Raw genomic sequence first — 112837 nt, forward strand, 5'->3', positions numbered from 1 at the left:
CCCGGTGCAGAACGCCCGCTCCCCGCCCCCCGTGAGCACGACGGCCCGCACCGAGTCGTCGAACCGCAACGCCCGCCAGGCACCGGCGAGTTCGTGCGCCGTGTCCAGGTCGATGGCGTTGAGCCGGTGCGGCCGGTCGAGGGTGACGACGGCGACCCCGCTGTCCTTGTCGGCCTCGACCCGCACGCCGCTCACGCGAGCACCCACTGCGGCAGCCCGCCGTCACCGAAGACGGCATGCACCCGGGCGCCGATCCTGAGCCTTTGTGGATCGAGGGAGTCGAGGGGCGCGCCGGCGTGCGTGACCACGTTCCCCACCAGCCGGATCCGCGGGGCGTCCTCCAGCTCCACCACGACGACGTTGTACGGCGCCTGTTCCGCGTAGCCGGTGAGGAGGGGCGGGTGCGGTACGACGTACGACCAGATCCGCCCGCGCCCCGATACCGGCCGCCACTCGGTCGAGAAGGACTGGCAGTGCGGGCAGCAGGGGCGGGGCGGGAAGCGGGGTTCGTGACAGTCGCCGCAGGCCTGGACGCGCAGTTCACCGCGGGCCGCGTACTCCCAGAAGGGCGCGCCGTCGGTGTCGGTGACGGGAGTCAGCATGGGGTCCTTCCTCAGTTCCGCAGGAGGAGGGCGGAGGTGGGCACGCCCTCGCCGGCTGTGACCAGGCAGGTGGCGGCACCGGGCACCTGGGCGGTACTGGTCCCGCGCAACTGCTTCACGCCCTCGTTGATGAGGTTGAAGCCGTGGACGTAGGCCTCGGAGAGTCCGCCCCCACCGGTGTTGAGGGGCAGCCGCCCGCCGATCTCCAGGGCGCCTCCCTCGGTGAAGGCGCCCCCTTCTCCCCGCCCGCAGAAGCCGTACCCCTCCAGGGAGAGCGGGACGAGAGCGGTGAAGGCGTCGTAGATCTGGGCCACGTCGACCTCGTCCGGAGTGAAGTCGGCGTGCTTCCACAGATGCCGGGCGGCGGTCCAGGCGGGGCCGGTGAGGGGGTCGTCGTTCCAGTAGTTGACCATGCCGTGGTGCTGCGCGGGCAGGCCCTGGGCGGCGGAGTGGACGTACACGGGCCGCCGGGCACAGTCCCGGGCGCGCTCCCTGCTGACGATCACGCAGGCGAGGGCCCCGTCCGTCTCCAGGCAGTTGTCGAAGAGGCAGAGCGGCTCGCTGATCCAGCGCGAGGTCATGTACATCTCGCGGGTCAGCGGGCGTTCGTACATCACGGCGGCCGGGTTCTGGTTGGCCCGGTTCCGGCAGGCGAGGGCGACGTTGAAGAGGTGATCGCGGGTGGCGCCGTACTCGTGCATGTACCGCCGTGCCAGCATGGCGATCTCGTCGGCGGGACGGAGGAGGCCGAAGGGCCGGGTCCACTGGGCCGGGGTGGGGAGTTGGACGCGGGTGTTGGTCCACGGCCGCGGCCCGGACCCCCGCTTCCGTGACCGCCAGGCGACCCCGACGGTGGCCTGCCCGGAGGCGATGGCGGCGGCGAGATGGGCGACGGTGGCGCAGGACCCGCCCCCGCCGTACCCCACCTTGCTGAAGAAGGTCAGATCCCCGAACCCCACGGCCTTCGCGAGCTCGACCTCGTCGGTCTCCTCCATGGTGTAGGAGGCGAGACCGTCGACCTCGCCGGGCGCGATCCCCGCGTCGTCGAGCGCGGCGAGCACGGCCCGGCAGGCGAGCGTCTTCTCGTCCTCGGCGAGACGCTTGGCGAACGAGGTCTGCCCGATCCCGACGATGGCGGTGGCGTCCTTGAGCCCGGTTGCTGCCATGCCGTCCTCCCCCTCCTCCTGACCTCCTGACAGTCCGTCAGATTACAGCTAATCTGACGGGCAGTCAGCTCTGCGGTGACAGGGGGCCTGGGATGAGCGACTGGGACACCGTGCCCGATCTGGTCCGGTGGTCGGCCGAGCGCTACGCGGACACGGAGGCGGTGGTCGAGGGCCGTACCAGGATCACGTACGCCGAACTGGGCGCCCGCGTCGAGCGTGCGGCGGCGGCCTGCGTGGCGAGCGGGGTGCGGACGGGCGACCGGGTGGCCGTCTGGGCCCCCAACTCCCTGGACTGGATCACGGCAGCGCTCGGCGCGGTCACCGCGGGCGCCGTCCTCGTCCCGCTCAACACCCGCTTCAAGGGCACGGAGGCCGCGGACGTACTGCGCCGCAGCGGGGCCCGCCTGCTCTTCGTGACGGGCACGTTCCTGGGCGCGTCGTACGTGGCGAGCCTGCGGCGGGCGGCGGGGGAGGGGGCGCCGACGGGCCCGGGTCCGCTCCCCGGCCTCCCGGCCCTGGAACAGGTGGTCGTCCTGTCGGAGGACGCGCCGCCGGACTTCCGCACGTGGAAGGACTTCCTGGCGGGAGGAGAGGGGGTATCGGCGGCCGAAGTGCGGAAAAGAGCCAGGGAGTTGGACGCTTCGGCACCGTCGGACATCATCTACACGTCGGGTACGACGGGCCGCCCGAAGGGCGCCGTGATCACGCACGCCCAGACCCTCCGGGCGTACGAGATCTGGGCGGACCTGGCGGGGCTGCGTACCGCCGACCGCTACCTGATCATCAACCCCTTCTTCCACACCTTCGGCTACAAGGCCGGGGTGATCGCCTGCCTGATGCGCGGGGCGACGATGATCCCGCAGCCGGTGTTCAACGTGGAGACGGCACTGGCGAACATAGCGGCGGAACGGATCTCGGTGCTCCCCGGCCCGCCCACCCTCCACCAGTCACTGCTGGACCACCCCGCCCGCGACGCCCACGACCTCTCGGCGCTGCGCCTGGTGGTGACGGGAGCGGCGGTCGTACCGCTGCAGCTGGTGGAACGCCTGCGCGGCGAACTCGGCGTCGACACGGTCCTCACCGCGTACGGCCTGTCGGAGGCGAGCGGGATCGTCACGATGTGCCGGCGCGGCGACGCCCCGTCGGTCATCGCCGCCACCTCCGGCCGGGCGATCCCGGGCACGGAGATACGGCTGGTGGACGCGACGGGCACGCCGGTACGGCCCGGCGAGGCAGGCGAGATCCTGGTGCGCGGCTTCAACGTCATGAGCGGCTACTACGACGACCCGGCGGCGACGGCCGAGGCGATCTCCCCCGACGGCTGGCTGAGGACGGGCGACGTGGGCGTCCTGGACGAGGCGGGCAACCTGCGCATCACGGACCGCATCAAGGACATGTTCATCGTCGGCGGCTTCAACGCCTACCCGGCGGAGATAGAGCAACTGCTGGGCACGCATCCGGATGTGCGCGAGGTGGCGGTGATCGGCATACCCGACACCCGACTGGGCGAGGTCGCCAAGGCGTACGTGGTCCGCCGCCCCGGCTCGCCCCTGACCTCCGACGACCTGATCGCCTGGGCACGCAGGGAGATGGCGAACTACAAGGTGCCGAGGGCGGTGGACTTCGTACCGGAACTCCCCAGGAACGCGAGCGGCAAGGTGGTGAAGGGGGTTCTGCGGGGGAGGGGGTGAGAGGGCCGGGGGCGAATCGCACTCACGGAGCTGCGAAGTTGCCGCGGGGCCGCCCGCTTCTCGGCGATCGTCGTGCTTCCGCGAGCTGCGGGGTCAGTCCTTCAGCGAGCCGGCGGGCTCGGCGTTCACCGAACCTGACCTCCCCCGGACACACCTCGGCCGCGACGGCTCCCCCTCGGCGCCGTCGCGGCCGGTCCCCCGTCCGGGAGGTGGCTCAGCTGGGTTCGGACGTGACGTGGGTGTTGTCCGGGGTCACCGTGCCGTCGGCGGCGGCTGCCGGGGCGTCCGTGACGTGGGTGTTGAGCGGCTGGACCGTCTCGCCCGCCGGGGCGTCCGTGACGTGGGTGTTGAGCGGCTGGACCGTCTCGCCCGCCGGGGCGTCGGTGACATGCGTGTTGTCCGGCTGGACAATCGTGTTGTTGTCGGTGTTGCTCATGGTGCCTCCCCTGGGTGGATCACTGCGGAACGTGAGGGCCCGCCCGGTCACTCCCCCGTGGGTGGCCGGGCGGGCCACTCGGGCCGCCCAACCCTAATCCCCCGGTGCGGCGACCCTCACCGCGGTCCGTCTGCCCCCCGACACGACGGATCGACAACCAGAAGAGTGCCGTGCCGCGATAAACGAATGATGAACGTCCCGGCAGAAGCTCAGGCGGCTGCCACCGGGGTGAGGAGTCGGCGGACCCCGTCCGCTTCCGGGGCGTTCAGCTTCTCGTAGATCTCCAGGGCTTCACGCCAGCAGACCTGGGCTCGGCCGGAGTGCCCGATCCCGTTCAGGGCTCTGCCCAGCACAGTCAGGACATGGCCGCGGCGCCAATCGCCTCCGATGCCTCGAAGGACGGTGAGCGCCATCTCGGCGTTGCTCGCGGCCTGTGACGGCCTGCGTGCGTCCAGGTCGACCTCGGCGAGCCGGCAGAGCGTCATGCCTTCCCACAGGCGCTGGCGGCTGTCGCGGAAGACGCGCAGGGCTTCTTCCAACTGCTCGGTCGCGCTGTCGTGCCGGCCGGATTTGCCGAGGGCCAGGCCGAACGCGTAGCGCCCGTTCGCTCCCCTGAGGGTGTGGCCGAGCTCCTGGTAGATGTCCGTTCCCTGGCGGGCGAGGACGACCGCGGTGTCGGCGCGGTCCGTCGCAAGGTGCAGACGGGACAGGTTGCACAGGGCGGCCGCCGTGCCGGCGAGGTCGCCGCAGGCGCGGAACTTGTCGATGGCCTGGCTGAAATAGCCTTCGGCGTCCTCGTGCCGGTTCTGGTAGAACGCCGTGCTGCCCAGCACGTTCGCCGCCCAGCAGGAGGGCAGTGGATCGTGGGCCGCTTCGGCGAGCTGGAATGCCTCCAGCGCCTCGCCGTACGCCTGATCGAACACCCCCGAGAACAGCCGCGCATTGCTCAGTACGACCGAGGCCCTGCCCTCGGCTCGCACATCGCCGACGGCCCGTGCGGCCGCCCTCAGCGCGGCGGCGGCCGCCTCGTACTCCCTTGAGTTGGCGCCGGATTCGGCAAGGTCGACGGACGCCCACAGAAGATCGATCGCGCGCCGCAGCGTGCTGCCATCAGCGGACTGCCGTACGCAGGCGAGCAGACAGACCGCCTCCGCGTACAGCCAGTCCTGGGCCTTGTGCCGGTCCTCGAACCCGAGCCCCGGGTACGCGGTCGGCTGCAGGTGATCCACCAGCCGGTCCCCCGGCCGCTCCATCGCGTAGACCTGGGCCGCCGTGGCCAGATAGAAGTCCAGCAACCGCGACATCGCGGCCTCGCGCTCGCCGGGCGGCTGCTCGTCCCGTTCCGCGCACGCACGCGCGTAGAGCCGGACCAGGTCGTGGAAGCGGTAGCGTCCCGGTGCCGCGGACTCCAGCAACGACGTGTCCACCAGGGACTCCAGCAGGTCCTCGGTCTCCTCCACGGGAAGATCCAGGACCGCCGCCGCGGCCGCCAGGGAGATGTCCGGGCCGTCGGCCAGGCCCAGCAGCCGGAACGCCCGGGCCTGGGCCGGTTCCAGCTGGCCGTAGCCGAGCTCGAAGGTGGCCTTGACCGCGAGGTCGCCGGCCTGCAGTTCGTCCAGGCGACGGCGTTCGTCCGCGAGCTTCGCCGCCAGGACCGACACCGTCCACGTACGCCGGGCGGCGAGCCGGGACGCCGCGATGCGGATCGCCAGCGGCAGGAAGCCGCAGGCCGCGACCACGTCCAGCGCGGCCTCCCGCTCCGCCGCCACCCGCTCCTCGCCCACGATCTTCGTGAAGAGGGCGAGCGCCTCCTCCGGGGACATCACGTCCAGGTCCACCAGGTGGGCGCCCGCCAGGTCGACCATGCGGACCCGGGACGTCACCAGGGCCGCGCAGCCCTCGGTCCCCGGCAGCAGGGGCCGTACCTGTGCCGCGTCCTTCGCGTTGTCCAGCAGCACCAGGACCCGCCGGCCGTCCAGGACCGAGCGGTACAGGGCCGCCCGTTCGTCCAGGGAGTCCGGGATCGCCGAGTCCGCCGTGCCCAGCGCCCGCAGGAAGGAGCCCAGGACCGTTTCCGGTTCCGCCGGGCGTGGCCCGGCGCCCTGCAGGTCCACGTACAGCTGGCCGTCGGGGAAGGCGCCCCGCGCCCGGTGGGCCACGTGCACCGCCAGGGTGGTCTTGCCCACCCCGCCGATGCCGGCCAGCGCCGACACGGCCATCACCCGGCCCCCGGCGTCCGGGGACTCCGACGCCGACGCCAGCACCTCGCTCAGTTCGGACACGAATCCGGCCCGGCCCGTGAAGTCCGGGACCGTCGCCGGCAACTGGGCCGGCCGGACCGGGACCACCGAGGGCTCCGGCGCCGGGGACGACGGCTCCGCCAGGGCCGGGTCCGCCTGCAGGATGCGCTGCTGCAGCTCGCGCAGGCCCGGGCGCGGGTCCACGCCCAGTTCCTCGGCCAGCAGGCGGCGGGTGTCGGCGTAGACCGCGAGGGCCTCCGCCTGCCGGCCGCTGCGGTACAGGGCCAGCATCAGCAGTTCGCGCAGGCGCTCCCGCAGCGGATGGGCCGCGGTCAGTGCCGTCAGTTCCGAGACCGCCTCCGTGTGGCAGCCCTGCTCCAGGTCCATGTCCAGGCGGGATTCCAGCAGGCCCAGGCGCCACTCCTCCAGGCGGACCCGCTGGGTCTCGGCGTACGGGCCGGGGACGCCGGCCAGCACCTCGCCGTCCCACAGGGCCAGGGCTTCGCTCAGCACCGAACGGGCCCGGCACAGGTCGCCGGCCGCCCGTGCCTTCTCCGCCTCCGCCGCCAGGTCCTGCGCGACCGCCAGGTCCAGGGCGCCCTCGGCCGGTACCCGCACCGCGTAACCGCCGGATTCGCTGACCAGGACCCCGGGCGGCAGGATCTTGCGCAGGCGGGAGGCGTAGGTCCGCACCGCCGCCAGTGCCTGCGACGGGGGCTCGGCGCCCCACAGCGCGTCGATGAGCTCCGCCGCCGTGGCCGTACGGCCCTCGCGCAGCAGCAGGGCGGCCAGCAGGGCGCGCTGCTGGGGAGAGCCCGTGCTGAGCTGCTCCTCGCCGCGCCAGGCCCGCACCGGACCGAGCACGCCGAACCGCAGCGTCTCCTGCTCCGTGACGGTCACGGAGCCGGGACGCCGCTGCTCAGGCACTCGCGGCCCACCGTCCATGCGTTCGTCCCCCTAGGGCCTGTCCGGCGGATCACGCCGGAATCGCGGGGCATGGCACGCCCATCTGCGGCGTTGTCGTCGGTTGCCGACGCTCCGCGTCGCCGCCCTCCTCCGCCTTCCAGCTGGACGCACCATGCCCCGCTCACCTGTACTGACAAACCACCGTTGCCTGAAGCCGGCCTGATCCGCCGGACAGGCCCAGGCATCACGAACAACCCCGTCAGTTTGCCTTGTTCCGGGCGGTTCCGTCAGCCGTGGGAGACGCCGATCACAGGGTGGCGTATCGCCGCACACAAACCCCTCACACCCTCTTTGCAGACACCCACTAGCTGACGGACCGTCAGATCGGCGCTACCGTGAGGGACATGGAGACCACACAGTTCCCGCTGATCATCTCCGTCGACGACCACACCGTTGAGCCCGCCGGGGTCTGGCAGGACCGGCTGCCGAGGAAGTACCGGGACGTCGGGCCCCGGATCGTGCGCGCCCCGCTGAAGGAGATGACCTTCCTCGGCGGGCGTTTCAAGCCCGTCATGGGCGAACCCGGCAGCACCGAGGGGCCCCTCGGTGACTGGTGGGTCTACGAGGACCTGCGGCGCCCCCTCACCCGGCTCGACACCGCCGTGGGGTGCAGCAGGGACGAGGTCAGGCTGGAGGTCATCACCTACGAGCAGATGCGGCCGGGGTCGTACGACGTGCCCGCGCGGCTCGCCGACATGGACGTCAACCATGTGCAGTCCGCCCTGTGCTTTCCCACCTTCCCGCGCTTTTGCGGGCAGACCTTCACCGAGGCCGCCGACAGGGAACTCGCCCTGCTGTGCGTGCGCGCCTACAACGACTGGATGGTGGAGGAGTGGTGCGGCCCCGAGGCGCACGGACGGCTGATACCGCTCACGCTCATCCCCCTGTGGGACGCCGAGCTGGCCGCCCAGGAGGTACGGCGCAACGCCGCGCGGGGCGTCAGGGCCGTCGCCTTCTCCGAGATACCCCCGCACCTCGGCCTGCCGTCCGTCCACACCGACGACTGGGACCCCTTCCTCGCCGCCTGCGACGAGACCGGCACGGTCGTCGCCATGCACATCGGTTCCAGCAGCCGCATGCCCTCCACCTCCGCCGACGCCCCGCCCGCCGTCGGCTCCACCATCACCTTCGCCAACTGCTGCTTCTCGATGGTCGACTGGCTGATGAGCGGCAAGTTCGAGCGGTTCCCGAACCTGAAGGTCATGTACGCCGAGGGTCAGATCGGGTGGATCCCGTACATCCTCGAACGCGCCGACGTGGTGTGGGAGGAGAACCGGGGCTGGGGCGGGGTCGCCGAGAAGGTCACCCGGCCGCCGTCCGAGCTGTTCGCCGGGCATGTCCACGGCTGCTTCTTCGACGACGCCTTCGGCCTCAGGAACCTCGACGCCATCGGGGTCGGCAACGTCCTGTACGAGACCGACTACCCGCACTCCGACTCCACCTGGCCCAAGTCCCGCGAGGTCGGTGAGGCCCAGATGGGGCATCTGCCGGCGGACGTGGTCGAGCGGATCGTGCGCGGCAACGCCATCGAGCTGCTGGGGCTCACCCCCGAGGGGCGCTGGCGGTGAGTGCCCTGGCGTACGGCATCCAGCTGCCCGTCCAGGCGCAGAGCACCCTGTTCGCGGAAGCGTGGGAGGCCGGGGCGGGGCCGGCGGACCTGGTGGCCGTCGCGCGGGCCGCGGACCGGGCCGGGTTCGACTACCTCGCCGTCTGCGATCACGTGGGTGTCCCGCGCCGTCTCGCCCCCGCCATGAGCACGGTCTGGTACGACCCGGTCGGCACCCTCGCCCACCTCGCCGCCGTCACCGAGCGGGTGCGCCTGCTCAGTCATGTGGCGGTCGTGGCGCTGCGGCACCCCCTGCTCACCGCCAAGCAGTACGCCACCCTCGACCACCTCTCCGGCGGCAGGCTGGTCCTCGGGGTCGGGGCCGGGCACGTGCGGGAGGAGTTCGAGGCGCTCGGGGTGGACTTCGAGCGGCGGGGGGCCGTGCTGGACGAGGTGATCGACGCGCTGCGGGCCGCCCTGGGAGCGGAGGAGTTCCCCGAGCATCACGGGAAGTCGTACGACTTCGCCGGGCTCGGCCAGCGGCCCCGGCCCGCGCAGCCGAACGTCCCCCTCTGGGTCGGCGGCTCCTCGCCCGCCGCCGTGCGCCGGGCCGCGCTGAAGGGGGACGGCTGGCTGCCGCAGGGGGACCCGCGGGAGAGGCTGCCCGCGCAGATCGCCCGACTGCGGCAGGTGCGCGAAGAGGCCGGCGTCGAGGGGCCGTTCACGGTCGGCGCCCTCGCCGAGCCGCTGTACGTCGGGCGGGCCGGCTGGGACGTCGGGCGGCGGACGCTCACCGGGGTGCCGGAGGAGATCGCCGAGTCGCTGCGGGCGTACCGGGCGATGGGCGTGGACCAGGTCCAGGTGCGCTTCCGCAGCCGGAGCCGCGCCGAACTGATCGAGCAGATCGAGCTGTTCGGGGCGGAGGTCGCGCCCCTGCTGAGCTGAGGAGCGGGTGGACATGGGCAAGCTGGACGGGCGGGTCGTCATCGTCACCGGGGCGGCACGCGGGCAGGGCGAGCAGGAGGCGCGGCTGTTCCGGGCCGAGGGGGCGCGGGTGGTCGTCGCGGACGTGCTGGACGACCAGGGGCAGGCCCTGGCCAAGGAGATAGGCGCGCTGTACGTCCATCTCGACGTCGGCACCGAGGACGGCTGGCGGGAGGCCGTCGAGGCGGCGAAGGGGACGTACGGGCGGATCGACGGGCTGGTGAACAACGCGGGGATCCTGCGCTTCAACGCCCTCGTGGACACCCCGCTGGACGAGTTCATGCAGGTCGTTCAGGTCAACCAGGTCGGCTGCTTCCTGGGGATGAAGGCGGTGGCGCCTCAGATGGCCGACGGCGGGACCATCGTCAACACCGCCTCCTACACGGCCCTGACCGGCATGGCGGCCGTGGGCACCTACGCCGCCACCAAGCACGCCGTGCTGGGGCTGACCCGGGTGGCCGCGCTGGAGCTGGCGGGCCGGGGCATCCGGGTCAACGCGATCTGCCCGGGCGCCATCGACACCCCGATGTCCAACCCGGCGCGGCTCGACCCGGACGCCGACCCGGAGGAGATGAGCCGGGCCCTGGACGAGCTGTACCGCAAGCTCGTGCCGCTCGGGCGGGTCGGGCAGCCGGAGGAGGTGGCCCGGCTGGCGCTGTTCCTCACCTCGGCGGACTCGTCGTACATCACCGGGCAGCCGTTCGTGATCGACGGCGGGTGGCTGGCGGGGGTCAGCGTGATCTGACTCCCCGTCAGCTATTGACGGTCGCGGTGGCCGATGCGACAGTCGGCCAACAAGAGATCTGACGATACGTCAGAAATGACTGAGGACGGTGAACGGCCTTGGAATTCGGGCTCTTTGTACAGGGATACGTGGGCAAGCGCGCCGAGACCGACCCGCTGGCCGAGCACAAGGCGCTGATGGAGGAGACCGAGTACGTCATCCAGGCGGACAAGTCCGGTTTCAAGTACGCCTGGGCCTCCGAGCACCACTTCCTGGAGGAGTACTCGCACCTGTCCGCCAACGACGTCTTCCTCGGGTATCTCGCCCACGCGACCGAGCGGATCCACCTCGGCTCCGGGATCTTCAACCCCCTGGCCCAGGTCAACCACCCCGTGAAGGTCGCCGAGAAGGTCGCCATGCTCGACCACCTCAGCGAGGGGCGCTTCGAGTTCGGCAGCGGGCGCGGCGCCGGCAGCCACGAGATCCTGGGGTTCATACCGGGTGTGACCGACATGAACTACACCAAGGAGATCTGGGAGGAGACCATCGCCGAGTTCCCGAAGATGTGGCTCCAGGACGAGTACGCCGGCTTCCAGGGCAAGCACTGGCAGCTGCCGCCGCGCAAGGTCCTGCCGAAACCGTACGGGAAGTCGCACCCGGCGATGTGGTACGCGGCCGGATCTCCGCCGTCGTACGCCATGGCCGCGAAGAAGGGGCTCGGCGTGCTCGGCTTCAGCATCCAGAAGGTGTCCGACATGGAGTGGGTGCTGGAGCAGTACAAGACGGCGGTCGTGAACGCGGAGCCGGTGGGGGACTTCGTCAACGACAACGTGATGGTGACGACGACCGCGATCTGCGCGCCCACGCACGCGGAGGCGATAGAGATCGCGGTGAACGGCGGTCTGCACTATCTGCCCTCGCTCGTCTTCCGGTACCACGACACCTTCCCGCGCCCCGAGGGCTTCCCGGTGTGGCCGGAGACGCTGCCCCCGTACACGCCGGAGTTCGTGGAGCTGCTCGTGGAGGAGGAGCTGCTCATCTGCGGCGACCCCGACGAGGTGCTGCGGCAGTGCAAGAGGTGGGAGCAGGCGGGCGCCGACCAGCTGAGCTTCGGGTTGCCGGTGGGGGTGCCGAAGGAGGAGACGCTGCAGACGATCCGGCTGATCGGGGAGCATGTGATTCCGAAGATCGACACGGATCCGGTGCATCGGACGACCCGGTTCCGGAAAGCTGTCTGAGGGGGTTCCGGGCATGTTGGACCACCTGATCAAGGGCGCGTCCGTTGTCGATGGGACGGGCGCCCCCGCCTTCACCGCCGACGTCGGCATCCGGGGCGGCCGGGTCGCCGCCATCGGCGAGGTCGGCGAAGACGCCCGCACCACCGAGGACGCCACCGGCCTCGTCCTCGCCCCCGGCTTCGTCGACCCCCACACCCACTACGACGCCCAGCTCTTCTGGGATCCGTACGCCACGCCCTCCCTCAATCACGGGGTGACGACGGTCGCCGCCGGGAACTGCGGGTTCACCCTGGCGCCGCTCAACCCCGCCCGCCCCGAGGACGCCGACTACACGCGCCGGATGATGTCCAAGGTGGAGGGGATGTCGCTGGTGGCGCTGGAAGAGGGGGCGCCCTGGAGCTGGCACTCCTTCGGGGAGTACCTGGACGCCCTCGAAGGGCGGATCGCCGTCAACGCCGGATTCATGGTGGGGCACTGCGCGCTGCGGCGGTACGTCATGGGGCCGCAGGCCGTCGGAGGGCAGCCGAGCGAGGAGCAGCTCGGGGCGATGCTGGGGCTGCTGCACGAGGCCATGGACGCCGGCGCCTGGGGGCTGTCCACCACGCAGTCCGGTACCCACTCGGACGGGGACGGGCAGCCGGTCGCCTCCCGGCACGCGCGGCCGGCGGAGCTGCTGGCGCTGTCGAATGCCGTCGGCGAGCACGAGGGCACGCAGATCGAGGCGATCGTCGCCGGCTGTCTGGACCAGTTCGACGACGACGAGATCGACCTGCTCGTGGAGATGAGCGCGGTCGCCGGGCGGCCGCTCAACTGGAACGTGCTCACCGTCGACGCGGCCGTACCGGAGCGGGTGCCACGGCAGCTGAGCGCGAGCGAGCGGGCCCGGAAGGCGGGCGGGCGGGTGGTGGCCCTCACCATGCCGATCCTCACCCCGATGAACATGTCCCTCGGGACCTTCTGCGCCCTCAACCTCATCCCCGGCTGGGGGCCGGTCCTCGGACTGCCCGTGCCGGAGCGGATCGCCAGGCTCCGGGACCCCGCCGTCCGGGCGGAGATGCTGCGGCGGGCCCGGTCGAAGGAGGCGGGCGTCTTCCGGCGGCTGGCGAACTTCGGGCGGTACGTCATCGGGGACACCTACAGCGAGGCCAACCGGGGGCTGACGGGCCGGGTCGTACGGGACATCGCCGAGGAGCGCGGGCAGGACCCGTTCGCGTGCCTGGTCGACATCTGCGCCAACGACGAGCTGCGTACGGTGCTGTGGCCGATGCCGACCGACAACGACCCGGCGTCCTGGGCGCTGCGCGCCGAGACCTGGCAGCACGAGGACGTGCTGCTCGGCGGCTCCGACGCGGGCGCGCACCTGGACCGGATGTGCGGGGCGCCGTACACCACCCGGTTCCTCGGGGACTGTCTGCGCGGGCGCAAGCTGCTCGGTCTGGAGCAGGCGGTGAAGATGCTGACCGGCGACCCGGCGCGGCTGTTCGGACTGCGCGAGCGGGGGCAGGTGCGGGAGGGCTGGCATGCGGACCTCGTGCTGTTCGACCCGGAGCGCATCGACGCCGGTCAGGCCCGGCTGGTGCACGACCTGCCGGGTGACAGTCCCCGCCTGGACTCCAGGGCGCTCGGGGTGCGCGCCGTGTGGGTCAACGGGGTCGAGGCGATCCGGGACGACGCGGTGACCGGGGCCGTACCGGGGAAGGTGCTGCGCTCCGGCACCGACACGCGGACGGTGAGCACCCGGTGAGCCGGTTGGGCCCGGTGGCCCCGGCGGGCGAGGGGCAGCGGCTGTTCGTCGGCGGCCAGTGGGTGGAGCCGGACGGCGGGCACTACCCGGTGACCGACCCGGCCACCGAGGAGACCGTGGGCTGGGCGCCGGAAGCCTCGGCCGAGCAGGCGCGGGCGGCCTGTGCGGCGGCCCGGGAGGCGTTCGGGGCATGGTCGCGGACCCCGCCGGAGGAGCGGGCGGCGGTGCTGGGCCGGGCGGCCGACCTGATCCGCGACCGGACGGGGCCGTACACCGAGCTGGCCCGCGCGGAGACCGGCGCGACCACGGGGACCGCCCGGGCGATGCAGGTCGGGGTGGCCGCCGCCCGGTTCCGGCGGTACGCGCGCGTGGAGCCCGCCGAGTGGGCGATCGCGCCGCAGATCAACGAGGCCGGGCCGATGGGCAGGGCCGGGGTGATGGGCGCACTGGCGGTACGCCAGCCCGTCGGGGTCGTCACCTGCGTCACCTCCTACAACAACCCGTGGGCCAACCCGGCCGGCAAGGTCGCACCGGCCCTCGCCATGGGCAACACGGTGGTGGTGAAACCCGCCCCGCAGGATCCGCTGTCCGTCTACCGGATGGCCGAGGCACTCGAGGCGGCCGGGGCGCCGCCGGGGGTGGTGAACGTCGTCTCCGGGCGTGAGGTGGCCGTGGGCGAGGCGGCGGTGGCCTCCGACGACGTCGACATGGTCAGCTTCACCGGCTCCACGGCCGTCGGCCGGCGCATCGCCGAGGTGTGCGGACGGGACATGAAACGCCAGCTCATGGAACTGGGCGGCAAGGGCGCGGCGCTCGTGTTCGACGACGCCGACCTCGGCTCGGCCGTCGCCGGCATCGGCACCACCTTCTCCTTCTACAGCGGGCAGATCTGCACGGCACCGACCCGGGTGCTGGCCCAGCGCGGGGTGTACGAGCGGCTGGTCGAGCAACTCGCCGCATACGCACGGCGGCTGAAGGTGGGGGATCCCCGGGAGCCGGACACCGTCGTCGGGCCGCTGATCTCGGCGGAGCACCGGGCGCGGGTGGAGTCGTACGTCGAACTCGGCCGCAAGGAGGGCGCGTCGCTGGTCACCGGCGGCGAACGGACTGCGCCGGACCGGGGTTTCTACGTCTCGCCCACCCTCTTCGCCGACTGCGCCCATGACATGCGCGTGGCCCGCGAGGAGATCTTCGGCCCGGTGGTCGTCGTGATCCCCTTCGACGACGAGGACGAAGGAGTCGCCCTCGCCAACGACTCCGAGTACGGCCTCATCGACTACGTCTGGTCCGGTGATGTCGCCCGCGCCTTCCGCGTGGCCCGCCGACTGCGCGCCGGCGGCGTCGGGATCAACACCGTCGGCCGCAACATGGAGGCCCCGTTCGGCGGCTTCAAGAAGAGCGGCGTCGGCCGCGACGTGGGCGTGTACGCCCTGCACGCGTACAGCGAGGTACAGGCGATCGTGTGGCCGGGGTGAGGGGCACCGTACTAGAGGTCGAACACGGCACGGAGCCCGAACTCGACCGCTTCCATGACGCGCTCGTCCACCGGCCCCAAGTCGCGGGCGAAGCGTGGCTCGGACAGCGTGCGGAACTCACCGAGGACGATGGTGCCGGTCGAGGGCGAGGTGACAGGGATGTCGACGAGCGTGGGTTCGCGTACTTGCTGCGGGTAGATCAGCACGCAGGTGGCGCACTTGTTCTGGGTGTTCAGTCCGTCGGACGAGATCACCAGGACGTGCGCGGGGCCACCGGCAATGGTCACTTCGTAGACGTGGCCGCGCTTCACCGGCCCGCCACCCGTGCCCACCGCTGCAAGGTGTCCTCCTCGCTCTCGCCCGGCTCGCCGACCGTCGTCACGATCCCGGCCTCCGCGCGCACTCGCGCGGACCGTTCCAGTTCCTCGGCGAGCATCTGGCGGCGCAGTATCCGGGCGGTGTAGGCGGACGCGTTGCCCTTGGCCTTCACGAAGGCGGCCACGTCGTCCGGCAGGCTCATCGTCATGTTGACCGTCATGCAGCCATCATATCGATTGCCGTGTCCTTATGTCACGGCTGGGTGTGGTTGGCAGGGTCACTCCGGGCACCCGGCCGCTGGACCAGGTCCGTGCCGTCCGGGAAGCGGATCTCGGGGAAGTCCGCCGCCGTCAACTGGGCCACCGCGACCATCCGCTCCGTGTACGGCCTTCCGTTCACGTCCTTGTGGTCGGCGCACTCCGGCCACGGCTCGGCGGCCGGCCACCACAGGGGGCCGCCGATGTGGCTGTCGCGCGGGCCGGGTGTGCCGCCGCGCGGGTGCAGCCGGACGGCCGGGCGGGCGTGCGGCAGCAACTCCGGGAAGTCGCGGGCCGGTTCGATGAGCGAGGGGGCGGTGGTGAGCTTCACGCCCGCAGTGTTGCCGGGCTCAGCCGTCCAGGTCCACCCGGATCGTCAGCAGGTCGGTCCCGAAGGCCCGTACCGCCGCGCTGTTGAATCGGGGCAGGGAGCGCAGGCGGGCCACCGGGTCGTCGTCGGGGAGGAGATGGGCGGTGCCGGTGTGCCAGTGGCCGCCGATGCGGACGCGGACCCTGGGGTCGGCCTGGATGTTGCGCACGTACTGCGACCTGTGGCCGAACTCGGAGACCAGCCAGAAGGACCGGCCCACCCGGCGCCCGCCGACGGGCGTCCGCCGGGGCAGCCCGGAGGCGCGGCCGGTGGTCTCCAGGAGGGTCTGGAACGGCAGCCGCCGGTTCAGCGGGTTGGCCAGATGCCGCTGGAATCCGGTCACGAGGCGGTGCTTGAGGGGGGAGTGGCCGGACATCTCTCCTGCCTCCTGTGTGCCGTGCCTGCCGCGGCTCGCGCGGATGCCGTGGCAGCAGTGTAGGGGGCTTGTGCGGCGCGAACGGGTGTACGGCTCCCGCGTGTTAGCCTCCTGCGCGGTCGTGATCAATTGCAAACGGGGGAGCATGATGGGCGCGTCTTCGGACGGCTACGCGGTCAAGTCCGGGATATCCGGACAGGCGAAGGAACTGAACGGCGCGGGCGACGACGCCGGGAAGATCCGCGGGGCGATCCAGCCCGGCATGTGCTACATGGACGACGCTCTCGGCGGACCGGACGCCGCCGCCGCGTTCAACGCGTACGCCGCCGCCTGGGAGGCGGAGGCCAAGACGCTGGAGTCGGCGCTGCACGAACTGGCCGGCAAGGTACGGCTGGCGAAGGGGGCGTACGACGGCAGCGACAGCCTCGTCGACACGAGCGTCCGCAGTGTGCGGGTCGGTGACGGTTCCCTGAGCACCATGCCCGCCCCGGTCGGTGACCGTTACGTCAGCACCATGCCCGCCCCCGTGGGTGACCGTTACGTCAGCACCATGCCCGCCCCCGCCACCCGGCCGTCGGCGCTGACCGGGTACTGAGGGGCGCGCGATGACGGAGTCCACGAGCGACCGCCGCAAGCGGCTGGGCGACCTGCAGCACAGCATTTCCACGGCCGGCAGCAAGAACGACCTGATCGACGCGATCGAGGACGCCCTCGGCGTGTCCGCCCCGGTGGGTGACCCGGCCACCCTGGAGAGCCTGGGCAAGACGTACCGCGAACAGATCGACGACGCCGGCCGGCTGCGGGAGCGGGTCGACAGGATCGCCCGCAGCGGCCTGCCCGAGGTGTGGGCCGGTGACACCAGCGTCCTCGCCTCCGACGCGGTGGCCGCGGCCGGGCGGGAGGTGACGCGGCTGTCGGACGCGTTCGAGGGTGGGGCCAAGGCCCTGATCAGGCTGGCCGACGCGATCAAGGACGCCCAGAAGCAGGACGGCGAGGGTCGGGCCAAGCTGAACGAGGCCCGCACGATGCTCGGCGGCAGGGACGGCTTCTTCGACGACTGGTACGAGGACGACGACGAGGAGGCCGCACGGCTGAAGGCCCGTTCGGTCGCCACCGCGGGCGCCGACCTGCTGCACAAGGCCGCGGTCGCCGCCGACGACGCCGCCCACGCCGCCGCCCGGGACCTCAACAAGTGGGCCTCCCAGGCGCGGGCCGGAAAGCTGGACGGCGCCGACGGGCTCACCGCCGTCGACCGGCTGGCGCTGGCCGACGCCAGCAATGTCGACGGCGACCCCGAGATGAACGAGATCCTCACCGCCAACGACCTGGAACGCTCCCGCCGTGCCATGGACCGTCTCTCGGCCGCCGACCGGGCCCGCATGGACCAGCTGCTGGCCGGCGCCTCCACCCCGCAGGAGAAGGCGTACATCCTGAAGGCCCTCGCGGCCGGGCACGGTGTGGGCGACGTGGAGACGTTCGCCGGGAAGATCCACGGCAAGGATCCGGCATGGCTGGAGGAGCACCTCGCGCCGATCACCACGCAGGCCGACAGCATGGCCGACGAGGGTCTGAACGACGACGGCTCCAACCACAACCAGGACGACCAGAAGTTCCTCTCCCAGGGCTGGACCCAGGGCGGCGACGGCCAGGAGAACACCTGCGTCGCCTCGTCCACCGTCACCGCCCGGGCCATGGTCGACCCCGTCTACGCCCTCGACCTGACCGGCGGTCCCAGCGGACAGGAGAACGACGCCGACGCCTTCCGCCACCGCCTGGTGGCCGAACAGCACCGGGTGCACCTGGAGGGCGACGGCGGCGACAACTGGACCGGGATGGACAACGACGGCAAGACCGAGGTCGTCAACAAGGAGATCAGCCCGGAGACCGGAAGCAAGTACGAGTTCCACGAGGTCCGTGACGCGGACGCGCGGCGCGCCGTCCTGCCGGACATCGAGAAGGCGGTGGCCGACGGCAAGCCGGTGCCCATCGGCGTCGAGGGGTACGACAAGAAGGGGACCCGGTCCGGTCATGCCATGATGATCATCGGGCAGGAAGGCGACAAGCTGGAGATCTACAACCCGTGGGGCACGACCACCTGGGTCAGCGAGGACGACTTCGTCAACGGGGGCATGGCGAAGGCCAGCAACAACTCGATGCCCGACGCCTACGCCGTGCACCTTCCCCAGGACTGACCATGAACAGACGACACGCACTGGTCGGCCCGGCCGCCGTGGCCTGCCTGTTCGCCCTGACCGGGTGCGGCGCGAGCGGAGGGTCCGCCGCCGAGTACCACGTCAAGGACCGGGCCATCACCGTCGAGCCCGGCAAGCGGTTCGCCCTCACCGTCCCGGCGTCTCCGGGCCTGGGCCAGCACTGGTACCTGACCGACCCGAAGCCGGACGCGAGCGTGCTGAAGTACCGGGGCGGGCGGGAGGACTGGAAGGGCGGCGGCGACACCGACGGCGGCACCCAGGGCACCCAGTCCTTCGACTTCACCGCCCTCGCGAAGGGCAGGGCCACGGTACGGCTGCTGTACTGCCCGATGAGCACGTGCCACGGCCCGGACGACACGGCGACTCCGTACCCCACCGGCACGGCCCCGGCACCCGCCCGCTCCACCGCCACGGCCACCCCGTCGCCCACCCCCGGGAGCTCGGTGTCCCCGTCGCTGTCCCCGTACCCCACCCAGACCGGTACCGGCAGCCCGGGCTCCCACGCCGGCTTCTACGTCTTCACCATCACCGTCCGCTGACCCGGACGACCGGAACCGAGGCCCTCATGTCCCCAGCACCCGAAAGCCGCACCGACGACGAGGTCCTGGCCGCCACGGACGTCGCCCTGCTGCTGCGCTACGGCCTGATCCAGGACGCCTTCCACACGGCCCTGTTCGGGGACGGCGCCGTCGCGGCCGCGGTCACCCTCGACCGGCTCGGCGTGCTGCCGCGCTCGCTGACGTTCCTCGCCGAGATCGTCCGGGCGGGCGGTCTGGCGTACGCGGCGGAGCTGCCCGAGCCGCTGCCGTCCCCGGAACCGGCCGCGATCCTGCGGGACTGGCTGACCGGCGCCGCACAGACCGCCACCATGCCCGAGGCCGAGACCCGCGCCGCCCGCTGGCTGGACACGGTCGCCGAGATCATCGGCCTGCGCCGCGCGAGCCGGGCGGGCACCGCCTAGGCCCGGTCGTCCGCGTCCGCCAGCCAGTTGCCGTGGAAGCCGAACGGGACCCTGGTGGGCAGGTGGATCGTGGCGACCGGGGGCGCGCCGAGGTCGTCGGCGTCCAGGACGACCAGGTCACTGCGGTCGGTGGCGGCGTCGTGGACGTAGGTGAGCAGCCAGCCGGGGCCGCCGGGTGTGCCGTCGGCGGGGGCGAACGCCGCCTCGCCCGGGGTGCGGCCGGGCCCGAAGTCATGGGCGGTGGCGGACCCGGAGGACAGCTCGTAGCGCACCAGTGAGGTGCCGCTCGTCATGTGCCCGTGTCCGGCGGCGAGGCCGGTCAGCCGGTCGTCGACGCGCGGGAACTCGCCCGGCCGGTCGTCGCACTGCTCCTCACGGACCGTGCCGGCGGCCGGGTCGATCGTCCACTTCCACCACACGGCCCGGTGTGCCCGCGTGCCGCCGTCCGGTTCGCGCCGCCACAGCTCCGGATAGCGCATCACGTGCAGCACGAGGGTGCCGTCCGGCGCGTCGTGGGCGTTGAGGACGTGGAAGACGTAGCAGGGGTCGACCGCGAACCAGCGGACCTCGCCCCGGGGGTCGTCACGGCGCAGCACGCCGAGCCGGGCGCCGTACCCGTCGTCCCAGCTGTAGGGCATCGTGCCGCCCCTGAGGGCGAGTTCGGCGTCGAAGACGACCGGCAGGTCCATGAAGACGACGTGCGCGGCGGTGAGCGCGAAGTCGTGCAGCATGGTCGGCCCGGGCACCTCGATCGGCCGGCTGAGCACCAGTTCGCCCGTGGCATCGGCCCGGTGATAGGTGAGGTGGGTGGGCTCCAGCATGCCGTAGCCGAAGAAGTGCAGCTCGCCGGTGGCCGGGCAGGTCTTCGGATGGGCGGTCATCGCGGTGTGCAGGCGGCCGTCGAAGTCGTACGGGCCCTTGGTGTCCAGCTCGCGGGTGAGCTCGTAGGGCAGGGCGGACTCGACCAGGGCGAGGGTGCGGCCCGCGTGCCGGACGACATGGGTGTTGGCCGGGCCGGCGGTGAGGTCGCGGCGGCCCTGGTCGTCGTACATCCGCGCCCCGTCGGTCAGGCGGGTGGTGCGGACCCAGCGGTTGCGGTAGGAGACGGCCCGGCCGCCCTCCAGGCGCACCCCGTGGACCATGCCGTCGCCGAAGAACCAGTGCCCGGAGGCGGCGTCGGCCGGGTTCGGGCCGTTGCGCAGGTACCAGCCGGTCAGCTCGGACGGGACGGTGCCGGTCACCGGCAGGTCGTACGCGGTGAGTTCCTCGGTGACCGGGGCGTAGTTGCCGGACAGGTGCTTCGGGGCGGCGGTCATCGGGCCGCCTGCCCGGCGGCCTGGGCCTTCGCCTGGACGTGGGCGACATAGCGGACGGTGAAGAGCATCGGGACGACGAAGCCGGCGATCTGGACGACGGTCGCGGGCGTCGAGTGCGCGTGCCCGGAGTGGGCCAGCACGGCGAGGACGACGGCGGTCAGCACGAAGGCGGCCGTCCAGACGGACGTGATGACGACGTTGACCCGGACGAAGGGCTTCAGGTCCCAGAGCTCGCGGGGGGTGGTGCGCTTGGCGATGCCCAGGGTGAAGGGGCGGCCGACGGCCAGCGACAGGCCGGCGATGACGGCGAGGGTGCCGGAGGAGAGGGCGGCGGAGTAGGCGTGCACGCCCGAGTGCGGGTCGGCGAAGGCGACGGCCGCGAGGACCGCGAAGAAGACCGCCGAGCCGGCCTCGATGACGAGGGCGTCGAAGCCGGCGCCGGCCCGCCTCTGCTGGGCGATGATCCCGACCGAGATCACCAGGGCGGCCAGGGCGCCCCACTGCCACTGCCCCGAGGGGATGACGGCGAAGACGATCCACGGCAAGAACGTGCGCAGGTACGACATGGGTTCCCCCGGGCGGAGTGAGTTCCGGTTTCGACATGTCAAAAGTAGAAGGTCGGGTCTCGACATGTCAATAGTGGAAGGTAGGGTGGGGGTCATGAGCCTCAAACACGCACTGCTCGGCCTGCTCTCCGACCGTCGCGCCAGCGGCTACGACCTGCTGAAGACGTTCGACACCTCGCTGGCCAACGTCTGGCCCGCGACCCAGAGCCAGATCTACACCGAGCTGACCAAGCTGGCGGGCTCCGGGCTGATCACGGTGGCCGCCGAGGGCCCGCGCGGCCGCAAGGAGTACGAGATCACCGACGAGGGGCTGGCGGAGCTGCGCCACTGGCTGACCGAGGTCGCGCCCCAGCCCGTCATGCGCAGCGACGTCCTGCTGCGGGTGTTCTTCCTCGGTGTGCTCACCCCCGAGCAGGCGCGCGACTATCTGTCCCTGCTGGCCGGGATGTCCCAGGAGGGACACGACCGGCTGCGGCAGCTCGCCGACTCCATCGACTGGGACGAGGGCAACCTGTCGGTCTACGGCCGGATCGCCCTGGAGTACGGCCTGCGGTTCAACGCGATGCGGCGCGAGTGGGCCGAGTGGGCGGCGGAGCAGATCAAGTAGCCCCGAGGAAGACCGGGTTGGTGAAGGCGGCGAGCGCCCCCGGCACCGGCCCGAGCGCCGCCTCGTGGCGCAGTTCGGCGCGCACGTACGCCGCGCAGGCCGGAGTCGTGCGCCACTCGACCGTGCCCGTGCCCGACACCGGCAGCGGATCGCTGGTGAACAGCACGCCCTGGTCGGTGACGAAGCGGACGGTGCAGCGCGGGGCGCCCGAGACCTCCAGCCGGACCGTCACCGGGGTGTCGGCGGCCACGGCCAGCCGCTCGCCGATGCCCGCCTGCTGCCCGCGCCCGCCCGTCGCCGTGAGGGCGAGGGTCACGTTCCCGGACTCGGCCACGTAGCAGCGTCCCGCGCGGATGCCGTCCTGGACCGCCTCCCGGGTCAGGTCGTCGGCGAGGACGACCGTCTGGGGCATGCCGACCGTGTCCGGGTCGCGGTGGGCGTCGCTGTTGCCCATCGCCGGGAGCCAGGCCCGCCCCTGCCGCACGGAGGCGACCAGCTGGTTGTCCCACTCGGCCAGGGTCACCTCGTCGTCCGGGGTGTAGGGGCCGTTCCACACCTCCACGGCGTCCGCCTCGGCGAAGCCGAACTTCCAGCCGCAGCCGACGCAGGTGGCGTGCGGGTGGGCGGGGACGACGAGGCCGCCGGCGCGGCGGATGTCCCGGGCGAAGCGGGCCCAGCGGTTGTCCCGGGCCCGGTAGCGCCAGTCCACGAACGTGCCGGGTTCGGTGCCGAGCGCCAGCACGTGGCCGTTGCGGGTCGTGACCTCCTCGCCGAGCATGATCAGCAGGTCGTCGCCGGCCTGGTCCGCCCAGTGCGGGTGCGCGGCGTGGGTGTTGTGGTCCGAGGAGTTGATGAAGTCCAGGCCCGCCGCCCGCGCGAGGGCCGCGATCTCCGCCGGGGTGCGGCGGCCGTCGGAGTACCAGGAGTGCAGATGGCAGTCCCCCCGGTACCAGGCCCGTCCCCGCCCCTTGGCCCGGGAGGGCGGGTACACCGGCCGCGGGGTCCCGCCCGGCTCGCCGTAGGTCAGCGTGACCGTCAGCTCGTACGTCAGGCCCTGTGGCGCCACCGTGTAGGGGCCCAGCGCGATGTGCCAGGTGCCCTCCCGCACCGGGCCGGGGATGTAGCCCGGTGTGGCGCCGTCGGCGCGGACGAAGAACTCCGTGCGCGCACCGCCCGACCAGCCACGGAAGCCCCGGCCGCCCAGCTCGGTGCCGCGCTCGTCGAAGAGGCCGATGTCGAGGGCGTTGCCCTGGGTGCCGGCCGGGACCGAGGGCTTGTCGTAGGTGTAGGAGACCTTGATCTCCCGCACCCCGTCGGGGACTTCGACCGGTACGTACACGAAGTCGGGGGAGCCGGGTGGCAGGGTGCCCTGTACCGTCCGGGTCTCCTGGCGCTGACCGTCCGCCGCTGCGAAGCTCACACGTCCCAACGTAAGGGCAGCGGCGGCGCCCGTCACGAACAGCGCGCGTCTGCCGATGCCGTGAGTCTGCTCGTGCGTGTCCTCACCCATGGGGGCCACCCTCTCGTCCGGGCGTGAACTCCCGTGAAAGAAAAGGGGATTGCTGCACGACAATGTGTCATGGACGCGACGCTTCTGCCATGGTGGCGCATGCCTGCCGGTCGGTATGGACGTGGGAAGCCCGGCCCGGTACAGATGGGTCATGCGTATCGCCGTCACCATCTTCCTCACCGACGAGACCGTCGCGCCGGTACGACTCGCCCGCGAACTCGAGCGGCGCGGCTACGCCGGCCTCTACCTCCCCGAGCACACGCACATCCCCGTCGAGCGGACGACCCCGTACCCCGCCGGCGGCGACCTGCCCCGCGAGTACGGCCGCACCCTCGACCCCTTCGTCGCCCTCGGCCAGGCCGCCGCCGTCACCGAGCGCCTCGGCCTCGGCACCGGCGTCACCCTCCTCGCCCAGCACGACCCGATCGCCCTGGCCAAGCAGATCGCCACCCTGGACCACCTGTCCGGCGGTCGTCTCACCCTCGGTCTCGGCTACGGCTGGAACGTCGAGGAGGCCGCCGACCACGGGGTGGAGTGGCGCACCCGCCGGGCACTGGTCCGGGACCGGGTGCGGCTGATGCAGGCGCTGTGGTCCGAGGAACCGACGCCGTACGAGGGCGAGTTCGCCGCCGTACGGGCCAGTCACGCGTACCCCAAGCCCGCCCGGAAACCGCGCGGCCCGGTGACCGGGCCCCGCACGCTCGTCGGTGGCGCCGCCGGCCCGAGACTCTTCGCCCACATCGCCGAGTACGCCGACGGCTGGCTCCCGATCGGCGGCCGCGGCCTCACCGAGTCCCTGCCGGCGCTGCGCACGGCCTGGGCGGACGCCGGCCGCGACCCCTCCGCCCTCCAGGTCGTCCCCTACGCGGTGCAGCCGACCCCGGGCAAGCTGGCCCACTATGCGGAGCTGGGAATCGAGGAGGTCGTACTCCAGTTGCCGTCGGCGGGGGAGAGGGAGGTTCTGAGGGTGCTGGACGAGTTCGGGAGCTTCCTGTAGGCAGCCCTGAGCTGCGATCACCCCGAACGTACAGTTGGGGGATGACGACTTCCGCGACCTCCGGAACCGGCCCGACCGAGAACTCCATGCGTCGCGCCCTCAAACGCGCCCGGGACGGCGTCGCCCTCGACGTCGCCGAGGCGGCGGTGCTGCTGCGGGCCCGCGGCGAGGCCCTGACCGACCTCGCCGCGTCCGCCGCCCGGGTGCGCGACGCGGGTCTCGAACAGGCGGGCCGTCCCGGCGTCATCACGTACTCGAAGAGCGTCTTCATCCCCCTCACCCGGCTGTGCCGGGACAAGTGCCACTACTGCACCTTCGTCACGGTCCCCGGCAAGCTGCGCCGGGCCGGCCACGGGATGTTCATGTCCCCCGACGAGGTGCTGGACATCGCCCGCAAGGGCGCCGCCCTCGGCTGCAAGGAAGCCCTGATCACCCTCGGCGACAAACCCGAGGACCGCTGGCCGGAGGCGCGCGAGTGGCTGGACGCGCACGGCTACGACGACACGATCGCCTACGTCCGCGCCGTCTCCGTCCGGATCCTGGAGGAGACGGGGCTGCTGCCCCATCTCAACCCGGGCGTCATGACCTGGACGGACTTCCAGCGGCTCAAGCCCGTGGCCCCCTCCATGGGCATGATGCTGGAGACGACCGCCACCCGGCTCTGGTCCGAGCCCGGCGGCCCGCACTACGGCTCCCCGGACAAGGAACCGGCCGTACGGCTGCGGGTACTGGAAGACGCCGGCCGCTCCTCCGTGCCCTTCACCTCCGGTCTCCTCATCGGCATCGGGGAGACGTACGAGGAGCGGGCCGAGTCCCTCTTCGCGCTCCGCAAGGTCTCCCGGGCCTACCACGGCATCCAGGAACTGATCATCCAGAACTTCCGCGCCAAGCCGGACACGGCGATGCGCGGCATGCCGGACGCCGAACTGGACGACCTGGTCGCCACGGTGGCCGTGGCCCGCCACATCATGGGCCCGTCCGCCTGCCTCCAGGCCCCGCCGAACCTGGTCGACTCGGAGTACGAGCGGCTGATCGGCGCCGGCATCGACGACTGGGGCGGGGTGTCGCCCCTGACCATCGACCACGTCAATCCCGAACGGCCCTGGCCGCAGATCGAGGAACTGGCCGCGAAGTCGGCGGCGGCGGGGTTCGAGCTGCGGGAACGCCTCTGCGTCTACCCGGAGTTCGTGCGCCGCGGCGAGCCCTGGCTGGACCCCCGGCTGCGCCCGCACGTGAGCGCGCTGGCCGACCCGGAGACGGGCCTGGCGCGCGAGGACGCAGTCGTCGAGGGCCGGCCCTGGCAGGAACCGGAAGAGGCGTTCGTCCCCGCCGGCCGCACCGACCTCCACCGCACCATCGACACCGAGGGCCGTACGGCCGACCGGCGCGACGACTTCGACGAGGTGTACGGCGACTGGGAGGCGCTGCGCGAGGCCGCCGCGCCCGGTATGACGCCGGAGCGCATCGACACGGACGTACGGCAGGCGCTGGCGACCGCGGCCGACGACCCGACCCGGCTCACCGACGCCGAGGCCCTGGCCCTGCTGCACGCGGACGGCCCGGCGCTGGACGCGCTGTGCCGGGTGGCGGACGACGTGCGCCGGTCCGCGGTCGGCGACGACGTCACCTACATCGTCACCCGCAACATCAACTTCACCAACGTCTGCTACACCGGCTGCCGCTTCTGCGCCTTCGCCCAGCGCCGCACGGACGCCGACGCCTACACCCTCTCCCTGGAGCAGGTCGCCGACCGCGCCCAGCAGGCCTGGGACGTGGGCGCGGTCGAGGTGTGCATGCAGGGCGGCATCCACCCCGACCTGCCGGGCACGGCGTACTTCGACATCGCGAAGGCGGTGAAGTCCCGGGTCCCCGGCATGCACGTGCACGCCTTCTCGCCGATGGAGGTCGTCAACGGCGCCACCCGCACCGGGATGTCGGTCCGCGAGTGGCTGACGGCCGCCAGGGAGGCGGGTCTGGACACCATCCCGGGCACGGCGGCGGAGATCCTGGACGACGAGGTCCGCTGGGTCCTGACCAAGGGCAAGCTGCCGACGGCGACGTGGATCGAGGTCGTGACGACGGCCCACGAACTGGGCATCCGCTCGTCCTCGACGATGATGTACGGCCATGTCGACCAGCCCCGCCACTGGCTGGGCCATCTGCGCACCCTGGCGCGGATCCAGCGGGAGACGGGCGGTTTCACCGAGTTCGTGACGCTTCCGTTCATCCACACGAACGCGCCGGTGTACCTGGCGGGCATCGCGCGCCCCGGCCCTTCCGTGCGGGACAACCGCGCGGTGACGGCGATGGCCCGGCTCCTGCTCCACCCCTGGATCCCGAACATCCAGACGAGCTGGGTGAAACTGGGCGCGGAGGGTGCGGCGGAGATGCTCCGCTCCGGGGCGAACGACCTGGGCGGCACGCTGATGGAGGAGACGATCTCCCGCATGGCCGGCTCGTCGTACGGCTCGTACAAGTCGGTCCGCGAGCTGGTCGCCGTGGCCGAGGCGGCCGGCCGCCCGGCGAAGCCGCGCACCACGCTCTACGGCGAGGTGCCGGAGGAACGGCAGCGGGCGGCGGCGGCCTCCGACGGCCACCTGCCCGAGCTGCTGCCCGTCCTGGACTGAGTACGATGATCCGACCCCCGGTCCGAGCGGGGGCCCCGTAGCGGAGGAGATGCGTACCCGTGGCTGCCCGACTGCCCTCCTGGGCCTGGGTCACCGGCCTGACGGCGGGCGCGACCGCGGCCGTCGTCGCCCTCGCCGTACAGGCGGACCACGGGCCGCACCCCACGGCCGCCGTGGCGGCCGCGCCGAGGCCGTCGGCGTCGGCGAGCGCCCACGGCTCCGCCGCGCCGCACTCCCCGTCCGCGCCCGCGCTGCCGGACGCGTCGGGTCAGGGCCGCCGGATCGTGTACTCCCTCGGCGAGAAGCGGGTGTGGCTGGTCGACGCGACGGGCAGGGCGACCCGGACCTTCACGGTGTGGCCGGGCACGGTGAGCCCCCAGCCCGGCCGCTACTCGGTCATCGCGAGCCGGCAGTCCCTCAGGGGCTCGGACGGTGTCGAGATCGAGCACGTCATGTACATCGCCAAGGTGCTGGGCGTGGACATAGCCTTCTCCAACGCCCTGGACGGCTCCTCGCCGCCCCCGGCGGACGGCAAGAAGCTGGGCGGGATCCGTCTGCACAAGGCGGACGGAGCCGCCCTGTGGTCCTTCGGCGGACCGGGCACCGCGGTCGCGGTCGTCAAGTAGCGTCCGCCTGCCGCCCGGGCAACTGGTTGACGATCAGGGCGACCCCGCTCAGCAGGAACACCCGGGTGGCGGCCTCCAAGCCGTTCCAGGTCTTGGACTGCCACATCGAGAACCACTCACCGCCGATCGCGATGAACCCGGCCCCGAACAGCAGCAACAGCATCAGCAGCCCGTAGGTGGAGACCCGCCGCGCGAGGTCGTCGTCCTTCCGCCGCGCCCACAGGTACGTCCCCCAGATCAGTACCAGGGCCGACACGGTCTCCCACACGATGATGAGGACGTACGCGGTGTCCTGAAGTCCCTTGCTGGTGATGGCCCGCCACATCAGGTGGTCGTCCTTGAACGTCGTGTCCATCGCCAGCACATGCCGGACGAACTGCTGGTTCGTCCCGAAGTCGGTGATGTTCCCCAGGGCGACCAGGGCGATGTAGAGGGCGAGTATTCCGGTGAGGACACCGGCGGCCAGGCTGAGGCCGGAGTTACGTGTGGGGGTGGTGGTCATGGCTGAATTCTCCCCTGCCGACGGCGCGGTTTTCGCGTGCTCATCAGGCCAGAATGAGAAGGCGGGCTGGGGGAGGGGCTGACGGATGGCGCAGGCACGGCTGTCGATGCAGGAGCTGATCGGGCGGCGAAGGCGGGCGGGGTTCGTCGGCCGGAGCGAGGAACGAGCGGCATTCCGCGCGAACTTGGACGTGCCCCCCGAGGATGAACGCCACCGCTTCCTCTTCCACGTCCACGGCAACGCCGGCGTCGGAAAGACGTTCCTGGTGCGGGAGCTGGAACAGATCGCCCGGGAGCGGGGCGCGCTGACGGCGTACGTCGACGAGGGCGCGGGGAGCGTGCCGGAGGCGATGGCGTCGATCAGCCGTGAGTTCCTGCGGCAGGGCTGGGAGTTCAGGAAGCTCGACAAGGCGTTGGTCAGGTACCGGGAACGGCGGCACGAGGCCGACGTGGTGATGGCCGGGCTGGAGCCGGAGCCGGAGAGCCCGTCGGCGGTGACGGCGACGGTCGTACGGGCGGGGCTGGCCGGCCTGAGCATGCTGCCGGGAGCGGGACCTTTCGTGGGCGCGGTCGACCCGGCTCAACTGGCCCAGTACACCGAGAGGTTGCGGCGGGGTCTCAGCGCCCGGTTCGGCAACCAGGACGATGTGCAGCTGGTGCTGTCACCCGAGCGGGAGCTGACACCCAGGATGCTCGAAGAGCTGGCCACGGTGGCGGCCTCGGTGCCGTGGATCGTCCTGTTCTTCGACACGTACGAAAGGATCGGGCCGTTCGTCGACGGCTGGCTGCACGAGCTGATGACCACGGACCGGCACGGGGCGCTGCCCGCCAACGTGGTCGTCGTCACGGCCGGCCAACGCCCCTTCGACACGGCCCGCTGGGGCGGCTTCGCGGACTTCGTGACGCACCTGCCGCTCGGGCCGTTCACGGAGGCGGAGGCCCGGGGACTGCTGGCGGACCGGGGGGTGCGGGACGAGCCGGTCGTCGCCGAGGTCCTGCGGCTGACGGGCGGGCTGCCGGTGCTCGTCTCCACCCTCGCGGAGGCGAGACCCGCCGATCCGGGGGACGTGGGCGATCCGAGTGCGGACGCCGTGGAGCGGTTCCTGAAGTGGGAGCGGGATCCGGTGCGGCGGGGGGTGGCCCTGGCCTGCGCGGTGCCCCGGCGGCTCGACGCGGACGTGTTCCGGGCCGTGGTGGAGTGCGAGGAGGCGGAACTCGACGCGCGCTACGGGTGGTTGAGAGGCCTGCCGTTCGTCGACGGCCGCGGCGGAGGAGTCCGGTACCACGACGTCGTACGGGCGCCGATGCTGCGGCTGCAGCGGGCACGGTCGCCCCGGGGGTGGGGGGAGCTGCAGCGGCGGCTGGCGGGAACGTTCGGGCAGTGGCGGAGCGAACGCGAAGGGGCACGGGACGCCGAGCAGCTGTGGGCGGACGAGGAGTGGCTGGAGCTGCGGCTGGCCGAGTCCTATCACCGGCTGTGCGCGGGGGACCGGGAGGCGTTGCCGGGGACGCTGCGGGAGTTCGTCCCCGCCTGCGCCGCCGGTGACGCCACGGCCCAGCGGTGGGCGCGGGCCCTCGCGGACGCGGGCGAGGACGCCGACGCGGAGGCAGTGGCCCGCTGGGGAAGCGAGCTGACGCAGGCCCTCGGGAACGGCGGAGTGGCGGCCGCACTCGCGCTGCTGCTGCACCGGGCGGCGCTCGACGAGCCGGACCGGGCGCTCGCCCACGCGGTACGGGGTGCCGCGCTGCGGCGCGGCGGGGCGTACGACGAGGCACTGACCGCATTCGCGGACGCCATCGCTCTGGATCCCGGGCTGGCACGGGCCTACCGTGGCCGGGCCCTGACCCACGGTGAGCTGGGGGACTACCCGTCGGCACTCGCGGACATGGAACAGGCCGTGGCGCTCGCACCGGACGACCCGTGGAGTCACGCGGTGCGCGGCGAGTACCACCGCATGCTGCGCGACCACGACGAGGCGATCCGGCACCTGGACGAGGCGGTCCGGCTCGACCCGGCCAGCGACTTCGCCTGGGCCTCCCGAGGCGCCACCCGCCTCGCCCGGGGGGAACTGGACAGCGCCCTCGACGATCTGAACCGGGCCCTGGAACTCAACCCGGAGTACGCCTGGGCGCTGGCCCGCCGGGCCCGCGTATGGCGTGCCCGCGCCGAGCCCGCCCGTCAGCTCGCCGACCTCGACCGTGCCCTCGCCCACCAGCCGGACTGGGCCTGGGGTCGCTGCGAACGAGGTGACGCCCTGCGCGTGGCGGGGCGCGACGAGGAAGCCCTCGCCGACTACGACCGCGCGCTCGCCCTCGACCCCGAGTACGCGTCGGCGTACGCGAGCCGGGGCGTGTCGCTGGCCAACCTCGGCCGGCACAGGGAGGGTCTGGCCGACCTGGAGCGCGCGGTCCGGCTGAGGCCGGAATACCCCTGGGCGGAGTGCCGGCGGGGAATCGTCCTGCTCGAACTGGGGTCCGCAGATGCGGCGCTGGCCGCTCTGGAGAGGGCGAAGGCCCTGTCACCGCACGACGAGTGGATCCTCGAGTGGCACGGCAGGGCGCTGGCCGCCCTGCGCGATCAGCGCTGAACGCCCGGAACTTTCCCCGGCGGTGGTTCAGCGCACCGCCGCGTCCCCCGTCACCACGGGCCGCACCTTCGTCAGCAGCAGGTCCAGGAAGCGGTCGGGGTGGCGGAAGGACGCGAAGTGGCTCGCCTCCGCGATGAGGGCGAAGTCCTTCACCGGGGCGGTGACCTCGTCGTAGAAGCGGCGGGCCGGCCCAGGTGGGGTGAGGACGTCGCTCTCGCCCTGGAAGACGAAGAAGGGGAGGCGGAAGGCGGTGCCCTCGGCGTACTCGTCGATCGTCATGGCCTGCGGGCCGAGCTGCTCCGAGAAGGTCTGGGCCTTCAGATAGGTGCGCAGGTCGCGGAGCGTGTGGAGGGGCGAGAACCAGAGGGAGCGGATGACGACCGTCTTCATGGTGTCGTAGGTGAGGGGGTCGGTCGTGACCACCGTCTTGGCGTACTCGGCCCACTCGGGGGGCGACCAGGCCGACCGGTCCGGGCCGATGGCCGTCATCTGCGCCAGCTGCTTCTTCCTGCCCGACCGCGCCAGCCGCGCCAGCAGCGCCTCGTAGGCGGAGTGGTCCCGGTCGCCGCCGACGATGTTCTGGTCGGTGCCGACGTACGCCGAGTACAGCTCGGGGTGGTTGCGGGCCAGGCGGAGGCCGATGACCGTGCCGAAGCTGTTGGCCATCAGCAGGACCTTGTCGACGCCGAGGCGGGTGCGGACGTGGGCCGTCACCTCCAGGGCGTCCTCGTACAGGCGGTCGAGGGTCATCTCGCCCTGGCCCTGAGGGCCGCCCGCCGCGAACGTCCTGCCGGCGCCGCGCATGTCCCAGCGGACGATCGTGAAGTGCCGCTCCCAGGCGCGGGTGCGCGGGGTGAAGACCAGGTTGGAGGCGCCGGGTCCGCCGTGGATCTCCAGGACGACCGGGTTCGAACGGTCCTCGCCGCGGACCGAGATCCACTGGTCGATGCCGCCGATGCGGACGTACGAGGACTCGTCGATGCCGTTCGGCGTGGTGATCGCGAGCTTCCTGGCGAGGGCGCGGCGCTTGAGGGCGCGGTAGGTCAGCAGCATGGTGTTCCCCCTAAACTGTTTACGTCATCAGCTGTTCTGTGTGTTTACGGTATATACAGTTGTCTGGCGGAGTCAACAGGCTTCGCGCGGCCGATCGGGAGGGAAGCCATGGGCGGGCGGAAGAACGAGCAGGAACAGGACCGCGATCCGCGGACGACCCTCGCGCTGCTGTGGGGCGAGCAGGAACAGCCCACCCGCGGGCCCAAGCCGACGCTGTCCCCGCGGCGCATCGCCGCGGCCGCCGTCGAACTGGCCGATGCCCAGGGGCTGGACGCGGTCTCGATGAGCAAGGTCGCCGCCGAGTTCGGCGTCTCGGCGATGGCGCTCTACCGGTACGTGCCCGGCAAGGCGGAACTGGTCGAGCTGATGATCGAGTCGATGCTCGCCGAGGTCCCCGACCTCTCCGCGGCGCAGGGCGACTGGCGGGCCGGGACACGGCTGTGGGCCCGGCGGTGCCTGGATCTCTACCGGGCCCACCCCTGGGCGCTCGCCGCCACCGCGATGCGCCGCCAGGTCATGGGCCCCCACCAGCTCGGCTGGCTGGACGCGGCGCACGCGGCCCTGGAGCCCACCGGCCTGCCGGCGGCCCAGCGGCACCAGGTCTTCGTCCTGGTCGTCGGCCTGGTGCGCAGCCTCGCCCAGCAGACGGCCGACTTCGACGCGGACCAGGACCGCGAGTGGAACCGCCTCACCGGAGAGGTCCTCGAACGCCACGCGGACCGCTTCCCCGCCCTGACCCGGGCCATCGCCGACGGCGCCTTCGACCCGCCCGGCACCGACCCGCTCGACTTCGGGCTCGACCGCATCCTCGACGGGGTCGAAGCGCTCGTAGCTGTGCGGGAATGACCGCTGGGGGGCGATTTGCCCCCGTGAACGGACCGTTCCCCGTCGATTACAGTGCTGAGCGTCGTACGGACGGACGGTGCTGTGGGGAGGTCTGGATGAGTGCGACATCCGGCGCCGTCTGGGGCCGAGCCGAGCAGCAGGACTACCGCAGCCGGGTGCGCGGCACCCTGCTCGGGGTCGCCGTGGGCGACGCGCTCGGCGGGCCCGCGGACCCGCTGTCCCTGGAGGAGATACGGGCCGCCTACGGCCCCGAGGGGCTGCTCGACCTGGCCTTCGGGCACGGGCGGCGCGGCTCGGTCACCCACCACACCCAGCTCACCCTGTTCAGCGTGGACGGGCTGATAAGGGCCCAGGTGCGCCGGGACACCGGCGCCTGGCACCCGCCGACCGATCTGCACCGGGCGTATCGGCGCTGGGCCGCCACCCAGCGGGACTGGGGGCCCGACGAGCGCCGCAAGGACGACGGCTGGCTCGCGCGGGAGGAGTGGCTGTACGCCCGCCGGGATCCGACCCGGGCGCTGCTCGTCGGGTTCGGCGACGACGCCATGGGCACGCTGGAGGCACCCAAGAACCCCGGCGAACTGGGGCCGGAGGCGGTGGCCCGGTCCGCGCCCTTCGGGCTGCTGGTCGGCTGGGAGCCGCAGCTCGTCGCGCAGCTGGCGGTGGAGTGCGCCGCCCAGAGCCACGGGCACCCCCTCGCCTACCTGTCGGCGGGCGCGTACGCCGTGATCGTGCACGCGCTGGCCCGGGGCGAGAGCCTGGACGGCGCCGTGCAGCGGGCCCTCGCCCTGCTCGCGGCCCGGCCGGGCCACCAGCCCGTCTCGGACGCCCTGCAGCACGCCCTCGGCGCGGTACGGCAGGGGATCCCGAGTCCGACACGGGTGGAGGAACTGGCCGGCGACGGTACGGCGGACGGGCTGCTGGCGGCGTCGGTGTACTGCGCGCTGGTGGGGGAGGACGTGCGGCACGGGTTGTGCCTGGCGGTGAACCAGAGCGGGCCGTCGGCGGCGGCCGGCGCGTTGACGGGTGGGCTGCTGGGCGCCCTCCACGGCGAGACCGCCCTTCCGCCGGGGTGGCTGGCCGAGCTGGAGGGGCGGCCGACGATGCTCGAACTCGCCGATGACTTTGCGATGGAGATGACCCAGGGTCCGGCGCTGCACGGGCCCGCGGGCTCGTCGCCGGGCTGGCTGGCCCGGTACCCGCGGGCCTGAGCCGAGCGCCCGCCCGGCGCTCCGGCCGGATGCCGGCAGTCGGCAGTCGGCAGTCGGCCCAGGTATTCGATGCGGATCGCGGCGAATACGTCGAATACCAGGAAACCGCGGAAGAGCTGCGCATGAACATTTTGCGGCTCATGGCCGCCGGGCTGAAGGACGATGCCATCGCCCGGCGTCTGAGAATGGCCACCAGGACGTGCCGAGTCGGACGGCTGGGGCTGCTCCCGGACGGCGGCCCGCCGGGCACCACGGACGGCCACCCGGAAGCCGCCTCCGAAGCCGCTCCGGCGGCCGCGGCGGCCCCTACGGCGCTCCCGCCACGTCGTCCCCCGCACCCGCCGGCACCGGCACCGCCGCCACCGCGTCCCCGTCGGAGTTGACCTTCTCGATGATCGCCAGGCGCTCGGGAGTGTCCTCCGGCCTCACATAGCCGATGACGACGTAGAGGACGAGCGACACCGCCAGCGGCACCGAGACCTGGTACTGGAGCGGCACCCCGCCGGAGACGTTCCAGCTGATGGGGTAGTTCACCAGCCAGAACGCCAGCAGACCCGCCGCCCAGCTGGTCAGCGCCGCCGTCGGGCCGGAGCGGCGGAACGGGCGGAGCAGGCCCAGCATCATCGGGATCGCGATCGGGCCCATGAGGCCGGCGACCCACTTGATGACGACCGTGATGATGTCCTTGAACGTCGGCGAGTCGACCTGCGTCGCCACCGCCATGGACAGGGCCAGGAAGACGACCGTCGTGACGCGGGCGGCGATCAGCCCCGACCGCTGCCCCCACGCCCGCGCGCGAGCGGACAGCACCGGCGCCACGTCACGGGTGAACACCGCCGCGATGGCGTTGGCGTCGGAGGAGCACATGGCCATCGTGTGGGAGAAGAAGCCCACGACGACGAGGCCCAACAGGCCGTGCGGAAGCAGCTGTTCGGTCATCAGACCGTAGGAGTCGGAACCGTCCGGCTTCCGGGCGGTCACCAGGAGCGGGGACATCCACATCGGGAAGAACAGCACCACCGGCCAGATCAGCCACAGGATTGACGACAGCCGGGCCGAACGCTCGGCCGCGTACGCGCTGCCGGTCGCCATGTACCGCTGCGCCTGGTTGAGCATGCCGCCGTTGTACTCGAAGAGCTTGATGAACAGGAACGCCAGCAGGAACACCGTGCCGTAGGGGCCGACGAGAGGCTTGCCGTGGCCGTGCAGCGCGGGCTGGTTCCAGGCGTCGAGGAACCCGATGTGCCTGTCGTTCAGCTTCAGTACGACGGCGACGAACATCGAGACACCGGCGAGCAACTGGATGACGAACTGCCCGAGTTCGGTCAGCGCGTCCGCCCACAGGCCGCCGATCGTGCAGTACACGGCCGTGATCGCGCCGGTGATGAGGATGCCCTGGTTCAGGGTGACGCCGGTGAACACCGACAACAGGGTGGCGATCGCCGCCCACTTGGCGCCCACGTCCACGATCTTCAGCAGCATGCCGGACCAGGCGAGCGCCTGCTGGGTGGGCAGGTTGTAACGGTTCTTCAGGTACTCCAGCGGGGAGGCCACATGGAGCCGGGAGCGCAGTCGGTTGATGCGGGGCGCGAACAGCTTCGACCCGATGGCGATGCCGAGCGCGATGGGGAAGGACCAGGTGACGAAGGAGGTGACGCCGTAGGTGTAGGCGATGCCCGCGTACCCGGTGAACATGACCGCGCTGTAGCCCGACATGTGGTGCGAGATGCCGGACAGCCACCAGGGCATCTTGCCGCCGGCCGTGAAGAAGTCGGAGACGTCGTCCACGCGCTTGTGCGACCAGACGCCGATCGCCACCATCACACCGAAGTAGCCGATGAGTACGGCCCAGTCGAGACTGTTCATGTGCTCGATCGTGGGTGCCGCCACGTGAACACGACAAGCGACCATCAGGTCAAGAGAAGGCAAAGTTGTTCGTGATGACGTTCATGGTTCATGTACATGAACCACACACCTTTGGGTCCCTGACATCCCGCTGACAGGGGAAGCCCTTTCCCCCGGGCCGGCCTTTACATCGCTCCTCGGGGTGCGCTAGCTATTAGCTGAAGCGCGGGGGCTCGAAGAATGGAATGAAAGAGAATCTTTCCAATCCACTCCGCCGTTTTGTGAATGCCGCGTCCGCGTGCGGGCCCGGATCCGTTTCTGGATTCCAGATCCGCCGTGTCGGCGCGGCATTCGCGTCCCGTTTGCGGACCGCAACGCAAAGCCGATGGCAAGAATGGGTCATGGCTGGGCAGTGGTGATCTGCCGGGCCAGTGGCCGGCTTGCGGGGCGCGCGACCTTCCTGCTGGTCCCGACCGATCTCGACCGTCCGTTGATCGTCACTCGCCGCTGGCTGAAACAGAATGACGGTCGGATGTCAGCGAGTCGTCATAGTGCGGTCAGGATTGAGCCTATAAGGTGAGGAACGCAGAGCGGAATCGAGGATGCAGACCACTCCCAGAGGGGGGAATCTCACATTCCGTGTTTGCCCGGAGCATGCACTCAAGATCGTTCACTGTCGGCCCTCGCGGCGCACAGCGGACGCATAACTTATCGCCAGTGCTGGTATCAGGCAACGGGGGTTCTGATAGTGCTCTATTTCAAGATTCTAGGACCGCTGGAGATCACGGTAGCGGACCGGAAGTTACAGATCCGGGGGACGCTCCAGCGCAGGCTGCTGCGCACTCTTCTGATCAAGTCGGGCGAGCTGGTCCCCAGCGAGGCCCTCATCAACGAGCTGTGGGGTGAGGAGCACCCGGACCGGGTGGAGAACGCCCTGCAGGCGCACATCAGCCGGATCAGGCGCAGGCTCTCGTCGCTGGAGCCGGACCGGCCCACCTCCCGGCTGCGCACCCTCACCTCCGGCTACCAGCTGCTGGTCTCGGAGGACGAGGTCGACGCGTTGTGGTTCCAGCGCAGGCTGGACCATGTGCGCGGTCGACTGGACGGCGATCTGCGGTCCGCCATCGGTGAGTTGCGGGCCATGCTGGACGCCTGGGGCAGCCCGGTGCTGCCACCGGGGGAGGGCGGCGCGATCTGCAGGGCCGCGGTGTCCCAGTACGAGGAGTCCCGGCTGCTGGCACTCGAGACGCTCTTCGACGCGGAACTGCGGATCGGCAACCACACGGCGATCGTCGGCGAGTTGCGGACCGTCCTCGCCAAAGACCGCTTCCACGAGCGGTTCTGGCAGCAGCTGATGACGGCTCTCTACCGCTGCGGCCGGCAGTCCGAGGCGCTCGCCGCCTACCAGCAGCTGCGCCGGCGGCTGAACGACGAACTCGGTCTGGAACCCTCACCGGCCACCAGCGCCTTCGAGCAGGCGATCCTCTCGCACAATCCGCTGCTGAGCCTGTCGTCCGGCGCCGAGATCGCCCTGGCGGCGGCCGGTGCCGGACGGCAGGTCGTCATCGGCACGTGAGGGACGCGCGGCCGGCGGCTGGGCGCATGTCAGGCAAGGTCGAATCGAACTGCGAACGAGGCGACGTACTGATGGAAGGCGCCACCCACATGCTCAATCTGCTGGGCGTCATGGAGTTGCGGGGCTCCCACGGAACCCATCTCATCGAAAGCGCCGCGCAGACGACGCTCCTCATTCCCCTGCTGGTCAACCGGCGCTCCTTCGTCTCCGCTTCGGTGCTCGCGGGGGAGCTGTGGGGCGACAGCCGCCCCGGCCGGTCCGAGAACGCCCTGCAGGCGCACATCAGCAGGCTCCGCAAGTGTTTCAAACGGGTCGACCCCACCCGCCCCGAGGGACGGCTCAAGTCCGGGCCCAACGGGTACCAGCTCCTGCTCGGCGACGACGAGGTGGACGGCGAGCGGTTCATCCGCGCCGTGCAGGACGCGCAGATGTTCTCCGGCATCCGCCATCCCGCCGACACCAGTTCACGCATGCGCCGGGCCCTGGCCATGTGGCGCGGCCCGGTCTTCGGCGGGATCACCGGCGGGCCCCTGTGCCAGACCGAGGCGGCCCGCTACCAGGACGCACGGCTGCGGGCCCACGAGATCCTCTTCGACAGCGAACTCGCCCTGGGCCGCCATGCACTGATCATCGGCGAGCTCAGCGCACTGGTGGACGGCATGCACCTGCCCCAGGAGCGCCTGTGCGCCCAGCTGATGGTGGCCCTCTACCGCTGCGGCCGGCAGGTCGAGGCGCTCGGCGTCTACCAGCGGGTGCGCGAGCGCATGGCGGAGAGCGCCGGATGCCTGCCGTCGATGGGGCTGCGCCGGTGCGAGCGGGCGATCCTGGAGCACGATCCCGCCCTGGACACCGCCACGTCCGGGTTCGTGGAGATCAGCTGAGCCGTCGGCAGCGGCATGGGCGTCAGCGGCACCGGAGGGTTCGCGGCGCCTCATGCCAACTGCCGTGCGGCCTCCCGGAAGACGTCCGCGGTGTGCTCGTCGGCCGGGTGGAAGGTCTCCAGCGACAGCTCCGCCACCGTGATGTCCGTGGACGCGCCGAAGGTGGTCACCGTACTGAACAGCCGCAGCTCCGTACCGAGCGCGCGCACCTGCAGCAGGGTGACCACCTCGTCGGTGAGCTCCGGCTCCGCGTCCATGCCGGGATAGCGGGACACCTCCTCGTACAGCCGGCGCAGGGACGGCCGGCCGGAGTGGATGACCTGGCGGTGCAGCCGTCCCAGCATGTGCTGGCGGAAGTGGGCGGAGTTCACCATCAGCTTCGACAGGCCCTCCGGGTGCAGGGTCAGCCGCATCAGGTTGACCGGGGGCTCCCGCAGGTGGTCCGGCAGCTCGCGGGCGAGCAGCCGGGCCCCGCCGTTCATCGTGACGATGTTCTCGTCGGCGTCCAGGGCGAGCGCGGGAAACGGCTCATGAGCGCTGAAGAGCCGGTCGACCATGGCCCGGACCGCCGTCATCCGGGCCGCGTCGAAGCCGGACTCCTGGAACACGGGTGCGTAACCGGCCGCCACCAGCAGGGTGTTGCGATTGCGCTGGGGGATCTCGAGATGATCGGCCAGCTGCAGCAGCATACGGCGGCTCGGCTGGGCCCGGCCGGTCTCCACGAAGCTGACGTGCCGCGCGGAGATCCCCGCCCGCTGGGCGAGGTCGAGCTGGCTCAGGCGGCGGCGCTGCCGCCACTCACGGAGGAGCGGCCCGACTCCGGCCGGTTGCTCGACTGTCGTCACGCACTTCATGCTAGGAGGGTGGGACGGTTTCTCAAAGCCGGTTCAAACGGCCGTCGCCGCAAGGGAGTTGCGCGGCGGGCGCGGCGAGGCCGGCCGTCATGAGGCCGCCACGGTGCGCCTGATGTGCCGCACCAGGTCGGAGATGACGCCGATGGTGTTGTCGATGTCGTTCATGTAGAAGTGGTCGCCGTTGAACTCGGAGTTGCCGAGGTAGCTGCTGGTCCGGTCCACCCAGGACGCCATCGCGCCGCGTTCCATGAGCTGGTCCCGGTTGCCGCTGTAGCTGACGACGGGGCAGCCGATCGCGGCGCCGTCGTCGAGGTAGCTCGCCACCACGGCCAGGTCGGCCCGCATCGCCGGGATGATCATCTCGAGCGCCTTGGGGTCGTCCATGATCTCGGCCGGGACCGAACCGAGCGCGCGGATCCACCCCTTCAGCTCCTCGACGGGCATGTACGCCTGCTCCAGGGTCGGGGTCTTGAAGTCCTTGGGGGCCCACCCCGAGACCCCGACGAGCACGGGGCCGGGCCGGCCGCTCTTCTCCAGTGCGACCGCCAGCCGGTAGGCGAGCTGCGCCCCCATGCAGTGCCCGAAGAACGCGTAGGGACGGTCGTCCAGCTCCTGGGTGATCGCCTCCTGGAGCGCCTCCACCAGCGGCTCCATCTCGGTGAACGTCTCCTCCGAGGACCTGTCCTGGCGGCCGGGCAGCTGGACGCAGTGGTGGGCGATGTCGGCGGGCAGCAGGCCGGGCCACTCCTTGTAGATGGACGCTCCGCTGCCCGCGTGCGGGAACAGGAAGAGGCGCAGGGCCGCGTCCGGGCCGGCCTCGCTGGGCTGGAACCACAGACTCGAGGGGGACGTGATGCGGTTGGTCATCGCGGGTTTCCTCACTGGTGGGGCTGGTCGGCATGGACCGGTCCGGCGGGCCGCGAGGCGCGCAGCACCGGCAGGACCTCCTCGGCGATCTGCCGGAGGTGGGGACGCGGGTCAAGGGAACCGATGCGGAGCACGAGATGGCGGGCGCCGGCCGCGACGTACTCGGCCAGCCAGTCGGCGCATTCGCGCGGGCTGCCCCAGCCGTACGCCTGCACCGTGTTCATCACGGCGAGCTGCCGGCCGTAGTAGCCCTGCACATAGGTGTCGAGGGCCGCCTCGGCGCGGCGGCGGTCGGCCTGCACGTTCAGCGTGGCGTACAGGCCGGGCGTGACGGCGTACGGCGCCCGGCCGTGCTGCTCGGCGAGTTCGGTGATCCGCTCCCGGGCGACGCGGTACGCCTTGGGGTCGGGCAGGAAGGGCAGCCAGCCGTCGTAGTGGCGTGCCACGCGTGACAGGACCCGTGGCGTGTCGCTGCTCGCCAGCCACAGCGGCGGGCCGCCGGGGGTGGCCGGCCCGGGCAGCCGGTCGAGGCCGTCGATGTGCCAGTAGCGCCCGGTGAACTCGGCCGCGGCGGGCCCGCCGTCGGCGCGCCAGGCCTGCCGCCACAGCCGTACGGTCTCGTCCAGCCGGCCGACCCGGCTGTCGAAGGGCACGCCGACGGCGGCGAACTCGGCCGCCGACTCCGGGACCGGGAAACCCGCCCCGAGCCCCAGCGTCAGCCGCCCGCCCGAGGCGTGGTCCAGGCTTGCCGCCGTGTTCGCCCCGATCAGCGGGTGGCGCAGGGCCGCCGTGAGCGCGGCGGTGCCGAGCCCGATGCCGCGGGTGACCGCGCTCACCGCGGCGAGCACCACCAGCGGGTCGAGGCGCGGCCGGGCGGTGAGCGAGTCACCCGCCCACAGCGAGTCGAAGCCCAGGTCCTCCGCCTCGCGGGCGAAGTCGAGCAGCGGCCCGATGGAGTAGTCGCCGGTCACGGCCATCTCCCTGGTGGGCAGGAGAACGCCGATGCGCAGCGGTGGTGCGGACGGGTCGTGGGACGGCATCCAGGGCTCCCTTGTGATCGTCTGGGTGGTCGGCCGGGGCGGGTTCGAGGGCCCGGGTCAGTTCGCCGGCTGCCGGTCGCCGTGCCGCTCGCGCAGGATCCGGCGCAGCACCTTCCCGGAGGGGTTGCGGGGCAGGGTGTCCACGAAGACATAGCTGGTAGGGATCTTGTAGTCGGCGATCCGCCCCCGCAGGTGCAGCATCAGCTCCCGCGGAGTGGCACGGGCGCCCGGGGCGAGCACCACACAGGCCCGGACCGCCTCGCCCCACTGCGGGTCGGGCACGCCGACCACGGAGCTCTCGGAGACCGCCGGGTGCTGGTCGAGCGCGTTCTCCACCTCGGCGGGATAGATGTTCTGCCCGGCCGAGATGATGGTGTCGTTGATCCGGTCGCGCAGGAAGAGATAGCCCCGCTCGTCGAGGTAGCCCAGATCGCCCATCAGGAGCCAGCCGTCGACGAGGGTGCGCTCGGTCTCCTCCGGCAGCCCCCAGTACCCGAGCATGCGGGCCCCGGTCCTGATCCACACCTGACCGGTCTCCCCGGCCGGCAGCGACCGGCCCTGCCGGTCGCAGATCCGCAGTTCGCTGCCCGGGCAGGCACGGCCGGCGCTGCGCAGCACCGGGCTGCCGGCGTAGTGGTCGGACGGCGGCAGCATGGTGGCCACGCTGCCGCTCTCGGTGCTGGCATAGACCTGCGCGAACTGGCAGTCCATCACCTTCATGCACGCGTCGAGCAGCGGCTCGGGCATGGGCGCGGCACCGTACGCCACCTTCCGCAGCGACCGGAAGGGCGTGTCCAGCCCCCGGGCCTCGCCGAGCATCAGGTGCAGCATCGCCGGTGCCGCGAAGGTGATGGTGACGCCGTACCGCTCGACCAGGCGCACCGCCTCCTCGGCGACGAACATCCGCATGACGACGTTGGGGATCCCGGCGATGAAGCTGTGCATGAACCAGGCCATGCCGGCGACGTAGGAACCGGGGAAGGAGACCAGGCTGACGTCGTCGGGCAGCCAGTCGAACCAGTCGGCGCCCTCGCGGTCCATGGCCTCGACGAACGAGTAGAAGCTGCGGTGGGCCAGGACGACGCCCTTCGGCAGGCCGGTGGTGCCGCTGGTGTACACCTGCAGGACCGGGTCGTCGGTGCCCGTACCCGGATCGAGGTCGCTTCGCGCGGCCCCGGCCCGCCAGGCGGTGAAGCCCTGGGTGCCGTCCGCGTCCCTCTCACCGGCCGTGCCCGGCTCGCCCTCCAGGCGGACGAGGGCGGTCGGCCCGGGCAGGGACCGGGCGACCCGCCGGGCCACCGGCAGGAACTCCTCCTCGACGAGGACCAGCCGGGCGCCGGAGTCGCGCAGGATGTGCTCGACCTCCACCGCGGACAGCCGCCAGTTGACCGGCACCAGCACGGTGCCGCTCTTGGCGCAGGCGATCGCGATCTCGAAGTACAGGGCGCTGTCCTTGCCGAAGTAGGCGACCCGGTCGCCCCGGGACAGCCCGGCGCGCAGCAGCGCGTGGGCCGTCCGGTTGCTGCCCTGGTGCAGCTCGCCGAAGGTGGTGCGCCGGTCCTCGTGGATGACGGCGGTCCGCTCGGGCCGGGCCGCCGCGTGCCGGGCCGCGGCCGCGTGGAGGGTCTTCGGGTCGCCGGGCGCGGCCGGGGCACCGGCGCCTCGCGCGGGGGCACCCGCGGGCCCGGTCGGCAGGTCGTTCATGGGTTCACTCCGGTCTCGGGGCGGGCCGCCGCGCGGCCCGCGGTGCGGACGGTCATGCCGGGGACGGGACGAGCCGGGTGTCGAGGAAGTCGGCGAGCTGCTCGGCGCTGGGGTGGTCGAAGACGACCGAGGCCGGCAGCGGTGTCCGGAAGGCGGCCTCCAGGGCGTTGCGCAGTTCCATGGCGACCAGCGAGTCCAGGCCGAGCTGGGTGAACTCCACATCGGAGTCGACGGAGTCCGCGTCCTCGATGTACAGCACGGCGGCGACCCTGTCCCGGACGAACTCGTCGATCACGGTGAGCCGTTCCTCGCGCGGCCGGGAGCGCAGAGCGTCGATGTCGAGGGTGCGCACCGCCCCTTCGCGGGGCACGTACAGGTACTCGTACAGGGCGTTCGGGATGGGCTTGGACGGCACGAAGCGGTCCCAGTCGCACTCACCGGCACCGATCTGGACCACCGGGCGGCCCAGCAGCGAGGCCAGCGCCCGCATGCCCTTGGCCGGGGAGAAGAAGCGGATGCCCTGGTCCAGCCAGGCGTTGACGATCTGCTCGCCGAGCCGGGCCGACATGCCCACCGTCGCCCACGGCCCCCAGTTGACGCTCAGCGCCGGCAGGCCGTGCGCCGCGCGCCAGTGCATCAGGTGGTCCATGAAGGAGTTGGCGGCGGCGTAGTTCGACTGGGTGGCGCCGCCGAGCACCGCCGCGGCGGACGAGTAGCAGACGAAGAAGTCCAGCTCGGGGAAGAGTTTCGCGGTCTCGTGCAGCAGCCAGGTGCCGTACACCTTCGGCTGGAACACCGTGTCGAAGGTCTCCCAGGTCTGGGCGGAGACCGCGCCGTCGGCCAGCACGCCCGCGGAGTGGAAGATGCCGCCGAGCGGGTGCGGGGAGGCCAGCAGCTCACGGGCGAGCCGGGCCATGTCCTGCGGGTCGCAGATGTCGGCCTTGACGTCGGTCACCTCGGCGAGGCCGTCCAGCTCCGCCCGGAGATGGGCGACATCGGCGGCCGGGGCGCCCCGCCTGCTCACCAGGGTCAGGTGCCGGGCCCCGAGCTCGATCAGCTTGCGCGCGGTGACCAGGCCGATCGCGCCGAGACCGCCGGTGATCAGATAGGTGCGGTCGGGCCGGACGGTGGCGGCCGGCTCCGTCGCGGGCACCTCGGTGGGGGCCAGCCGCCGGACGTACCGGGTGTCGCCCCGGTACGCCACCTGGAACTCGTTCGGGTCGGTGCCGCGCAGTTCGTCCAGCAGGCGGGCCGGGCCGGTGCCGTCGCCGGGCAGGTCGACCATGGTGGCGCGGAGCGTGGGCGACTCGTTGAGCAGCACGTGACCAAAGCCCCACAGGGAGGCCGCCGCCAGGTGCTCGCCGGTGCCGGCGGTGTCCGCGGGGAGCCACTGCCCCCGCTCGGTCACCAGGTGGAGCCGCTGGTCCCGGCCGAAGCCCGTCTCCTCCAGCGCGGCGACGAGGGCGAGCAGGTCCCGGTAGTTGGTCTCGCTCTCCTCGCGCAGCGCCGCCGCCGTGGTGGCGTCGGCCGCCGGGCCCGGGCGCCAGAACCAGCACAGGTCGGTCGGGCGCCAGTCACGCATGAGTTCCACGGCGTGCTCGACGCTGTCGGCGAAGGTCAGATGGATGTCGGCCGGCAGGTCGGGTCCGGCGGGGAAGGCGCCCGGGTCCTTGTGCAGGACCAGCACGTGCCGCTCCTGCGCGGTCTCCGCCACGGCCGCTGTCGCGGGCTGTTCCACCCACCGCAGCTGGTGGAACCAGTGCCGGCGTGCCAGGGCCGGGTCGGCGGACGGGGCGAACCGTACGCCGAGCGCCTCGAACACCGGCGTCCCGTCCTCCAGGGCGAGCAGATCGGCGGTCGGACCGCCATCGGCGTCCCAGACCGGGCGCAGCAGCACCCGCAGCCGCCCCGACCGGGGCTTCTTGAGGAACCGGAAGGTGTCCATGCCGGTCACCAGCAGGCCGGGGCCCTCCTCGGTCAGCGCGGGCAGCAGCCGTACCGCGCTCTCCAGGGCCGGGGGCGGCAGGAACTCCGGGGCGCCTGTGGGCAGTCCCTCGATCTCGCCGGTGACGAACCCGGTGCCGTACCGGGCGGCGCGCGCCAGTGTGCGGAACGCCGGACCGTGCTCGGTGCCCGTCGCGGACAGCCCGCTGTAGAGCTCGTCGGCGGGGCGCTCCTCCGTCGGGGCGCCCGCCGCCTGCTCCAGGGCGGTCAGCTCCGCCGCGACGGCGTCCAGCGCCTCGGCCCCGTCCCGGCCGGCCGGCGGCGCCACGGTGGCGGTGGCATGGCGGACCTCGCCGTCCTCGCCGAGGCTGACCAGCTCCAGGGCCGCACCGCCGTCCGGCGACACGGCGGCCCGGACGCGCACCTCGGCCGTCCCCTCCTCCGTGAGCAGCAGCGGCTCCTCGAAGGACAGCCGGTTCAGCGGGCGCCGGGCCTCGCCGAAGAGGACGTCCTGCAGTGCCAGGAAGGACTCCACGTGGGCCGCGACCGGCACGGTGATCCTGCCGCCGACGACGTGGTCGGCCAGGTACGCGGGGGACTCAGTGGTCAGCTGCAGTGCGAACTCCCGGACGCCTGCGCCGCGTTGCCCGGCCGTGGTCACCTCCTGACCCAGCAGCGGGTGCTGGAAGCCGCCCACCGCGCGGGCCCCGCGGTGCCGGTTGCGGTCGTTGGGCATCCAGTAGCGCCTGCGGTCGAAGACGTAGTGCGGCAGCGCCACCTTCCGGGCCTGCTGTCCCTGGTGGAACGCGGTCCACGACAGCGGCAGGCCCTCGGCGTACATCTGGGCCACGGCGCGCAGGATCGTGGTGCTGCCGCGGTCGGAGGCGGAGAGGCTGCGCAGCCAGCTGTGGTTCTGCACGGCCACGCTCTGCTTGGCCAGCGAGGTGAGGGCGGAGGACGGGCCGATCTCCAGGAACACGTGCTCGCCGCGGTGCTCCAGAGCGGCCATGCCGGACTCGAACAGCACCGGTTCGCTGATGTGCCGCGTCCAGTACTCGGCGTTCGACACCACGCCCGGCTTGGCCGGCACCCCGGTGACGTTGGAGATCAGCGTGATCCGCGGCTCCCGGAAGCGGATGCGGGAGATCGCCTCGTGGAACTTCTCGGTCACCTCGTGCATCAGCGGCGAGTGGAAGGCGTGCGAGACCGTCAGCTGCTTGACGTCGATCCCGCGCGCCCGCAGCAGCTCCGTCAGCTCGGCCAGGGACTTCACCCCGCCGGAGACGACGCACTGCTTGGGCGAGTTGACGGCGCCGATCGCCAGGTCCGGGTAGCTCTCCAGCAGCGGCTCGACCACCGGGGCCGGCGCGGTGACGGCCGCCATGCCGCCGGGTGCGGTCACCGACTGCATCAACCGGGCGCGGACGGCGACGAGTTCGACGGCGTCTTCGAGGGTGAACACCTCCGCGACGGTCGCGGCGGTCACCTCGCCGATGCTGTGGCCGATCAGCGAGCCCGGCCGTACCCCCCAGGACATCCACAGCTTGGCCAGCGCGTATTCGAGGGTGAACAGGGCGGGCTGGGTGTACAGGGTGCGGTGGATGTCCTCGGCGTGCTCGTCGGTGCCCAGGATCATCGCCCTGACGGAGCGGCCGAGCAGCGGCTGGAACAGCCGGTCGCAGGTGTCGATGTGCTCGCGGAACACGGGGAACCGGTCGTACAGGGGCGCGCCCATGCCGGGGTACTGCGCTCCCTGCCCGCTGAAGAGGAAGGACACCTTGCGGTTGCGGCGGGAACGTCCGCGGGCCCCGCCGCGGTCCTGCGCGAGGAACTTGTCCAGCTGGTCACGGAGTTGGCCGTGGTCGGCGACCACGGCCGACATCCGCACCGGGAAGTGCGCGCGTCCGACGTTGCCGGTGTGGCACAGGTCGCGCAGCGGGATGCCGGGGTGTGCGTCGAGGTAGGCGCGGTAGCGCTCGACCTGGCGGCGCAGGGACTTCTTGGTGCGTGCCGAGACGGTGAAGACGTGCGCCTCCGGCCGCTCCTGCGCGGTGCTCCCGGCGGCGGCGTCCGCGCCGGCCGGGGCGGGCTCGCGCAGCAGCGGCGGCGCCTCCTCCAGGACGGTCGCCGCGATGGTGCCCGCGAAGCCGAAGCTGTTGACGACCGCGCGGCGGGTCGTGGCCGTCCAGGGCCGCACCTCGGTGGGCACGGTGACCGGGTACACGTCCCACGGGATGCGTGCCGAGGGGGTGTCGAGGTTGAGGTGCGGGTAGACGACGCCTTCGCGCATCTGCAGCACGGTCTTGATCACACCGACGATCCCGGACGCCGGTTCCATGTGGCCCAGGTTGGTCTTCACCGAGCCGACCATCAGCGGCTCGTCCTTGGAGTGGGAGCCGGCGAACACGTCGTTGATGGCGCCCATCTCGATGGGGTCACCGAGCGGGGTGCCGGTGCCGTGGGCCTCCACGTACTGGATGTCGGCCGGCTTCAGCCGGGCGTTGGCCAGCGCGGAGCGGATCACCGCCTCCTGGGCGATGCCGTTGGGCACGGTCAGTCCGGCGCTGTCGCCGTCCTGGCCGACCGCCGAGCCGCGGACCAGGGCGAGCACGGTGTCACCGTCGCGCTTGGCGGCGGACAGGCGCTTGAGGACGAGGACACCGCAGCCCTCGGCGCGCACATAGCCGTCGGCCGCCTCGTCGAAGGTCTTGCACCGGCCGTCCGGGGCGAGCATGTTCGCGTGGCTGAACGTCACGAAGACGCGCGGGTGGTGGATGGCGTTGACCCCGCCGCACAGCGCGATCTCGCACTCACCGCGCCGCAGGCCCTCGACCGCGAGGTGCAGCGCGGTCAGGGCCGACGCGCAGGCCGTGTCCACGCTCAGGCACGGGCCGTGCAGACCGAGGAAGTACGACAGCCGGCCGGACAGCGGGAAGGCGGTGGTGCCGGAGGCGAGATGGCCGTCGAGGTCCTCGTAGGGGAGGTCGGTCATCTCCAGCGCGTAGTCGACGGAGCTGGCGCCGACGTACACCCCGCCGTTGCCGCCGCGCAGCGAGGTGGGGTTGATGTTGGCGTTCTCCAGGGCCTCCCACGCCGTCTCCAGCAGCAGCCGCTGCTGCGGGTCGACGTACTGGGCCTCCTTCGGGGAGATGTTGAAGAACTGGGCGTCGAACCGGTCGATCTGGTCCAGGAACCCACCGCCGGCCGTGCGTATCCTGCCGCGTTCGGTCTCCTCGTCGGCGGCGAACGCCGGCACGTCCCAGCGGTCCTCGGGGACGGGCCCGGTGCCGGACCGCCCCTCGCGCAGGAAGTCCGCGAACCCGTCCAGGTCGGTGTTGCCCCCGGGGAACCTGAGGCCGATGCCGACGACGGCGATCGGTTCGTGCTTCTCCAGCAGCAGCTCACGGATCGTGCCGCGCTGCCGCTCGATGGTCTGCAGAGCCGAACTGAGCCGGTCGTCGCCCGTCTCGCTCGGCCGGGCGCCCTCGGGGCCGGGGCTCGCTGTCATCACGCTGCTTCCTTTCGCTCCCGGGGCGGGAGTCCTTCGGTCACGGCCGGTACAGCTCGTCGAGCAGATCGGTCCACAGCTCCTCCTCGGGGGCGGCCTCGGCGGCGGGGCCGCCGGCCGGGCCCTCGAAGACGTCCGCGAGGGCCTCCGTCACGAGGTGGTTCATCAGCTTCTCGACGGTGGGGCTGTTGAACAGCAGATTCGCGCTGATCACGCACTCCAGCAGCCGCTCCAGACGCTGCCTGATCTCGGTGAGCCGCAGCGAGGTGACCCCGATGTCGAAGAAGTTCTCCCGCAGCGGCAGTTCGTCGGCGTCCGTCATGAGCAGGGCGGCCTTGAACTCGCCCACGACGACGGCCTCCAGCGCTTCCCGGCGTTCGGAGAGCGGCAACGCCCGCAACCGTCCGGTGATCGACGTGCTCTCAGTCATCGCACCCCGTTTCGCTCGTACGTCAAAGACGCAATGCCGGAGGTATTCAGTACGGGCAGATTCAAGCAAGCGGGGCTGACCGGATCCTGACGCCCGCCTGATACACGGGCCGTGCCGGCGCCGATCCGGCCGGCATTACCCGTGACGTAATTGACCCCCCGAGCCGGGCGGTGGGACCTTCCTGGGGTGAATATCCAACCGGTCATCGCGCAACCACCGGACGGGATTACCGAGGAGGGGGAAAATGGCCACCGAAGCCACCACGGCACAATCGGCGGACGCTGACCGAACGGGACCGGGCTCGGCCACGCTGCTGGTGGTCGTGCTGCCGGTCTTCATGGTCTCGTTGGACTTCTTCATCGTGAACGTGGCGGTGCCCTCGATCACGAAGGACCTGCACGCGAGCTCGGCGGCGATCCAGTTCCTGGTGGCGGGCTACGGCCTCGCCTACGCGGCGATGCTGATCACCGGCGGCCGCCTCGGCGACATCGCCGGCCGGCGGCGGATGTACATGATCGGGCTCGTGCTGTTCACGGCGGCCTCGCTGCTGTGCGGCGTCGCGCCCGACTCGGGCAGCCTGGTGGTCGGCCGCATCCTGCAGGGTCTCGCCGCGGCGATGATGTCCCCGCAGGCCCTGGCCCTGGTCAACATCCTGTTCACCGGCGCGGCACGGGCGAAGGCGTTCGCCTTCTACGGGCTCGCGGTGGGGCTCGGAGGGGTCCTCGGCCAGCTGGTCGGAGGCGTGCTCATCCAGGCCGACATCTTCGGACTCGACTGGCGGTCCTGCTTCCTGATCAACCTGCCCTTCGGCATCGTGGCGATGGTCGCGCTGCCCCGGCTGGTGGCGGAGTCGAAGTCGCCGGGAAGGACCCGGCTGGATCTGGCCGGTTCGGTGCTGCTCGCGATGGCGCTGACCGCCGTGGTCCTGCCCCTGGTGGAGGGCCGCGAGCAGCACTGGCCGCTGTGGTCGTGGATCCTGCTCGCCGTGGCGGCGCCGCTGCTCGCGGTGTTCGCGCTCTACCAGCACCAGGTGCAACGGCGGGGCGGCTCACCGCTGATCAGCCTCAGCCTGTTCCGGGAGCGGTCCTTCACCGTCGGCATCCTCACCGAGCTGGTCTACTTCTCCTCCTCGGCGTCCTTCTTCCTGATCCTGGCCATCTATCTGCAGCAGGGCTGCGGCCTCGACGCCCTGGAGGCGGGCCTGCTGGCGCTGCCGATCGGACTGGGCTTCCTGGTCAGCTCGATCTACGCCTCGAAGCTGGCCGCCAGGCTCGGCCGCCAGGTGCTGGCCATCGGTGCCGCGATCCAGATCGCCGGCCTGCTGGCGCTGCACCTGCTGGTCTCGCACGTGGGCGTCACCGGCGAACTCGCGGAACTGGCACCCGCCCTGCTGGTGTACGGCGTCGGGTCCGGCCTGGTCATGGCGCCGCTGGTGTCGGTGGTGCTGTCCCGGGTCTCGCCGCAGCACGCGGGCGCGGGCTCCGGCGCCCTGTCCACCGCGCTGCAGGTGGGCAACGCGCTCGGTGTCGCCGTCATCGGCATCATCTTCTACGGCAAGCTCGACCACGCCTCACCGGCCGAGGGGCTGGGCGTGTTCGCCACCGCGTTCAACTCGGCGCTGGTCTATCTCACCCTGTTCAGCGCGGCCGTCGTCGTCCTGGTGCAGTTCCTGCCCGGCAACCGTGCCAGGACGGACGGCTGACCGACCCTCACCCTCCCCGTGGGATCCATGAGGGGAACCAGAGGCGGCCGGCACCCGATCGGGTGCCGGCCGCCTTCCGTGTGCCGCTACGGTGCCGCTGACCGCGGTCAGGAACCGGGCATCAGCTCCATGAACTGGTAGTCGTGGGTGATCCTGCCGTCCTCGCCGAGCAGCAGGAACTCGTGGCCGATGGACACCGGCTCGTCGCTGCCGTCCGCGGTCATGTGCCAGGTGAACTTCACGCCCTGGTGGTGCGCGGCGACCTCACTGGCGAGGTGGAAGCCGAAGCCCTTGCTGAGGAAGTCGTCGTACGCCGCGGTGACGGCCGCCTCGATGGCCGCGATCCCGCGGTGCTCGTTCGCACCGGTGACGTACACCCCGTCCTCGGCCCACAGCTCGACCGCCAGGTCGTGCCGCTGCCCGGCGTCCCGCTCGTTCCAGACCGCCGAATAGCGTTCCATGAGTTTGTCGATGTCAGCCATGTGCCCTCCCTGCGACGCGTCCCGGCCATTTCCGGCCCGGCACTGCTTTTCCGTGGCCATCTTCCCGCCCGCCGCATTCCCCGTCGATTACGTCCCAGGTAATGACGCACGCCGGAAGGCGGAAGCCGGTCATGGCGGCACGGGTCAGCGGCGTATCAGCGCCGGATCAGCCCGTCCGGGCAGCATGGCTGCGAGGCCGGTAATGAGCGGTCCGCCCGTCGACATTGACCGGGGGAATTTCATGTCGGACACCGATGAAGAAATACTCGACTTTCCGATGCCGCGCACCTGCCCGATGGCGCCGCCGCCGGCGTACACCGAGCTGCGCGGCGGGCCGCCCCGCAAGGTGCGGCTGCCCGACGGCACCCATGCCTGGATCCTGACCCGGCACGCCGACGTGCGCGCGGCGATGGGCGATCCGCGCATGAGCATGGACGAGGCGAACCCCGACATGCCGCACCGGCTGCTCGTGCCGAGGATCCCCCGGCTCTTCTCCTTCATCCGCATGGACGAGCCCGAGCACGGCCGGCTGCGGCGCATGGTCACCTCGGAGTTCACCGCCCGCAGCGTCAAGGAGATGCGCCCGCGGATCCAGGAGATCGTCGACCGGCTCATCGACGACATGGAACGGCTGCCCCGGCCGGTCGACCTGGTCACGGAGTTCGCCATCCCGCTGCCCTGCCTCGTCATCGCCCGCATCTTCGGCGTGCCGGACGAGGACATCGGCCTGCTGAAGGAGCAGACGACCATCGGCCTGTCCCAGGACGTCACCCCCGAGCAGGCGATCGCCGCGCAGATCGGCATGTCCGAGTACCTCGACCGGCTGGCCAGGCGCAAGGCCGCCGAGGGCGGCGGCGACGACCTGATCGGCCGCCTGTGCAGCGAGTACCTCGCCACCGGAGCCCTCAGCCACGAGGACCTGGTCGGCATGGTCCGGCTGGTGCTCGTCGCCGGCCACGAGACCAGCGCCAACCAGCTCGGCCTGAGCATCCTGTCGCTGCTGCAGAACCCGGACCAGCTGGCCGAGATCAAGGCCGATCCGTCGCTGATCCGCGGGGCCGTCGAGGAGATGCTGCGCTTCTGGGCGATCTCGCAGGACAACATCGTCCGGGTCGCCGCCGCCGACATGGAACTGGGCGGGGTGCACATCGCCAAGGGCGACGGAGTGGTCCTCGCCATCCCGGCCGCCAACCACGACGAGGACGTCTTCCCCGACGCCGCCCGCTTCGACATCCACCGCCAAGAGGCGCACCAGCACCTCACCTTCGGTCACGGCGCCCACTACTGCCTGGGCGCGACCCTCGCCACCGCCGAGCTGGAGCTGGCGCTGACCACCCTCTTCGAGCGGCTGCCCGGACTGCGCCTGGCCGTCCCCGAGGAGGAGCTCTCCTTCCGTGACACCTCGCTCGTCTACGGCCTGAACAAGCTGCCCGTCACCTGGTAGCCGCCCGGGCCCCGGCGACGGCCACACACCCAGGACCAGCGCCCACGCACCCAGGACCTACGGATTGGGGAACGACAACCATGCGCCTGACCCAGGACGTCTTCATCGCGAGCACCGGCATCTTCCTGCCGGCGGCGAAACCGATGGCCGAGGCCGTCGCCGAGGGGCTGGTGGACGAAGCGCACAGCGACCTCGGATACGAGTCGATCACCATCGCGGAGTCGATCGCCCCGCCGGACATGGCGGTCGAGGCCGGCCGTCAGGCCGTCGCCCGGTCCGGCATCGCGGCCGACCGGTTCGACCTGCTGACGCACGGCAGCGTCTGGTTCCAGGGCCTGGACATGTGGGCGACGGCGAGCTACGTCGCGGGCAACTGCGCCGGCCGGCACACCTTCGCCGTCGACATCCAGCAGCGCAGCAACTGCGCCATGGCCGGGCTCCAGTTCGCCGTGTCCCACCTGGCCGCCGGCGCCGGCCGGCACGCCCTGGTCACCACCGCCGACCGCTTCGCGGCCCCGGCCATGGACCGCTGGAACGAGCAGGCCAACCTGGTCTACGGCGACGGCGCCGGCGCGCTGACGGTCTCCACCGAGGGCGGCCTGGCCAGGATCGTGTCCCTGGTGTCCCTGGGCGACAGCTCCCTGGAGCCGGCCGGCCGCGGCGCCGAGGAGTTCCGCACCGCGCCCGGCATGGAACTGCCGATCCGGATCATGCGGCGCCTGGAGGCGTTCGCGTCCACGCCCGGCGCCGTCGGCGCCTGGGAGCGGTACGAGGCCACCCTCTCCAAGGCCGTGAACACCGCCCTGGAGGAGGCCGGAGTCGGCCGGGAGGACATCTCCCGCGCGGTCCTGCCGTTCATCCACCGCGGTGGCGGGCGCGCCGAGAACTACGACGCGCTCGGCTTCTCCGAGAAGCAGTCGCTGTGGGAGGTCGGCCGGGTCACCGGACACATGGGCGGCGCCGACCAGTTCGTGGGCCTGGACCACCTGCTGCGCACCCGGGCCGTCGCCCAGGGCGACCACGTGCTCCTCGTCGGTGTCGGGGTGGGCCACAGCTTCACGATCGCCGTGCTGCAGATCCTCGGCACCCCTTCGTGGTGACCGCCCGTCACCGCCACGACCACGCCTCGAGGAGATCACGACAGTGGTAGACGCCACGCCGGGCAGCCCCCGGGCCAGGACCACCCCCCTGCTCAGCTACAGCTCGTACATCGGCGACAAGGACGTCGAGGGCAACGGCTGGGTGTACACGGTCAGTTCCCGCTCCCTGCTGGAGGACGTCTTCACCAGCCTCAAGCTGAAGCGGGCGCTGGAGAAGGACCCCGACCCGGCCTCTCCGGCCGCCCAGCACCCCTATGTGGTGGGGCGCTGCGCGGTCGTCGCCGACGCGGACATCGACAGCGCGAGCGACGCCGCCGCGGCGGCCTTCCCGGAGTGGGCCGCCGTACCCCTGGCGGACCGGCTGGAACTGGGCCGGCTGGTCCGCGAACGCCTGCTGGAGCACTGGGACCGGCTGCTGGACCTGCTCGCCGCCGAGGCCCACCCGCGCAAGCTCGCCCGCTGGGAACTCACCGGACTGCTCACGCTGTTCGGCGACACCAACCGCGCGTTCTACGCGCAGCAGATGCACCAGGAGTTCCAGCACGGGGACCGGCGGCTCATCGTCCGGAGGCAGCCCGACGGGGTGGTGTGCGTCAACCCGCCGCAGAACGCTCCGGCGGCGATGGCCGCGCTCTCCGTCCTGGTGCTGATGGCCGGCAACACCGTGGTGGTCCGGGCGCCCCGCAGCATCGCCCTCAGCACGATGTACATCCTGCGGGAACTGGTCGCGCCGGCATTGGCCGAACTCGGCGCGCCCGCCGGCACGCTCAACCTGATCTGCGGCAAACCCCGGCAGATCATCGACCGCTGGCTGGCGCACCCCAAGGTGAGCGACGTCTTCTACTTCGGCGACAGCGAGCAGGGCATGCGCTTCGAGCGGGAGTGCGTGGCCCACGGCAAGAAACCGGTGCTCGAACTGGCCGGCAACGACACCGTGGTGGTCTGGAAGGACGCCGACCTCGACCGGGCCGCCGAGGCGATCACCGAGGCGTTCTACGGGTCGGGACAGATCTGCATGGTGCCCAACTGTGTGGTCGCCCACCCCGCCGTCGCCGACGCCCTGCTGGACCGGGTGGCCCGGCTGGCCGCGGACATCACCCCCGGCCTGCCCGAGGACGAGGACGTGCTGCTGTCGCCGGTGCGCCGCAGCGAGCGCTTCTTCGCCCTGCTGCGCGAGGCCACCGACGCCGGCGCCCGGATCGTGTGCGGCGGACGGCGGATCGAACTGGACGGCACCCCGTCGGAGGCGGGGGTGTTCCTGGAACCCACGGTGGTCCGGGTGGACGGCCCCGGCGATCCACGCGACCTCGACATCGTGCGGCTGGAGACGTTCTTCCCGCTCATCCCGGTGGTGGTGCCGGAACCGGCCGCCGACGACCTCCTCCTCGAGCGGATGATCGACTTCGTCAACTCCAACGCGTACGGCCTGCGCAACTCCCTGTGGAGCAGCGGCCCCGAGGTCATCGACCACGTCGTCCGCACCGTGCGCAACGGCGGCCTGCTGAAGATCAACGACTCCCACATCGGCACGGTTCCCTACCTCCCCACGCATGGCGGCACCGGCCTGACCAGCGGCGTCTTCGGTGAGGCCAACTACCCGATGCTCAAGACCTCGCGCCTGCAGGGCGTGAGCGTGGCGCACGACGTGTCACCGCGCGCCGCCGTCTTCGAGTCCTGACATCCCAACGGAAGCGAGACATTCCCATGCGTTCCCTCGACACGGCCGTCGCCGCCTGCGAGAAGCACCACCCCGGGCTGATCGGCGCGCTCGCCGGGATCCCGTTCGCCGAGCGCGAGCGGCCCGGCAGCAAGGTGATCGACCTGTTCCGGGCGCACGACGGTGCCGCGCTGCTGGTGCCCGCCGCGCTCGGCGGCCGGGAGGCCGACCCGCTGGACGCGGTACGGGTGATGCGCGCCATCGGCGCCCACTCCCCGTCGCTCGGCGCCGCCGCGACCATGCACCACTTCACGGTCGCCACCCTGCTCGCCCTGGACCCCGAGCTGTCCCGTCTCACCGGCCCCCAGGCCGCGCTGATGCGCCGGGTGGCCCCCGAGCGGCTGCTGATGGCCTCCGGCTGGGCCGAGGGCCGTACCGAGCAGAACATCCTCAACCCCGCCATGACCGCGACCCCGGCCGAGGGCGGCTTCCTCGTCAACGGCGCCAAGAAGCCGTGCAGCCTGTCGCACTCGATGGACCTGCTGACCCTCGGCGTGACGCTGCCCGGCGAGGGCGGTGTACCCGAGCTGGCCATGGCCGTGCTCCCCGCCGACCGGCCCGGCATCTCCCGGCACCCCTTCTGGTCCAGCGACATCTTGGGCGGCGCGGAGAGCGACGAGGTGCGGCTGGAGAACGTCTTCGTCGAGGAGGAGCTGTTCGTCCGCGCCACCGCCGACGACCCGGCCCGCTTCGACGATCTGCAGACCGCCGGGTTCATCTGGTTCGAGCTGCTGATCACCGCCGCCTACACGGGTGCCGCGAGCGCGCTCACCGCCCGGGTCCTCGAGCGCGGCCGCGGTTCGGTCACCGACCGCGCCACGCTCGCCCTGCGCACCGAGGCCGCGATCGAGCTGACCGAGGGCATGGCCCGCACCATCCGGGACGGCGAGATCAGCGAGTCCACCGTGGCCGGCACCCTGGTCACCCGCTTCTCGGTGCAGGAGCTGCTGGTCGAGGCCGCCGCGCTGGCCGTCGAACTGCTCGGCGGGATGGAGTTCATCGGCTCCGCCGAGACCGCGTACCTGGCCTCCGCCGTGCGCCCGCTCGCCTTCCACCCGCCGTCCCGCACCAGCACCGCCGAGGCGCTGGTGGACTTCCTGTCCGGCGGGCCGCTGGTCCTGGCGTGACCGCCGGACCCCGGCGCACGCCCCCCGGACGGCACCCCCGGCACCCCCGGCACCCACGGCACCCATGGCATCCACGACAGGGAACGACGTCATGACCGCGCACACACCGAGCACCGCACCCCCGCCCGACGGCCTGGACGAGATCCTCGACCTGTACCGCCGGCACCTGAGCAAGGGCCGTGCCACCGTCGCCGACCTGTTCGGCGGGCACATGGAGGTGTCCTCCGACGGTCCGTGGGTGTACACCCACGACGGCGAGCGGCTGCTGAACTGCGGCGGCTACGGCGTCCTCATCATGGGCGCCCGGCACCCGCGGGTCCTCGCGGCCGTCGAGGAGCAGCTGGCCGCCAACCCGGTCGCCACCCGCATCCTGCTGGAACCGGCCGTCGCCCGCGCCGCCGAGGCACTGACCGCGGTGGCCCCTGCCGGACTCGACCGGGTGCACTTCTCGCTCTCGGGCACCGAGGCGGTGGAGACCGCGCTCAAGCTGGCCCGCGCAGGCGGCCGGCGCCGCCTGGTGTCGATGGCGCAGGGCTACCACGGCAAGACGCTCGGCGCCCTGTCGGTGACGGCGAAGGACGTCTACCAGCGGCCCTTCCGGCCCCTGCTGCCGGATGTCACCCACATCCCCTTCGGGGACCTCGAAGCGCTGGAGAAGGAACTTGCCGCGCACCCCGGCGAGGTGTGCGTCATCGTCGAACCGGTGCAGGGCGAGGGCGGCGTCATCCTGCCGCCGCCCGGCTATCTGCCCGGCGTCGAACAGCTGGTGCGCCAGTACGAGGGCTTCCTCGTCCTGGACGAGATCCAGACCGGTCTGGGACGGCTCGGCGCCTGGTGGGGGGCCGACCTGTACGGCGTCACGCCGCACGTCCTGCTCACCGGGAAGGCGCTGGGCGGCGGAGTGGTACCGGTCTCGGCCGCCCTCGCCGACGCCCGCACCTTCAAGCCCTTCGACAAGGACCCGTTCATCCACACCGGGACGTTCTCCGGTGCCCCGCTGCTGATGGCCGGCGTCCAGGGCGCGATCGCCGCCATCCAGGAGGACGGACTGGTCAAGCGGGCCGAGGTCCTCGGCGAGCGGCTGCTGCCGGACATCGAGCGCATCGTCCGGGAGAACTGCCAGGACCTCGTGGTGGACGTACGGGGCCAGGGCCTGCTCATCGGAATGGAGTTCGCCGACGCCGGACTGGCCGGCGAGCTGCTCCTGGAACTGTTCAACCACGGCGTCGTCGCCAACCACTCCATGACCGGCAGCGCGGTGGTGCGCCTCACCCCGCCCGCGCTGCTCGGCGACGCCGAGGCCGACCACCTGCTCGACTCCCTCGACCGCGCGACCCGCGATCTCGTCGATCGCCGCGCCCGGATGCCGGAAGGCGGCTGATCACCATGCGACGTGTCGAACTGAACGCCGAGATCGACGGGGTGGGGCCCGCGGACGCCCTGCCGGAACTCGTGCGGTTCGAGAAGTACCCCGAGCTGACCCGGCACGTGAGGTCCGCCGAGGTCCACCAGACCCTGCCGCACGAGACCGGCCGCTCCAGCTGGGAGCTGAACTTCCGCAGCGGGCTGCTGTGCTGGACCGAGCGGGAGACGTTCCGGCCGGCCGACGGACGGATCGAGTTCGAACAGGTCGAGGGCGACTTCGACACCATGTCCGGCGCCTGGCAGCTCACCGCCCGCCCGGGCGGCGGCTGTGCCGTGCACTTCCGGGCCGACTTCGACTTCGGCATCGCGAGCATGGAGAGCATCCTCGACCCGATCGCCGAGCGGGTGATCAAGGAGACCGTCGCACGCGCCGTCACCGGCCTGTTCGGCGGCGCGCGGATCCTCGGCGACGACGACCTCACCGCCTCCGGGCTCGGCGTCGGCTCCGGGACCCGGTGAAGGAGGCACACGATGGACCACGCCAACCAATTCGAGACACCGACGACCTACCGTCTGCACCGCGCCGAGTACGTGGTCGGCTTCCTGGTGTCGACCGGTCTGCTCATCGCCCACGCGGGCGACGTGAACTGGGTGCACGCCGCCGTCCTGTTCCTCTACATCGACGTCCTCGGGTACATCCCCGGCGCGATCGCCTACCGGCGCAGCCCGGACCACCGTATCCACCGCGGCTACTACATGGCCTACAACACCATGCACAGCCTGGTCACCCAGAGCGCCGTGGTCGGGCTGTGGATCTGGCTCGCGGGGCCCGAGTGGGCGCTGCTGGCGATCCCCTTCCACCTGTTCGGCGACCGCGGGATCTTCGGCAACTTCCTCAAGCCGTTCGGGCTGCCCTTCGAGCCCGAGCCCAACGCGGAGTTCCAGCGGCTGATCGCGAACCTGAGGCCGGTGACCTCGGACGGCGTCGCGGACCGGCCCGCCTCCTCCGAGCAACGCGTGCCTCGTGATCCGAGCCACGCGTGACAGGCAGCGGACAGGTGACCACCACCGCCGAACCGCTGCCGGCCCCAGCCGCGGACGGCGGCGCCGCGGCACCCCGCCGCGCCGCCCTCCGCAGGCTGGCCACCGGGGTCTGCGTCCTGACCGCGGCACACCGCGGAGCCGTCCACGGCACCACGGTCAGCGCCGTCAGCGCGGTGTCCCGCGATCCGCTCCTGATCAGCGTCTGCCTCCGGACCGGCTCCGCCTTCACCCGGCTCGCCACCACCGCGGGCTGCTTCACCGCCAACCTGCTGACCAACCGCCAGGCCCTGGTGGCCGACTGGTTCGCCAACCCCGAACGGCCCGCCGACGAGGCACAGTTCGCGCTGCTGGACTGGCACAGCGACCCGGTGACCGGCGCCCCCGCGCTGGACCGCACGCTCGCCACGCTGTCCTGCCGGGTCACCGCCCGCCACCCGGCCGGTGACCACGACCTGCTGATCGCCGAGGTGGTGGACGGCCGGGCCGGCTCCGGCAGCCCGCTGCTCAACCTCGACGGGCGGCTGTTCGCCGCGGAGACCCGCGAACTGCGCGAGCGCCGCGGCAACCGGCACGACCCGGCCCGTACGGGCGCCACCGCCCTGGAGTGACCGGCCCGCCCGCCCCGGACCGGCCCGAGCTCCCCGCCAGCGAAAGGAAAGAAGCCCTCATGACCACCGAGATCCCCGCGGACATCCCTCAGGAGACCGCCTGGGACACCGCTCCCGGGCTGCTCGACGGGGCCAAGGAGCTCACCCTCACCCCGGAACGCTGCAACGTCGCCTACTGGCTGCGCGGCGTGGCCCAGGGCACGCTGGCCGGGCGGACGGAGACCGGACACAGCGCGGAGGCGGCCACGCCGGCCCACATGCGCGAGCCCGGCCCACTGCGCGAGGCCCTGATCCACGAACTGGGCCTGCGCGCGGTCTCCGAGGAGCGCGCCACCCGCATCCTCGGCCACTACGTGACCAACGCCTCCGGCGTCCCGGAGATGGAGTTCTTCGCCACCCAGCTCCTCGACGAGGCACGGCACGCCCGGGTCTTCCGCCAGCACCTGGTCGAACTCGGTGTCCCCCAGGGCGAGTTGCTCGCCTACATCGCCGACCTGGCCGCCGACTACCGCGCCCGGGTGCTGGACCCGCTGGAGCGGTGGGCGGTGCCGATCGTCAGCGACCCCAGGGACTTCATCGGCGCGGTGGCCATCTTCACCATCGTCGTCGAGGGCGTGCTCGCGCCCGCCGCCGAACTCAGCGAGCGCAAATGGGACCTGCTGGACCCGGCGGCCGGCGAGATCGCGCACGGCGCGGCCATCGACGAGATCCGGCACCTGACCGTCGGCAGCACCATCATCCGCGACGCGCTCCTCGAGAACCCCGGCTACCGGCCCCGCCTGGAGCAGATCATCCAGGAGGGGCTGCAGCTGTGGAACGAGGTGCCCGACAAGGAGATCGTGCTGCCCCGCGAGCACCTGTTCCAGAAGGGCATGCAGGACCACACCGAACTGCTGAAGGACTACGAGGTCTGGCCCGGCCGCCGGCTGCTCGACACCGAGCCGGAGGAGCGGTACGCCATGGCCGAGCAGTGGACCGACGAGATGGCCGAGGTCCGCATGGCCTACATGGGCCTCGGCGGCGCCCCGCAGGAGCGGTGATGGCCCGGCAGCCCGCCCCCGCCGTCCCCGCCGCGGTGATCACCGGGATCGGCGCCTGCCTGCCGCCCCGGGCCGTCGGCAACGACGAGATCGCCCGGGGGCTGGACACCTCCGACGCCTGGATCAGGGCGCGGATCGGGATACGCGAGCGCCGCCACGTCGACCCGCCCACGTCCACCGGCGACCTGGCCGTACAGGCGGGGCGGCTGGCGCTCAAGGCCGACGGCGACAGCCGGGTGGACGCGGTCGTCCTGACCTCGACCACACCCGACTGGAACTTCTGCCCCGCCACGGCACCCGCCGTCGCCGCCCGGCTCGGTCTCGGCGGCGTCGGCGCCTTCGACGTCACCGCCGCCTGCTCCGGGTTCCTCTACAGCCTGTCCCTGGCGTCCGGGCTGATCGCGGCCGGCACCGCCCGCCGCGTCCTGGTGATCGGCGCGGAGACCCTGAGCCTGATCCGCGACCCGCTGGACCGCAACACCGCGGCCATCCTCGGCGACGGCGCCGGCGCCGTGGTCCTGCGGGCCGGGGAGCGGGCGGAGCCGGGCGCCGTCGGCCCCTGCGTCCTGGGCAGCGACGGGGACCTGGCGGAACTGCTCCAGGTGCCGGCCGGCGGTTCCCGGCAGCGGTCCGCGGGGACCGTACCCGACCGCGCGGACCGCTATCTGCGGATGCGGGGCAAGGAGACCTACCGGCACGCGGTGCAGCGCATGCGGCAGGCGTCGCTCGACGCGCTGGAACGCACCGGGTGGGACCTCGCGGACGTCGACCGGCTCGCCGCCCACCAGGCCAACGCCAGGATCTGCGACTCGGTCGCCGAGAAACTCGGCATCGAGCCGGAACGCAGGCTCGCCAACATCGACCGGGTCGGCAACACCGGCGCCGCCTCGATCCCCCTGCTGCTCGCCGAGTCTGCACTGTCCGGGGCGCTGCGGCCGGGCCACCGGTCCCTGCTGGTGGCGTTCGGCTCCGGACTCACCTGGGCCGCGACCACCCTCGTCTGGCCCGACGTCACCGCGCTGACGGAGACCGCCGCACAGGACGACCCGCGCTGAGACCCCAACGACCCATCAGATCAAGGAGAACCGATGTACGAGCAGTTCAAGGAAGTCCTGGTCGTTTCCTTCCAGGTGCCCGAGGACAGGATCACCCCCGACGCCAGCCTGGAGGACCTGGAGTTCGACTCGCTGGAACTCGTCGAGCTCTCCCTGGCACTGCAGGAGAGGTTCGGGGCCGACGTCTCCGAGGAGGACCTCATCGAGCTGCGGCGCGTCGGCCCGATCGTCGAGGCCCTCACTACCCGAGCCACCAAGGCGGCGTGATGACGGACCACGCCATAGCGGTGACCGGGCTCGGCATGGTCACCCCGGCCGGGGTCGGCGTGGCCGCGTCGTGGGACCGGGTCCGCGCGGGCCGGCCCACCGCCGCAGCGGACCCGGTGCTCCACGACAACCTGGTCCACATCTCCTGCCGGGTACCGGACTTCGATCCGGTGGCCCTGCTCGGTGGCCGGGTGGCGCGCCGGCTCGACCCGTTCGTGCAGTTCGCGCTCGTCGCCGTACGCGAGGCACTCGCCGACGCCGGCCTGGACCCCGGGACCTGGGACGGCTCCCGTGTCGGGGTGGTGCTCGGCTGCGGCGGCTACGGCGCCGCCACCCTGGAGGCGCAGGCGCGCGTGCTGCTGGAGTCGTCCGCCAGGAAGGTCTCCCCGCAGCTGCTGCCGATGCACCTGTCGAACCTGGCGGCCGGCCGGGTGTCGATCGAGCTGGGCACCACCGGCCCCAGCCTCGTGGTGGCCACCGCCTGCGCGTCGGGCACCACGGCCATCGGAGTGGCCCGGGACCTGCTGAACCTGCACCGCTGCGACATCGTCGTCGCGGGCGGCACCGAGGCCATGGTCACCCCGCTGGTGATCGCCGCGTTCGCCCAGATGGGCGCCCTGTCCACCCGGCAGGACGATCCGGCCGGGGCCTCCCGGCCGTTCGACGCCGCCCGGGACGGATTCGTCGCGGGGGAGGGGGCGGCGGTCCTCGTCATGGAGCGGGCGGCCGACGCCCGGGCCCGCGGGGCACGGGTACGCGCGCGCGTGATCGGCTTCGGCATGTCCGCCGACGCCCACCACGTCACCGCGCCGGCCCCCGACGGCCGGGGCCTGGAACAGTCGCTGCGCGCGGCGCTGTCCGACGCCGGTGCGGGCCCGAGCGACATCGGGCACGTCAACGCCCACGGCACCTCGACCCAGCTGAACGACCTGGTGGAGTCGGAGGTGATCGAGCGGGTGCTGGGCCCGGACACCCTGGTCACCTCGACCAAGGGCGTCACCGGCCACATGCTCGGCGCGGCGGGGGCCGCCGAGGCCGCCCTGACCGTCCTGTCGCTCGAGCACGGCACCGTGCCGCCCACCGCCAACCTCACCGACCTGGACCCGCGGATCAAGCTCGACGTGCCCACGACGGCCCGTCCGCTCGCCCCCGCACTCGCGGTGAGCCAGTCGGCCGCTTTCGGCGGGCAGAACGCCGCTCTCGTCCTGGCCCCCGCCTGACCCCGTCCCGTCCGCGCCGGCCGTCCCCCACCACCGGCGGCATCCCCGTCCCCTCACCCCGTTGGACTCGCCATGTCGGACATGCCCGCAACGACAACAGGGAACGGGCCGGCCCACGGCCTGCGCCCCACCCTCAGCACCCGGAAGATCGTCATCATGGTCGTGGCCGCGGCGGCGCCGCTCGCGGCCCTGGTCGGCACCGTGCCGCTCGCCTTCGCCATCGGCGACGGGCCCGGCGTGCCGGCGATGTTCCTGTTCGCCGGCGTCACCCTGCTGTGCTTCTCGGTGGGTTACGCCGCCATGAGCCGCAGGATCGTCAACGCCGGCGGCTTCTACACCTACGTCTCCAGCGGGCTGGGCCGCCCGCCGGCCGTCGGCGCCGGTCTGGTGGCGGTGCTGTCGTACAACACCGCCACCGTCGGCATGGTCGGCACCTTCGCCTACTTCAGCCGGATCGTCGGCGACCAGGCGGGCCTGCACCTGCCCTGGGAGGGGTGGGCGGCACTGAGCATCGCCGCGATGGGCGTCCTCGGTTACCGCCAGATCGACTTCAGCGCCCGCGTCCTGCAGATCCTGCTCGTCGGGGAGATCGGCATCCTGGTGCTGCTGGACATCGCCGTGCTCGTCCGGCACGGCGGCGGCGCCCTGCCCGCCACGTCGTTCGCGCCGCACACCGTCCTCGGGACCGGCGCCGGGGTCACCGCGATGTTCGCGTTCGCCTCCTACATCGGTTTCGAGTCCGCGGCGCTGTACGGGGAGGAGTCACGCAACCCCAGGCGCAGCGTCCCGATGGCGACGTACATCTCCGTCCTCACCATCACCGTCTTCTACGCCTTCACCAGTTGGATCGCCGTCGGCGCGGTCGGCCCGTCCCACCTGCGCAGGACGGCCAAGCACGATCTGGGCAACCTCTTCTTCAACCTGAGCGACGACTACCTCGACAAGTCCGTCACCTCGGTGATGGCGATCCTGCTGTGCACCAGCCTCTTCGCGGGCGTGCTCGCCCTGCACAACGCGGCCAACCGCTACATGTACGTCCTCGGCCGCGAACGGGTGCTGCCCCGATGGCTGGACGCGATCCACCCGAAGCGCAACGCGCCGCACCGGGCCAGCCTGGTGCAGACCACGCTGACGGTCGGGCTGGTCACGGTGTTCGCCCTCGCCGGACTCGACCCGTACACCAGCCTGGCGACGAGCATGCTGGGCGTCGGCACACTGGGCATCGTCGTCCTGCAGGCGGCGGCCGCCCTGTCCGTCGTCGGCTTCTTCCGCGACCGCCCCGACCGGCACTGGTGGCGCACCGGGCTGGCCCCGCTGATCAGCTTCGCCGGACTCGCCTTCTCCGTGGTGCTGCTGGTGGCGAACTTCTCCGTGCTGACCGGCACCGGCAACCCCGTCGTGCACGCGCTGCCGTGGCTGCTGGTCGCCGCGACCGCGGGCGGCGTGCTCTACGGCCTGTGGATCCGCTCCGCTCGCCCCGACCGGTACGCGGCCCTGGCCAGGACCGAGGTCCGGGAGACCGCGGAGCCGGTCCGGCCCGCCCCGCCGGCCCTCACCGTCGTACCGACCGCACCGGCGGCGGAGGAGGAGCCCGCGGCGCGCACCGGGAACCCCTGACACCGGGCGAACCGGCCGCGCACGACGATGCCCCCTGACCCTCAGGGGGCATCGTCGTGCGCGGCGGGGAGCCGCCACGTTCACCGGGCGCCGTCGGCCTCACCGGTCCCGGCACCGGGGTCCCGGGCCAGTGCCGCCCGTAGCGCGTCCCCCAGCTCCGCCGCCGAGGCCCGCTCCAGCTCCGCGAACACGGCGGCGGTCTCCGGATCGCCGCCCTGCGCCAGGAACTTGGCGCGCATCAGCTCCGGGTGGCTCCGGGCCGTCTCCGCTCCGGCGCCGCCGACCGGGATGCCGCGCTCCCGGACGGCCGTCCTGCCGTCGACGAGGCGCACGGTGACCCTGGCCGGCGTCAGCTTGGTCGCGCCCTCCAACGAGCCTGCCGGATCGGCCGGTTGGGCCGGGACGGGGGTGACGGCGCCCGGTCCGGCCGCCGAGGTGAACCGGTCCGTCCACTCCTTGGCCCGCTCGCCCGCCTGCCGCAACGCCTCACCGAACGGAGCCACGGACGAGAACAGTTCGCGGGTCATCCGCTCGTCGTGCACCAGCCGCACGCGTTCCGCGAGCGCCCAGCGCGCGTCCTCCCGTACGGCGGGTGCCCGGAAGTCGGCCGTGGTCAGGTCGCCGTGCAGCAGCGCGGTCGCCACGGCGTAGGCCATGGACAGCGGCAGCGCGCCGGCCGGTGTGTCCGGGCCGGCCAGGTAGGGGCGGCTGGCCCGGTCCACCTGCACGGTGTACAGCGACGCCTCCACCACCACCTCGGCGACCGCCACGCCCCCGGCGCCCAGGCCGAGTTCGCGGTACAGGTCCAGGGCGCAGTCGACGGCGGCGTCGATGCCCGGCCCGCCCGGGCGGACCTTGAACGACAGCGTGTCGGTGTGCCAGCGGCTGCCCAGACCGGCGGTCGTCACCTCGGGCAGCGGCACGGTGGCGAACCGGGCCAGGAACCCGTCGTCGTGCTCGATGACGTCCCGCAGCCCGCCGAAACCGGCCTCGGCCGCGTCGCAGGCGTCCATCGCCATGCCGACCGGCAGGAGCGCACCGAGAGCACGGGCGTCGCTGCCGATGTACGCGGGAAACAGCGTCCACGGCGGCATGGACAGCGCCAGGGCGAAGGCGTCCGCCCAGCGTCCGGCGGGCGCGCCCTGGGCGCGCAGCCGGCCGGCGACGCCGCCGACCAGACTGGTGTGGGCGGCCGTCTGGCCCCGGAACGGCCCGAGGGTGGCCGCGGCGGTGAGCCGCGCGGCGCACTCGTTCGCCGTGACCACTGCCGTGAGCAGTGCCCGGCCGTCCAGGCCCAGCGCGTGGGCGTAGGCGAGCGGGACGGCGACGGTGGAGACGGACAGGTGGCCCGCGTAGGCGGTGTCGTCGAGGTTCAGCCACGATCCCAGCCCGGCCAGCACCCGGGCGCTGCCGCGCGGGTCGGACTGCAGCGGCGGCCCGAAGGCCCGTACCAGCCGGCCGCCCAGGGGATGCGCCAGGCCGGCCCGGATGGCGGCCAGCTGGGAGAGGATCTGGCTCTTCGCCAGCCCGGCCACCCGGTCCGGCACCGCCTCCAGCCGGGTCCCGCTCGCCCAGTCCGACAGCTCCTCGGCCAGGGTCACCACGGTCCGGCCCCCGCCCGCCCCGGCTCGACGCCGTACGGTACGACGGCCTCCGCATCCAACTCCGCCTTCGCCTCGGCATCCGCCTCCGCCTCCGCGCCGACCCGACCCGGCACACCGTCCTCGGTCTCCGGGTCGCACAGCACCGGCAGCACCCGGGGCACCGCCGCCAGGGTGACCCGGGACCCGGTCCGCGGCAGCAGTTCCCCGTCGTGCTCGAAACACAGCGGAGCCCCGTCGGTGCGCTCGACGACCACCTCGCGCCCGCGGGCGTAGACGACGTGCGGGGAGTGCACGTGCCGTCCCGCGCGCAGCTCGGCCTGCAGATCGGCGGGCCGGTAGGCGGCGTCCGCGACGCACACGTCGAGCAGTCCGTCGTCCAGCAGGGAGTGCGGCATCATCCGGAACTGCCAGGCCCGGTAGCGGCCGCCGCCCACGTTGGCGAAGAGCGTCCGCCCCTCGTGGACCACTGTCCCGTCCACCACGACCCGCCCGGGGTAGGGCTCGTACCGCCCCACCACCCGTTCCAGTCCCGCCTGCAGCCGCCGGTGCCCGGACGAGTCGACACCCGAGGCACCCTCCAGGACCAGCGCGCTCAGCCCGGCGCCCGCGCCGAGCAGGGCGAACCGGTCCAGCTCCGCCAACCGCGCCAGGTCCAGCGTCCGCGGCCGGATCTCCGGGCCGCCCAGCGCGGCGCGCAGCGCGTCCTGCCAGGGCCTGTCGCCCCAGTGCGCACGGTAGTTGGAGTTGCCGGTGCCGGCCGGGACCACGAACAGCGCGTGCGGCCGGGGCCGTTCGGATGCCGCCCGGGTCAGGCCGGCGACGGTCTCGGCCACCGTGCCGTCACCGCCCAGGGACACCACCACCAGCAACCCGTCGTCCCCGGCCGGCGCGGGACCGGAGCCACCGGCCACCGCCTGGGCCGCGATCCGCGCCGCGTCGCCGCGTCCGGCGGTCCAGCGCGTGCGCGCCGGGACGCCCAGGCGGGCGCACCGCTCGGCCACCTCGTCGGCCAGAATCCGGGAAGCCTGCCCGGCGGCCGGATTCGCGATGATCAGGCAGCGTGGGGACGAGCGCGCATTCACAGGGTCCATCGGAATACTCCTGCCGTAAGGGAAACAGGCATGCGAAATCGATTATTGTTTATGCCTTCTGATATTCCGCTGACGCCTTGCTGACGGGCCGGAGCTCCGTGCTGACGGGATGCTGACACCCGGCCTCAGGTGCTGTTTTCATCCGTCGACGGCCCTTGCCAGTAAGCGATCCGGTCTGTCATAAACGTGAGGTACGGTAGTTCGCACCGGAATCCCAGGACGGCGATGATGACCGAAACGATCGAAATCGAGGATGTCGTTCTCCGCGCTCTGCGGGAATACTCGGACGCGAACAATCCGAGCGCCTTCCTGGCGGCGAATTCGGGCAACTCCTACTTCACGCTCCCGGGGCGGCCGGGCTTCATCGCCTACCGCACGACGAGCCGGTACGTCGTCCAGTTCGGCGGCCCCTTCGCACCACGGGAGGCCTACCCCGAACTGCTCTCGGCCTTCACCGCCTTCGCGGCGGAACAGGGCCGCCCGGTGGTCGCCGTACAGCTCCAGCGCCACGACGCCGGCCACTACGAGCAGCACGGCTTCACCGTGAACCAGATCGGCGCGTCCTACGCGGTCGACCTCGCCACGTACTCGCTCGCCGGGCACCGGTTCATGAAGCTGCGCAACAAGATCTCCCAGGCGGCCCGCAACGGCCTCACCGTCGTCGAGGGTGAACTGGCGGACTGGGAGAAGCAGATGCGCGCCATCGACGAGGTGTGGCTGCCCACCAAGGGTGAGAACGCCCGGATGCTGGAGTACCTGGTCGGCGAATACGGCGGCCCCGCACAGCGCCACCGCCGGCTCTTCCTCGGGCTGATCGGCGGCGAACTGGTCGGCTACATCTCGTACTCACCGGTCTACGGCGACAACCCCGGCTGGATGCACGACCTGTGCCGGCGGCGCCCCGGCGGCTCGCCCGGCATCATGGAGTCCCTGAACGACCACGCGATGAAGACCTTCCAGGCCGAGGGCGTACCGTGGCTGCATTTCGGGTTCACCCCCTTCACCAGCCTGCGCCCGGAGTTCGAACGCCCCGGTGCGAGCCCGGGGTTCGGCTGGCTGATGCACTTCCTGTGGGAGCACGGCGAGAGCATCTACCCGGCCGCCACCCAGCTCGCCTACAAGGAGAAGTGGGGCCCGGACCTGGTGATCCCCGAGTATGTGGCCTTCCAGGGCCGCGCGAGCATCACGGGGTTCGCCCACATCTTCCGCGCGGCCAACGCGCTGTGAGCACACACCCGAATCAACCCGAAAGCGAGGCCGTAATGACCGAACAGGATCTCGTGGACGCCTCCCCCGTCGAGGAGGCGATCGGCCGCGTCATCCAACTCTTCATGGGCGTCGGCGCGGACCCCGACAACGAGGAGACCGGCGCGGCGGCCGACCAGGCCCTGGCCGACCTGGACGAGGCGATGACCGCCGCGGCGGGGGCGGCGGCGAAGCCTGCCTGAGCACGGTTCACGTCCGGGCGGTCACCGCATCAGCTCACCCGCGTTGACCAGCAGTGACTGCCCGGTGATGGCCCGCGCCCGGTCCGAGGCGAGAAACACGACCGCGTCCGCCACGTCCCCGTCGGTCGCGAGCTCCGGCAGCGCCATCCGCTCCGTCAGCCGCCCCAGCACCTCCGCCTCCGGCACGCCCTCCGTCTGCGCGGTGAACCGGACGTACGCCTGCACCGGCGGCCCCCACATCCAGCCCGGCAGCACGGTGTTGACCCGGATCCGCCGCGGCCCCAGCTCCCGCGCCAGCGAGTACATCGCGCTCGTCAGCGCCCCCTTGGACGCGGCGTACGCCGCCTGCCGCACCTGCGAGGGCGCGGCCACGGCCGACTGCGTCCCGATGAAGACGACGGACCCGCCCCCGCCCTCCCGCAGCGCCGGCAGGCACGCCCGCGTCATCCGCAGGGTGCCCAGCAGGTTGACGTCGATGACCGACTGCCACGTCGCGAAGTCCGCGTCCTCGACGCCGCCGAAGTACGAGTCCCAGGCCGCCACCTGCACCACCGCGTCGATCCCCCCGAACCGCTCCCGCGCCAGCGCGGCCAGCGCCGCGCACTGTCCCTCGTCGGTGATGTCCGTCGCCCGGTACGCGGTGCGCGTGCCGTCCGGATCGATCTCCGCCGCGCTCTTGGCGAGGTTCGCCTCGGTGCGCGCCCCGAGCACCGCTTTCCCGCCGTCCCGTACGACGGCCGCGGCGACCTGGTGACCGAGCCCGGCGCCGACTCCCGATACGACCACTGTCTTGCCTGCGAGCAGGGACACGGTGCCTCCCGCGGTATGGCGCTTCATCTGACGGAGCGTCAGAGTATGGCCGACCGCAGGAAAGGGGAACCGCATGAGCGAGGACACCCGCAGCGAGACGTACGCCGAACTGGCCGCCGTGGGCCCGTACGGCGTCCACCCGGGCCACGCCCTGATCACCATGGTCGAGCCGCACCCCGGGCACGAGTACGCCTACAACCGCTGGTACGAGGACGACCACTACTACGCCGGCGCGATGGCCATGCCCTGGATGTACGCGGGCCGCCGCTGGGTGGCGACCCGCGAGCTGCAGCTCCTGCGCTACCCGGAGAAGTCGGCCGTCGCCCAGCCCGTCACGGCCGGCTGCTACCTCTCCACCTACTGGATCACCGCCGGCCGCTACGACGAGCACATGAGGTGGACCGTCGCCATCAACCGGCGCCTCAACCGCGACTCCCGCGTCTACCGCGACCGCACCCACGTCTTCACGGCCTTCCAGGACCACGAGACGACGGTCTACCGCGACGGCGCGGCGGGCCCACGCGACTTCCACGCCCTGGACCACCCCTACGCCGGGCTGGTGCTGGAGGTGATCGACAGCGATGCGCCGCAGCAGCGGACCGAACTGGTCGAGTGGCTGCGCGCGCGGCACCTGCCCCGCCGTCTCGCCGGCTCCCCTGCGGCCATGGTCACGGTCTTCCGGCCGACGCCCCTGCCGGGCGACCGCATGACCTACGTCAAGCAGGTCGAGGGCCTCGACACCCGGGTGACGCTCCTGTGGTTCCTGGAGGCGGATCCGAGGGACTGCTGGGCGGACCGCTTCACCGGGCTGGACGCGGATGTCTCCGGCTCGGGGCTGGGACGGGTGGAGCTTGTGGCGCCGTTCGTCCCGACGATTCCCGGCACCGACACCTACGTGGACCGGTTGCGCAGCTCTACTTGAGTTCGTCCGGGCAGGGCGTACCGCGGGGCAGCTGGTACGGCGCGGCCAGCCGATACGTACCGGCGTGCGGCGCCAGCAGCATCGTCCACTTGTCCCCGTTCGCGTCCTGAGGCGTCTCCATCAGGCACCCGTTGACGTTCCGGTACCTCTTCGGCGGCCCGGAGGAGACCAGCTGCGGCGCCTTCAGACTCTTCCCGTGCTCGTCGACGACGCTCAGCCACGGCGAGTAGGGGATCCTGATCAGGATCCGCCCGGCCTTGCGCACCTGCAGCGTCATCTCGCCCTGCTCGGCGCGGTCCACCACCGCGTCGGGCTCGGCGAGCGGCGTCGGATCGGTCACCCGGAACAGCTGCCAGTTGGCGTCGCCCCACACCTGCTCCAGATACGGCATCCCGCGCCGCAGCAGTTGCCGCTCCCGCTCGCCGCCGTCGCCGTCCGGGTTGTCCTTCGGCAGCACGACGAAGTGGACGGCCCAGCGCTGCAGCCACTCGTGGTAGTTCGCCGAGTTGAGGGTGTCGTCGTAGAAGAGCGGGTTGCGCTCCATGTCGGCCTGCCGGTTCCAGCCGCGCGCCAGGTTGACGTACGGCGCGAGCGCGGACGCCTCCCGGTGCGAGCGGGCCGGGACCACCTCCACACGGCCCTTCTCGGCGCCGGCCCGCTGCAGCTGGTGCACGAGCGGGGCGAGCTCGCGGGCCCAGGACGCGGCCGGGGTCGTGTGGATGATGTCGTCCACCGACTTGAAGCCGATCCAGCCGGCGAAGCCGAGCAGCGCCAGCACGGCCGTGTACCACTTGCGGGACTTCCGCACCGTGAACGGCAGCGCGGCCACCAGCGTGGCGCCCGCGAACAGCATCGGCAGCCGGGAGATGTTCGACCCGATCTGCGAGCTGATCAGCCACACCAGGACCACGCCGACGCTGTAGACGGCCGCCGTCAGCCGGACCGTCACCCACTGGCGGGGGACGAGGAACAGGCACAGCAGGCCGTACGCCAGGGGCAGGATCACCGAGCCGATCGTCATCGGCTGGGTGCCCGAGAACGGGAAGAGGAAGTACGAGGCGGCGACCACCACCGTCGGGGCGAGGCCCAGCGCCCAGGCGCCCGGCCGCCGCTTCTGCAGGAACAGCGCCACCGCGACCAGCCCGACGAACAGCCCCGACACCGGCGAGGCCATGGTGGACAGGCCGGCCAGCGGGGCGGCCACCGCCGCCTTCGCCCAGCGTTTGTGCCGCCACCGGTACGGCCAGCAGAAGACGGCCGCGACCGCGCCGAGCGCGAACATCGTGCCGAGACCGAAGGTCACCCGGCCCGAGATCGCGTTGCACAGCAGCGCGACGACCCCGGCGAGCGACACCCACAGCGGGTTCTTCACCGCCCGGCTGCGGATCAGGACCAGCGTGAGCAGGCCCGCCGACACGGTCCCGGCGATCATCATGGTCGTACGGACGCCGAGGACGGCCATCAGATACGGCGACACCACGCTGTACGACACCGGGTGCATGCCCCCGTACCAGGCGAGGTTGTACGCCGAGTCCGGGTGCCGGCCGACGAACTCCGCCCACGCGTCCTGGGCCGCGAGATCGCCGCCGCTGTTCGCGAACGTGAAGAACCAGACGATGTGCAGGACCCCGGCGAGGGCCGTTATCGACAGCACGGGGTGCCTGAGCAGCCGCTGCCGCAGGGGCTCGGCGGCGGTGAGGAGGCGCGCGAGCCTGCCGGAGGGCACGTCGAGGCGATCACTGTCGGTACGGCCGTCCGGGTGGTCCGCGTGAGCCCCGCGACCGTGCGGGTCAGGCTCGGACAGGCGTATTCGCGGGCCGGATCCCGGCCCCGGATCGGCGTCGTCGGCGCGTGTCGGCTCGGCTGTGGCCACCTGAAGGCACTCCCCGTGTCCCGTCTTCTGTTCTCGGCCGTGTTCCACGGTGTTCCCGGCTGCTTCCCGTCCAGTTCGCGGCCATGTCCCGTGACCGGCGACCTGCCCCGATTCGTGACGCTAGCACGCACCCCGCCGCGGGTCTCCGTCGGCGGGGTGCGTGCTGGTGACGACCGGCGTGCGGACTCAGCCCAGACGGGTCAGCTTGGCGCCGAAGCCGGGCTGCGCCAGATCCTCCTGCAGGGCCACCGGCACCTTGACGGCACCGGCCGCCGAACCGTCACCCACGGTGAGCGAGCCCACCTCGGTGCCGGCCTTCGCGGTGTGCGGCACCTTGCCGTGGGTGAAGGACAGCTTCACCTTCAGGCCCGACCAGCCGACCGCCGTGACGTCCTTCGTCGCCACGACCGGGGTACGGCCGCCGAGGCCGTCGTCGACGTACCCGACCAGGTCGCCCTTCTTCAGGATCGTCACCGGCTTCAGGGCGCCCTGCGCGGCCCGGATCAGCTTGTCGCCCGCGTCCAGGACCCCGCTGATGATGGTGTTGTCGAAGCCGCCGGCGGGCTGGCGCAGCACGGCCCCGATGATGGTGCGCGTCTCGCCGCCGACCTGCTGCTTCGCCGCGAAGACCAGGTTGCCGAGGGCTGCGGTCGAGGTGCCGGTCTTGATGCCGACGACGTTGTTGTGGCCGACCAGGCGGTTGTAGTTGGAGTGGTTGACGCCCTTGTAGTCGTCGTACGACATCATCGCCGCGACCTCGCGGAAGACGGGCTGCCGCATCGCCGCGCGGGCCAGCTTCACCTGGTCCACCGCCGTGCTGACCGTGGAGGCGGTCAGGCCCGAGGGGTCGGTGTACTTGGTGTCGGTCATGCCGAGGCTCTTGGCGGCGGCGTTCATCTTCACCGTGAACGCCTGCTCCGAATGGGAGTCCCAGCGGGCGAGCAGCCGGGCCACGTTGTTGGCGGAGGGCAGCAGGATGGCCTCAAGGGCCTCCCGCTCGGAGATCCGGTCACCGGCCGTGACGCGCACGGTGGACTCCTGGCCCGCGTCCGACTGGTCCTGGGCGGGCTTGTCTATCGTGATCTTCGGGCCGTCCTGGCCGCTCTTGAGCGGGTGGTCGCGCAGGATGAGGTAAGCGGTCATCACCTTGGCGACGCTCGCGATCGGTACGGGCTTCTGGGCGCCGGAGGAACCGAACGTGCCGATGCCCTGGACGTCGAGCGCGGCCTGACCGCTCGCCGGCCACGGGATGTCCGCCTTGCCGCCGTCGAAGGTGTAGCTGTCCTTCGCCGTGAGGTCGAGGGTGGGGTCGGGGAGCGGGCGCAGGGTCTGTACGACCGCGAAGATGATCGCCAGGAGCAGGACCAGCGGGGTCCAGATCTTGACCCGGCGCACGAGCGTGCGGACCGCCGTCTCCGGGGGCGGCGGCGTGTTCGTCAGCTCCGCCAGGAGGTCCAGCGGGGGCTTCGGGGGGAGGGGCTGCTGGGTGGTGCGCTCGGGGCCGACCTGGGGGACGGGCGTGGTGGCGTCCGGCTTGGCGGCCGGGGCCACGTCGTTCTTGAGCGCCACGAACTTGCTGGTGCGCTCGGAGTCGGACTCCGGGGACTTCTTGCCGCCGAGCTTGAGCATGGTCGTGGGCTGGTCGACCCGCGGCTTGGGCGTGACGGCCTTGAAGACGGTGGTGGGCTGATCGACGCCGGCCTTCGCCTCCGGCGTGGGAGCCGGTTCGTCACCCGCCTCGGCTTCGCCTTCGGCGTCGGTGTCGTTCCCACCCGCACCACCCGTGCGGGTCTCGTCGTCGGCTGCGGGTGGCCCCTGCGGGGCGTCCTCGCCGTCGGCGTCCTCAGGCCCGTCCTCGGCCACCACGGCCTCGGCTTCGCCCTCGCCGGCCTTCGCCTCCGGCGTGGGAGCCGGTTCGTCACCCGCCTCGGCTTCGCCTTCGGCGTCGGTGTCGTTCCCACCCGCACCACCCGTGCGGGTCTCGTCGCCGGCTGCGGGTGGCCCCTGCGGGGCGTCCTCGCCGTCGGCGTCCTCAGGCCCGTCCTCGGCCACCACGGCCTCGGCTTCGCCCTCGCCGGCCTTCGCCTCCGGCGTGGGAGCCGGTTCGTCACCCGCCTCGGCTTCGCCTTCGGCGTCGGTGTCGTTCCCACCCGCACCACCCGTGCGGGTCTCGTCGCCGGCTGCGGGTGGCCCCTGCGGGGCGTCCTCGCCGTCGGCGTCCTCAGGCCCGTCCTCGGCCACCACGGCCTCGGCTTCGCCCTCGCCGGCCTTCGCCTTTGCATCCGCCTTGGCCCCGGCGTTGTCGTCCGCCTCAGCCTCAGCTTCCGCCTCGGCGTCACGGTCCGCGTCGGCCTCCGTCTCCGCCTCGGAACTCTCCTCGGCGGTCGCCTCGGTGTCCGCGTTCTCGTCGGACTCGTTGGCCGGGTCGGCCTTCTCGTCCGCGTCGGGGGCCGCCTCGGTCTCCGCGTCCGCGTCCGGGGCCTTGTCGGCGGGCGCGTCAGCGTCCGGCTCCGTGGCCGTGTTCGTCTTCGCGTCGGCGTCCGGGGACTCGGCGCCGGTCCCGGTCTCCTCTGTCCCGGTCTCTTCGGAACCGGTCTCTTCGGCCGTCGGCTCATCCGCGGGCGTCGGCCCGGGAGTTGCGGGGGCGGCGGCGCGGACCCAGGAGGAGACCGCCTCGCGGAGGGCGGTGTCCTCCGAGGAGGCCTCCGGGGCGGGGGTCTTCACGTCGCGGACCGACAGGACCTTCGTCGCGGTGTCCACGACGCCGGGCGCGGAATCCTTTTCCCGCGAGACGGCGAGGCGCGGATCGCGTGCCTCGGGAACCGGACCCGCGCTCCCCGGCGTCGGTTCTGCCGACGACTCGCGCTGCTTCGACCTGTCGGGGGACTCGCCCGCCACCGATGCCTCCTCATGCGCCGCACGCCCACGCGCGCGCCCTGTCCGAACCATGTACCAGTGTCCTGTGTGAGGGCTTGGCCCCTGCGGTAGACGAGAACGACATACCTACCGGTTCCCTCACGAACCGGTCACGCACCCTCGACAGACCAATGTGAGAGGGGTCACCCTGTCATTCATCCACGCGGGGAGGCATGGATGGGCAGGAGCCGCAGAACACTTCCGGAGGAGCTTCTGCTGCTGGCACTGGACCCGGCCACGGGTACCACTGCACAGCCGCAGTCGCTCGACCTCGGTCTGGCCGGAGCACAGCTAGTGGAGCTGGCGCTGGCCGGACGGATAGCCCCAGACGGGGATCGTATCGCCGTGGTGGTGCCACGGCCGACTGGAGATCCGACTTTGGACTGCGCGTTGGAGTTGCTGCGAAGGCGTGGCGCTCCCGTGCGTGCCGTCCACTGGATCGGCGGGCCCCGGCTGGGGCTCAGGCAGACCTACCTCTCGCATCTGGAGCGGTGCGGCATGGTGCATGCCGTGGCGGGCCAGATGTGCGGGGTGCTGCCGACGACTCGCTATCAGGCGACGGACAACGAGATCAGCCGGGAGATCCGAGCCCGGCTGGACTCCGCGATCCGCACCGGCGTACCGCCGGACCCGCGGACCGCGGCGCTCGCCGCCCTGGCGCACGCCGTCGGACTCGGCAAGCACCTGTATCCGGGGAACGAGGGACGCTCGTCCCGGTCCCGGCTGCGGGATCTGATCCGGCACGACCCCATGGGCGGTCTCGTCGCGCACGCCGTGATGGACGTGCAGAACGGCGCTGTGGCGCAGCCGCGCCGGGGTGCGGCCGCCGCCGGGCGGCAGGGTGCGGCCGGTGCCAGGGCCGCGGCGGAACCCGCACGCGGGGTTCCGATGCAGCCGCGCCACGGATCCATGGCACGCGCCGTGGCGCACTGAGCCGCAACCCGGTTCGCCCAGACCCGTTCGGGAGCCGCTGGTCAGAGCGGGGCGGTGGGATCCTTCCCCGGGATCCCGCCGTCCCGCTCGACTGCGTCCGGGCACACCATCGGGTGGCGAGCCGTGGCGAACTGACGCGTACGCGCCGCATATCCACCATTTCCCAGCGGTAGAAAGCACCTTGGTGGCAGTCTGCTCAGCAGCAGATACGGAAAGTGTTAAGCAAACAGGCAGGCAGCCGGAGGTGCACGTCCCGTGGCGTCCAATGTCAATCCCACCGTCAGGCGGCGCCGGCTGGGCCAGGAGCTGCGCAGGCTCCGCGAGCTCAAGGGCATGACGGCCGAGGAAGTGGCGGAACGGCTGCTGGTGTCGCAGTCGAAGATCAGCCGGCTGGAGAACGGCCGCAGAAGCATCAGCCAGCGCGACGTGCGCGATCTGTGCGGGGTGTACGAGGTCGAGGACCAGCGGATCGTCGACTCGCTGATGGAGATGGCCCGGGACTCCCGGCAGCAGGGCTGGTGGCACACCTTCGGGGACATCCCCTACAGCGTCTACATCGGTCTGGAGACCGACGCCGAGTCGCTGCGGGTGTACGAACCCCAGCTGGTCACCGGTCTGTTGCAGACCCGCGCCTACGCGGAGGCCCTGGTGCAGGGCGCGCTGCCGGAGACGTCGACGGCCGAGATCGAGAAGCGTGTGCAGGTGCGCATGCGCAGACAGGAACGTATCACCGCCGAGACCAACCCGCTCCGGCTGTGGGTCGTGCTCGACGAGGCGGCGCTGAAGCGCGTCGTGGGCAGCAAGCTGGTGATGCGCGAGCAGCTGGACCATCTGATCGAGATGTCCCAGCTGCCGCACGTCACCGTGCAGGTGCTGCCGTTCGAGGTGGGCGCGCACCCGGGGCTCAACGGCCAGTACGCGATCCTGGAGTTCGCCGACGCGGCCGACTCCAGCGTGGTGTACCTGGAGGGCGTCACCAGCGACCTGTACCTGGAGAAGGCCCAGGACGTACAGAAGTACGCCGTGATGTACGAGCATCTGCGGGCACAGTCCCTCAATGTGGAGCAATCCCGGCAGTTCATTGCGAAGGTGGCCAAACAGTACGCCGAATGAACGGCTGTCACGGAGGGCGCCGGATCTTACACCGAAGGTCCACTCCAATGGAAGGCCCACCTGGAATATGCCATCCGGTTGAGTGAACGACTACTCCAGCGGCGGCAGTTGCCCGGTAGCGTCGATCACGCCAATCAGACGACAAGGTTGGCGTGAACCGCACTATCGCAACTCGCAACAGGAGTGGACATGGCACTGATTCAGGGCGCTTCGGAGACGTGGATGAAGTCTTCCTATTCCGCGGGCAACGGCGCCTGCGTCGAGGTCAAGTCGCCCACCGACGCCGAACTCGCCGTCCGTGACTCCAAGGTCCCCGAGGGCCCGGTCCTGGCCTTCCCCGCCGACGCGTGGAACGCCTTCGTGACCTCGGTCAAGGCCTAGGGGGCCCTCCCTGACCTTCGTCAGTGACGACCTCCCGACGAAAACAACTTCACAAGCACCACCAGATGAGCCCTCTCGACCAGTCGCCGTCCTTGCCGAGGGGGCTCGGTCGTGCCGTGGGGCCGGCCCCTGTCGGCGCGTGTCACCGCACGGGGAACGCCACGTCGCACACCGGGTCGTGCGGGCCCGCCGCGTCCCAGTCCGCGAAGTAGATCTCGCGGCAGGGGCCGGCCATCCGCAGACCCTCGCCCGCCATCCACTGCTCGACCGCCTCGAAGGCGGCCAGGATCTGCGGGTTGGCCACCTGGGCCTTGGTGATCCGCGTGTAGGCCAGCCGGGACGAGGCACCTGACCTGACGCCGCCTCTTCACACCGGCCGCGTCAGCAGACCTGAAGGGGCGCGGGGAACTGCGCGACCAGCCACATCGAACCCGCAGTCGCCACCTCGGAGCGCCACCCGAGTTCTTGGGCGCGCGGCCGAGAAACCTCCCGCGCCGATCCACGTCGGCAGCTCGTCCGCCAGCGTGTGCCGCGACTCGGTGATCACCACCTGCGCCGGTACGTCCACGGTCTCGATCACGAACTTCTCGTACATCTCCGAACTCCTCCCGGACAGCCGTCCACGGAGGTACTCGGCGAGCGTCCGCTGCCCGGCCACCCGGCTCTCCACGTCCGCCCAGTAGGCGGCGAGCCGGCCGGCGGCCTCGGGCCCCTCGGCGCCGAGCACCTCGGCGATCCGGGCCAGCGGCATGTCCAGCTGCCGCAGCAGGGCCACCAGGCGGGCGCGCTCGACCTGATCGGCGCGGTAGTAGCGATAGCCGGTGCTGTCGTCGACCTGGGCCGGCGTCAGCAGGCCGAGCCGGTCGTACAGGCGCAGCGCCTTGGCCGACAGCCGGGCCCGCGCGGCGAACGCACCGATGGTGAGCAGGCCGTCGGTGAGCTGGTCGTCGTCCACCGTGTCATCCTCCGTCACCGGGCGGATCCGCCGCCCGGTGACAGGGACGCTCGGCTCTGCCCCAGGGGCAAGGTCAAGCGGTGCTCAGCCGAGCTGGGCCTCGATGGCCGCCACGACCGCGTCCGACTCCGGCTCGGTCTGCGGGGAGAACCGGGCGACGACGGTGCCGTCCCGCCCGATCAGGAACTTCTCGAAGTTCCAGCGGATGTCGCCGCTGTGCCCCTCGGCGTCGGCGAAGCCCACCAGGCGCTCGTACAGCGGGTGCCGGCCCTCGCCGTTCACCTCGACCTTCTCGGTGAGCGGGAAGGTCACGCCGTACGTCGCCGAGCAGAACTCCGCGATCTCCTCGGCGGTGCCGGGCTCCTGCCCGAGGAACTGGTTGCAGGGCACGCCGAGCACGGTGAAGCCGCGCGCCGCGTACCGCTCCTGGAGCTTCTCCAGGCCCGTGTACTGGGGGGTCAGGCCGCACTTGGAGGCGACGTTGACGACGAGGATCGCCTGGCCGGCGTATTGGGCGAGATTGGCGGGGCCGCCCTGGAGGGCGCCGATTTCGACATTCAGTACGTTGGTCATGTGGGGAGCCTAGACGCCCTACGGGGTGCCGGGACCGGCCGCCGGGCGGCTGCGGCTTCGTCGTGGTCACCCGCGCGGTTCCCCGCGCCCCTTACGGGGCGGCACCCGGCCAGGGCCGGCAAGCGACTCTACCCCTCGCCCAGCACCCGCCCCGGTGCCTCCGTCAGAACGTCCCCCGCCGCCGTCCGTGCGTACAGCACCGACCGCCCCGCCCTCCGTCGTTCCACCAGACCCGCCTCCCGCAACACCCGCAGATGGCGCCCCACCGAGCCCAGCCCCTGCCCCGTCACCGCCGTCAGCTGGGTGGTGCTCATGGGGGAGGCGAGGAGGAGCAGGACCTCGGCGCGGGCCTGACCGAGCAGGGCGCCCAGGGCGGACGGGACGGTCCTGTTGCCGGCGTCGGCGAGGGCGCCGGCGCACGGGTAGACCGCCGCGTACCGCACCCCGTCGTCCCAGGCGACCCAGCCCGCCCGCTGCACGGTCACCGGCACGAAGAGCAGCTCGGCCCCGGAGATCTCCCGGGGCGGGTACTCGTGCAGGTTGATCTGGAGCCGGTTCTCGCCGAGCCAGCGGGTGCGCCCGGGGCGGATCGCGTCGAGGACGCTCACCCAGCCGCCCCGGCTCACCTGCGCGGTCCGCGCGACCACGTCCGCCTCCAGCACCCGCCGGCGCCGCTCCCAGGACGGCCGTACGGTCGCCTCCCACACCCATTCCAGGAGGGCGGCCGCCCGCTCGGGCAGGTCGTCGCGGTCCAGCTCGGCGGGGAGCGGGCCGGCGAGCGCGGTGCGCAGATGGGCGCGGGCCGCGTCCGGCGCCGTGGCGCGGACCCGGGCGACCTCGGCCGCGAACTCCTCCTCGCCACGGGGTGCCGGGGTCAGGAAGTCGGCGATCCACTCCCGGCCGAGCCCCGCCCGCACCAGCAGTGCCGTCACCGGCTCGGCCGTCAGCCGCGCCCGGTAGGCGGGCAGATGGGCGCGCAGCCACGCCTGCTCACCGGGATGCGCGGCGTCCGCCGCGTGCAGCAGCTTCAGACAGGCGAAGGTCTCGGCGAGCGGCGAGACGACGAACCGGCTGCGGGCGAGGGTGTCCGCGTTGAGCTGCCACAGCCCCATCTCGGCGTACCTCCCTCCCGCGGCCGTACGACCTTTCGCGTTGTGGCGAAACAATAACGAGCCCGCCGGTGCCCCGCCGAGACTCCCCGGTATGTCCAGCTACCGATCCCTGTTCCGCACCCCGGAGTTCACCCCGCTCTTTCTCGGCTCGGCCGCGCAGACCGCCGCGCAGACCCTCGGCGGACTGGCCCTGGCCACGCTCGTGTACCGGGCCACCGGCTCGCCGCTGCTGTCGGCGGTGAGCATGTTCGGCCCGTCGCTCGCCCAGGTGCTCGGCGCGACCTTCCTGCTCTCCGGCGCCGACCGGCTGCCCCCTCGTACGGCGCTGTCCCTGATCGCGCTGGCCTTCGCGGCCGGTACGGCGGTGCAGGCGGTGCCCGGTCTGCCGGTCGGGGCGGTCTTCGGCGTCGTCCTGGTGCTGGGTCTCGTGGCCTCTCTCGGCGGCGGGGTCCGCTGGGGCCTGCTGAACGAGATCCTCACCAAGGACGGCTATCTGCCGGGGCGTTCGCTGTTCAACATGATGAGCGGGCTGATGCAGATCGCCGGTTTCGCCACCGGCGGCGCCCTGCTCGGGGCGCTCTCCCCGCGCGTGTGCCTGCTGCTGTCGGCGGCGCTGTACCTGTCGGCGGCGCTCGCCCTGCGCCTGGGCCTGACCGCCCGCCCGCCCCGGAGCGTGGGCCGCCCCTCCCCGTCGGCGACCTGGCGCACCAACGCCCTGCTGTGGTCCTCCCGCCCGCGCCGCCTCACCTACCTGGGCCTGTGGCTGCCCAACGGCCTGGTCGTCGGCTGCGAGTCCCTGTACGTGTCGTACGCCCCGCACGCCGCCGGAACCCTGTTCGCCTGCGGGGCGTTCGGCATGTTCGCCGGCGACGTGACGGTGGGCCGGCTGCTGCCGCCTGCGGTACGGCGCCGCCTGGCCACCCCGCTGCTGCTCCTGCTGGCGACGCCGTACCTGGTGTTCTGCGCGCACCCGCCGCTGCCGGTGGCGGCGGTGTGCGTGACGGTCGCCTCCGTGGGCTTCGGCGCGAGCCTCGTCCAGCAGGAGCGGTTGATGGACCTGACCCCCGGCGAACTCGCCGGCCAGGCCCTGGGACTGCACTCCTCCGGCATGCTGACCATGCAGGGCGTGAGCGCCTCGCTGGCCGGAGCGGTGGCCCAACTCACCTCGCCCGCCGCCGGGATGACAGTGATGGCGGCGGGCTCGGTGGGTGTGACGCTGGCGCTGGCTACGGCTGCCCGGCGCTCTCCGGAGCCGGGGCGGCGGGAGCCTCGGCCTGCTGCTGCCGAGGCACGCTGAGGTCGGCGTCGATCTTCTGCACCGCCCGGTCGAAGTAGCGCAGCAGCTCGACGGGGAAGGGCATCACGAGGGTCGAGTTCTTCTCGGCGGCGACCTCGACGACGGTCTGGAGGAGCCGCAGCTGCATGGCCTCCGGCGTGTCCGCCATGATCCTGGAGGCGTTGGCGAGCTGCTGCGCGGCCTGGAACTCACCGTCGGCGGTGATGACCCGGGCCCGCCGCTCCCGCTCGGCCTCGGCCTGCCGCGACATGGACCGCTTCAGCGACTCGGGCAGCTGCACGTCCTTGATCTCGACGCGGTCGATGTGAATGCCCCAGCCCGCGGCCGGGCTGTCGATCATCAGCGCCAGCCCCTCGTGCAGCCGCTCGCGATCGCTCAGCAGGTCGTCCAGATCGCTCTTGCCGATGATGGACCGCAGCGAGGACTGGGCGACCTGCCCGACGGCGAAGACGTAGTCCTGGACCTCGATGGCCGCGCGCACCGGGTCGGTCACCCGGAAGTAGACGACCGCGTCGACCTTCACCGACACGTTGTCCTTCGTGATGCCCTCCTGGGTGGGCACCGGCATGGTCACGACCTGCACGTTCACCTTGCGCATGCGGTCGGCGAAGGGGATCAGGAAGGTGATGCCCGGCTGCCGGTGGCCCGGCAGGGCCTTGCCCCACCGGAACACGACTCCGCGCTCCACCTGGTTGACCACCCGCATACCGCTCTTCAGCACGAGCAGCGCCAACAGCGCCACCACGACGACCGCCACCACGGTGCCTTCCATGGCACTCCATTCCTCGCAACGGCACGGACACCGGAGAGGACACCGGCGGTGGCCGGATGGATGCGGTCGCCGCGTCATGAATGCGTCAAGATTCCGGTACCGCCGTCACCACTCGTCGCGGTCGCAGATCACCCGGAAGCTGCCCACGACACCGTCGTCGCCGAAGCCGAACAAGCCCTCGTGGCCGGTACGGGTCACCACGCCACTGGTCTCGCCGTGGGGACCCACGACGGCGACCGGGGAGCCGTTGTCACAGTTGAAGCCCCGGAAGACCTCGATGACCCTCCGGCTGTCGTTGAACACGCTGAAGCTGCCGGAGCCCAGTCCGCCGCCCGTGGTGATACAGCCCTCGGCGGAGGCGGAGTACGCACGGTCGTTGAAGTAGATCCTCCCGCCGTCCCCATGGCCACGGCCGCGCCCGCCGCCGTCGCGCCCCTCGCCCCTGTCTCGTCCGGCGCCCCTGTCGCCGGAGGAGGCCGCGGCAGGAGCGGCTCGTTGCACGGGTTTGGCCGCCGGGGAGACGGGCTTGCCTGCGGGGTGCGCAGGCTTGGCCGCCCGGTGGACGGACGGGGCCGCCGGGGCGGACGCGACGGGCGAAGGGCTGGCCCCGACGGTCGAGGCGTAGGTGATGCCGGCGGCTGCAAGGACGGCCGCGCCCACTCCGGCGCCGACCACGGCAAAAGTACGCGAGGGCATGTCGCTTCTCTCTGTCTCACGGACGTCGGCCGGCCGACCGACCTGCGACGAACGTACCGACAGCTCAGATAACCGGCATTCCGGGCATGTCCAGGGTGTGACGCCATGAGGCCGGGCGGGTGGCACCGCGGCGCGCACCGCATACCGGCGAAGCCCCGCCCCACTCGTCGGTCTTGCCGGTCCGGCCGGAACCGCCAGTGCCCCCAGGAGTCGCGGATCGCCGCCTACGAGACATTCCTCCAGGCGTTCGGCGCCGTGGAGATGGAGCTCCGCGAGGCCTTCGCCGACAGACGCGCACCCGCCGTCGCCTGGGGGCCGTTCAACGCCACTCTGCAGTCGATGTCCCCGGTGGCAAGCCGGGCCGGCAGCCAGGACCTGGACGAACTCCGCCCGTTTCACGGCCGGTTGTGCGAGGCGCACCTGAGGTTCGTCAACGCGGCCCGCCGCTCACTCGATCCCGCCCAGGAACATCTCGTCCGGGCGCTGGGCCCCGGCTCGCTCTTGATCGCCATGTACTTTGTGATGCAAAGTTAGTTCTCGGCGCTGCTGCAGCGCGACCACAAGGGGGACAGATGGGAACGTACGTACGGAGCGACGGGCAATCGGAACCGAGGTCGGCCGCGGCCGCCTTGCTGGCTGCGACGGAAGGCCTCCGGGTCAGGACCCGCACGCAGACGAGCGGTGCGTGGACTCCTCTCCTGGGCTTCGGGCTCCTCGCACTGGCGGCTGTTCCGATCGCCCGGTACGCCTTCAACTTCGGAGCCCACGGGCGGAACGTCGGTTCCTATCCGGCCTTCGCCTACGCCGAGCTGACCGGTCTGTGCGTCGTCCACGAACCGGGAACCCCCTGCCTGAAGGGCGAGTTCGACGGCGCCGTACTGCGCTTCGTGGCCTGGGGCGTATGGTTCGCGCTCCTCCCTCTCGCATGGTTCGCCCTCGCCCGCTGGTATCGCCTGCGTGGCGAGGCCCGGGGCATCGTTCCCCGGCGCGGGCTGTGGGTCCGCGTGACCGCCACGGCCACCACGGTGATCACGGCCGCCCTGATGGTGCTGCTGTTCGGCAAGGACCAGCCGTGGGAGGCCGAGCTGCTGGAGAACGCCTACGCCTCCCCGTGGTACCTGGTCGGCATCGGTCTCCTCGCCCTGGGCCTGGCCGAACGCAGTTGGGTCGCCGCGGCGGCCGGCACCGCTCACGCCTTGCTGCTCACCGGTTACCTGGGAGCCTCCTGGGGCAGCGGATGGCTGCCGTGGCGGCACCCCGCCGACCCTGGCTGGGCCGACGGACCCCAGGCCAAGGCCCTTCTGCTCGCCGCCATCCTGCTCCTCGCCGGTCTGTGTGAGTGGGCGGTGGTCCGCCGCCGGGGAGCGTCCGGTGTCACCGGTGCGGGTACGGTCGTCCCATGAGCGTGGAGGACTCGACCGCTGCGCGGGACGACCAAGAGGCGCTGCATCCCACCCAGGCGCTGGACGACACCGTCCACCAGCGGGTACGGCTCGGCATCCTCACCATTGCCCGGGAAGCCGACCGGGTCGAGTTCAGCTTCATGAAGAAGCAGCTGGCCGTCACCGACGGAAACCTCTCCCGGCACCTGAAGGTGCTGGAGGAGTCCGGGATGATCACCGTGGAGAAGGGCTACGCCGGCCGGCGCCCCCGAACCTGGGTCACCCTCACCCGCCAGGGTGCCCAGGCCCTGGACACCGAACTCCGCACCCTGCGCGCCCTCGTGCGTCGCCTGGAGGTGCGCCGTCCCGCGCCTGGCCCGTCCGACACTTGATCGCCACTGATCACCGCTTCGGGACATCACGCGGTGCCGCGCGCCCCGTTCGCGCAGCTCACGGGTCCCGTTCTCACCATTGGCCGGGAGCGAAACCGAGTGCAGCCGGTCGTGCAGGTCTTCGGAGACGACACCCGCATTGACGTCCCACTCGACACGGTGGAGAAGGTGCCCGGTGTCCGAATGCCGCCTCTCAGCTTGGGAAGCTGCGATCATTCGGCGCCGGTTGCGGCGCTGACCTGTACTGACGGCGTGATTCCGGCCTCTCCGAGCTGGGTTGCTTTCACCGTGATCCCCCGCTGTTCCCCGAATGGTTGCATCCCCGATCTGTCCGGGGGCGGCGGCCCGGAGACCCGTCCGGACATTCATGGTCGGCCGGCCCCCGGCGGGGATCGTCTCGAAGATGCTTGTGGTGCCGGCCAAGCCGGGACCGATTGAGAGGACTGCGGATTACGGAGGAATCGAGATCGCTCGGGACGCGGGCCATCTGTCAACGTCACTGATGTTCGGTCGAGCGCTGCTGACCACAGCGCCATGCCGGAACGGCGAATTGCCGGTGCTGCAAGGGGGAACGTGCAATGTCTGACACCACGTCCGCAGAGGTGTTTTCCGGCTGCGTGCTCGAGTGGCACAGCGAGGAGGGCTGGGGAGTCATCGCTTCCGATGCCCTCCCGGACGGGGTGTGGGCACATTATTCGGCCATCGAGGTCGAAGGCTATCGCGAGCTGACCGTTGGGCAGTCCGTCACTTTCTCGGCCGAGCAGGCCGAACAGGACGAGTACTCCTGGCGCGCCGTGTCCGTCTGGCCTGAAGGCGGGGCACGACGCTCGCCGCACGAAGGCGAGGGGCCCGGCTTTTCGTCCGGCCTGAACATCACCTTCGATTCCTGACACAGTATCGGTCATCGACCGAACCTCTCCTACCGGTACGCGCAGCAGCGGCATGGTCTCTCCTGCTGTGCGCTTTGGAGGGGAATCCCGTGTCCTCGACATTCACGAAAAAGTTCGCTGCCGTCGGATCTGCTGCGCTGGCCGCAGTGCCCGCTCTAGGCGCTGTTCCTGCTCACGCCGGGACGCAGCACGGCAAGTTCACCTTCAAGGTCTCGGACCCGTACTACAAGAAGACGGATGCCGACGGCACCTTCACCGGCCAGGTGAACATGGCCGGAACCGAACTATTTCTGGCACTCGTCAGTCCCGAACAACCGACGCAACAAGGACTACACGCTGTACGGAAACTGCACCTTCCGCGTCAACGTCGGAGGCCGGACCGGCACGGCCGACCTCGGCTTCAGCTTCAACTACTCGCTGTTCGACGGGATTACTCCGCCCCTGACCGCGCGTGACAGCGCCGGCGTCGAGAGCACGTCCTATGCCAGTGACCTCAAGATTGCCTCTGATTCCTAAGAGGCCCTGATCGCGGATTTCTCACGGCTCGTCAGTACAACTGACGAGCCGTGTCCGCTTGTCGGCCATCTGATGCGTCAACGGCAGTTCGCCCGGCACACTGCTGACACAGGAATTGGTGAACGCGGAGGGCACGCCGACCGCCCCAGCCACGACGTACCCCTTCTCTGGTCTCAGGCGGCGGCGTCGGCGAAGCCGGTGAGGTGTTCGGTGATGCCGCTCCAGGCCGTCAGGCACAGGGCGACGACCGCGGCGGTCGGGGGGTCGGGGGGTGGTGGATGTCGGCTGTGAGGGTGGTGGAGGGTTCGGCCGAGCGCAGCAGCAGCGCGGTGGCGGCGGTGAGCGCGAACAGGGCGACGGTCAGCACGCGGCGGGTCTGTCCGCTGGACGTCTCGGGCCAGTCGCCGGGGTGGAGCCACAGCCGTGCGGCTCCGGCGAGGGTGTCGGGCCAGCAGCGGATGCCGGCTGCGGACACCTCGTGGTGGATGTCCTCGCCCCATCGCTCGCGTACGGCGGGTGGGTAGAGCCGGGTCAGGAGCGTGGCCGCGTTCATGCCGGGGTGATGCCGAGCGCGCGCAGGCCGGCGGCGGAGATGCGGGCCAACTGTTCGAGCTCGGCGCGCAGTTGGTCGCGGCCCGGGTCGGTGATGCGCATGGTGCGGTGGCGTTCCTGGGTCTCGGGCGCCTCGTCCGCGGGCTGGATCAGCCCGCGTCCCTCCAGGCGGGACAGCGCGCCGTAGAGGCTACCGGGGCCGAGTCTGCGGCCGGTGAGTTCTTCGATCGCGGTGTTGATGGCGTATCCGTGCCGCGGGCCGTCCGCGAGGACGGTGAGCACGAGCATCTGGGCGTCGTTGCCGTGCATGAGCCTCCTTCCTCCGGTCTGCATACTACGAACCGCGATACTACTTGTCACGTAGTACGAGACGCGTACTATGGCGGTCCATGGAACACGTGAAGGAGAACGGCCGGGCTTCCTCGGCCGTGGTCTTGGCGAGCCTCGGCGCGGCCGGTGTGTTCGAGGCGTTGACGGTGCTGGAGACCCAGGACAAGTCGGTCAGGGCCGCCAGCCCGTGGCAGGACGACCCGTACGACGTGATGGTGTCCCTGGCTCAGTTCGCGGTGCCGGTGCTCGCCCTGGTGATCGCGTCACGGCTGCTCGCGTGGCGGGCGCCGGGCGGCGCGGACCGGGTGCGGCAGACGGTGCGTGCGGCGGGGGCGATGGTCACGCTGGCCGGGCTCACGGTCGTATGCGAGTGGGTCGCGGTCGTCGCCAGGACGCCTGCCTCGTCCTCGGGGACATGGGCATCGGTGCTGATCGGCGGGCTGGTCGTCACCTCCGTACTCACCGTGGCGGTTGCGGTGTTGCTCGTGAGAGGCCACCGAGGGCACGGCCCGGCCGGCCCATGGCGGCATGACTGGCTCGGCGACGCCGTCTTCCTCTGCCGACGGATTCCCGTACTGCGGCGCAGGGTCGGCCCGGACGCGGCGCTCTGGGTGCGCCGTCGTGCGATGACGGTGTTCGTCACGTTGAGCACGCTGGCCGCGGCGGCCCTCACCAGTGCGCAGGCCATCGGCGAGGGCTGGACGGATCCGTTGCTCACCGGCTGGTTCCTGGTCGTCGCAGCGACCTCCAACCTCGCGTTCTGCGTGATCAGCAATGCGGTCGCCGGGTTCATCGCCCGGCCGGCGCGCACCCGGCCGCGCCGTATCACCGAGGCATCGGCCGTCGCCGGGTGCGTCGCGATCAGCGTGTCGACGGCGTTCCGTGACGCACTGTGGCCCGTGTTCGGGACGGGCACGCTGACGTCCGTACCGGCCCTGGCCGCCCTCACGCTCGGCGCCGGTCTGGTCACGTCCCTGGTCACAGCCGCTCTCCTGCTCGCTTGGTCCCCGTACGACTTCTCCGGCTCGCGCCGCCGCTTCGGCGGTGCCGCCACCCACCTTCGACGACCGGACAAGCACCGGGGAAAGGCGTGACGATGCAACCGTCCACACCGCACGACCGAGCAACACCTGCGATCTGCGCCGCGAGCTGGCCAAACGGTACGGCCGCAGGCAGGCCGTCAGCGGGCTCGGCCTCACCGTGCAAGCCGGCCAGATCTGCGCCCCTGCTCGGCCCGAACGGGGCGGGCAAGACCTCCACGATGCGGATGCTGGTCGGCCTGTCGTCCCCTGACACCGGCAGCGCGCGCCTCCTGGGCGAGCCGGTCGGCCTGGGCGCGGACGTGCTGCGTCGCGTCGGCGTGCTCATCGACGGCCCGGCGTTCGTGCCGCACCTCACCGGCCGGGCCAACCTGCGGCTCCTGTGGTCGGCGACTGGGCGGGCATGGCCGCCCCCCGCTCTGGACGACGCCCTGGATCTCGCCGGGCTCGGCGAGGCGCTCGACCGCAAGGTCAAGGGCTATTCGATGGGGATGAAGCAGCGGCTGATGCTGGCCCAGGCCCTGATGCGGAAGCCCGACGTGCTGATCCTGGACGAGCCGGCCAACGGACTGGACCCCGGCGAGGTCCGGGCCCTGCGCGAGTACCTGGGAGAGCTGGCCCGACGAGGGGCCGCCGTGCTCGTCTCCAGCCACCAGCTCGCCGAGGTGCAGCAACTGGCCACCCACGTCGTCGTGATGAACCACGGCCGACTGATCGCCGCAGGACCGATGGACGAACTGCTCGGCGCCGCCGGCACCCACCGCCTCCAGGCCGACGACACCGAGCAGGCTGCCGCCGTACTGCGCCGACTGCCCGGCGTCGCGACGGTCACGACGCGTGGGGACGAGATCGTCGTCCCCCCCCCGGCGTGCACTCCCGCGACCTGGTACGCGCGCTGGTCACGGAGGGCATCGGCGTCACGTCTGCGCAGCAGGAGAGCAAGTCCCTGGAAGAAGCGTAGACAGGGATGACCGTGGGCACCCTGAAGCCGCTCTCGGTCGCCAGGCGCGCCAGTTGCCTGCCGATCCCCGCGTTGCGGACGACCCGTTCGGCCACATGGCGGGTGTAGGCACGCGTCAGGTCGCTGTCCGGATGGTCGACCGCCAGGGTTTCCCAGTCGGGCTCGCCCATGACGAGCCGCCCGCCCGGCCGCAGGACCCGGCGGATCTCACCGAGCGCGGCCAGGGGATCGGCGACATGCTGCAGGACCCGGTCGGTGCGGGCGCGGTCCGCGGTGTGGTCGGGCATCGGCAGGTCGCGGATGTCCGCGTGCCGGACGTCCACCATGGCCTCACCAGCGGTGCGGGCCCGCGCGGCGTCCACCATGTTCCGGTCGTGGTCGACGCCTACGACCGCGCCGGCTGGGCCGACTGCCTGGGCGAGCGCCTCAAGGTCGGTACCGGGGCCGCAGCCGAGGGCGAGCACCCGGTGTCCGGCACGCAGGTCGAGTGCGTCGAGCATCCGCCGCTTGTAGGAGCGGCCGAGATCGCTCGTGGCGAGCCGGTCGAGATAGCTGACGGGGTCGGCCTGTCCGTCTCGAATTCGGTCGGACGGTCTCCGCAGTGGTGGCGAGTCGACCGGCTCGGCACAAGGGCAGGCGAACAAGTCACACCCCGGAGCCGAGCATGTCGGAGAGAGGCATTCATCCGCAGGCCGGTGCGTTGCCTTCGGAGCCGGTCCCGCGGACTGGGACGAGGAGGGTGAACGTGGCCGGAGCCCTTCTGGTGAGGGAGAGCCGGCCGCCGATGGAGTGGGCCAGTTCGGAAGCGAGGGCGAGGCCGATGCCCGTCCCGTGGCCGCCGCCGGTGTGTCCGCGGTCGAACAGCTGCGCCGGCTCGCCCTCCGCGGCTCCCTCGTCGCTCACGTCGAAGGCGAGGGCGTCGTTCAGGTCCCGCACCACCAGTCGCACGGTTCCGCGTCCGTGCACCCGTGCATTGTCCAGCAGGACGCCGAGCACCTCCGACACGGGGCCGCTGGGGACCAGGACATCGGCGGGTGCGTCATGTGTGCCGCACTCCAGGCGTCTGCCGTCGGCGGCGAACAGGCCGTGCCAGTGCTCCTGCGTCTCCTGAAGGAGGTGTGCCACCGCGATGTCCCCGGCGGCCGGGCGGGGCCGGTCCGGGGAGCGGGACAGGCGCAGCACTTCCTCCACGGTGTGGTGGAGTCGATGGGCGGTGGCCAGTGCCTCGGTCAGCACGGGGCGCAGACGGGCGTCGTCGTCCTGGGCGAGACCCGATTCCAGGGCGAGTTGCAGGCCGGTGAGCGGAGTGCGCAACTGGTGCGAGGCGTTGGCGGCGAAATCCCGTTCCCGGCGAAGGAGTTCGGACAGGCTGTGCAGCATGGTGTTGTGCGTGCGGGCCACCTGGTCGATCTCGGCGATGTTGCTGGGGGCCGCCCGCGCATTCAGGTCCCCTTCGGCGACGGCCCGACAGTGGCGGGAGAGGTCCTCCAACGGGGCGGCCAGCGCCCGAGCCTGCCGACGGGCGACCAGCACCGCGATGGTCAGCGCGACTACGGTCACGCTCAGTAGCACGGCCCACGCGGCCAGGACCCGGTCGCGTACGGCGTCAGCGGGGGAGGACGCGCGGACCACGCCGATCACCTGCTCGGCGTGGGAGACCGGTACAGCGGCGACCAGGTCGCCGCCCGACCGCCCCCGGACCACCTCTCCGCCAAAGGCACGGTGGACCGGCGCGTCCGCCGTCCGGGGGCCGCTGCCCGCACGTTTGGCCTGCTGCGGGTCGTACAGGCCCAGATGTCCCCCTGCCGGCGCCCTGGGCAGTTCCACCGGATCACCGGTCGCATAGTCCGGGCTCACCCGTACGGCCGCGGCGAGGGCCGCGCGTTCCAGGGTGTCCCGCTGCCCGGCGTACAGGGAGGACCTGATGGCCAGGGCCAGGGGGACGGCGAGCAGGACCACGGCGACCAACGCGGCGGTGAGGGCGACTCGCACCACGCGCTGTCTCATGCCCTCATCATGCGGCGGCTCGGCCGGGCGCGCGGGGCGAGGCGCACGCTTTTGCCGTCGTCTAACCCTCGGCGAGCGGGGCGTTAACCGGCCGCTTCCTAGCGTGGGTGCCATGACCGTCCGGTCCGGGGGATTCCTTGGAGGGCAGTGGTGATGGCAGCACACGCACGGACGTCCGCGGCAGTCGGGCTGGTGCTCGTGGCGGCGGTGACCGCGGGCTGTTCCGGTTCCGGCTCGCACTCCGGTTCCGGTTCGACGACGTCATCACCGCCGGCTTCCTCGGCACGCGCCGGAAACGGGCAGAACAACCCGGCACCCGCTCCCACCGAGTCCAATCCGCCCGGCGACATCCCCGACAACCAGGTGTACGTCGCCTACCGGCCGACAGGCGGGTCCTTCACCGGTTTCACGGTGAAGGTGCCTGAGGGCTGGGCCCGTACCGAGCAGGGAGGCAGCACGGTGTTCACCGACAAGCTGAACACCGTGAGGATCACGGCCGTCTCGGCGTCCGCCGCGCCCACGGTCGACTCGGTCACCAAGACGGTTGTCCCCAAGCTGCGCTCCCAGGTGCCGAAGTTCGCCGCGCCGAAGGTGTCGGAGGTGTCCCGGCACGCCGGCCGTGTCGTCAGGCTGACCTATCAGGGCGACTCGGCGAAGGACCCGGTCACGGGCAAGGTGGTGCGCGACGGCTTCGAGCGGTATGCCTTCTACAAGTCGGGCCACGAGGTGGATCTGACCCTGTCGGGCCCGGTCAACGCCGACAACGTCGACCCGTGGCGGATCATCAGCGACTCCTTCGCCTGGCGGTGAGCACGATGGCGGCCGAGCCGGTGCTGGCTGCTCGTGAGCTGTACCGCTTCTACCGGGCCGGCGAGGAGGAGACGCTCGCGCTGCGCGGGGTGTCGCTGCGGGTCGGGCGGGGCGAGACGGTGGCGGTCGTGGGACCGTCGGGATCCGGCAAGTCGACCCTGCTGGCGTGCCTGGCCGGGCTCGACGAGCCCTCGGGCGGCGAGGTCCGCGTGGACGGGGTACGGATCAGCCACCGGCCCGAGACCGAGCGGGCCCGGCTGCGTGCCCGGCACATCGGCGTGCTGCTGCAGACCCGCAATCTCCTGCCACATTTGAGCGTGCGGGACAACGTCCGCCTGCCGCAGCGCGCCGCGGCCCGCAAACCCGTCACCTCGGCCAGGGAGCTGCTCGCCCAGGTGGGCCTCGGCGAACGGACGCATGCGCTGCCCCGGCAGCTGTCCGGTGGCGAGCTGGCCCGGGCCGGGCTGGCCGTGGCGCTGGCCAACGCGCCCGCTGTCCTGCTGGCCGACGAGCCGACCGGCGAACTCGACAGGGAGACCGAGCGGGTGGTCCTCACCATGCTGCGAGAGCGGGCCGCACAGGGGTGTGCGGTGCTGATCGTGACGCACAGCGCGGAAGTCGTCCGGAGCGCGGACCGGGTGATCACGCTGGAGGACGGCAGGGCCACCGACGCCTCGGCCCCGACTGTCCGTCCCGCGTCGCAGGGGGTGCCCGATGCCACGGGATGAAGTGCTCGTGACCTGTGCTGACGCGGCTCTCACCTTCGGCCGGGGCACCCAGGCGGTCGTGGCCGTACACGGCGCCAACCTCGAGATCGGGTCCGGCGATCGGCTCGCCGTCGTCGGCCCCTCCGGGTCGGGGAAGAGTTCACTGCTGCACCTGCTGGCCGGGCTCGAACAGCCCACCAGCGGCACGGTGCGGCGGGCCACCTTTCTGGGGCCGTACGACATCGGCCTGGTCTTCCAGGGCGACAGCCTGATCCCGGCCCTGAACGTGGTCGAGAACACCGCTCTCCCGCTGGTCCTCGCCGACCGCCCGGAAAGCGAGGCCCGGCAGGCCGCCCTCGCGGCGCTCACGCTGGTCGACGCGGCCGACCTGGCGGACCGGCTGCCCGAGGAGATCTCCGGTGGTCAGGCCCAGCGGGTGGCCGTCGCCCGGGTGCTGGCCCAGTCCCCGCGCCTGATCCTCGCCGACGAGCCCACCGGCCGCCTGGATCACGCCACCGGCGGCCGTGTCCTCGACGCCCTCCTCACCGCCGCCGACCACACCGGCGCGGCCCTCGTCGTCACCACTCACGATCCCGCCGTCGCCGCCCGGCTCACCACCCGGCGCGCCATGCGCGACGGCCGGCTGCTCGCACCCGAGGAGGTGCCATGATCGGCTCGTGGACGGTCGGCCTGGCCCGCCACCGCACCGGGCGTCTGCTGGCCGCCCTGGCCGGCATCGCCCTCGCGGTCGCCCTCGTCGCCGCGCTGGGCTCCTTCCTCACGGCGTCGAAGGCGACCATGACCCAGCGTGCCGTGCGCTCGGTCGCCGTCGACTGGCAGGTCCAGGTACAGCCTGGTGCCGACCCCGGCGCGGTGATGTCCCTGGTCCGCAAGGCGCCGGGAACCCGCGCCGCCCTGCCCGTCGGTTTCGCCCACACCACCGGCTTCACCGCGCGCGTCCAGGGCAGCACCCAGACCACCGGTCCCGGCATGGCCCTTGGCCTGCCCGACGGCTACCGCGCCCTCTTCCCCGACGCGATCCGCACTCTGTCCGGCTCCCCGAGCGGCGTCCTGCTGGCCCAGCAGACCGCCTCCAACCTGCACGCCGCCCCCGGCGACACCATCGGCGTCCAGTTCCCCGGCATCGGACTACGGCAGGTGAAGGTCGACGGCGTGATCGACCTGCCCCAGGCCGACTCCCTCTTCCAGACCGTCGGCGCACCCAGCCAGTCCCAGCCCACCGCACCCCCGGACAACGTCGTCCTGCTGCCCGCCGCCAGGTTCGCCGCACTGACCCGGGGAGCCTCTGCGGTCACCACCCAGATCCACGTCGCCCGCGACGACACCCGCCTGCCCTCCGACCCAGCCGCCGCCTTCACCGCGGTCACCCGCGCCGCCCACAACCTGGAGGCCCGCTCGGCGGGCGCCGCACTGGTCGGGAACAACGTCGGCGCCGCCCTCGACTCCGCCCGCCAGGACGCCCTGTACGCCCAGATCCTCTTCCTCTTCCTCGGCGTCCCCGGCGCGGCCCTGGCCGCCGCCCTGACCGCCGCGGTCGCCTCCGCCGGCGGCGAGCGGCGCCGCCAGGAGCAGGGCCTGCTACGGCTGCGCGGCCTGCGCCCCCGCCAGATCACCGCCCTCGCCGGGTTGGAAGCGGCGCTGATCGGTCTCGCCGGCGGTCTGGCCGGACTGGGCGTCGCCGCACTGACCGGCCGCCTCGCCTTCGGTGCCGCCTCCTTCGGAGCGGGCGCGGGCACCTGGGCCGCCTGGTACGGCACTGCATTCGTCCTCGGCGTCGCCGTCGCCGCGGGAGCCGTCCTCGTCCCGGCCCTGCGTGACCTTCACACGGTGACCGTCGCGGAAACCCGCAAGGAGTCCGGCTCCCGCGGCACCCGGAACCCTTGGTGGATGCGGTACGGCCTGGACTTCGCCCTCCTGATCGGCTCCTGGCTGGTCTTCCGCGCCTCATCCGGCAACCAGTACGCGTTGGTCCTCGCCCCGGAAGGCGTGCCCAGCATCTCCGTGTCGTACTGGGCCTTCCTCGGGCCTGCCCTGCTGTGGATCGGCGCCGCGCTGCTGCTGTGGCGACTCACCCTCCTCGCCCTCACCCACGGCCGTCCCGTCGTGGCCCGGCTGGCCCGCCCGCTGACCGCCACCCTCGCCGGCACCACCGCCGCCACCCTCTCCCGGCGCCGCCGCCCTCTGGCCCGCTCGGTCGTGCTGCTCGCCCTCGCTGTGTCCTTCGCGCTCTCCACCGCCGTCTTCAACGCCACATACCGCCAGCAGGCCGAGGTCGACGCCCGCCTGACCAACGGCGCCGACGTCACCGTCACCGAACCACCCGGTGCCCGTGTCCCACCCGGCGCCGGATCCGCCCTGAAGATCTCCGGCGTACGGCACGTCGAGCCCCTCCAGCACCGCTTCGCCTACGTCGGCTCCGATCTCCAGGACCTCTACGGCGTCCGCCCGGACACCATCGCCCGCGCCACCTCCCTCCAGGACGCCTACTTCGCCGGCGGCACGGCCCGGCAACTCATGCGGCGCCTCGCCGAACGCCCCGACAACCTGCTGGTCAGCGTCGAGACCGTCAACGACTTCCAGCTCTCCCCCGGCGACACCGTCAACCTGCGCATCCAGGACGCCCGCACCAAGGCGCTGCGCACGGTCCCCTTCCACTACGCGGGCATCGCCAAGGAGTTCCCCACGGCACCGAAGGACAGCTTCTTCGTCGCCAACGCCTCCTACATCGCCAAGGCGACCGGCAGCGACGCGGTCGGCGCCTTCCTCCTCGACACCGGCGGCACCCACCAGAAGCAGATCGCCACGCGCCTGCGGTCGCGGCTCGGCACCAGCGCCACCGTCAGCGACCTCACCCAGACCCGCGGCACCGTCGGCACCAGCCTGACCTCCGTCGACCTGGCCGGACTCACCCGCATCGAGCTCGCCTTCGCGGTCCTGCTGGCCGCCGGAGCCGGGGGACTGGTCCTCGCCCTGGGGCTCGCCGAACGCCGCCGGACCTTCGCCATCGCCACCGTCCTCGGCGCACGCACGCGCCAGCTGCGCGGCATGGTCCTCACCGAGGCCCTCCTGCTGGCCGCAGGCGGCCTGGCCGGGGGTGCCGTCATCGGGTGGGCGCTGTCGGAGATGCTGGTCAAGGTACTCACCGGCGTGTTCGACCCGCCGCCCGCCGCCCTGGCGGTGCCCGGCGTCTACCTGACCCTGACCGGACTGGCCGCCTTGATCGCCGTACTGGCCGCAGCCCTGAACGGCATCCGCGGTGCCCGGCGCCCCGCGGTGGAGGAACTCCGCGACCTGTGAGCCCTCCTGCAGGGCAGCGACCTGTCTACTCTGTTGCCATGGGCACGCCTGCCGCACCGGACCGCAGCCGCCTGCACATCCTGGTCGTCGAGGACGACGACACCATCGGACGCCACCTGGAAACCGGCCTGCGCGTCAACGGCTACGCCCCCACCTGGAGCCGCACCGGCGCCTCGGCCCTGGCGGAGACGGACCGCACCGCCTACGACGCCGTTCTCCTGGACCTCGGCCTGCCCGACCTCGACGGACTGGACCTCGCCCGCACCCTGCGCGCCCGCCTCCCCGAGGTGCTGATCGTGATCCTCACCGCCCGTACCGACGACATCGACGTCATCGCCGGCCTGGACGCAGGTGCCGACGACTACCTGGTCAAACCCTTCAGCCTCACCGTCCTGCTGGCCCGCCTCCGCGCTCACCTGCGCCGCCAGACCCTCACGTCGCAGCCGCGGCCCCCACTACGGCTCGGCGACCTGGTCATCGACACCACGGCACGCCGCTGCACCCTCCACGACACGGAGATCTCCATGCGGCCGAAGGAGTTCGACCTCCTCGCCCTGCTCGCCGAGAACCCCGGCACCGCCGTCTCGCGAGAAACGCTGATGGCACAGGTGTGGGACGAGAACTGGTTCGGCCCCACCAAGACCCTGGACGTCACCATGGCCGGCCTGCGCCGACGTCTCACCCAGGCCGCCGAGGAGTCCGGCCGCCCTTGCCGGTTGCCTCACATCGCCACGCTCCGGGGGCATGGCTACCGCCTCGAGCCCTGCGGCTGGAGCGATGGGGCCGGGACGAAGAGTTGACCGGCCCGCGCCTGTTCGCGCAGTAGGGTCGGCACTCATTCGGCCGACGCCGTCCGGTCAGCGACCGCCCACGAGAGTCCGCGGACACGCCCGGGCTGCCGCAGGCGGCCCCGGCGGCATCGCGGTGTCCGCGGTTCGCCGGCGTGTGCCGAGGCGGCGCGGTTCTCCGCGCCGCCTCGGCACACCGAGCCCGTCGGCCGGGTGGGCCGGGCGGGCGCCGTGCGGTCTGTCAGCCCAGGTCCGTCAGGAGGGCGTTCAGTTCCTTCTCCTGCTGCGCGGGCGACATCGGCGGGTTCGAGTGATCGATGCCGAACGTCTTGAGCATCTTGTCCATCTGGGCGTCGATGGAGTCCCAGCCGGTGTTGTCCAGCGGCTGCAGCGAGGCCTGGTCGGCGTCCCACAGGTCACGCAGCGACTGGGCGGCCGCGTGCGCTCCCTTCGCGTTCCCCGAGCGTGCGTCCTTGAGCGAGGTGGAGGCGAGGTTCTTCAGCGCGGCGACCTTGGCGGGCGGGAACTTCTTCACCGCCTGGCCGGGAGCCATCTGGACGGCGGAGGTGTTGTCCTCCTCCGCCGCCGGGCCGACGTGCGGCTGGCCGTGGGCCCAGACCAGCAGGGCCGCGGTGGCGACGGCGAGCAGTCCGAAGCCGGCCAGCGCGGTGCGCTCCTTGCGCGGGTTGCTGGTGGCCGGTGCGGCGTGGGTCGCCTCGTGGGTCTCGGTCACGTCCGAGCGCGTCACCGTCAGGTAGACCACCGTCGCCAGGATCAGGCCGAGGAAGATCAGGCTGGTGGTGAAGGTGCCCAGGTCGAGACCGGTCGGCTCGCCCGGCTGAGCGACCTTCGGGGAGGCGAGCCAGTCGCCGATGTTCGCGCCCAGCGGGCGGGTCAGGATGTAGGCGAGCCAGAAGGACAGCACCGGGTTCGCGCCGAACTTCCACAGCAGCGTGATCGCCGCGATGAGGCCGAGCGGCAGCAACACGGAGACGCCCGGGCTCCAGCCGGTCAGCTCCAGAGTCCAGTCGCCGGTGGCGGTGCCGAGCGCGAAGGTGACGAGAACGGCGAGCCAGTAGAACGACTCACGCGGCAGCGTCGTGACCGAGTGGATCGACAGCGTGCGCTCCCGCGCCCACCACACACCGAAGACCACCGCGAGCAGCACCGAGAAGACCGCGGAACTGATCCACAGCGGCACGTTCAGCTGGTCGGTCAGGATGTCGGTGTACAGGGTGCCCGTGACGCTGACAACGACGACGGTCAGCCAGTAGGGGAACGGAACGTACCGCTTCAGCCGCAGCTGGACGGCCAGGACCACCACGAACACCGCGGTGAAGATCCAGGCCGTGTTCACCAGGCCGACGCCCAGCTTCATGTTGATCCAGTCGGCGAAGCTCTCACCGACGGTCGTGCACAGGACCTTGATCACCCAGAACCAGATGGTGACCTCGGGGACCTTGTTGAGCATGAGGCGCCCGCTGCGCGGGCGTGCTTCCGTTGTCGTTGTCATGCGGGGAGGTTTACGCGGGGAATCTGCACGTAACCTGACTACGCGCTTGCACGGGCGGCGGGGAGCGTCACCTCGACGTGACCGCGGCCGTCCGCGATCGCGCGGACCTCCGCACCGGCCGAGGCGGCGATGCGCCGGGCCACCGGCAGCCCCAGCCCGTACCCGTCGCCGCCGGTCACACCCGCTTCGAAGACCCGGTCGACGTCCGCGGGATCGAATCCGGGGCCGTCGTCCAGGACATCGACCAGGACGGCCTCACCCTGGGTGCGCGCGGTGATCCACACACGCGACCGCGCGTGCCGCAGGCCGTTCTCCAGCAGGGGCGACAGCAGCGACACGGCGACGTCGGCCGCCACGGCGACCTCGACCTTCGAGGGAATGGCGACCTCGACCGCGCGGCCGGCGATCGCCTGCCGCGCGGCGGAGCGCAGATCGCACCGGGTCCCCTTGTCCGTCCGTGCGCGCGCCGCACGCAGAATCGTCGTGATCGCCGCATCGAGGCGGTCGACCTCGCCCAGCACCGCCTCCGGCGGCACCGGCCCGCCGGACAGCTGCGCCAGCTGCGCCTCGGCCCGCAGGACCGTGAGCGGTGTCCGCAGCTCGTGGGCGATCTCATCGGTGAGCCGGCGCTCGTCCGCCAGCGCGTTGTCGACGCGCTCCAGGAGATGGTCCAGGGTCCGCCCCAGTTCCCCGAACTCGTCGCGGGGGACCCCGAGGTTGAAGCGGCGCCCGGGTTCGTGATGGCCCCATTCGTCGGCGAGGGCGGCCATCTCGTGCACGACCCGCAGTGCGCGGCGCACCACGAGGTGTGCGACACCGCCGGCGAGGAGGATCGTGAGGCCGCCCAGTATCAGGGACAAGGTCAGGCTGCGCTGTTCGGATGTCTCGTAGGGCGTGAGGTCCACCCGGACGATCACCATGACGTGGTGGCCGTCGATCGGGACCTGCCGCGCGTACAGGAGGTAGTCGCCGACCGACGCGGTCTGCGATCGCCCCGAGTCCGCCAGCTCCTCGACGCGATCGACCAGGCTCGGCGGCACGTTCCCGTCGAGCAGGCGGCCGTCGGCGTACACCCAGGCGACCTCGTCCAGCGCCTCGCTGCTGTTCTCCGTCAGTTCGACACGGCCGCCTTTGGCGGTGACGTTCGCCGCGACCGCCTCGGCGCGCGTACGTGCCAGATCGTGCGCGTCGGCGTCCGTCACCCGGCTCAGCAGCACGTGCGAGACCACGACCAGGACCGCGACCACGGCGGTGGCGATCAGCACGGTGAGTGCGACGACCCGCTTACGGAATCCCGTCACTGCCATCGGTAGCCCACGCCGCGGACGGTCGCCAGACGCTCGGCCACACCCAGCGGACCGAGCTTGGCCCGCAGCCGGCGCACATAGGAGTCGAGGGTGTTGTCGCTGACCTGCGCCCCGTGCGGCCAGCCGGCAGCGATGAGGGCGTGGCGGCGTACCGCGTCGCCCTGGGAGGCGATCAGGCGGCCCAGCAGCCGGAACTCGGTCGGGGTCAGGCTCATGCTCACCGAATCGTAGGTCACCACGTGCTTCGCCGGATCGAGGACGACCTCGCGCGGTGCGGGCGCCACGGTGGCCCGGCGCAGCAGCGCGCGGACGCGGACCAGCAGTTCCGGGATGTCGAAGGGTTTGGTCATGTAGTCGTCGGCGCCGGCCTCGAAGCCGCCCACCTTGTGGTGCAGGCCGTCCAGGGCGGTGAGCATCAACACCGGCGCGTCGACGCCGCGAGCCCGCAGGGCCAGGCAGACGTCACGGCCGTCGGCGTCCGGGAGCCCGAGATCCAGGACGACCAGGTGGGGCGCCGGTGCGAGCTGCCGCAGCAGGCTGTCGGCCGTGGCGGCGACGGAGACGGTGTGGCCGTCGTGCTCCAGGGCGCGCTTGAGGACGCCGCGAACCGCCGCGTCGTCTTCGCACACCATGATGAAAGCCACGTGCTGACCCTAGATACTCCCGTCCCAGTTCTCCATCTTCCCTGGTCAGCCGCTTGACGGTCGGGCGCGAGGGGTCGAGCCCGCAGACCGGGTGAGCGGGCCGATCCTGGAGGAATTCCCGCAGGCGAGCGTGGCGCTGTCCAACGGAATGCCCACCTGCCGGGTCGAAAAGGGCAGGCTGCACATCGGTGTCTGGCGGCACGGCGTCTCGATCCACGGGTGGGGAACGGACCCGGTTCTCGGCGTCGGGCCGGGGACCGCCATGTTCTAGGCAACAGAACGCAACACCGGGGAAGGCCCGACCCGTACGACTCGGTTGGCGGCTGTCTTCTGGAGCAGGCCGTAGGCGAGGACCGGGAGCAGCAGGTGTGGTTTGTCCGGGAGCACGGCGGTGATCAGTACGGCGCTGGCGCTGCTGTTGTTCATGCCGCAGGCGAGGGTGAGCGAGGAAGCGGCGGGCGGGTCCAGCCGCAGCAGCCGCGCCGCGCAGCGGCCGAGCAGGAACGACAGCTGGCAGACCAGCGCCGCCACGACCAGCGCGGCGCCCAGCAGCAGCGGGCGTGGCCGAGCGACGAAGGAGCCGAGGGCGCCGCTGGCGTTGACGTACGTCAGGACCAGCGAGCCGGCCAGGGCCGCGGGCACGACCGCGCCCAGCGCCCGGCCGAGCAACGACGCGGGCAGGGCAAGCCGGACCAGGATGCCCGCCGCGCAGGGCAGCACCACACCGACAAAGGTGAAGCCACCGCCCGCAGTGTCGACACTCGCGGCGAGCGAGCCGGCGTAGCCGCCACTGAGCAGTGGAGACAGCAACTCGATCACCAGCGGTGTGGTGAGTGGGCTGATGAGGGTGGAGGCGAGGACCAGGCCGACCATGGTCGGCTGGTCGCCGTCGCCCTTGCCGGTCCACACCGTGGCGCCGGCCGCCACGGGCATCGCCACGATCAGGATCATCGCGGTGACCAGGCCGCTGCCGCCGTCGGAGTCGGGCGAGGCGTGCAAGAGGACCGCGACGAGCGGGATGACCAGCAACGGGATCGCCAGGTGCAGCGCAAGCCCGGCGAGCAGTGCACTCGGGCGCCGCAGGACTCGGACCAGCTCACGGACGGGGACTTGGAGTCCGGATGAGAACAGCACCAGCCACAGCAGGCATGGTGCGGTGGACACCGGCAGTCGGACCAGCGGTCCGAGCGGCAGTGCGTGGGAGTGGCGCAGCCACAGGCCGGGGCCCGGCACGAGCAGGGCTGCGGCGTAGGACAGAACGACGGCCCGGCCCAGACGGCGCCGCAGCCAGGCGCTCGCGCGGTCAGTGGGCGCCGGGCCGGCGGTGGGAGCGGGTGCGTGCATGGCGGTCTTCTTCCGTCGCGGGGGCAGGGGCGGGACGGAGGACCGCTATGCGGAGACCATACGCGTGCGTGTGCATGGAGCCATGGTGCGCGCACGGGACGGGCGGGGTCGGTGATCCACGGCGGCAGTCAGGATGTGTTCAGGCACCTGGTGCCACGGCCCCTTCCCGTCATCGGCTGCGCTGGAACAAGGTGCCCGAGGTCACCGTCTGCTTCTGGGTGATCAAGGTGCTGTGCACCACGGGAGGCGAGACCGCCGCCGACCTCCTGAACGAGAAGGCCGACCTCGGGCTGACCGGAGTCCCGCTGCTGATGAGCGCGCTGCTCACCGTCGTCCTGGTGGTGCAGTTCCGCACAAAGGGCTGCCGCCCGGGCGTGTACTGGCCCGCCGTCGCCCTGATCAGCGTCGTCGGAACCCTGGTCAGCGACCATCTCACCGACACCATGGGCGCGGCGCTGGAGACCACCACCACGGTCTTCGCGATCGCCCTGGTGATCGTCTTCGCCCTCTGGTGCCGCGCCGAGCGCACCCTGTCGATCCACCACGTCGGCACCACCCGCCGCGAGGCCTTCTCCTGCGCCGACACTCAGTAGCCGAGGTTCATCGCCTGGGCGACCAGGTCGCCGGCGGAGTCGGACCAACGCTCCGGCGGCAGGGAAGTCACGCGCAATGCAGGTCGAGCGCCCCGGATCACTACCCGGACTGCGAAGCGGGTTCGATGGTGAACGTGCCGTGGCTGCCGGTCAGGCGCATGATGCGCGCGAGGATGGGATCGACTCCTTGCCGGGTACTGCTCGACAATCGTGATGCCGATCTTGGTGCGGAAGCGGTACGTCGGTGACGTGCAGCCGGCCAGCGGATCGCGGTCGTCGAGGGGAGCGGTCTCCACAGAATGGGAGGGAGCGAAACAGTGGGAGTATGGCCTGCGTGACGGCAAGAAACAGTGACATCGAGAAGGCGGCCGAGGTACTTCGCGCCGGCGGCCTGGTCGCCCTCCCGACCGAGACCGTCTACGGTCTGGGCGCCAACGCCGAGGACCCCGCCGCTGTTGCGCGCATCTTCCAGGTCAAGGGGCGTCCGCCCTCCCACCCGCTGATCGTCCACATCGGCGGCGCGGAGCAGCTGGACGACTGGGTCGAGGGCGTGCCCGCGGCGGCGCGGCTGCTGGCCGAACACTTCTGGCCGGGGCCGCTCACGCTGGTGTTGCGGCGCGGTCCCCGTGTGCCCCTCGAAGCGACGGGCGGCCTGGAGACGGTGGCCGTGCGCGTGCCCGACCACCCCGTCGCCCTCGCGCTGCTGTCGGCCTTCGGCGGCGGGGTCACGGCCCCGTCCGCCAACCGCTTCGGCTCGGTCAGCCCCACCACGGCCGACCACGTCCGTGCGGAGCTCGGCGAGGCGGTCGACTTCGTGCTGGACGGCGGCCCCTGCGAGGTCGGCGTCGAGTCGACCATCGTCGACGTCACGGGCGGGATTCCGAGCATCCTCCGGCCCGGCGGAGTGACACGCGAGGACCTCGAAGCGGCGCTGGGGCACCCTCTTGCCGTCCCTTCGACGAGCCGCGTCCGGGTGCCGGGCCAGCATCCGTCCCACTACGCGCCGCGTGCACGGGTCGTCCTCGTCGAGCCCGAGAAGGTCGTAGCCGAAGCGGAGCTCGCCCAGGAGCAGGGGCACCAGGTGGGCGTTCTTCTTCCCCTCGCCTTCACCGGCGCCCCGGTGAAGGCGCACGCCGTGGTGAAGGTCCCCGCTTCGATGGCCGCCTACGCGCGCGGCCTGTACCGGTTCCTGCGCGAACTCGACCAGCAGGGGTGCGACCTCATCGTCGCGTCCTTGCCTGCGGAGGAGGGCCTGGGACTCGCGATCGCCAACCGGCTCCGCCGCGCCGCGGGACCCCGGCCCTCCTCGGTCCCCGGCCTCCAGCAGCACTGAACACCGGGCTGGCCGGCAGCGGGTTTCACCGTGTGGGGGCGGCAGCCCTGCTCAGGCCGTGGGAGGCGACCAGTCGTGCACTGCCGTCGGCCAGGCGGTAGGACAGCCCCACCACGGCAAGTCGGCCCTCGGCCACTCGCTCGGCCAGCACGCGGGAGCGTTCCAGCAGCAGATCGACGGTGAGCCTTATGTGCTCGGCCAGGATCTCCTCGGGCTGCTCGCGTCCGGCGGCACGGGCCGCCAGCACACTCGGGGTCACCCGCTCGACAACGTCACGGACGAAGCCGGCGGGTACCCGGCCGCCGTCGGCGGCGGCCCGGGCAGCTGCGACGGCCCCGCACGAGTCATGCCCCAGCACCACGACCAGCGGGCAGTCCAGCACACTCACGCCGTACTCGATACTTCCCAGCGTCTCCGCGCCGACGACCTGCCCGGCGTTACGCACGACGAACAGATCCCCGAGCCCCCGGTCGAAGATGATCTCGGCGGCCAGCCGGGAGTCGGAGCAGCCGAACAGCACCGCGAAGGGATTCTGGGCCGGGGCGGTCTCGGCGCGGCGTGCGGCGTCCTGGTTGGGGTGCTCGGGCGAGCCGGTGACGAACCGGTGGTTGCCTGCCAGCAGCATCTCGAAGGCATCATCGGGAGTCGGCGTCAGAGTCTCGGTCATGGCGGAAGGCTACGGCCGACCCCGCCAAATCGCGCGGCCGCGTTCACGGATGGCGGCCTGCGCTCCCTCCGCGACCCGCACTCCCTCTGCGACCCGCACTCCCTCCGCGACCCGCACTCCCGGACACCAGGCGGTGTCGCTCTCGGTGGTCCTCCTCGGTGCACTGCGCAGCTGCTCGGCCCACAACGGCCGCCGGGCCAGGGACACCACACACAGCGAGAGGGATCCCGGCCGGGGCGCACGCCGGACGGAGGTCCGCAGCCGCCACCCCCGCTGCCTCGGCAGGCGCGGCAACTGGGCCTTCCGTAGATTGAAGAGGAGGGGGTGCAACTCGCAGGGACATACGTGTGACGGCACCGGAGATCGACTACACGGCGGTGTTCGCCGTCCTTCCGAGCCCGTGCCTGATGCTGGGCACGGACCTGGTGATCGCCGCTGCCAACCCGGCCTTCTGCGAGGTGACCGGACGCAGCCGCGCCGAGCTGCTCGGGCAGTACCTCTTCGACGTCTTCCCGGACAACCCCGCCGACCCGGAGGCCGACGGGATGGAGACGCTGAAAGCCTCCCTGCACCGGGTTCTGGCCTCGGGCCAGACCGATCACATGGCGCTGCAGAGGTACGACATCCCGGTCGTCGGCAACCCCGAGGTGTTCAAGGAGCGGTGGTTGACCGCGATCAACGTGCCCGTCCTCGGCCCGGACGCAAAGGTCGGCTGGATCCTCCACCGGTCCGAGGACATGACCGACGTCGTCCGCGCCCGCCGCACGGCGTACCTGCCGTCGGTCAGTCCCGGCCGGGAAGCGGCCATGGAAGCCGAGCTGTACGCCCGGGCACGGCAGCTGCAACAGCTCAACGAGGAACTGCAACAGGCGCACGCACGGGAACGGCGCATCGCCGTCGCCCTGCAGGAAACCATGCTCCACACCCCGGACCTGGGCCGGCACCCGGACATCGCTGTGCGCTACCTGCCCGCGACCGGAGCACTGAACGTGTGCGGCGACTGGTACGACACGGTCGACCTGCCCCGCGACCGCTTCGCCGTCGCGGTCGGCGACGTGGTCGGCCACGGGCTGATGGCCGCCACCGTCATGGGCAGGCTCCGCAGCGCGCTGAGCGCCGCCACCCGCACCGTCCACGGCCCAGCCCAGGCACTGGAGGTCCTCGGTCTCTACGCCCGCTCGGTCGAGGGAGCACTGGCCGCCACCGCCGTCCAGGTCCTCGTCGACCGCCACAGCCATCTGCTCATCTACAGCAGCGCCGGCCACCCCCCACCCGTCCTGCTGCACCCCAACGGCACCTGCGACCTGCTCGACCAGGCCACCGACCCACCACTGGGTGCCCGCCCCGAACACGTCCCCCGCCCCCAGGCCAACGAGACCTACACCCCCGGCGACACCCTCATCCTCTACACCGACGGCCTGATCGAACGCCGCGGTGAAGACATCGACGCCGGCCTGACCCGCCTGACCGCCATGCTCGCCACCTGCACCGGCTTCGGCCCGGAACACCTCGCCGACGCCCTCCTCGCCGGCCTGGACCTCACCAGCGGCGCAGGCGACGACATCGCCATGGTCGTCGTCCGCCTGGCCGCAACGACCCGACCGCGCTGACCGGGACGGTGCTGGAGATCACGATGGCCGTCGTCTGCCGGAGCTTCGCTGTTCACTGCGCACCGGTGGCAAGCGGATCTCGTTCGTCAGTCAGCGCGGTAACTTGCGGGATTGCCCCGAAATAATGCTGCGGACCAGGGAAAACTGCTCTCGGTAGTTCTCACTGGTCCGCAGCGCTTATCGCTGCACTGTGACCTGGATGCACCCGCCCGGACCAGTGCCGCGCGGTCCCCAAGGGCACGGCGGCCCGACTCACATGGCGTCGTCCGGGCTATGTGGAGCCCCAGGGGGAGGCTCAGACATGGTCGGCGACGAGACTCAGGATGTCCTGACTGCTCATGCCTGATCTGCGAGCGGTTTGGAGGAAGTGGAGGCACGCTTCGATGACCATGGCATGGCTGGCGGCTTCCGCGGTGACGACCGCTCCGCGCCCAGGTCGGAGATCGATGAGCCGTTCCTCCTTGAGGATCTGGTAACCGCGCAGGACCGTGTGCATGTTGATGCCCAGAGTGCGGGCGAGAGCGCGTGCGGAGGGCAGGCGGTCGCCTTTCCGGAGCTTCCCCTCCGCCATGCTGCGGCGTACCGAGGCGGCGATCTGCTCGGCGAGGCCCATGGGCGAGGCGTGGTCGATGGTGACCAACATGTCAGGGACCTTCGTGTCCGCGTGCGAGCAGGTGGTTGGTGAGCTCGGCGGCTGTACCTGCGTCGTCGATGGTGATGACGAACTGGCCGCCGCTTGTGAGGGTGAGCCAGATGGCATCGCCTTCGCGCAGTGAGATGGCACTGAGTCCCGGGTTCCAGCGGTAGCCCCATCCTCCGATCTCGGTGGGCTTGGTCCATCGGGCCGAGGCGCTCTCGATGCGTTCGAGGGGGAAGCGCCGTCGTAGAAACGGCACAAGCAGCGAGCCGGCTGTGACGCCGCGGGGGGAGACCGTGACGCGGATGGCGCCCACGACGAGGAAGGCGGCGGGAAGCACCAGAAGCCACAGCGTCAAGGATCGGTGATGAGCGTCTACAACGGTGAGGACGCTCAAGCCGATCGCTGCGACGATGCCAGTGGCGAGCATCCATCCGGCGATCAAGGTGCGGTGCCAGACGGTGACCTGCTGCGGCGCGTGCTCGTGGTTCATGCTCGGCTCCGGGAGGCGAACCATGCGGCGCAGGCCACGGCTGCGCCTACGAGGACGTCGACGGCCCACTGGTACGACGGCAGATGAACATCGCGTCCGTTGGAGTCGCTGACGACCCACAGTGTGGCTATGAGGTCGTAGGCGGTCCCGGCGGCAAGGCCGCAGCAGAATGCCCTCAGCCCCCTGGCCGCCCTGGGGGCCGCTTTGATGGAGAAAACCACACCGAGGGCACCGATCGCCTGGATGGCGAACAACAGCATGTATTGGCCAAGCGTGGTCGCCGGGCTGCTGTACCCGTCGGCGCTGCCGCCCAACGTGAAGTGCGTGGCGATCTTGTCGGGCAGAGAGCCCTTGAACAGCAGAAATGCTATGACGGTGATCAGTGCTGCACCGACGAAGGGGGCGGTCGCCTCCGTCGCCAGACGGGTGCGGCTCAGGGCGGGGGCACGGTTCTCTAACACGAACGTCAGGTCCTTTCTGTGAAGCGCGTCGCCGAGGATTGTTCACATTGAAATAGAACGATAGTCGCGCTCTGATGCTTCCTTTGCCCCACCCTGACGGCACTCATACGGACCCTGACGGGCTTGGCTTGATCTCTACCGGGTGGTCCGTTAAGTCGTTGGGCCCTTTTTCGAACGCTTGTAGCGTTCCCTCATCCCTGTCCAGTGGTTGCGCTGAGTGACCACAGGACTGTTTCCTCGTACCACAGGAGTCAACATGCACAGACGCGTGAGCGTCGCCATCGCAGCTGCCGCTGTCCTCGGACTGGGCGGCGCCGTGGCTCAGGAGGCCGCCGCATCCTCGGCCACGACCCACGCCAATTCATCCTTAACCTCGGCGCCGCGCTCGAAGGCGGAGGCGACCAAGGACGGTCGGCTCCTCTTCGAAGGCTTGGCCTTCGCCCAGGGCCCCGTGGCGGACAAGCTCGCCCGCTCGGGCAAGTTCGTCGATGTCGCGACCCTTCGGAAAGAAGAACAGCACCGCGGAGCAGAGGAAGGCTGTGACGGCGGTGCTGGACAGGATCGAGAAGCAGCACCCGGACTTCTTCGGTTCCTTCTCGGCGAAGCTGCGCTCCGGCGACCCGCGGCAGGTGGAAAGCGGCGTCGATGAGGCCGCCGGCATCCTCAAGTCACTGTCGACCACGAAGTCCAGGGCCGATGACACCGGTACCGGCGTCGGCAGGTGCGCCAACGTCGTGGTAGCCGTCAACGTGCTTGTCGCCGTCAACCTGGGTGGTGCAGTGAACGTCTCGGTCGCCGTGAACTTCCAGGCGGCCAAGTGGGTAGTGACCACATCCCATTTCTGGTCTGCCACCGAGAGGGGACAGAGCTCCCTCAGCAGGGATGAGGAGATCGCCCAGCTGACACAGGTTCTGGCGGCGTAAGCCAGCCCCGGTGATGGGCCGGACTGTCATGCGCTGTGACAGTCCGGCCCACCACCCTCCGCCATTCACCTGCACGCCGGCTCCCGCACCATGCCGACCAGTCAAGGGCACAGCCACCATGCGTCTCATCCCCACCATTCGTCTGCTCTCACGCGGTCCAGCCCACTCCGCCACCGTGCCCCGCGCGTGGATCTCGACAATCTCCGTGATCTGGGTCGTCGTGTGCCTGTACGTCGCCCAAAGCTTTCTGCCGCACAACGTGATCTCGCTGCCCGGGCAGGGCGGCATCCGGAAGGTCGCCAACGTGGCGGCGCCCCAGGGCTGGGCCTTCTTCACCAAGTCAGGGAAGGACCCTCAGTACGCTCCCTACCGCATGACCGACGGTCACTGGCACAGCGCCGCGCTCACGCCGCACTCCAGGCCCTCGAACGCCTTCGGGTTCGACCGGGCCTCCAGGTCGCAGGGCATCGAGATCGCTCTGCTGATGCACCAGAAGAACCTCAGATGGACTTCATGCGACGGGACACAGTCCGTGAGCGCCTGCCTCGCACACGCGCTGGCACCGGTCGCCACGACGCCCAATCCCTCGCCGGCCCCCACCCTGTGCGGCCGGGCCGCTGTTGTGGAAATGCAGCCAGTCCCCTGGGCATGGCGCCGCCTGTCCTCTGAACGCCACACTCCCACTCGTGTTGCCGTCTGGAGCCTGAAGTGCCCGTGACCCAGCGCCCCGTCCCGCTGCCCTGGACCAACGTGTACGGCTTAGCTCGCACTCTCGTCGCCCTTGGCACCGCCGGGACCCTGGCTGCCTCGAGTGCCGAAACACTCTTCCGGCCGGTGGCGACCATCGGTGACTATCCGCTGTGCACCTCGACCACCGCCGCGAGCGTCTTCTGTCTGGCGTCCCACAACTACACTCATTTGACCTGGATCAAGTGGGCGTGTGTGCTCGTCCTTCTGGTCGTGGCCTCGGGCTGGCGGCCTCGGTTCACCGCTCTGCCGCACGCGTACATCAACTACAGCGTCTTCTCGGGCATCGCCATCGCCGACGGAGGCGACCAGGTCGCCCTCATCCTCTCGGTGCTGTTCGTACTCCCGGCCATCGGAGACAAGCGCCGCTGGCATTGGGAGCCGCAACAGCAGGCGCCGGGCTCACGCATCGCACCCGTGCTGGCGCTTCTCGGCACCAGCGCGCTGATCACGGTGCGTCTGCAGATGGTCGTGATCTACTTCCAGGCCGCTGTCGCCAAACTGCCCCACGCCGAATGGCAGGACGGAACCGCTATGTGGTACTGGGGCAGCAACCTCGACTTCGGGCCCGCTCCGTGGCTCAACACGCTCATCGCGCCCATCATCGCCACACCACTGGGCGTGGCCCTGATGACCTGGGCCCCGCTGGCGATCGAGCTCTCGCTGGCCGTCTGTCTGCTGCTCCCGCAACGACAGCGATGGTGGGTGATGAGCGCGGGACTGGTCTTCCACCTCTCCATCGCCCTGATCATGGGCCTGTGGAGCTTCGCCCTGGCCATGGCCGGCGGCATTCTGGTTCTGTGCCAGCCCCTGGGGGGATCCCTTCACATCCGAAGGGCGACACACCCTGCCCATGTGGCTGCCACAACTACACCTGAAGCTGAAGAAGCAGCGCCCCGTAAGCAGGGTGGCTCATCGGCGCAACCAGCCGGCGTGGCGCAGCCGTCCGCCTGACCACGGATGGGGGCCGGCGACACAGGTCTGGCGCGCAGCGCTTGCTCATATGCCCAGGCCCGCCCGGTCTGTCGATATTCCTCCACGGGGATGGGCTCGACGCCGGTCCTCATGCGCGCGGTGTACAGAGGTGGTCGATCTCGTGGTGGATGAGGCGGGCGAGGGACGAGCCCGCGAACGTCGAAGAAGCTCAGGCAGCCCTCGTACTGTTCGTCCGTCTCCGCTGAGTGCTCGGTGATCCTGGGGTTGAGGAGGATGACCGCGGGGGCGTCGTCGGGCGGCAGGACGGCGGCGGCAGCGCGGGCGATGCCGATCTGCGGGGCGGCGATGCCCATACCCTTGGCGAAGGGGTGGACCTGGCTGATGCGTTCGATGGCGGCGAAGAGCCCGTCCATGATGCCTTCGACCTCGTCGCGTTCGGCGGGCAGGTCGAAGGCGCGGACGGGTTCGGTGAGGATGCCGGCACCGTGCTGGACGACGCCGAGGTCTCGCATGCGCTGGCTGGGCCGCACGTCCATCACCTGAACTCCCTTGATCTGCTTCGCCTTCGGGCCGTGCCCGGAATCGCCATTCCAGACGGTACCGAGCGTGCAGGGCGGGCGTGGCCGTGAGCCATGTGAATTGCCGTAGGCCATCGTCGTCGCTGCGGACGGGCGGGGTGCGCAGCGGGGAGGCTTCGGCGGTCATGGAGGTCTCCGTGCCCCACACGACGGGGTCGAGGTCGGCGGGGAAGACGAGATGGACTTCGAGCTGTCCGCCTGGACGAGGTCTCGAAGAAGATGCACAAGCGCCGCCCCAAGCAACTGGCCAAGGCGAAGGCCAAGCTGGAGAAGGCAGAGCGGAAGGCTCGCGAGGCGGCTGAGGCGGGGTGGCCGCCCTGGAGGACGATGCCGCGTGACGTGTGCCTGATCCGTGCCGTGGAGCCGTAACCGAAGGGGCCGCCCCACCGCACCAGCGCGGTGGGGCGGCCCCTTGCGTCTCCCTCGGTCAGGTCAGCCGCGTGGTCGGTGGCTTTCCTGCCGGGCTCGGTCGATCGCAGCAGCGGTCTCGTCGCCGGCCAGCCGCTCGATCTCCTCAGGTACCTCCCGCTCGTCCAGCACGAAGAGCCGGTCACCGACGAGACGGGTGGTGGTCTTCCAGCCGAGACGACGTCCCGCTTCCCGAGCGGCATGCCGGACGTCCTTGAGCTCGCCCAACTCCGCAAGATCGTCGCCGCTCAGGATCAGCTGACCGTGGTAGCCCTGGAACTGCGGCTTCAGAGCTGCCCGCATCATCGATTCGAGCCGATCAGCTTCCCGTACCGACGCCGAGCCAGCTCATCCGTGACGGCCATCCTGCACAGCTCCCCACCATCCGCGCCCACGGCATGTGTGCCATATGTGTGCTGCAAGCGCAGGAGCCCTCCCGTCCGCTAGACAGAAGAGCTCCTGACCTGGTGTTTCTCTGTGCCCCCGGCAGGATTCGAACCTGCGACACCCGCTTTAGGAGAGCGGTGCTCTATCCCCTGAGCTACGAAGGCGGGCCTTGCGTAAAACGTGGCTGAATACTCTGAGTGACTATCCGGCCCGGTTGTGGCAAGGGTGGGGACCGTCACCGAGGTGGCGGTCCCTGACAGGGTAGCGGATCGGGGTGGGGTACTGGGCTGGGGGCTCCTACCTCAGCCGGGCTCATGGGCGGTTTCCCGTGCCTTGGTTGTGGCTGACCATGCCGTCGTTTCCCTGGGGGCGTCGGTCTGCCGCGCAGGAACACCGACCGGAGCGATGCACACTGCCATCCTCAGAGCTGCCTCCCGTGTCACCCGTATGGCTCTGTCCTACGGCCGCAGTCTGGCTCGTGGAGTCCGTCCGCTACGACCCGTCGACGGTCAGGCCAGGCCGCAGTCGCCGTCGTCCGCATCATCTGGACCGGCGTGGCCGTCGATGTCGCCCGTTGCCTCCAGCCGGGCCCAGCCCAGCCTCATGGCGGTGGCGAAAGCGAGTGCCATCCGCTGACCTGCCGGCACCGCATGCCCAGTGTCCTACTCGAGCGCCAGGGCAGTGCGCTCGATCTTCGCGCCCATGGCGGAGCGCGGCCTCCTGGCACGCCGGCCCACTGCATCCTCGGCTTGCCTCGTCACAGAGAACAGCACAAAGGGGCTCGCCGCCGATCCGCAATCGCTCCGAGGGATCAGCCGGGCGGGAGCTGGGCTTGAGTTCGAGCAGCGATCCAGCCGCTGGATGACACGGCACACGGTGGGGCACCGACAGAATGCGCTGGTCAGCAGCTATCGATGGGCGGCGAAGATCCTTTCCCAGGGCAAAAGTTGATCGTTTCCCGGCGTGCTGATCAACCAGCATCTGTCCGCACAGTTCCCCACCCGAACCGCCATACATCGACCGCTCATGCAGCAGTCCTGACGCCAGCCGATCAAGGAAGGCCCAGAACATGGCTGGTCCGTAGTGGCACCTTCTGCCCCGCACGCCCCTGCGCTCTTGCGAAGACCCGGCGCATGTGATGGGCGTTGTTGCATCCCCAGCATTCCCAGGACTCGAGGCTGGCGTCGGCGGCTGGGCGGAGGCGGTGTTCGGCGACTGGCCCGCCACTTGGCGCACGGGACGGCTGCGTGGTGCGAGATCTTTCGGCGACGGCCCACGGTTCAGCCGCCACCGACAAGGCCGAGAGGTGCCACTTGAGGTGCCTCAGATGTCGACCATCGCCTTGATCGGTCTAGACCAAACCCCCGCTGCACCCCTTGGAACGGAATCCCGCTCGCCAATGCGTTGAGGCGAGGTCAGCCACTCCTCCATCGCCGCGACTATCGGAGCCCGGCGAAGCTGATGCCTGCAACGGCTGCGCCGAGGACGGTGCCGGCGCACACCTGGAGGAGCGTGTGGTCTTTGAGCTCCACTCGGGACCAGCCGACTATCGCGACGAGCGGGTAGAGAAGCAGCGGCCACGCGCCGTAGGCCATCGCCAGCATGACGATGGCGCCGGAGGAGACGGCGGTGTGGACGGATATCTTCCACGCCGTCGTGATGACCAGGATGGCGATGAGGGTGGCCAGCATCGCGGTGACCAGCGCGATCATCTCGCGTGGTGCTCCGAGGAGGCCCATGAGGATCATGCCGGTGATAACCGATGCCATGATGCCGGGGATCAGGATCAGACGGTCTTGGCGTCGGCGTACGTGCCGGTCTCCCCAGTATCCGCGTCGCTGACCGAACTTGATGAACACGATAGGGACAACCGCG

Annotated in this window: 104 protein-coding genes, 1 tRNA gene and 4 pseudogenes (2 of these 109 cut by a window edge); 60 read left to right on the plus strand and 49 right to left on the minus strand. The window is 71.5% G+C overall.

Annotation, left to right across the window (positions count from 1 at the left end; all coding sequences use genetic code 11):
• The 3 genes in view from FB563_RS16795 to FB563_RS16805 are tightly spaced (at most 11 nt apart) and all read right to left on the minus strand, a layout consistent with a single transcriptional unit that may run on beyond the window.
• Positions 1-195, minus strand: partial view of an enoyl-CoA hydratase/isomerase family protein gene (locus FB563_RS16795; RefSeq protein WP_055710636.1) — the start only. It extends 582 nt beyond the left edge of the window; only the first 195 of its 777 coding nucleotides appear in the window; it begins with the start codon at positions 193-195; the stop codon falls past the left edge of the window.
• Positions 192-602 carry a Zn-ribbon domain-containing OB-fold protein gene (locus FB563_RS16800; protein WP_142218751.1) on the minus strand — a complete coding sequence of 137 codons (411 nt, stop codon included), beginning with the start codon at positions 600-602 and terminating at the stop codon, positions 192-194. Before FB563_RS16800 ends, FB563_RS16795 begins: the two co-directional genes overlap by 4 nt.
• Before the next feature lie 11 nt (positions 603-613).
• Positions 614-1768 carry a lipid-transfer protein gene (locus tag FB563_RS16805; protein WP_055707689.1) on the minus strand — a complete coding sequence of 385 codons (1155 nt, stop codon included), beginning with the start codon at positions 1766-1768 and terminating at the stop codon, positions 614-616.
• 92 nt (positions 1769-1860) lie between these two features.
• On the opposite strand from FB563_RS16805, the gene FB563_RS16810 reads away from it, so the two are divergent.
• The gene (locus FB563_RS16810; protein WP_142218752.1) at positions 1861-3459 is read left to right on the plus strand and encodes a FadD3 family acyl-CoA ligase; all 1599 of its coding nucleotides are present in this window, start codon (positions 1861-1863) and stop codon (positions 3457-3459) included.
• A 214-nt stretch (positions 3460-3673) separates the two neighbouring features.
• Here the strand turns inward: FB563_RS16810 and FB563_RS16815 are convergent, their stop codons facing one another.
• Together FB563_RS16815 and afsR are read right to left on the minus strand one after the other, a co-directional pair.
• The gene (locus FB563_RS16815) at positions 3674-3895 is read right to left on the minus strand and encodes a hypothetical protein (protein ID WP_055703498.1); all 222 of its coding nucleotides are present in this window, start codon (positions 3893-3895) and stop codon (positions 3674-3676) included.
• A gap of 209 nt (positions 3896-4104) precedes the next feature.
• On the minus strand, positions 4105-7080 hold the full coding sequence (gene afsR, locus FB563_RS16820) for an SARP-family global regulator AfsR (RefSeq protein ID WP_055703497.1): 2976 nt from the start codon (positions 7078-7080) through the stop codon (positions 4105-4107).
• Positions 7081-7445: 365 nt separating this feature from the next.
• On the opposite strand from afsR, the gene FB563_RS16830 reads away from it, so the two are divergent.
• From FB563_RS16830 to FB563_RS16855, 6 genes are all read left to right on the plus strand, one after another.
• Complete coding sequence (locus FB563_RS16830; RefSeq protein ID WP_055703496.1) at positions 7446-8669, plus strand: amidohydrolase family protein; 1224 nt, start codon at positions 7446-7448, stop codon at positions 8667-8669.
• 5 nt (positions 8670-8674) lie between these two features.
• Positions 8675-9592: a TIGR03619 family F420-dependent LLM class oxidoreductase gene (locus tag FB563_RS16835; protein WP_079048474.1), complete on the plus strand. Its 918-nt coding sequence runs from the start codon at positions 8675-8677 to the stop codon at positions 9590-9592.
• Positions 9593-9605: 13 nt separating this feature from the next.
• Positions 9606-10376 carry an SDR family NAD(P)-dependent oxidoreductase gene (locus FB563_RS16840; protein WP_055703494.1) on the plus strand — a complete coding sequence of 257 codons (771 nt, stop codon included), beginning with the start codon at positions 9606-9608 and terminating at the stop codon, positions 10374-10376.
• A gap of 98 nt (positions 10377-10474) precedes the next feature.
• A complete protein-coding gene (locus FB563_RS16845) occupies positions 10475-11593 on the plus strand; it encodes an LLM class flavin-dependent oxidoreductase (protein ID WP_079048472.1) in 1119 nt (372 codons plus the stop codon).
• 13 nt (positions 11594-11606) lie between these two features.
• Positions 11607-13337: an N-acyl-D-amino-acid deacylase family protein gene (locus tag FB563_RS16850; protein WP_055703492.1), complete on the plus strand. Its 1731-nt coding sequence runs from the start codon at positions 11607-11609 to the stop codon at positions 13335-13337.
• Positions 13334-14812: an aldehyde dehydrogenase family protein gene (locus tag FB563_RS16855; RefSeq protein WP_411573159.1), complete on the plus strand. Its 1479-nt coding sequence runs from the start codon at positions 13334-13336 to the stop codon at positions 14810-14812. The genes FB563_RS16850 and FB563_RS16855 overlap by 4 nt, the downstream gene beginning before the upstream one ends.
• Before the next feature lie 11 nt (positions 14813-14823).
• Here the strand turns inward: FB563_RS16855 and FB563_RS42960 are convergent, their stop codons facing one another.
• From FB563_RS42960 to FB563_RS16870, 4 genes are read right to left on the minus strand one after another with little or no spacing between them, the layout of a single operon-like run.
• On the minus strand, positions 14824-15123 hold the full coding sequence (locus FB563_RS42960; protein ID WP_167528493.1) for a type II toxin-antitoxin system PemK/MazF family toxin: 300 nt from the start codon (positions 15121-15123) through the stop codon (positions 14824-14826).
• Positions 15120-15350 (minus strand): Clp protease/crotonase-like domain-containing protein, encoded by a 231-nt coding sequence (locus FB563_RS42965; protein ID WP_055703489.1) that lies wholly within the window; start codon positions 15348-15350, stop codon positions 15120-15122. The genes FB563_RS42960 and FB563_RS42965 overlap by 4 nt, the downstream gene beginning before the upstream one ends.
• Before the next feature lie 32 nt (positions 15351-15382).
• Entirely contained in the window at positions 15383-15718 is a 336-nt protein-coding gene (locus FB563_RS16865) for a YwqG family protein (protein ID WP_142218753.1), read from the minus strand.
• Positions 15719-15737: 19 nt separating this feature from the next.
• Complete coding sequence (locus FB563_RS16870; protein ID WP_142218754.1) at positions 15738-16133, minus strand: nitroreductase/quinone reductase family protein; 396 nt, start codon at positions 16131-16133, stop codon at positions 15738-15740.
• 148 nt (positions 16134-16281) lie between these two features.
• Here FB563_RS16870 and FB563_RS16875 point away from each other — a divergent pair, with 148 nt between their 5' ends.
• From FB563_RS16875 to FB563_RS16890, 4 genes are read left to right on the plus strand one after another with little or no spacing between them, the layout of a single operon-like run.
• Positions 16282-16728, plus strand: coding sequence for a hypothetical protein (locus FB563_RS16875; protein ID WP_142218755.1), 447 nt, complete (start codon positions 16282-16284; stop codon positions 16726-16728).
• Positions 16729-16738: 10 nt separating this feature from the next.
• Positions 16739-18325, plus strand: coding sequence for a peptidoglycan-binding protein (locus FB563_RS16880; RefSeq protein WP_142218756.1), 1587 nt, complete (start codon positions 16739-16741; stop codon positions 18323-18325).
• A 2-nt stretch (positions 18326-18327) separates the two neighbouring features.
• Positions 18328-18885: a hypothetical protein gene (locus tag FB563_RS16885; protein WP_142218757.1), complete on the plus strand. Its 558-nt coding sequence runs from the start codon at positions 18328-18330 to the stop codon at positions 18883-18885.
• Between the two features lie 26 nt (positions 18886-18911).
• The gene (locus FB563_RS16890) at positions 18912-19307 is read left to right on the plus strand and encodes a hypothetical protein (RefSeq protein WP_055704722.1); all 396 of its coding nucleotides are present in this window, start codon (positions 18912-18914) and stop codon (positions 19305-19307) included.
• Here the strand turns inward: FB563_RS16890 and FB563_RS16895 are convergent.
• On the minus strand, positions 19304-20623 hold the full coding sequence (locus FB563_RS16895) for a carotenoid oxygenase family protein (RefSeq protein WP_055704721.1): 1320 nt from the start codon (positions 20621-20623) through the stop codon (positions 19304-19306). The genes FB563_RS16890 and FB563_RS16895 overlap by 4 nt on opposite strands.
• Complete coding sequence (locus FB563_RS16900; protein ID WP_055704720.1) at positions 20620-21189, minus strand: hypothetical protein; 570 nt, start codon at positions 21187-21189, stop codon at positions 20620-20622. Before FB563_RS16900 ends, FB563_RS16895 begins: the two co-directional genes overlap by 4 nt.
• A gap of 94 nt (positions 21190-21283) precedes the next feature.
• Between FB563_RS16900 and FB563_RS16905 the strand changes: the two genes are divergently transcribed.
• Positions 21284-21796 (plus strand): PadR family transcriptional regulator, encoded by a 513-nt coding sequence (locus FB563_RS16905; protein ID WP_055704719.1) that lies wholly within the window; start codon positions 21284-21286, stop codon positions 21794-21796.
• Here the strand turns inward: FB563_RS16905 and FB563_RS16910 are convergent.
• The gene (locus FB563_RS16910) at positions 21789-23306 is read right to left on the minus strand and encodes a CehA/McbA family metallohydrolase (protein WP_055704718.1); all 1518 of its coding nucleotides are present in this window, start codon (positions 23304-23306) and stop codon (positions 21789-21791) included. The genes FB563_RS16905 and FB563_RS16910 overlap by 8 nt on opposite strands.
• Positions 23307-23457: 151 nt before the next feature.
• Here FB563_RS16910 and FB563_RS16915 point away from each other — a divergent pair, with 151 nt between their 5' ends.
• From FB563_RS16915 to FB563_RS16925, 3 genes are read left to right on the plus strand one after another with little or no spacing between them, the layout of a single operon-like run.
• Positions 23458-24303, plus strand: a complete 846-nt coding sequence (locus tag FB563_RS16915) for an LLM class F420-dependent oxidoreductase (protein WP_055704717.1) — start codon at positions 23458-23460, stop codon at positions 24301-24303.
• 41 nt (positions 24304-24344) lie between these two features.
• A complete protein-coding gene (locus tag FB563_RS16920; protein ID WP_055704716.1) occupies positions 24345-26930 on the plus strand; it encodes a bifunctional FO biosynthesis protein CofGH in 2586 nt (861 codons plus the stop codon).
• Positions 26931-26989: 59 nt separating this feature from the next.
• Positions 26990-27556: a hypothetical protein gene (locus FB563_RS16925; protein WP_055704715.1), complete on the plus strand. Its 567-nt coding sequence runs from the start codon at positions 26990-26992 to the stop codon at positions 27554-27556.
• On the opposite strand, the gene FB563_RS16930 is transcribed toward FB563_RS16925, so the two are convergent.
• Positions 27549-28058, minus strand: coding sequence for a DUF2165 domain-containing protein (locus FB563_RS16930; protein WP_055704714.1), 510 nt, complete (start codon positions 28056-28058; stop codon positions 27549-27551). The two genes, FB563_RS16925 and FB563_RS16930, sit on opposite strands and share 8 nt — an antisense overlap.
• An 85-nt stretch (positions 28059-28143) precedes the next feature.
• On the opposite strand from FB563_RS16930, the gene FB563_RS16935 reads away from it, so the two are divergent.
• Complete coding sequence (locus tag FB563_RS16935) at positions 28144-30645, plus strand: tetratricopeptide repeat protein (RefSeq protein ID WP_055704713.1); 2502 nt, start codon at positions 28144-28146, stop codon at positions 30643-30645.
• A gap of 27 nt (positions 30646-30672) precedes the next feature.
• On the opposite strand, the gene FB563_RS16940 is transcribed toward FB563_RS16935, so the two are convergent.
• Complete coding sequence (locus FB563_RS16940) at positions 30673-31698, minus strand: alpha/beta fold hydrolase (RefSeq protein ID WP_055704712.1); 1026 nt, start codon at positions 31696-31698, stop codon at positions 30673-30675.
• 108 nt (positions 31699-31806) lie between these two features.
• On the opposite strand from FB563_RS16940, the gene FB563_RS16945 reads away from it, so the two are divergent.
• Both FB563_RS16945 and FB563_RS16950 read left to right on the plus strand, forming a co-directional pair.
• Positions 31807-32544, plus strand: a complete 738-nt coding sequence (locus FB563_RS16945) for a TetR/AcrR family transcriptional regulator (protein ID WP_055704711.1) — start codon at positions 31807-31809, stop codon at positions 32542-32544.
• Positions 32545-32639: 95 nt separating this feature from the next.
• Positions 32640-33755 (plus strand): ADP-ribosylglycohydrolase family protein, encoded by a 1116-nt coding sequence (locus tag FB563_RS16950; RefSeq protein ID WP_055704710.1) that lies wholly within the window; start codon positions 32640-32642, stop codon positions 33753-33755.
• 306 nt (positions 33756-34061) lie between these two features.
• Here FB563_RS16950 and FB563_RS16955 read toward each other — a convergent pair whose 3' ends face one another.
• Entirely contained in the window at positions 34062-35621 is a 1560-nt protein-coding gene (locus FB563_RS16955) for a sodium:solute symporter family protein (RefSeq protein ID WP_055704709.1), read from the minus strand.
• A gap of 727 nt (positions 35622-36348) precedes the next feature.
• On the opposite strand from FB563_RS16955, the gene FB563_RS16960 reads away from it, so the two are divergent.
• Together FB563_RS16960 and FB563_RS16965 are read left to right on the plus strand one after the other, a co-directional pair.
• Positions 36349-37176: an AfsR/SARP family transcriptional regulator gene (locus FB563_RS16960; protein WP_055704708.1), complete on the plus strand. Its 828-nt coding sequence runs from the start codon at positions 36349-36351 to the stop codon at positions 37174-37176.
• Positions 37177-37247: 71 nt separating this feature from the next.
• Positions 37248-38057 (plus strand): AfsR/SARP family transcriptional regulator, encoded by an 810-nt coding sequence (locus FB563_RS16965; protein WP_055704707.1) that lies wholly within the window; start codon positions 37248-37250, stop codon positions 38055-38057.
• A gap of 50 nt (positions 38058-38107) precedes the next feature.
• Here FB563_RS16965 and FB563_RS16970 read toward each other — a convergent pair whose 3' ends face one another.
• From FB563_RS16970 to FB563_RS16995, 6 genes are all read right to left on the minus strand, one after another.
• Positions 38108-38911, minus strand: a complete 804-nt coding sequence (locus FB563_RS16970; RefSeq protein ID WP_055704706.1) for a helix-turn-helix domain-containing protein — start codon at positions 38909-38911, stop codon at positions 38108-38110.
• A gap of 87 nt (positions 38912-38998) precedes the next feature.
• Entirely contained in the window at positions 38999-39778 is a 780-nt protein-coding gene (locus FB563_RS16975; RefSeq protein ID WP_055704705.1) for a thioesterase II family protein, read from the minus strand.
• Between the two features lie 11 nt (positions 39779-39789).
• On the minus strand, positions 39790-40818 hold the full coding sequence (locus FB563_RS16980) for an LLM class flavin-dependent oxidoreductase (RefSeq protein WP_055704704.1): 1029 nt from the start codon (positions 40816-40818) through the stop codon (positions 39790-39792).
• A gap of 57 nt (positions 40819-40875) precedes the next feature.
• Positions 40876-42522, minus strand: a complete 1647-nt coding sequence (locus FB563_RS16985; protein WP_079048592.1) for a long-chain-fatty-acid--CoA ligase — start codon at positions 42520-42522, stop codon at positions 40876-40878.
• 52 nt (positions 42523-42574) lie between these two features.
• Positions 42575-47974, minus strand: a complete 5400-nt coding sequence (locus tag FB563_RS16990) for a type I polyketide synthase (protein ID WP_079048591.1) — start codon at positions 47972-47974, stop codon at positions 42575-42577.
• A 40-nt stretch (positions 47975-48014) separates the two neighbouring features.
• Positions 48015-48404, minus strand: a complete 390-nt coding sequence (locus FB563_RS16995; protein WP_079048590.1) for an acyl carrier protein — start codon at positions 48402-48404, stop codon at positions 48015-48017.
• A 244-nt stretch (positions 48405-48648) separates the two neighbouring features.
• On the opposite strand from FB563_RS16995, the gene FB563_RS17000 reads away from it, so the two are divergent.
• Entirely contained in the window at positions 48649-50106 is a 1458-nt protein-coding gene (locus FB563_RS17000) for an MFS transporter (RefSeq protein ID WP_063797030.1), read from the plus strand.
• 107 nt (positions 50107-50213) lie between these two features.
• On the opposite strand, the gene FB563_RS17005 is transcribed toward FB563_RS17000, so the two are convergent.
• Positions 50214-50588 carry a nuclear transport factor 2 family protein gene (locus tag FB563_RS17005; RefSeq protein WP_055704703.1) on the minus strand — a complete coding sequence of 125 codons (375 nt, stop codon included), beginning with the start codon at positions 50586-50588 and terminating at the stop codon, positions 50214-50216.
• A 241-nt stretch (positions 50589-50829) separates the two neighbouring features.
• On the opposite strand from FB563_RS17005, the gene FB563_RS17010 reads away from it, so the two are divergent.
• From FB563_RS17010 to FB563_RS17070, 13 genes are all read left to right on the plus strand, one after another.
• Entirely contained in the window at positions 50830-52032 is a 1203-nt protein-coding gene (locus FB563_RS17010) for a cytochrome P450 (protein WP_055704702.1), read from the plus strand.
• 80 nt (positions 52033-52112) lie between these two features.
• The gene (locus tag FB563_RS17015) at positions 52113-53132 is read left to right on the plus strand and encodes a ketoacyl-ACP synthase III family protein (protein ID WP_055704701.1); all 1020 of its coding nucleotides are present in this window, start codon (positions 52113-52115) and stop codon (positions 53130-53132) included.
• 43 nt (positions 53133-53175) lie between these two features.
• Positions 53176-54810 (plus strand): aldehyde dehydrogenase family protein, encoded by a 1635-nt coding sequence (locus FB563_RS17020; protein WP_055704700.1) that lies wholly within the window; start codon positions 53176-53178, stop codon positions 54808-54810.
• A 26-nt stretch (positions 54811-54836) separates the two neighbouring features.
• Positions 54837-55976 carry an acyl-CoA dehydrogenase family protein gene (locus tag FB563_RS17025; protein WP_055704699.1) on the plus strand — a complete coding sequence of 380 codons (1140 nt, stop codon included), beginning with the start codon at positions 54837-54839 and terminating at the stop codon, positions 55974-55976.
• A gap of 91 nt (positions 55977-56067) precedes the next feature.
• Positions 56068-57357: an aspartate aminotransferase family protein gene (locus tag FB563_RS17030; protein ID WP_142218758.1), complete on the plus strand. Its 1290-nt coding sequence runs from the start codon at positions 56068-56070 to the stop codon at positions 57355-57357.
• A 5-nt stretch (positions 57358-57362) separates the two neighbouring features.
• Positions 57363-57860, plus strand: a complete 498-nt coding sequence (locus FB563_RS17035) for a type II toxin-antitoxin system RatA family toxin (protein WP_055708326.1) — start codon at positions 57363-57365, stop codon at positions 57858-57860.
• A 12-nt stretch (positions 57861-57872) separates the two neighbouring features.
• Positions 57873-58385, plus strand: coding sequence for a hypothetical protein (locus FB563_RS17040; protein WP_055708325.1), 513 nt, complete (start codon positions 57873-57875; stop codon positions 58383-58385).
• Positions 58386-58399: 14 nt separating this feature from the next.
• Positions 58400-58993 carry a flavin reductase family protein gene (locus tag FB563_RS17045; RefSeq protein WP_063797113.1) on the plus strand — a complete coding sequence of 198 codons (594 nt, stop codon included), beginning with the start codon at positions 58400-58402 and terminating at the stop codon, positions 58991-58993.
• Positions 58994-59052: 59 nt separating this feature from the next.
• Complete coding sequence (locus FB563_RS17050; protein ID WP_055708324.1) at positions 59053-60033, plus strand: ferritin family protein; 981 nt, start codon at positions 59053-59055, stop codon at positions 60031-60033.
• Positions 60033-61088, plus strand: coding sequence for a beta-ketoacyl-ACP synthase III (locus tag FB563_RS17055; protein ID WP_055708323.1), 1056 nt, complete (start codon positions 60033-60035; stop codon positions 61086-61088). The genes FB563_RS17050 and FB563_RS17055 overlap by 1 nt, the downstream gene beginning before the upstream one ends.
• A 33-nt stretch (positions 61089-61121) precedes the next feature.
• Positions 61122-61355 carry an acyl carrier protein gene (locus FB563_RS17060; protein WP_055708322.1) on the plus strand — a complete coding sequence of 78 codons (234 nt, stop codon included), beginning with the start codon at positions 61122-61124 and terminating at the stop codon, positions 61353-61355.
• A complete protein-coding gene (locus FB563_RS17065) occupies positions 61355-62575 on the plus strand; it encodes a beta-ketoacyl-[acyl-carrier-protein] synthase family protein (RefSeq protein WP_055708321.1) in 1221 nt (406 codons plus the stop codon). Before FB563_RS17060 ends, FB563_RS17065 begins: the two co-directional genes overlap by 1 nt.
• Positions 62576-62656: 81 nt before the next feature.
• Positions 62657-64192: an APC family permease gene (locus FB563_RS17070; RefSeq protein WP_199832921.1), complete on the plus strand. Its 1536-nt coding sequence runs from the start codon at positions 62657-62659 to the stop codon at positions 64190-64192.
• Between the two features lie 80 nt (positions 64193-64272).
• Here the strand turns inward: FB563_RS17070 and FB563_RS17075 are convergent, their stop codons facing one another.
• Together FB563_RS17075 and FB563_RS17080 are read right to left on the minus strand one after the other, a co-directional pair.
• Positions 64273-65796 carry an MmgE/PrpD family protein gene (locus tag FB563_RS17075; RefSeq protein WP_234357873.1) on the minus strand — a complete coding sequence of 508 codons (1524 nt, stop codon included), beginning with the start codon at positions 65794-65796 and terminating at the stop codon, positions 64273-64275.
• Entirely contained in the window at positions 65790-66887 is a 1098-nt protein-coding gene (locus FB563_RS17080; protein WP_063797111.1) for a diacylglycerol/lipid kinase family protein, read from the minus strand. The genes FB563_RS17075 and FB563_RS17080 overlap by 7 nt, the downstream gene beginning before the upstream one ends.
• 228 nt (positions 66888-67115) lie before the next feature.
• Between FB563_RS17080 and FB563_RS17085 the strand changes: the two genes are divergently transcribed.
• Both FB563_RS17085 and FB563_RS42970 read left to right on the plus strand, forming a co-directional pair.
• Positions 67116-68114, plus strand: coding sequence for a bifunctional lysylphosphatidylglycerol flippase/synthetase MprF (locus tag FB563_RS17085; RefSeq protein ID WP_107100724.1), 999 nt, complete (start codon positions 67116-67118; stop codon positions 68112-68114).
• 35 nt (positions 68115-68149) lie between these two features.
• On the plus strand, positions 68150-68335 hold the full coding sequence (locus FB563_RS42970; protein WP_167528453.1) for a hypothetical protein: 186 nt from the start codon (positions 68150-68152) through the stop codon (positions 68333-68335).
• Between the two features lie 21 nt (positions 68336-68356).
• Here the strand turns inward: FB563_RS42970 and FB563_RS17095 are convergent, their stop codons facing one another.
• Entirely contained in the window at positions 68357-69145 is a 789-nt protein-coding gene (locus FB563_RS17095; RefSeq protein WP_055710356.1) for an SDR family oxidoreductase, read from the minus strand.
• A gap of 73 nt (positions 69146-69218) precedes the next feature.
• Between FB563_RS17095 and FB563_RS17100 the strand changes: the two genes are divergently transcribed.
• Positions 69219-70067, plus strand: a complete 849-nt coding sequence (locus FB563_RS17100) for a hypothetical protein (protein ID WP_055710357.1) — start codon at positions 69219-69221, stop codon at positions 70065-70067.
• On the opposite strand, the gene FB563_RS17105 is transcribed toward FB563_RS17100, so the two are convergent.
• Both FB563_RS17105 and FB563_RS17110 read right to left on the minus strand, forming a co-directional pair.
• Entirely contained in the window at positions 70060-71940 is a 1881-nt protein-coding gene (locus FB563_RS17105) for a DUF2339 domain-containing protein (RefSeq protein WP_199833042.1), read from the minus strand. The genes FB563_RS17100 and FB563_RS17105 overlap by 8 nt on opposite strands.
• Before the next feature lie 186 nt (positions 71941-72126).
• On the minus strand, positions 72127-74838 hold the full coding sequence (locus FB563_RS17110; RefSeq protein ID WP_244329023.1) for a D-alanyl-D-alanine carboxypeptidase: 2712 nt from the start codon (positions 74836-74838) through the stop codon (positions 72127-72129).
• Positions 74839-75033: 195 nt separating this feature from the next.
• Between FB563_RS17110 and FB563_RS17115 the strand changes: the two genes are divergently transcribed.
• The 3 genes from FB563_RS17115 (at position 75034) to FB563_RS17125 (ending at position 77283) form a co-directional block, all read left to right on the plus strand.
• Entirely contained in the window at positions 75034-75789 is a 756-nt protein-coding gene (locus FB563_RS17115; protein WP_055709369.1) for a GOLPH3/VPS74 family protein, read from the plus strand.
• A gap of 255 nt (positions 75790-76044) precedes the next feature.
• A complete protein-coding gene (locus FB563_RS17120) occupies positions 76045-76902 on the plus strand; it encodes a helix-turn-helix domain-containing protein (protein WP_055709370.1) in 858 nt (285 codons plus the stop codon).
• A 189-nt stretch (positions 76903-77091) separates the two neighbouring features.
• Entirely contained in the window at positions 77092-77283 is a 192-nt protein-coding gene (locus FB563_RS17125; RefSeq protein ID WP_055709371.1) for a DUF397 domain-containing protein, read from the plus strand.
• A gap of 142 nt (positions 77284-77425) precedes the next feature.
• On the opposite strand, the pseudogene FB563_RS17130 reads toward FB563_RS17125, so the two are convergent.
• The 3 genes and pseudogenes from FB563_RS17130 to FB563_RS17140 form a co-directional block, all read right to left on the minus strand.
• A pseudogene (locus tag FB563_RS17130) lies at positions 77426-78256 on the minus strand (MerR family transcriptional regulator).
• 66 nt (positions 78257-78322) lie between these two features.
• A complete protein-coding gene (locus FB563_RS17135; RefSeq protein ID WP_055709372.1) occupies positions 78323-78811 on the minus strand; it encodes a glutathione peroxidase in 489 nt (162 codons plus the stop codon).
• A 128-nt stretch (positions 78812-78939) separates the two neighbouring features.
• On the minus strand, positions 78940-79923 hold the full coding sequence (locus FB563_RS17140) for an ArsR/SmtB family transcription factor (RefSeq protein WP_142218761.1): 984 nt from the start codon (positions 79921-79923) through the stop codon (positions 78940-78942).
• A 91-nt stretch (positions 79924-80014) separates the two neighbouring features.
• Between FB563_RS17140 and FB563_RS17145 the strand changes: the two genes are divergently transcribed.
• Positions 80015-81220 (plus strand): MFS transporter, encoded by a 1206-nt coding sequence (locus FB563_RS17145; protein WP_142218762.1) that lies wholly within the window; start codon positions 80015-80017, stop codon positions 81218-81220.
• Here FB563_RS17145 and FB563_RS17150 read toward each other — a convergent pair.
• On the minus strand, positions 81150-81992 hold the full coding sequence (locus FB563_RS17150; RefSeq protein WP_055710330.1) for a slipin family protein: 843 nt from the start codon (positions 81990-81992) through the stop codon (positions 81150-81152). The two genes, FB563_RS17145 and FB563_RS17150, sit on opposite strands and share 71 nt — an antisense overlap.
• Positions 81993-82097: 105 nt before the next feature.
• Positions 82098-82688, minus strand: coding sequence for a hypothetical protein (locus FB563_RS17155; RefSeq protein ID WP_142218763.1), 591 nt, complete (start codon positions 82686-82688; stop codon positions 82098-82100).
• 255 nt (positions 82689-82943) lie between these two features.
• Between FB563_RS17155 and FB563_RS17160 the strand changes: the two genes are divergently transcribed.
• The 4 genes from FB563_RS17160 to FB563_RS17175 all read left to right on the plus strand — a co-directional run bounded on the left by FB563_RS17160 (position 82944) and on the right by FB563_RS17175 (position 85352).
• On the plus strand, positions 82944-83222 hold the full coding sequence (locus FB563_RS17160; protein ID WP_142218764.1) for a hypothetical protein: 279 nt from the start codon (positions 82944-82946) through the stop codon (positions 83220-83222).
• Between the two features lie 95 nt (positions 83223-83317).
• Positions 83318-84091, plus strand: coding sequence for a hypothetical protein (locus FB563_RS17165; protein ID WP_234358081.1), 774 nt, complete (start codon positions 83318-83320; stop codon positions 84089-84091).
• Positions 84088-84462 carry a winged helix-turn-helix domain-containing protein gene (locus tag FB563_RS17170; RefSeq protein WP_055710326.1) on the plus strand — a complete coding sequence of 125 codons (375 nt, stop codon included), beginning with the start codon at positions 84088-84090 and terminating at the stop codon, positions 84460-84462. The genes FB563_RS17165 and FB563_RS17170 overlap by 4 nt, the downstream gene beginning before the upstream one ends.
• Before the next feature lie 578 nt (positions 84463-85040).
• Positions 85041-85352, plus strand: a complete 312-nt coding sequence (locus FB563_RS17175; RefSeq protein ID WP_055710325.1) for a cold-shock protein — start codon at positions 85041-85043, stop codon at positions 85350-85352.
• A gap of 745 nt (positions 85353-86097) precedes the next feature.
• On the opposite strand, the gene FB563_RS17180 is transcribed toward FB563_RS17175, so the two are convergent.
• Positions 86098-86421 carry a hypothetical protein gene (locus FB563_RS17180; RefSeq protein ID WP_142218765.1) on the minus strand — a complete coding sequence of 108 codons (324 nt, stop codon included), beginning with the start codon at positions 86419-86421 and terminating at the stop codon, positions 86098-86100.
• Positions 86418-86729, minus strand: coding sequence for a helix-turn-helix transcriptional regulator (locus FB563_RS17185; protein ID WP_142218766.1), 312 nt, complete (start codon positions 86727-86729; stop codon positions 86418-86420). Before FB563_RS17185 ends, FB563_RS17180 begins: the two co-directional genes overlap by 4 nt.
• A gap of 80 nt (positions 86730-86809) precedes the next feature.
• Between FB563_RS17185 and FB563_RS17190 the strand changes: the two genes are divergently transcribed.
• Both FB563_RS17190 and FB563_RS44925 read left to right on the plus strand, forming a co-directional pair.
• On the plus strand, positions 86810-87844 hold the full coding sequence (locus tag FB563_RS17190; protein ID WP_055705952.1) for a hypothetical protein: 1035 nt from the start codon (positions 86810-86812) through the stop codon (positions 87842-87844).
• A 2-nt stretch (positions 87845-87846) separates the two neighbouring features.
• Positions 87847-88440 (plus strand): annotated as a pseudogene (locus tag FB563_RS44925) (ABC transporter ATP-binding protein); the annotation flags it as partial.
• Between the two features lie 178 nt (positions 88441-88618).
• Here FB563_RS44925 and FB563_RS17200 read toward each other — a convergent pair.
• Both FB563_RS17200 and FB563_RS17205 read right to left on the minus strand, forming a co-directional pair.
• Complete coding sequence (locus FB563_RS17200) at positions 88619-89395, minus strand: methyltransferase domain-containing protein (RefSeq protein WP_234357725.1); 777 nt, start codon at positions 89393-89395, stop codon at positions 88619-88621.
• 37 nt (positions 89396-89432) lie between these two features.
• A complete protein-coding gene (locus FB563_RS17205) occupies positions 89433-90758 on the minus strand; it encodes a sensor histidine kinase (RefSeq protein WP_055705955.1) in 1326 nt (441 codons plus the stop codon).
• A 153-nt stretch (positions 90759-90911) separates the two neighbouring features.
• On the opposite strand from FB563_RS17205, the gene FB563_RS17210 reads away from it, so the two are divergent.
• Genes FB563_RS17210 through FB563_RS17230 form a run of 5 tightly spaced genes read left to right on the plus strand, consistent with a single transcriptional unit; the run spans position 90912 to position 96393 of the window.
• Positions 90912-91568 (plus strand): hypothetical protein, encoded by a 657-nt coding sequence (locus tag FB563_RS17210; RefSeq protein ID WP_055705967.1) that lies wholly within the window; start codon positions 90912-90914, stop codon positions 91566-91568.
• 5 nt (positions 91569-91573) lie between these two features.
• The gene (locus tag FB563_RS17215; protein ID WP_055705956.1) at positions 91574-92296 is read left to right on the plus strand and encodes an ABC transporter ATP-binding protein; all 723 of its coding nucleotides are present in this window, start codon (positions 91574-91576) and stop codon (positions 92294-92296) included.
• Entirely contained in the window at positions 92283-92945 is a 663-nt protein-coding gene (locus tag FB563_RS17220; RefSeq protein WP_055705957.1) for an ABC transporter ATP-binding protein, read from the plus strand. The genes FB563_RS17215 and FB563_RS17220 overlap by 14 nt, the downstream gene beginning before the upstream one ends.
• Positions 92942-95593: an FtsX-like permease family protein gene (locus tag FB563_RS17225; RefSeq protein ID WP_055705958.1), complete on the plus strand. Its 2652-nt coding sequence runs from the start codon at positions 92942-92944 to the stop codon at positions 95591-95593. The genes FB563_RS17220 and FB563_RS17225 overlap by 4 nt, the downstream gene beginning before the upstream one ends.
• A gap of 38 nt (positions 95594-95631) precedes the next feature.
• Positions 95632-96393 (plus strand): response regulator transcription factor, encoded by a 762-nt coding sequence (locus FB563_RS17230; RefSeq protein WP_055705959.1) that lies wholly within the window; start codon positions 95632-95634, stop codon positions 96391-96393.
• A gap of 229 nt (positions 96394-96622) precedes the next feature.
• Here the strand turns inward: FB563_RS17230 and FB563_RS17235 are convergent, their stop codons facing one another.
• Genes FB563_RS17235 through FB563_RS17245 form a run of 3 tightly spaced genes read right to left on the minus strand, consistent with a single transcriptional unit; the run spans position 96623 to position 99845 of the window.
• Complete coding sequence (locus tag FB563_RS17235; protein WP_055705960.1) at positions 96623-97894, minus strand: COG4705 family protein; 1272 nt, start codon at positions 97892-97894, stop codon at positions 96623-96625.
• Between the two features lie 38 nt (positions 97895-97932).
• The gene (locus FB563_RS17240) at positions 97933-99201 is read right to left on the minus strand and encodes a sensor histidine kinase (RefSeq protein ID WP_055705961.1); all 1269 of its coding nucleotides are present in this window, start codon (positions 99199-99201) and stop codon (positions 97933-97935) included.
• Entirely contained in the window at positions 99192-99845 is a 654-nt protein-coding gene (locus FB563_RS17245; protein ID WP_055705962.1) for a response regulator transcription factor, read from the minus strand. The genes FB563_RS17240 and FB563_RS17245 overlap by 10 nt, the downstream gene beginning before the upstream one ends.
• Before the next feature lie 91 nt (positions 99846-99936).
• Here FB563_RS17245 and FB563_RS17250 point away from each other — a divergent pair, with 91 nt between their 5' ends.
• Positions 99937-100116 carry a hypothetical protein gene (locus FB563_RS17250; RefSeq protein WP_199832797.1) on the plus strand — a complete coding sequence of 60 codons (180 nt, stop codon included), beginning with the start codon at positions 99937-99939 and terminating at the stop codon, positions 100114-100116.
• On the opposite strand, the gene FB563_RS17255 is transcribed toward FB563_RS17250, so the two are convergent.
• Complete coding sequence (locus FB563_RS17255) at positions 100113-101189, minus strand: bile acid:sodium symporter family protein (RefSeq protein WP_055705963.1); 1077 nt, start codon at positions 101187-101189, stop codon at positions 100113-100115. The genes FB563_RS17250 and FB563_RS17255 overlap by 4 nt on opposite strands.
• 176 nt (positions 101190-101365) lie before the next feature.
• Between FB563_RS17255 and FB563_RS17260 the strand changes: the two are divergent.
• Positions 101366-101761, plus strand: a pseudogene (locus FB563_RS17260) (COG4705 family protein); the annotation flags it as partial.
• Between the two features lie 14 nt (positions 101762-101775).
• Here FB563_RS17260 and FB563_RS17265 read toward each other — a convergent pair.
• Positions 101776-102078 (minus strand): hypothetical protein, encoded by a 303-nt coding sequence (locus FB563_RS17265; RefSeq protein WP_142218767.1) that lies wholly within the window; start codon positions 102076-102078, stop codon positions 101776-101778.
• A gap of 29 nt (positions 102079-102107) precedes the next feature.
• Between FB563_RS17265 and FB563_RS17270 the strand changes: the two genes are divergently transcribed.
• Entirely contained in the window at positions 102108-103115 is a 1008-nt protein-coding gene (locus FB563_RS17270) for an L-threonylcarbamoyladenylate synthase (RefSeq protein WP_055705964.1), read from the plus strand.
• Between the two features lie 25 nt (positions 103116-103140).
• Here the strand turns inward: FB563_RS17270 and FB563_RS17275 are convergent, their stop codons facing one another.
• Positions 103141-103782 (minus strand): carbonic anhydrase, encoded by a 642-nt coding sequence (locus FB563_RS17275; protein WP_055705965.1) that lies wholly within the window; start codon positions 103780-103782, stop codon positions 103141-103143.
• A gap of 347 nt (positions 103783-104129) precedes the next feature.
• Between FB563_RS17275 and FB563_RS17280 the strand changes: the two genes are divergently transcribed.
• Positions 104130-105392, plus strand: coding sequence for a SpoIIE family protein phosphatase (locus FB563_RS17280; RefSeq protein WP_142218768.1), 1263 nt, complete (start codon positions 104130-104132; stop codon positions 105390-105392).
• A gap of 295 nt (positions 105393-105687) precedes the next feature.
• Here the strand turns inward: FB563_RS17280 and FB563_RS17285 are convergent, their stop codons facing one another.
• The 3 genes from FB563_RS17285 to FB563_RS17295 are packed head-to-tail and all read right to left on the minus strand — an operon-like array spanning position 105688 to position 106983.
• Positions 105688-106035 carry a GntR family transcriptional regulator gene (locus FB563_RS17285; RefSeq protein ID WP_055704481.1) on the minus strand — a complete coding sequence of 116 codons (348 nt, stop codon included), beginning with the start codon at positions 106033-106035 and terminating at the stop codon, positions 105688-105690.
• A gap of 1 nt (position 106036) precedes the next feature.
• On the minus strand, positions 106037-106522 hold the full coding sequence (locus FB563_RS17290) for a hypothetical protein (protein WP_055704482.1): 486 nt from the start codon (positions 106520-106522) through the stop codon (positions 106037-106039).
• A complete protein-coding gene (locus tag FB563_RS17295; protein ID WP_055704483.1) occupies positions 106519-106983 on the minus strand; it encodes a DUF1648 domain-containing protein in 465 nt (154 codons plus the stop codon). The genes FB563_RS17290 and FB563_RS17295 overlap by 4 nt, the downstream gene beginning before the upstream one ends.
• 488 nt (positions 106984-107471) lie before the next feature.
• Here FB563_RS17295 and FB563_RS17300 point away from each other — a divergent pair, with 488 nt between their 5' ends.
• From FB563_RS17300 to FB563_RS17310, 3 genes are all read left to right on the plus strand, one after another.
• Positions 107472-107906 carry a sporulation delaying protein family toxin gene (locus FB563_RS17300; RefSeq protein ID WP_142218769.1) on the plus strand — a complete coding sequence of 145 codons (435 nt, stop codon included), beginning with the start codon at positions 107472-107474 and terminating at the stop codon, positions 107904-107906.
• Between the two features lie 205 nt (positions 107907-108111).
• Entirely contained in the window at positions 108112-108624 is a 513-nt protein-coding gene (locus FB563_RS17305) for an SdpA family antimicrobial peptide system protein (protein WP_234357592.1), read from the plus strand.
• On the plus strand, positions 108621-109607 hold the full coding sequence (locus tag FB563_RS17310; RefSeq protein WP_063797022.1) for a sporulation-delaying protein SdpB family protein: 987 nt from the start codon (positions 108621-108623) through the stop codon (positions 109605-109607). The genes FB563_RS17305 and FB563_RS17310 overlap by 4 nt, the downstream gene beginning before the upstream one ends.
• A gap of 212 nt (positions 109608-109819) precedes the next feature.
• On the opposite strand, the pseudogene FB563_RS44055 reads toward FB563_RS17310, so the two are convergent.
• A pseudogene (locus FB563_RS44055) lies at positions 109820-110242 on the minus strand (peptide deformylase); the annotation flags it as partial.
• Between the two features lie 144 nt (positions 110243-110386).
• On the opposite strand from FB563_RS44055, the gene FB563_RS17325 reads away from it, so the two are divergent.
• Positions 110387-110536 carry a hypothetical protein gene (locus FB563_RS17325; protein WP_234357593.1) on the plus strand — a complete coding sequence of 50 codons (150 nt, stop codon included), beginning with the start codon at positions 110387-110389 and terminating at the stop codon, positions 110534-110536.
• A 63-nt stretch (positions 110537-110599) separates the two neighbouring features.
• On the opposite strand, the gene FB563_RS17330 is transcribed toward FB563_RS17325, so the two are convergent.
• The 3 genes from FB563_RS17330 to FB563_RS17340 form a co-directional block, all read right to left on the minus strand.
• Positions 110600-110881, minus strand: a complete 282-nt coding sequence (locus tag FB563_RS17330; protein WP_234357594.1) for a hypothetical protein — start codon at positions 110879-110881, stop codon at positions 110600-110602.
• Positions 110882-111053: 172 nt separating this feature from the next.
• Positions 111054-111126, minus strand: a tRNA-Arg gene (locus tag FB563_RS17335).
• Positions 111127-112401: 1275 nt separating this feature from the next.
• Positions 112402-112837: the 3' portion of a hypothetical protein gene (locus FB563_RS17340; RefSeq protein ID WP_055704488.1), read on the minus strand. It continues 158 nt past the right edge of the window; only the last 436 of its 594 coding nucleotides appear in the window; the start codon falls outside the window, past its right edge; the stop codon is at positions 112402-112404.

The organism is Streptomyces puniciscabiei (genome assembly GCF_006715785.1).
In the GTDB taxonomy this organism is placed as follows: Bacteria; Actinomycetota; Actinomycetes; order Streptomycetales; family Streptomycetaceae; genus Streptomyces; species Streptomyces puniciscabiei.

Coding starts and splice junctions, on each gene's coding strand:
- FB563_RS17060 (WP_055708322.1), top strand. CDS start 61,122: ATGTACGAGCAGTTCAAGGAAGTCCTGGTCGTTTCCTTCCAGGTGCCC.
- FB563_RS16805 (WP_055707689.1), bottom strand. CDS start 1,768: ATGGCAGCAACCGGGCTCAAGGACGCCACCGCCATCGTCGGGATCGGG.
- FB563_RS17015 (WP_055704701.1), top strand. CDS start 52,113: ATGCGCCTGACCCAGGACGTCTTCATCGCGAGCACCGGCATCTTCCTG.
- FB563_RS17330 (WP_234357594.1), bottom strand. CDS start 110,881: ATGATGCGGGCAGCTCTGAAGCCGCAGTTCCAGGGCTACCACGGTCAG.
- FB563_RS17270 (WP_055705964.1), top strand. CDS start 102,108: ATGGCCTGCGTGACGGCAAGAAACAGTGACATCGAGAAGGCGGCCGAG.
- FB563_RS16955 (WP_055704709.1), bottom strand. CDS start 35,621: ATGAACAGTCTCGACTGGGCCGTACTCATCGGCTACTTCGGTGTGATG.
- FB563_RS16940 (WP_055704712.1), bottom strand. CDS start 31,698: ATGCTGCTGACCTACCGCGCCCTCAAGCGCCGCGCCCTCGCCAGGAAG.
- FB563_RS16915 (WP_055704717.1), top strand. CDS start 23,458: ATGCGTATCGCCGTCACCATCTTCCTCACCGACGAGACCGTCGCGCCG.
- FB563_RS42970 (WP_167528453.1), top strand. CDS start 68,150: ATGACCGAACAGGATCTCGTGGACGCCTCCCCCGTCGAGGAGGCGATC.
- FB563_RS17300 (WP_142218769.1), top strand. CDS start 107,472: ATGTCGCGACCCTTCGGAAAGAAGAACAGCACCGCGGAGCAGAGGAAG.
- FB563_RS17140 (WP_142218761.1), bottom strand. CDS start 79,923: ATGGGGCTGTGGCAGCTCAACGCGGACACCCTCGCCCGCAGCCGGTTC.
- FB563_RS16885 (WP_142218757.1), top strand. CDS start 18,328: ATGAACAGACGACACGCACTGGTCGGCCCGGCCGCCGTGGCCTGCCTG.
- FB563_RS16985 (WP_079048592.1), bottom strand. CDS start 42,522: ATGAACGACCTGCCGACCGGGCCCGCGGGTGCCCCCGCGCGAGGCGCC.
- FB563_RS16990 (WP_079048591.1), bottom strand. CDS start 47,974: ATGACAGCGAGCCCCGGCCCCGAGGGCGCCCGGCCGAGCGAGACGGGC.
- FB563_RS16995 (WP_079048590.1), bottom strand. CDS start 48,404: ATGACTGAGAGCACGTCGATCACCGGACGGTTGCGGGCGTTGCCGCTC.
- FB563_RS17030 (WP_142218758.1), top strand. CDS start 56,068: ATGACCGCGCACACACCGAGCACCGCACCCCCGCCCGACGGCCTGGAC.
- FB563_RS42965 (WP_055703489.1), bottom strand. CDS start 15,350: ATGACGGTCAACATGACGATGAGCCTGCCGGACGACGTGGCCGCCTTC.
- FB563_RS17040 (WP_055708325.1), top strand. CDS start 57,873: ATGGACCACGCCAACCAATTCGAGACACCGACGACCTACCGTCTGCAC.
- FB563_RS17235 (WP_055705960.1), bottom strand. CDS start 97,894: ATGACAACGACAACGGAAGCACGCCCGCGCAGCGGGCGCCTCATGCTC.
- FB563_RS16800 (WP_142218751.1), bottom strand. CDS start 602: ATGCTGACTCCCGTCACCGACACCGACGGCGCGCCCTTCTGGGAGTAC.
- FB563_RS16900 (WP_055704720.1), bottom strand. CDS start 21,189: ATGTCGTACCTGCGCACGTTCTTGCCGTGGATCGTCTTCGCCGTCATC.
- FB563_RS17255 (WP_055705963.1), bottom strand. CDS start 101,189: ATGCACGCACCCGCTCCCACCGCCGGCCCGGCGCCCACTGACCGCGCG.
- FB563_RS17290 (WP_055704482.1), bottom strand. CDS start 106,522: ATGAACCACGAGCACGCGCCGCAGCAGGTCACCGTCTGGCACCGCACC.
- FB563_RS17035 (WP_055708326.1), top strand. CDS start 57,363: ATGCGACGTGTCGAACTGAACGCCGAGATCGACGGGGTGGGGCCCGCG.
- FB563_RS17065 (WP_055708321.1), top strand. CDS start 61,355: ATGACGGACCACGCCATAGCGGTGACCGGGCTCGGCATGGTCACCCCG.
- FB563_RS17135 (WP_055709372.1), bottom strand. CDS start 78,811: ATGACCAACGTACTGAATGTCGAAATCGGCGCCCTCCAGGGCGGCCCC.
- FB563_RS16980 (WP_055704704.1), bottom strand. CDS start 40,818: ATGCCGTCCCACGACCCGTCCGCACCACCGCTGCGCATCGGCGTTCTC.
- FB563_RS17000 (WP_063797030.1), top strand. CDS start 48,649: ATGGCCACCGAAGCCACCACGGCACAATCGGCGGACGCTGACCGAACG.
- FB563_RS16950 (WP_055704710.1), top strand. CDS start 32,640: ATGAGTGCGACATCCGGCGCCGTCTGGGGCCGAGCCGAGCAGCAGGAC.
- FB563_RS17275 (WP_055705965.1), bottom strand. CDS start 103,782: ATGACCGAGACTCTGACGCCGACTCCCGATGATGCCTTCGAGATGCTG.
- FB563_RS16930 (WP_055704714.1), bottom strand. CDS start 28,058: ATGACCACCACCCCCACACGTAACTCCGGCCTCAGCCTGGCCGCCGGT.
- FB563_RS17025 (WP_055704699.1), top strand. CDS start 54,837: ATGCGTTCCCTCGACACGGCCGTCGCCGCCTGCGAGAAGCACCACCCC.
- FB563_RS17125 (WP_055709371.1), top strand. CDS start 77,092: ATGGCACTGATTCAGGGCGCTTCGGAGACGTGGATGAAGTCTTCCTAT.
- FB563_RS17115 (WP_055709369.1), top strand. CDS start 75,034: ATGGGCAGGAGCCGCAGAACACTTCCGGAGGAGCTTCTGCTGCTGGCA.
- FB563_RS17220 (WP_055705957.1), top strand. CDS start 92,283: ATGCCACGGGATGAAGTGCTCGTGACCTGTGCTGACGCGGCTCTCACC.
- FB563_RS16870 (WP_142218754.1), bottom strand. CDS start 16,133: ATGTCCGGCCACTCCCCCCTCAAGCACCGCCTCGTGACCGGATTCCAG.
- FB563_RS16935 (WP_055704713.1), top strand. CDS start 28,144: ATGGCGCAGGCACGGCTGTCGATGCAGGAGCTGATCGGGCGGCGAAGG.
- FB563_RS17010 (WP_055704702.1), top strand. CDS start 50,830: ATGTCGGACACCGATGAAGAAATACTCGACTTTCCGATGCCGCGCACC.
- FB563_RS16880 (WP_142218756.1), top strand. CDS start 16,739: ATGACGGAGTCCACGAGCGACCGCCGCAAGCGGCTGGGCGACCTGCAG.
- FB563_RS17210 (WP_055705967.1), top strand. CDS start 90,912: ATGGCAGCACACGCACGGACGTCCGCGGCAGTCGGGCTGGTGCTCGTG.
- FB563_RS16810 (WP_142218752.1), top strand. CDS start 1,861: ATGAGCGACTGGGACACCGTGCCCGATCTGGTCCGGTGGTCGGCCGAG.
- FB563_RS17190 (WP_055705952.1), top strand. CDS start 86,810: ATGGAACACGTGAAGGAGAACGGCCGGGCTTCCTCGGCCGTGGTCTTG.
- FB563_RS16840 (WP_055703494.1), top strand. CDS start 9,606: ATGGGCAAGCTGGACGGGCGGGTCGTCATCGTCACCGGGGCGGCACGC.
- FB563_RS17185 (WP_142218766.1), bottom strand. CDS start 86,729: ATGCACGGCAACGACGCCCAGATGCTCGTGCTCACCGTCCTCGCGGAC.
- FB563_RS16850 (WP_055703492.1), top strand. CDS start 11,607: ATGTTGGACCACCTGATCAAGGGCGCGTCCGTTGTCGATGGGACGGGC.
- FB563_RS17325 (WP_234357593.1), top strand. CDS start 110,387: ATGCACAAGCGCCGCCCCAAGCAACTGGCCAAGGCGAAGGCCAAGCTG.
- FB563_RS16920 (WP_055704716.1), top strand. CDS start 24,345: ATGACGACTTCCGCGACCTCCGGAACCGGCCCGACCGAGAACTCCATG.
- FB563_RS17225 (WP_055705958.1), top strand. CDS start 92,942: ATGATCGGCTCGTGGACGGTCGGCCTGGCCCGCCACCGCACCGGGCGT.
- FB563_RS16970 (WP_055704706.1), bottom strand. CDS start 38,911: ATGAAGTGCGTGACGACAGTCGAGCAACCGGCCGGAGTCGGGCCGCTC.
- FB563_RS17150 (WP_055710330.1), bottom strand. CDS start 81,992: ATGGAAGGCACCGTGGTGGCGGTCGTCGTGGTGGCGCTGTTGGCGCTG.
- FB563_RS17285 (WP_055704481.1), bottom strand. CDS start 106,035: ATGTTGGTCACCATCGACCACGCCTCGCCCATGGGCCTCGCCGAGCAG.
- FB563_RS17155 (WP_142218763.1), bottom strand. CDS start 82,688: ATGCCCTCGCGTACTTTTGCCGTGGTCGGCGCCGGAGTGGGCGCGGCC.
- FB563_RS16875 (WP_142218755.1), top strand. CDS start 16,282: ATGGGCGCGTCTTCGGACGGCTACGCGGTCAAGTCCGGGATATCCGGA.
- FB563_RS17215 (WP_055705956.1), top strand. CDS start 91,574: ATGGCGGCCGAGCCGGTGCTGGCTGCTCGTGAGCTGTACCGCTTCTAC.
- FB563_RS17050 (WP_055708324.1), top strand. CDS start 59,053: ATGACCACCGAGATCCCCGCGGACATCCCTCAGGAGACCGCCTGGGAC.
- FB563_RS17205 (WP_055705955.1), bottom strand. CDS start 90,758: ATGAGACAGCGCGTGGTGCGAGTCGCCCTCACCGCCGCGTTGGTCGCC.
- FB563_RS16815 (WP_055703498.1), bottom strand. CDS start 3,895: ATGAGCAACACCGACAACAACACGATTGTCCAGCCGGACAACACGCAT.
- FB563_RS16890 (WP_055704722.1), top strand. CDS start 18,912: ATGTCCCCAGCACCCGAAAGCCGCACCGACGACGAGGTCCTGGCCGCC.
- FB563_RS17240 (WP_055705961.1), bottom strand. CDS start 99,201: ATGGCAGTGACGGGATTCCGTAAGCGGGTCGTCGCACTCACCGTGCTG.
- FB563_RS17055 (WP_055708323.1), top strand. CDS start 60,033: ATGGCCCGGCAGCCCGCCCCCGCCGTCCCCGCCGCGGTGATCACCGGG.
- FB563_RS17070 (WP_199832921.1), top strand. CDS start 62,657: ATGCCCGCAACGACAACAGGGAACGGGCCGGCCCACGGCCTGCGCCCC.
- FB563_RS16910 (WP_055704718.1), bottom strand. CDS start 23,306: ATGGGTGAGGACACGCACGAGCAGACTCACGGCATCGGCAGACGCGCG.
- FB563_RS17100 (WP_055710357.1), top strand. CDS start 69,219: ATGAGCGAGGACACCCGCAGCGAGACGTACGCCGAACTGGCCGCCGTG.
- FB563_RS16830 (WP_055703496.1), top strand. CDS start 7,446: ATGGAGACCACACAGTTCCCGCTGATCATCTCCGTCGACGACCACACC.
- FB563_RS16975 (WP_055704705.1), bottom strand. CDS start 39,778: ATGACCAACCGCATCACGTCCCCCTCGAGTCTGTGGTTCCAGCCCAGC.
- FB563_RS17085 (WP_107100724.1), top strand. CDS start 67,116: ATGACCGAAACGATCGAAATCGAGGATGTCGTTCTCCGCGCTCTGCGG.
- FB563_RS16895 (WP_055704721.1), bottom strand. CDS start 20,623: ATGACCGCCGCCCCGAAGCACCTGTCCGGCAACTACGCCCCGGTCACC.
- FB563_RS16945 (WP_055704711.1), top strand. CDS start 31,807: ATGGGCGGGCGGAAGAACGAGCAGGAACAGGACCGCGATCCGCGGACG.
- FB563_RS17170 (WP_055710326.1), top strand. CDS start 84,088: ATGAGCGTGGAGGACTCGACCGCTGCGCGGGACGACCAAGAGGCGCTG.
- FB563_RS17180 (WP_142218765.1), bottom strand. CDS start 86,421: ATGAACGCGGCCACGCTCCTGACCCGGCTCTACCCACCCGCCGTACGC.
- afsR (WP_055703497.1), bottom strand. CDS start 7,080: ATGGACGGTGGGCCGCGAGTGCCTGAGCAGCGGCGTCCCGGCTCCGTG.
- FB563_RS17230 (WP_055705959.1), top strand. CDS start 95,632: ATGGGCACGCCTGCCGCACCGGACCGCAGCCGCCTGCACATCCTGGTC.
- FB563_RS17175 (WP_055710325.1), top strand. CDS start 85,041: ATGTCTGACACCACGTCCGCAGAGGTGTTTTCCGGCTGCGTGCTCGAG.
- FB563_RS17005 (WP_055704703.1), bottom strand. CDS start 50,588: ATGGCTGACATCGACAAACTCATGGAACGCTATTCGGCGGTCTGGAAC.
- FB563_RS17145 (WP_142218762.1), top strand. CDS start 80,015: ATGTCCAGCTACCGATCCCTGTTCCGCACCCCGGAGTTCACCCCGCTC.
- FB563_RS16965 (WP_055704707.1), top strand. CDS start 37,248: ATGGAAGGCGCCACCCACATGCTCAATCTGCTGGGCGTCATGGAGTTG.
- FB563_RS17080 (WP_063797111.1), bottom strand. CDS start 66,887: ATGGACCCTGTGAATGCGCGCTCGTCCCCACGCTGCCTGATCATCGCG.
- FB563_RS16905 (WP_055704719.1), top strand. CDS start 21,284: ATGAGCCTCAAACACGCACTGCTCGGCCTGCTCTCCGACCGTCGCGCC.